At 57.9% G+C, this 111,095-nt stretch carries 117 protein-coding genes (1 of these 117 running past the window's edge); 82 read left to right on the forward strand and 35 right to left on the reverse strand.

Features of this window, described 5'->3' with window-relative positions; all coding sequences use genetic code 11:
* Positions 1–80 precede the first annotated feature (80 nt).
* Together AC5EFR_RS05410 and AC5EFR_RS05415 are read left to right on the forward strand one after the other, a co-directional pair.
* A complete protein-coding gene (locus tag AC5EFR_RS05410; RefSeq protein WP_274836300.1) occupies positions 81–683 on the forward strand; it encodes a superoxide dismutase in 603 nt (200 codons plus the stop codon).
* Positions 684–1,071: 388 nt separating this feature from the next.
* Positions 1,072–1,701, forward strand: coding sequence for an HAD family hydrolase (locus tag AC5EFR_RS05415; RefSeq protein WP_274837051.1), 630 nt, complete (start codon positions 1,072–1,074; stop codon positions 1,699–1,701).
* 127 nt (positions 1,702–1,828) lie between these two features.
* On the opposite strand, the gene AC5EFR_RS05420 is transcribed toward AC5EFR_RS05415, so the two are convergent.
* The 5 genes from AC5EFR_RS05420 to pcaD all read right to left on the reverse strand — a co-directional run bounded on the left by AC5EFR_RS05420 (position 1,829) and on the right by pcaD (position 5,458).
* Positions 1,829–2,893, reverse strand: coding sequence for a 3-carboxy-cis,cis-muconate cycloisomerase (locus tag AC5EFR_RS05420; RefSeq protein ID WP_076626048.1), 1,065 nt, complete (start codon positions 2,891–2,893; stop codon positions 1,829–1,831).
* Between the two features lie 70 nt (positions 2,894–2,963).
* Positions 2,964–3,569, reverse strand: a complete 606-nt coding sequence (pcaG, locus tag AC5EFR_RS05425) for a protocatechuate 3,4-dioxygenase subunit alpha (RefSeq protein ID WP_076626049.1) — start codon at positions 3,567–3,569, stop codon at positions 2,964–2,966.
* Between the two features lies 1 nt (position 3,570).
* Complete coding sequence (gene pcaH, locus AC5EFR_RS05430) at positions 3,571–4,299, reverse strand: protocatechuate 3,4-dioxygenase subunit beta (RefSeq protein WP_076626050.1); 729 nt, start codon at positions 4,297–4,299, stop codon at positions 3,571–3,573.
* Positions 4,299–4,679: a 4-carboxymuconolactone decarboxylase gene (pcaC, locus tag AC5EFR_RS05435; RefSeq protein ID WP_076626051.1), complete on the reverse strand. Its 381-nt coding sequence runs from the start codon at positions 4,677–4,679 to the stop codon at positions 4,299–4,301. Before pcaC ends, pcaH begins: the two co-directional genes overlap by 1 nt.
* Complete coding sequence (gene pcaD, locus AC5EFR_RS05440; protein WP_076626052.1) at positions 4,676–5,458, reverse strand: 3-oxoadipate enol-lactonase; 783 nt, start codon at positions 5,456–5,458, stop codon at positions 4,676–4,678. The genes pcaC and pcaD overlap by 4 nt, the downstream gene beginning before the upstream one ends.
* Positions 5,459–5,533: 75 nt before the next feature.
* Here pcaD and AC5EFR_RS05445 point away from each other — a divergent pair, with 75 nt between their 5' ends.
* Positions 5,534–6,451 (forward strand): LysR substrate-binding domain-containing protein, encoded by a 918-nt coding sequence (locus tag AC5EFR_RS05445; protein ID WP_158524502.1) that lies wholly within the window; start codon positions 5,534–5,536, stop codon positions 6,449–6,451.
* Between the two features lie 5 nt (positions 6,452–6,456).
* On the opposite strand, the gene pcaF is transcribed toward AC5EFR_RS05445, so the two are convergent.
* Genes pcaF through AC5EFR_RS05460 form a run of 3 tightly spaced genes read right to left on the reverse strand, consistent with a single transcriptional unit; the run spans position 6,457 to position 9,067 of the window.
* Complete coding sequence (pcaF, locus tag AC5EFR_RS05450) at positions 6,457–7,656, reverse strand: 3-oxoadipyl-CoA thiolase (protein WP_076626053.1); 1,200 nt, start codon at positions 7,654–7,656, stop codon at positions 6,457–6,459.
* Complete coding sequence (locus AC5EFR_RS05455; protein WP_008335453.1) at positions 7,653–8,330, reverse strand: 3-oxoacid CoA-transferase subunit B; 678 nt, start codon at positions 8,328–8,330, stop codon at positions 7,653–7,655. Before AC5EFR_RS05455 ends, pcaF begins: the two co-directional genes overlap by 4 nt.
* A gap of 17 nt (positions 8,331–8,347) precedes the next feature.
* The gene (locus AC5EFR_RS05460) at positions 8,348–9,067 is read right to left on the reverse strand and encodes a 3-oxoacid CoA-transferase subunit A (RefSeq protein ID WP_076626054.1); all 720 of its coding nucleotides are present in this window, start codon (positions 9,065–9,067) and stop codon (positions 8,348–8,350) included.
* A 105-nt stretch (positions 9,068–9,172) separates the two neighbouring features.
* Here AC5EFR_RS05460 and AC5EFR_RS05465 point away from each other — a divergent pair, with 105 nt between their 5' ends.
* The 16 genes from AC5EFR_RS05465 (at position 9,173) to AC5EFR_RS05540 (ending at position 28,008) form a co-directional block, all read left to right on the forward strand.
* Positions 9,173–9,931 carry an IclR family transcriptional regulator domain-containing protein gene (locus tag AC5EFR_RS05465; RefSeq protein ID WP_179949502.1) on the forward strand — a complete coding sequence of 253 codons (759 nt, stop codon included), beginning with the start codon at positions 9,173–9,175 and terminating at the stop codon, positions 9,929–9,931.
* 56 nt (positions 9,932–9,987) lie between these two features.
* A complete protein-coding gene (locus AC5EFR_RS05470) occupies positions 9,988–11,466 on the forward strand; it encodes an aldehyde dehydrogenase family protein (RefSeq protein ID WP_493574932.1) in 1,479 nt (492 codons plus the stop codon).
* 126 nt (positions 11,467–11,592) lie between these two features.
* On the forward strand, positions 11,593–12,444 hold the full coding sequence (gene nadC / locus AC5EFR_RS05475; RefSeq protein WP_102855996.1) for a carboxylating nicotinate-nucleotide diphosphorylase: 852 nt from the start codon (positions 11,593–11,595) through the stop codon (positions 12,442–12,444).
* Positions 12,445–12,574: 130 nt separating this feature from the next.
* Entirely contained in the window at positions 12,575–14,344 is a 1,770-nt protein-coding gene (locus AC5EFR_RS05480) for a thiamine pyrophosphate-binding protein (RefSeq protein WP_099249695.1), read from the forward strand.
* Entirely contained in the window at positions 14,344–15,378 is a 1,035-nt protein-coding gene (locus tag AC5EFR_RS05485) for a 2-hydroxyacid dehydrogenase (RefSeq protein ID WP_096705150.1), read from the forward strand. Before AC5EFR_RS05480 ends, AC5EFR_RS05485 begins: the two co-directional genes overlap by 1 nt.
* 421 nt (positions 15,379–15,799) lie before the next feature.
* A complete protein-coding gene (locus AC5EFR_RS05490; protein ID WP_244462834.1) occupies positions 15,800–16,327 on the forward strand; it encodes a MarR family winged helix-turn-helix transcriptional regulator in 528 nt (175 codons plus the stop codon).
* A gap of 311 nt (positions 16,328–16,638) precedes the next feature.
* Positions 16,639–17,628: a TAXI family TRAP transporter solute-binding subunit gene (locus tag AC5EFR_RS05495; protein WP_076626055.1), complete on the forward strand. Its 990-nt coding sequence runs from the start codon at positions 16,639–16,641 to the stop codon at positions 17,626–17,628.
* A gap of 166 nt (positions 17,629–17,794) precedes the next feature.
* The gene (locus AC5EFR_RS05500) at positions 17,795–19,699 is read left to right on the forward strand and encodes a TRAP transporter permease (protein WP_493574933.1); all 1,905 of its coding nucleotides are present in this window, start codon (positions 17,795–17,797) and stop codon (positions 19,697–19,699) included.
* A gap of 200 nt (positions 19,700–19,899) precedes the next feature.
* Positions 19,900–20,475 carry a putative antibiotic biosynthesis monooxygenase gene (locus tag AC5EFR_RS05505; protein ID WP_096705147.1) on the forward strand — a complete coding sequence of 192 codons (576 nt, stop codon included), beginning with the start codon at positions 19,900–19,902 and terminating at the stop codon, positions 20,473–20,475.
* Positions 20,476–20,786: 311 nt separating this feature from the next.
* Positions 20,787–22,067, forward strand: coding sequence for a Rieske 2Fe-2S domain-containing protein (locus AC5EFR_RS05510; protein WP_040104545.1), 1,281 nt, complete (start codon positions 20,787–20,789; stop codon positions 22,065–22,067).
* A gap of 127 nt (positions 22,068–22,194) precedes the next feature.
* Complete coding sequence (locus AC5EFR_RS05515) at positions 22,195–23,340, forward strand: alpha-hydroxy acid oxidase (RefSeq protein WP_493574934.1); 1,146 nt, start codon at positions 22,195–22,197, stop codon at positions 23,338–23,340.
* Between the two features lie 140 nt (positions 23,341–23,480).
* Entirely contained in the window at positions 23,481–24,419 is a 939-nt protein-coding gene (locus AC5EFR_RS05520; protein WP_096705145.1) for a PDR/VanB family oxidoreductase, read from the forward strand.
* Positions 24,376–25,596 (forward strand): Gfo/Idh/MocA family protein, encoded by a 1,221-nt coding sequence (locus AC5EFR_RS05525; protein WP_255301772.1) that lies wholly within the window; start codon positions 24,376–24,378, stop codon positions 25,594–25,596. Before AC5EFR_RS05520 ends, AC5EFR_RS05525 begins: the two co-directional genes overlap by 44 nt.
* Positions 25,593–26,585, forward strand: a complete 993-nt coding sequence (locus tag AC5EFR_RS05530; protein WP_176556057.1) for an ABC transporter substrate-binding protein — start codon at positions 25,593–25,595, stop codon at positions 26,583–26,585. The genes AC5EFR_RS05525 and AC5EFR_RS05530 overlap by 4 nt, the downstream gene beginning before the upstream one ends.
* 13 nt (positions 26,586–26,598) lie before the next feature.
* Positions 26,599–27,042 (forward strand): hypothetical protein, encoded by a 444-nt coding sequence (locus AC5EFR_RS05535; protein ID WP_096705143.1) that lies wholly within the window; start codon positions 26,599–26,601, stop codon positions 27,040–27,042.
* 27 nt (positions 27,043–27,069) lie between these two features.
* Positions 27,070–28,008 (forward strand): EamA family transporter, encoded by a 939-nt coding sequence (locus AC5EFR_RS05540; RefSeq protein ID WP_096705142.1) that lies wholly within the window; start codon positions 27,070–27,072, stop codon positions 28,006–28,008.
* On the opposite strand, the gene AC5EFR_RS05545 is transcribed toward AC5EFR_RS05540, so the two are convergent.
* Positions 28,005–28,457: a MarR family winged helix-turn-helix transcriptional regulator gene (locus AC5EFR_RS05545; RefSeq protein ID WP_235872050.1), complete on the reverse strand. Its 453-nt coding sequence runs from the start codon at positions 28,455–28,457 to the stop codon at positions 28,005–28,007. The two genes, AC5EFR_RS05540 and AC5EFR_RS05545, sit on opposite strands and share 4 nt — an antisense overlap.
* A 114-nt stretch (positions 28,458–28,571) precedes the next feature.
* Between AC5EFR_RS05545 and AC5EFR_RS05550 the strand changes: the two genes are divergently transcribed.
* From AC5EFR_RS05550 to AC5EFR_RS05565, 4 genes are all read left to right on the forward strand, one after another.
* Positions 28,572–28,937 (forward strand): Rieske (2Fe-2S) protein, encoded by a 366-nt coding sequence (locus tag AC5EFR_RS05550; RefSeq protein ID WP_235872051.1) that lies wholly within the window; start codon positions 28,572–28,574, stop codon positions 28,935–28,937.
* The gene (locus tag AC5EFR_RS05555; protein ID WP_040104531.1) at positions 28,924–29,223 is read left to right on the forward strand and encodes a hypothetical protein; all 300 of its coding nucleotides are present in this window, start codon (positions 28,924–28,926) and stop codon (positions 29,221–29,223) included. The genes AC5EFR_RS05550 and AC5EFR_RS05555 overlap by 14 nt, the downstream gene beginning before the upstream one ends.
* A gap of 20 nt (positions 29,224–29,243) precedes the next feature.
* Positions 29,244–30,482: an amidohydrolase family protein gene (locus AC5EFR_RS05560; protein ID WP_152007192.1), complete on the forward strand. Its 1,239-nt coding sequence runs from the start codon at positions 29,244–29,246 to the stop codon at positions 30,480–30,482.
* Between the two features lie 215 nt (positions 30,483–30,697).
* The gene (locus AC5EFR_RS05565) at positions 30,698–31,522 is read left to right on the forward strand and encodes a universal stress protein (protein WP_210385734.1); all 825 of its coding nucleotides are present in this window, start codon (positions 30,698–30,700) and stop codon (positions 31,520–31,522) included.
* 80 nt (positions 31,523–31,602) lie between these two features.
* Here AC5EFR_RS05565 and AC5EFR_RS05570 read toward each other — a convergent pair whose 3' ends face one another.
* The gene (locus AC5EFR_RS05570) at positions 31,603–32,583 is read right to left on the reverse strand and encodes a LysR family transcriptional regulator (protein WP_493574935.1); all 981 of its coding nucleotides are present in this window, start codon (positions 32,581–32,583) and stop codon (positions 31,603–31,605) included.
* Between the two features lie 277 nt (positions 32,584–32,860).
* On the opposite strand from AC5EFR_RS05570, the gene AC5EFR_RS05575 reads away from it, so the two are divergent.
* The 12 genes from AC5EFR_RS05575 (at position 32,861) to AC5EFR_RS05630 (ending at position 45,370) form a co-directional block, all read left to right on the forward strand.
* Complete coding sequence (locus tag AC5EFR_RS05575) at positions 32,861–33,844, forward strand: 3-hydroxyacyl-CoA dehydrogenase family protein (protein ID WP_274836297.1); 984 nt, start codon at positions 32,861–32,863, stop codon at positions 33,842–33,844.
* Positions 33,845–33,928: 84 nt separating this feature from the next.
* Positions 33,929–35,002 (forward strand): zinc-dependent alcohol dehydrogenase family protein, encoded by a 1,074-nt coding sequence (locus AC5EFR_RS05580; protein WP_152007194.1) that lies wholly within the window; start codon positions 33,929–33,931, stop codon positions 35,000–35,002.
* Positions 35,003–35,113: 111 nt separating this feature from the next.
* Entirely contained in the window at positions 35,114–36,085 is a 972-nt protein-coding gene (dctP, locus tag AC5EFR_RS05585) for a TRAP transporter substrate-binding protein DctP (protein WP_274836296.1), read from the forward strand.
* A 70-nt stretch (positions 36,086–36,155) separates the two neighbouring features.
* The gene (locus AC5EFR_RS05590) at positions 36,156–36,680 is read left to right on the forward strand and encodes a TRAP transporter small permease (RefSeq protein WP_274836295.1); all 525 of its coding nucleotides are present in this window, start codon (positions 36,156–36,158) and stop codon (positions 36,678–36,680) included.
* Positions 36,677–37,987 (forward strand): TRAP transporter large permease, encoded by a 1,311-nt coding sequence (locus tag AC5EFR_RS05595; protein WP_274836294.1) that lies wholly within the window; start codon positions 36,677–36,679, stop codon positions 37,985–37,987. Before AC5EFR_RS05590 ends, AC5EFR_RS05595 begins: the two co-directional genes overlap by 4 nt.
* 98 nt (positions 37,988–38,085) lie before the next feature.
* Positions 38,086–38,670, forward strand: coding sequence for an aldehyde dehydrogenase family protein (locus AC5EFR_RS05600; protein WP_493574936.1), 585 nt, complete (start codon positions 38,086–38,088; stop codon positions 38,668–38,670).
* A 154-nt stretch (positions 38,671–38,824) separates the two neighbouring features.
* Complete coding sequence (locus AC5EFR_RS05605) at positions 38,825–40,453, forward strand: TnsB C-terminal domain-containing protein (protein ID WP_088635665.1); 1,629 nt, start codon at positions 38,825–38,827, stop codon at positions 40,451–40,453.
* On the forward strand, positions 40,431–41,288 hold the full coding sequence (locus AC5EFR_RS05610) for a TniB family NTP-binding protein (RefSeq protein WP_493574937.1): 858 nt from the start codon (positions 40,431–40,433) through the stop codon (positions 41,286–41,288). Before AC5EFR_RS05605 ends, AC5EFR_RS05610 begins: the two co-directional genes overlap by 23 nt.
* Positions 41,285–42,217, forward strand: coding sequence for a TniQ family protein (locus AC5EFR_RS05615; RefSeq protein ID WP_493574938.1), 933 nt, complete (start codon positions 41,285–41,287; stop codon positions 42,215–42,217). Before AC5EFR_RS05610 ends, AC5EFR_RS05615 begins: the two co-directional genes overlap by 4 nt.
* 716 nt (positions 42,218–42,933) lie before the next feature.
* Complete coding sequence (locus AC5EFR_RS05620) at positions 42,934–43,398, forward strand: YHS domain-containing (seleno)protein (protein WP_493574939.1); 465 nt, start codon at positions 42,934–42,936, stop codon at positions 43,396–43,398.
* Positions 43,399–43,521: 123 nt separating this feature from the next.
* Positions 43,522–44,274: a response regulator transcription factor gene (locus AC5EFR_RS05625; RefSeq protein WP_493574940.1), complete on the forward strand. Its 753-nt coding sequence runs from the start codon at positions 43,522–43,524 to the stop codon at positions 44,272–44,274.
* 4 nt (positions 44,275–44,278) lie between these two features.
* Positions 44,279–45,370, forward strand: coding sequence for an ATP-binding protein (locus AC5EFR_RS05630; protein ID WP_493574941.1), 1,092 nt, complete (start codon positions 44,279–44,281; stop codon positions 45,368–45,370).
* A 513-nt stretch (positions 45,371–45,883) separates the two neighbouring features.
* Here the strand turns inward: AC5EFR_RS05630 and AC5EFR_RS05635 are convergent.
* From AC5EFR_RS05635 to AC5EFR_RS05645, 3 genes are all read right to left on the reverse strand, one after another.
* On the reverse strand, positions 45,884–46,654 hold the full coding sequence (locus AC5EFR_RS05635) for a transglutaminase-like domain-containing protein (protein WP_493574942.1): 771 nt from the start codon (positions 46,652–46,654) through the stop codon (positions 45,884–45,886).
* A 116-nt stretch (positions 46,655–46,770) separates the two neighbouring features.
* Entirely contained in the window at positions 46,771–48,324 is a 1,554-nt protein-coding gene (locus AC5EFR_RS05640) for a GH3 family acyl-acid amido synthetase (RefSeq protein ID WP_493574943.1), read from the reverse strand.
* Between the two features lie 105 nt (positions 48,325–48,429).
* The gene (locus tag AC5EFR_RS05645) at positions 48,430–48,858 is read right to left on the reverse strand and encodes a MerR family transcriptional regulator (RefSeq protein WP_203240427.1); all 429 of its coding nucleotides are present in this window, start codon (positions 48,856–48,858) and stop codon (positions 48,430–48,432) included.
* 172 nt (positions 48,859–49,030) lie between these two features.
* Here AC5EFR_RS05645 and AC5EFR_RS05650 point away from each other — a divergent pair, with 172 nt between their 5' ends.
* The 8 genes from AC5EFR_RS05650 to lspA all read left to right on the forward strand — a co-directional run bounded on the left by AC5EFR_RS05650 (position 49,031) and on the right by lspA (position 53,563).
* Positions 49,031–49,627, forward strand: coding sequence for an SCO family protein (locus AC5EFR_RS05650; protein ID WP_493574944.1), 597 nt, complete (start codon positions 49,031–49,033; stop codon positions 49,625–49,627).
* Between the two features lie 8 nt (positions 49,628–49,635).
* Positions 49,636–50,049 carry a disulfide bond formation protein B gene (locus AC5EFR_RS05655; protein ID WP_203240522.1) on the forward strand — a complete coding sequence of 138 codons (414 nt, stop codon included), beginning with the start codon at positions 49,636–49,638 and terminating at the stop codon, positions 50,047–50,049.
* Complete coding sequence (locus tag AC5EFR_RS05660) at positions 50,046–50,705, forward strand: DsbA family protein (protein ID WP_493574945.1); 660 nt, start codon at positions 50,046–50,048, stop codon at positions 50,703–50,705. Before AC5EFR_RS05655 ends, AC5EFR_RS05660 begins: the two co-directional genes overlap by 4 nt.
* A 61-nt stretch (positions 50,706–50,766) precedes the next feature.
* Positions 50,767–51,198 carry a copper chaperone PCu(A)C gene (locus AC5EFR_RS05665; RefSeq protein WP_493574990.1) on the forward strand — a complete coding sequence of 144 codons (432 nt, stop codon included), beginning with the start codon at positions 50,767–50,769 and terminating at the stop codon, positions 51,196–51,198.
* A complete protein-coding gene (locus tag AC5EFR_RS05670) occupies positions 51,198–51,824 on the forward strand; it encodes an SCO family protein (RefSeq protein WP_203240431.1) in 627 nt (208 codons plus the stop codon). Before AC5EFR_RS05665 ends, AC5EFR_RS05670 begins: the two co-directional genes overlap by 1 nt.
* On the forward strand, positions 51,821–52,270 hold the full coding sequence (locus tag AC5EFR_RS05675) for a DUF411 domain-containing protein (protein ID WP_493574946.1): 450 nt from the start codon (positions 51,821–51,823) through the stop codon (positions 52,268–52,270). Before AC5EFR_RS05670 ends, AC5EFR_RS05675 begins: the two co-directional genes overlap by 4 nt.
* Positions 52,271–52,296: 26 nt before the next feature.
* Positions 52,297–53,079, forward strand: coding sequence for a ZIP family metal transporter (locus tag AC5EFR_RS05680; protein ID WP_493574947.1), 783 nt, complete (start codon positions 52,297–52,299; stop codon positions 53,077–53,079).
* A 13-nt stretch (positions 53,080–53,092) separates the two neighbouring features.
* Positions 53,093–53,563, forward strand: coding sequence for a signal peptidase II (gene lspA, locus AC5EFR_RS05685; RefSeq protein ID WP_493574948.1), 471 nt, complete (start codon positions 53,093–53,095; stop codon positions 53,561–53,563).
* On the opposite strand, the gene AC5EFR_RS05690 is transcribed toward lspA, so the two are convergent.
* Together AC5EFR_RS05690 and AC5EFR_RS05695 are read right to left on the reverse strand one after the other, a co-directional pair.
* A complete protein-coding gene (locus tag AC5EFR_RS05690; protein ID WP_493574949.1) occupies positions 53,554–54,063 on the reverse strand; it encodes a L,D-transpeptidase family protein in 510 nt (169 codons plus the stop codon). The two genes, lspA and AC5EFR_RS05690, sit on opposite strands and share 10 nt — an antisense overlap.
* A 66-nt stretch (positions 54,064–54,129) precedes the next feature.
* Positions 54,130–56,472, reverse strand: coding sequence for a heavy metal translocating P-type ATPase (locus tag AC5EFR_RS05695; RefSeq protein WP_493574950.1), 2,343 nt, complete (start codon positions 56,470–56,472; stop codon positions 54,130–54,132).
* A 257-nt stretch (positions 56,473–56,729) separates the two neighbouring features.
* Between AC5EFR_RS05695 and AC5EFR_RS05700 the strand changes: the two genes are divergently transcribed.
* A complete protein-coding gene (locus tag AC5EFR_RS05700) occupies positions 56,730–56,999 on the forward strand; it encodes a hypothetical protein (RefSeq protein WP_493574951.1) in 270 nt (89 codons plus the stop codon).
* 88 nt (positions 57,000–57,087) lie between these two features.
* Here the strand turns inward: AC5EFR_RS05700 and AC5EFR_RS05705 are convergent, their stop codons facing one another.
* The 8 genes from AC5EFR_RS05705 to AC5EFR_RS05740 form a co-directional block, all read right to left on the reverse strand.
* A complete protein-coding gene (locus tag AC5EFR_RS05705) occupies positions 57,088–57,750 on the reverse strand; it encodes a L,D-transpeptidase (RefSeq protein WP_203240437.1) in 663 nt (220 codons plus the stop codon).
* Positions 57,751–58,126: 376 nt separating this feature from the next.
* Complete coding sequence (locus AC5EFR_RS05710; protein WP_203240438.1) at positions 58,127–58,552, reverse strand: hypothetical protein; 426 nt, start codon at positions 58,550–58,552, stop codon at positions 58,127–58,129.
* Positions 58,545–59,477: a cation diffusion facilitator family transporter gene (locus AC5EFR_RS05715; RefSeq protein WP_493574952.1), complete on the reverse strand. Its 933-nt coding sequence runs from the start codon at positions 59,475–59,477 to the stop codon at positions 58,545–58,547. Before AC5EFR_RS05715 ends, AC5EFR_RS05710 begins: the two co-directional genes overlap by 8 nt.
* 23 nt (positions 59,478–59,500) lie before the next feature.
* A complete protein-coding gene (locus tag AC5EFR_RS05720) occupies positions 59,501–61,858 on the reverse strand; it encodes a heavy metal translocating P-type ATPase (RefSeq protein ID WP_493574953.1) in 2,358 nt (785 codons plus the stop codon).
* Positions 61,859–61,983: 125 nt separating this feature from the next.
* Positions 61,984–62,706: a TVP38/TMEM64 family protein gene (locus AC5EFR_RS05725; protein WP_493574954.1), complete on the reverse strand. Its 723-nt coding sequence runs from the start codon at positions 62,704–62,706 to the stop codon at positions 61,984–61,986.
* 8 nt (positions 62,707–62,714) lie between these two features.
* On the reverse strand, positions 62,715–63,182 hold the full coding sequence (locus AC5EFR_RS05730; protein WP_493574955.1) for a rhodanese-like domain-containing protein: 468 nt from the start codon (positions 63,180–63,182) through the stop codon (positions 62,715–62,717).
* A gap of 24 nt (positions 63,183–63,206) precedes the next feature.
* Positions 63,207–63,593, reverse strand: a complete 387-nt coding sequence (locus AC5EFR_RS05735; RefSeq protein ID WP_493574956.1) for a DUF302 domain-containing protein — start codon at positions 63,591–63,593, stop codon at positions 63,207–63,209.
* 85 nt (positions 63,594–63,678) lie between these two features.
* A complete protein-coding gene (locus AC5EFR_RS05740; RefSeq protein WP_493574957.1) occupies positions 63,679–64,275 on the reverse strand; it encodes an EF-hand domain-containing protein in 597 nt (198 codons plus the stop codon).
* Between the two features lie 172 nt (positions 64,276–64,447).
* Between AC5EFR_RS05740 and AC5EFR_RS05745 the strand changes: the two genes are divergently transcribed.
* From AC5EFR_RS05745 to lgt, 9 genes are all read left to right on the forward strand, one after another.
* Positions 64,448–65,170: a response regulator gene (locus AC5EFR_RS05745; protein WP_493574958.1), complete on the forward strand. Its 723-nt coding sequence runs from the start codon at positions 64,448–64,450 to the stop codon at positions 65,168–65,170.
* Positions 65,170–66,573, forward strand: coding sequence for an ATP-binding protein (locus AC5EFR_RS05750; RefSeq protein ID WP_493574991.1), 1,404 nt, complete (start codon positions 65,170–65,172; stop codon positions 66,571–66,573). Before AC5EFR_RS05745 ends, AC5EFR_RS05750 begins: the two co-directional genes overlap by 1 nt.
* Before the next feature lie 4 nt (positions 66,574–66,577).
* Positions 66,578–66,895: an SHOCT domain-containing protein gene (locus tag AC5EFR_RS05755; RefSeq protein ID WP_493574959.1), complete on the forward strand. Its 318-nt coding sequence runs from the start codon at positions 66,578–66,580 to the stop codon at positions 66,893–66,895.
* Between the two features lie 67 nt (positions 66,896–66,962).
* The gene (locus tag AC5EFR_RS05760; RefSeq protein WP_493574960.1) at positions 66,963–68,963 is read left to right on the forward strand and encodes a heme lyase CcmF/NrfE family subunit; all 2,001 of its coding nucleotides are present in this window, start codon (positions 66,963–66,965) and stop codon (positions 68,961–68,963) included.
* Positions 68,964–68,966: 3 nt separating this feature from the next.
* On the forward strand, positions 68,967–69,530 hold the full coding sequence (locus tag AC5EFR_RS05765) for a DsbE family thiol:disulfide interchange protein (RefSeq protein ID WP_058243008.1): 564 nt from the start codon (positions 68,967–68,969) through the stop codon (positions 69,528–69,530).
* Complete coding sequence (locus AC5EFR_RS05770; protein ID WP_058243007.1) at positions 69,530–70,006, forward strand: cytochrome c-type biogenesis protein; 477 nt, start codon at positions 69,530–69,532, stop codon at positions 70,004–70,006. Before AC5EFR_RS05765 ends, AC5EFR_RS05770 begins: the two co-directional genes overlap by 1 nt.
* Entirely contained in the window at positions 70,003–71,160 is a 1,158-nt protein-coding gene (ccmI, locus tag AC5EFR_RS05775) for a c-type cytochrome biogenesis protein CcmI (protein WP_493574961.1), read from the forward strand. Before AC5EFR_RS05770 ends, ccmI begins: the two co-directional genes overlap by 4 nt.
* A gap of 4 nt (positions 71,161–71,164) precedes the next feature.
* Entirely contained in the window at positions 71,165–71,746 is a 582-nt protein-coding gene (locus AC5EFR_RS05780; protein ID WP_203240447.1) for a L,D-transpeptidase, read from the forward strand.
* A 96-nt stretch (positions 71,747–71,842) separates the two neighbouring features.
* A complete protein-coding gene (gene lgt, locus AC5EFR_RS05785; protein ID WP_058243004.1) occupies positions 71,843–72,748 on the forward strand; it encodes a prolipoprotein diacylglyceryl transferase in 906 nt (301 codons plus the stop codon).
* A 51-nt stretch (positions 72,749–72,799) separates the two neighbouring features.
* Here lgt and AC5EFR_RS05790 read toward each other — a convergent pair whose 3' ends face one another.
* From AC5EFR_RS05790 to AC5EFR_RS05805, 4 genes are all read right to left on the reverse strand, one after another.
* On the reverse strand, positions 72,800–73,276 hold the full coding sequence (locus AC5EFR_RS05790; protein WP_058243003.1) for a DUF411 domain-containing protein: 477 nt from the start codon (positions 73,274–73,276) through the stop codon (positions 72,800–72,802).
* 191 nt (positions 73,277–73,467) lie between these two features.
* Positions 73,468–75,594, reverse strand: a complete 2,127-nt coding sequence (locus AC5EFR_RS05795) for a protein-disulfide reductase DsbD family protein (protein ID WP_493574962.1) — start codon at positions 75,592–75,594, stop codon at positions 73,468–73,470.
* Complete coding sequence (locus AC5EFR_RS05800; RefSeq protein ID WP_493574963.1) at positions 75,588–76,238, reverse strand: DsbA family protein; 651 nt, start codon at positions 76,236–76,238, stop codon at positions 75,588–75,590. The genes AC5EFR_RS05795 and AC5EFR_RS05800 overlap by 7 nt, the downstream gene beginning before the upstream one ends.
* A 359-nt stretch (positions 76,239–76,597) precedes the next feature.
* Entirely contained in the window at positions 76,598–76,903 is a 306-nt protein-coding gene (locus AC5EFR_RS05805) for a DUF2933 domain-containing protein (RefSeq protein ID WP_298571303.1), read from the reverse strand.
* A 171-nt stretch (positions 76,904–77,074) separates the two neighbouring features.
* Here AC5EFR_RS05805 and AC5EFR_RS05810 point away from each other — a divergent pair, with 171 nt between their 5' ends.
* The 7 genes from AC5EFR_RS05810 (at position 77,075) to AC5EFR_RS05840 (ending at position 82,647) form a co-directional block, all read left to right on the forward strand.
* Entirely contained in the window at positions 77,075–77,644 is a 570-nt protein-coding gene (locus tag AC5EFR_RS05810) for a L,D-transpeptidase (RefSeq protein WP_298571301.1), read from the forward strand.
* Positions 77,645–77,678: 34 nt separating this feature from the next.
* The gene (locus AC5EFR_RS05815; RefSeq protein ID WP_298571299.1) at positions 77,679–78,137 is read left to right on the forward strand and encodes a c-type cytochrome; all 459 of its coding nucleotides are present in this window, start codon (positions 77,679–77,681) and stop codon (positions 78,135–78,137) included.
* A gap of 390 nt (positions 78,138–78,527) precedes the next feature.
* Positions 78,528–79,088: a c-type cytochrome gene (locus tag AC5EFR_RS05820; protein WP_493574964.1), complete on the forward strand. Its 561-nt coding sequence runs from the start codon at positions 78,528–78,530 to the stop codon at positions 79,086–79,088.
* 1 nt (position 79,089) lies between these two features.
* On the forward strand, positions 79,090–79,989 hold the full coding sequence (locus AC5EFR_RS05825) for a c-type cytochrome (protein WP_493574965.1): 900 nt from the start codon (positions 79,090–79,092) through the stop codon (positions 79,987–79,989).
* Between the two features lie 48 nt (positions 79,990–80,037).
* Positions 80,038–81,432: a multicopper oxidase family protein gene (locus tag AC5EFR_RS05830; protein WP_493574966.1), complete on the forward strand. Its 1,395-nt coding sequence runs from the start codon at positions 80,038–80,040 to the stop codon at positions 81,430–81,432.
* Positions 81,414–81,911 (forward strand): c-type cytochrome, encoded by a 498-nt coding sequence (locus AC5EFR_RS05835; RefSeq protein WP_493574967.1) that lies wholly within the window; start codon positions 81,414–81,416, stop codon positions 81,909–81,911. Before AC5EFR_RS05830 ends, AC5EFR_RS05835 begins: the two co-directional genes overlap by 19 nt.
* 1 nt (position 81,912) lies before the next feature.
* Positions 81,913–82,647 (forward strand): DsbA family protein, encoded by a 735-nt coding sequence (locus tag AC5EFR_RS05840; protein ID WP_493574968.1) that lies wholly within the window; start codon positions 81,913–81,915, stop codon positions 82,645–82,647.
* A 46-nt stretch (positions 82,648–82,693) separates the two neighbouring features.
* Here AC5EFR_RS05840 and AC5EFR_RS05845 read toward each other — a convergent pair whose 3' ends face one another.
* Complete coding sequence (locus AC5EFR_RS05845; RefSeq protein WP_298571286.1) at positions 82,694–82,894, reverse strand: heavy-metal-associated domain-containing protein; 201 nt, start codon at positions 82,892–82,894, stop codon at positions 82,694–82,696.
* Between the two features lie 160 nt (positions 82,895–83,054).
* On the opposite strand from AC5EFR_RS05845, the gene AC5EFR_RS05850 reads away from it, so the two are divergent.
* Genes AC5EFR_RS05850 through AC5EFR_RS05860 form a run of 3 tightly spaced genes read left to right on the forward strand, consistent with a single transcriptional unit; the run spans position 83,055 to position 87,466 of the window.
* Positions 83,055–85,565, forward strand: a complete 2,511-nt coding sequence (locus AC5EFR_RS05850; protein ID WP_493574969.1) for a heavy metal translocating P-type ATPase — start codon at positions 83,055–83,057, stop codon at positions 85,563–85,565.
* An 11-nt stretch (positions 85,566–85,576) separates the two neighbouring features.
* On the forward strand, positions 85,577–85,996 hold the full coding sequence (gene cueR, locus AC5EFR_RS05855) for a Cu(I)-responsive transcriptional regulator (RefSeq protein ID WP_417246834.1): 420 nt from the start codon (positions 85,577–85,579) through the stop codon (positions 85,994–85,996).
* 12 nt (positions 85,997–86,008) lie between these two features.
* Positions 86,009–87,466, forward strand: a complete 1,458-nt coding sequence (locus tag AC5EFR_RS05860; protein WP_493574970.1) for a multicopper oxidase domain-containing protein — start codon at positions 86,009–86,011, stop codon at positions 87,464–87,466.
* A 43-nt stretch (positions 87,467–87,509) separates the two neighbouring features.
* On the opposite strand, the gene AC5EFR_RS05865 is transcribed toward AC5EFR_RS05860, so the two are convergent.
* Complete coding sequence (locus AC5EFR_RS05865; RefSeq protein WP_493574971.1) at positions 87,510–88,088, reverse strand: hypothetical protein; 579 nt, start codon at positions 88,086–88,088, stop codon at positions 87,510–87,512.
* Positions 88,089–88,161: 73 nt separating this feature from the next.
* Here AC5EFR_RS05865 and AC5EFR_RS05870 point away from each other — a divergent pair, with 73 nt between their 5' ends.
* Both AC5EFR_RS05870 and AC5EFR_RS05875 read left to right on the forward strand, forming a co-directional pair.
* Positions 88,162–88,707, forward strand: a complete 546-nt coding sequence (locus tag AC5EFR_RS05870) for a Crp/Fnr family transcriptional regulator (protein ID WP_493574972.1) — start codon at positions 88,162–88,164, stop codon at positions 88,705–88,707.
* Between the two features lie 89 nt (positions 88,708–88,796).
* The gene (locus AC5EFR_RS05875) at positions 88,797–89,564 is read left to right on the forward strand and encodes a hypothetical protein (RefSeq protein WP_493574973.1); all 768 of its coding nucleotides are present in this window, start codon (positions 88,797–88,799) and stop codon (positions 89,562–89,564) included.
* Between the two features lie 117 nt (positions 89,565–89,681).
* Here the strand turns inward: AC5EFR_RS05875 and AC5EFR_RS05880 are convergent, their stop codons facing one another.
* The 3 genes from AC5EFR_RS05880 to AC5EFR_RS05890 all read right to left on the reverse strand — a co-directional run bounded on the left by AC5EFR_RS05880 (position 89,682) and on the right by AC5EFR_RS05890 (position 90,712).
* Entirely contained in the window at positions 89,682–89,909 is a 228-nt protein-coding gene (locus tag AC5EFR_RS05880; RefSeq protein WP_493574974.1) for a hypothetical protein, read from the reverse strand.
* 169 nt (positions 89,910–90,078) lie between these two features.
* Entirely contained in the window at positions 90,079–90,336 is a 258-nt protein-coding gene (locus tag AC5EFR_RS05885; protein WP_203240465.1) for a helix-turn-helix domain-containing protein, read from the reverse strand.
* A gap of 124 nt (positions 90,337–90,460) precedes the next feature.
* The gene (locus AC5EFR_RS05890; RefSeq protein ID WP_274577442.1) at positions 90,461–90,712 is read right to left on the reverse strand and encodes a hypothetical protein; all 252 of its coding nucleotides are present in this window, start codon (positions 90,710–90,712) and stop codon (positions 90,461–90,463) included.
* A gap of 211 nt (positions 90,713–90,923) precedes the next feature.
* Between AC5EFR_RS05890 and AC5EFR_RS05895 the strand changes: the two genes are divergently transcribed.
* From AC5EFR_RS05895 to AC5EFR_RS05970, 16 genes are all read left to right on the forward strand, one after another.
* Positions 90,924–91,277, forward strand: a complete 354-nt coding sequence (locus AC5EFR_RS05895) for a hypothetical protein (RefSeq protein ID WP_493574975.1) — start codon at positions 90,924–90,926, stop codon at positions 91,275–91,277.
* A gap of 43 nt (positions 91,278–91,320) precedes the next feature.
* Positions 91,321–91,941: a lytic transglycosylase domain-containing protein gene (locus AC5EFR_RS05900; RefSeq protein WP_493574976.1), complete on the forward strand. Its 621-nt coding sequence runs from the start codon at positions 91,321–91,323 to the stop codon at positions 91,939–91,941.
* A complete protein-coding gene (locus AC5EFR_RS05905; RefSeq protein WP_493574977.1) occupies positions 91,938–92,231 on the forward strand; it encodes a TrbC/VirB2 family protein in 294 nt (97 codons plus the stop codon). The genes AC5EFR_RS05900 and AC5EFR_RS05905 overlap by 4 nt, the downstream gene beginning before the upstream one ends.
* On the forward strand, positions 92,224–92,502 hold the full coding sequence (locus AC5EFR_RS05910; protein ID WP_058314084.1) for a VirB3 family type IV secretion system protein: 279 nt from the start codon (positions 92,224–92,226) through the stop codon (positions 92,500–92,502). Before AC5EFR_RS05905 ends, AC5EFR_RS05910 begins: the two co-directional genes overlap by 8 nt.
* Positions 92,492–94,867 carry a VirB4 family type IV secretion/conjugal transfer ATPase gene (locus AC5EFR_RS05915; RefSeq protein WP_493574978.1) on the forward strand — a complete coding sequence of 792 codons (2,376 nt, stop codon included), beginning with the start codon at positions 92,492–92,494 and terminating at the stop codon, positions 94,865–94,867. The genes AC5EFR_RS05910 and AC5EFR_RS05915 overlap by 11 nt, the downstream gene beginning before the upstream one ends.
* Positions 94,864–95,031, forward strand: a complete 168-nt coding sequence (locus tag AC5EFR_RS05920) for a hypothetical protein (protein ID WP_493574979.1) — start codon at positions 94,864–94,866, stop codon at positions 95,029–95,031. The genes AC5EFR_RS05915 and AC5EFR_RS05920 overlap by 4 nt, the downstream gene beginning before the upstream one ends.
* A 55-nt stretch (positions 95,032–95,086) precedes the next feature.
* On the forward strand, positions 95,087–96,175 hold the full coding sequence (locus AC5EFR_RS05925) for a lytic transglycosylase domain-containing protein (protein WP_493574992.1): 1,089 nt from the start codon (positions 95,087–95,089) through the stop codon (positions 96,173–96,175).
* Complete coding sequence (locus tag AC5EFR_RS05930) at positions 96,175–96,984, forward strand: type IV secretion system protein (RefSeq protein WP_493574993.1); 810 nt, start codon at positions 96,175–96,177, stop codon at positions 96,982–96,984. The genes AC5EFR_RS05925 and AC5EFR_RS05930 overlap by 1 nt, the downstream gene beginning before the upstream one ends.
* Positions 96,985–97,099: 115 nt before the next feature.
* Entirely contained in the window at positions 97,100–97,753 is a 654-nt protein-coding gene (locus tag AC5EFR_RS05935) for a VirB8 family type IV secretion system protein (RefSeq protein ID WP_493574980.1), read from the forward strand.
* 55 nt (positions 97,754–97,808) lie between these two features.
* Positions 97,809–98,450, forward strand: coding sequence for a TrbG/VirB9 family P-type conjugative transfer protein (locus AC5EFR_RS05940; RefSeq protein ID WP_493574994.1), 642 nt, complete (start codon positions 97,809–97,811; stop codon positions 98,448–98,450).
* On the forward strand, positions 98,447–99,826 hold the full coding sequence (locus AC5EFR_RS05945; RefSeq protein ID WP_493574981.1) for a TraB/TrbI/VirB10 family type IV secretion system protein: 1,380 nt from the start codon (positions 98,447–98,449) through the stop codon (positions 99,824–99,826). The genes AC5EFR_RS05940 and AC5EFR_RS05945 overlap by 4 nt, the downstream gene beginning before the upstream one ends.
* Before the next feature lie 4 nt (positions 99,827–99,830).
* Positions 99,831–100,817 (forward strand): ATPase, T2SS/T4P/T4SS family, encoded by a 987-nt coding sequence (locus AC5EFR_RS05950; protein WP_493574982.1) that lies wholly within the window; start codon positions 99,831–99,833, stop codon positions 100,815–100,817.
* Positions 100,814–101,008 carry a DUF4177 domain-containing protein gene (locus AC5EFR_RS05955; protein ID WP_268956443.1) on the forward strand — a complete coding sequence of 65 codons (195 nt, stop codon included), beginning with the start codon at positions 100,814–100,816 and terminating at the stop codon, positions 101,006–101,008. The genes AC5EFR_RS05950 and AC5EFR_RS05955 overlap by 4 nt, the downstream gene beginning before the upstream one ends.
* Positions 101,005–101,415 carry a hypothetical protein gene (locus tag AC5EFR_RS05960; protein WP_276155361.1) on the forward strand — a complete coding sequence of 137 codons (411 nt, stop codon included), beginning with the start codon at positions 101,005–101,007 and terminating at the stop codon, positions 101,413–101,415. Before AC5EFR_RS05955 ends, AC5EFR_RS05960 begins: the two co-directional genes overlap by 4 nt.
* Before the next feature lie 12 nt (positions 101,416–101,427).
* Positions 101,428–102,504 carry a TrbL/VirB6 family protein gene (locus tag AC5EFR_RS05965; protein WP_276155362.1) on the forward strand — a complete coding sequence of 359 codons (1,077 nt, stop codon included), beginning with the start codon at positions 101,428–101,430 and terminating at the stop codon, positions 102,502–102,504.
* 186 nt (positions 102,505–102,690) lie between these two features.
* Positions 102,691–103,932, forward strand: a complete 1,242-nt coding sequence (locus AC5EFR_RS05970; RefSeq protein WP_493574983.1) for a hypothetical protein — start codon at positions 102,691–102,693, stop codon at positions 103,930–103,932.
* A gap of 53 nt (positions 103,933–103,985) precedes the next feature.
* Here the strand turns inward: AC5EFR_RS05970 and AC5EFR_RS05975 are convergent, their stop codons facing one another.
* The 3 genes from AC5EFR_RS05975 to AC5EFR_RS05985 are packed head-to-tail and all read right to left on the reverse strand — an operon-like array spanning position 103,986 to position 110,011.
* A complete protein-coding gene (locus AC5EFR_RS05975) occupies positions 103,986–105,251 on the reverse strand; it encodes a GIY-YIG nuclease family protein (protein WP_276155364.1) in 1,266 nt (421 codons plus the stop codon).
* Between the two features lie 5 nt (positions 105,252–105,256).
* Complete coding sequence (locus AC5EFR_RS05980; protein ID WP_416514334.1) at positions 105,257–107,317, reverse strand: DEAD/DEAH box helicase; 2,061 nt, start codon at positions 107,315–107,317, stop codon at positions 105,257–105,259.
* Positions 107,318–110,011: a DNA methyltransferase gene (locus tag AC5EFR_RS05985; protein ID WP_276155366.1), complete on the reverse strand. Its 2,694-nt coding sequence runs from the start codon at positions 110,009–110,011 to the stop codon at positions 107,318–107,320.
* Positions 110,012–110,280: 269 nt separating this feature from the next.
* Between AC5EFR_RS05985 and AC5EFR_RS05990 the strand changes: the two genes are divergently transcribed.
* On the forward strand, positions 110,281–111,095 hold the 5' portion of the coding sequence (locus tag AC5EFR_RS05990) for a DMT family transporter (RefSeq protein WP_493574984.1). The gene runs 103 nt beyond the window's last position; 815 of the gene's 918 nt are visible here — the first part of the coding sequence; it begins with the start codon at positions 110,281–110,283; its stop codon lies beyond the right edge, outside the window.

Genomic DNA, 111,095 nt, shown 5'->3' on the forward strand with positions numbered 1-111,095 from the left:
GATTTAAGGGCAACGCGACACTTGTTTAATTACCCGCTCACGTCCCATGACGCAAGCCGGACCCGATAAGGAGAGACATGATGGCCTTTGAATTGCCCGCCCTAACCTACGACCACGCAGCCCTTGCCGCGCGGGGGATGAGCCAGGAAACGTTGGAATTGCATCACGACAAGCACCATCAGGCCTACGTAACCGCGCTCAACGGCTTTGTGGACGCGAACGCCGACCTGCAAGGCAAGACACTGGAAGAAATCATCGCGCTCACCTATGGCGATGCCGATCGTGCGCCCGTGTTCAACAATGCGGGCCAACACTGGAACCACATTCATTTCTGGAACGCACTTTCGCCTGCGGGTGGCGGCATCCCGGGTAAACTCGAAGGCAAGATTGTCGATGCCTTCGGTTCGGTCGAGCAATTCAAGGCCGATTTCAAGACCGCAGCCATCGGTCAGTTCGGCTCCGGCTGGGCATGGCTGATCCAGAAATCCGATGGCACATTGGCCGTCACCAAAACACCGAACGGCGTGAACCCGCTGGCTACAGGAGAGGGCACGACGCTGCTGGGCCTCGATGTCTGGGAACACAGCTACTACGTCGACTTCCGCAACCGGCGGCCCGACTATGTGACCAACTTCCTCGACAACCTGGCGAATTACGAATTTGCCGAAGCCAACCTCGCCTGAACGCGAGTCGGTCTCGGCGTCGGGGCCCAGTTTGAAACAGGCTTTCTGCGTTCCGAGTCGGCTCGACAATTCGATGCGTATCGGCCATTTCTTGATCTCAAACTCAAGAGAAGACCAAGTGAATACTCTTCTCGGATCTCACGTCAGACTTATGTAGGGCCTCCTTCAGTTGCCTTCCTCAAAAAAAGGCCTGGGGACAGCCGGCTCAAGCGAAGGAGAGTCACCAATTAGTGACCTAGCGACGGCGCATGGCAGAACGTTTGGAGGTGGGTGACACCGGGTGTAGCGCGGCTTATAGCATGAAATCGTCCAAGCAGTTTGGGCGATTATTCTCAAACAAGGAGGACGGGAACTGGATTTGCCAATTTCGCGACGCGCACCGAAACTCGTGATTTTTGACTGTGACGGTGTGCTCGTAGACTCCGAGCCGACCTTCAATCGCGTGCTGCACGCTTATTTGCTTTCGACTGGCGCAAGCTTGTCACTCGTTGAATGCCACGGCTTGTTCGTCGGCAAGAGCAGACATGATGTCGAACGTTATGTGAGCGAAAGGGGATTGCGCCTTCCTGCGAAATGGCCACACGACTTCTACGACAGAGTTCTCGAAGCCCTCGGAAAAGAGGTCGAGCCGATCCCGGGCGCCCGTGAGGCGGTGACGTTGATTTCGTCGGCTGGCATTCCGCTCTGCGTAGCCTCAAATGGGCTTCTGGCAAAGATGCGTGTCACACTGGAACGGTCGGGGCTGCTTCCCTGGTTCGAAGGAAATATGTTTTCGGCTTATGATGTCGGCGCCAGCAAACCCGCGCCCGATGTGTTTTTGCATGCGGCCGAAATGAATGGCGTTGCGCCAGAGGATTGCGTGGTAGTCGAAGATAGCATGAGCGGATTCGAGGCGGCCTCCAACGCTGCGATGACCTGTTTTGCCTACCTCCCGAAGACAGCTTTGAATCCAGAGAACGTCTTCGGTGCGCGACGGCTAACCGATATGGCTGACCTGCCGAAACTGTTGGGGCTTTGAGTGGTCAATCCATAGACGGCAACCAGCTTCGCATGGACCGGACGACGTATACCCGGCTGCAAATCTCCATCGGAACAAACAAAGTTTGTGACCTGCGAAGGAACACGGCCATCAAACAAGATAGTTGTTAAATTTTTGTATCCGCTTCACCAATTCTTGTTATTGATTGACTGAGCGAGCAGCATGCACCCAACCCCCTCGCGGTTGCCATCAGCATTTGGGGGAGGACCATCCACTCCAAAGCCCAGGCTGCACCCGACCGTTCCTGTTCATGGATCAAGGCATGATGCATAGCCGAGACCTGTACCGAATTGAACCGTGCCAACGTCACCAAGAGCTCGGCAGCAATCGGGTTGTTCTTGTGAGGCATGGCGGACGAGGTACCACCTCCTGAAATCGCGATCACACCGATGCCTTGCTGCGCCATGAGGGCGATGTCCTGCCCAATCTTGCCTAGAGTGCCAGAAATCATTGAAAGCAGAGACGCATATTCCACAATCCCGTCACGCATCGTGTGCCAGGCCTTTTTAGTCGGCGCAAGATCGAGCTGGTTGGCGACATCGGCGACAACTTCATCCGCCTTATTTCGGAGAGCCTTGCGGTCGCCGGAGGCCCCGCCAATCTGTACCCGCTCGATACGGGGACGGATTTGATCCAGCCGCACCCGATGCTCGGCCAAAGGCAGGCGCCAGGGTAGAACCCGATCACGTACCTTGATCACCGTGGCGGCCTGCATTCTTGTGCGCCCCATTAACGGTTCATCCCCGAACCGCTCTTCTAGCTCCTTGAGGAATTTCTCCAATTCAATCAATCTGTTGGTGATGAGCAATGAAGCCTCTCGCAGAACCAGGACTGTCGTGGTGTCGACCACATCCTGAGAAGTAGCGCCCATGTGGACGGCTTCTTCAGGTGCGATAGCCTTAAGCTGTTTGACCAGACTCGGCACCGGCAGACCATCCTGCGCCGTACCTTTGGTAAGATCGGTTAGATCGGGTTTGGCAACTTCGATTGCTTGTGCAGCTGTCTCGGCCAGAGTTGCGTCAATCAGTCCTGCCCGGCCACAGGCCCGCGACCATGCCGCCTCGAAGGCGAGCATGTGCTGAAGATGCCGTTCCGGAGAGAGGATCGCTGCCATAGCGTCATCGCCGAACAGACCGGATAGCCACGGACTCTCAAACACTGAAGCGCTCATAGCGAGCTCCTTATGGTGCGCCGAAAGCGCGGGATGACCAATCTATATGATGCCGCTTTTCCCGATCTGGTCAGATGTCGAGGAAAACCGTCTCGCCCTCGCCCTGTAGTCGAATGTCGAAGCGGTACTTGCCGTCGCCGGTTTTCTTGGCGATCAGGGTATTCACCCGTGGTCGCTGTTCGATTCGGATCAGCAACGGGTCATTGGCGTTGTCCTCGTCTTCGAAATAGATCCGGGTATTGAGACCTACGTTAATCCCACGTGCGACGACCCAAAGGGAAATATGAGGCGCGCTCTCGACTCCACCGCGCCCCTGGTAAGAGCCAGGTTTGACTGTGCGCAAGGTAAACTCGCCGCTTTCCGCGTCGGCCGCAAAGCGGCAATGGCCTGTAAAGGCCGGATCGGCGCTTTTATCGCCCGGAAACACGCCCCCAGCATCGCATTGCCAGCTCTCGATCAACGCATCTCGCATCGCCCAGCCGGTGCCGTCAAATACGGAGCCAACGATCTCAACGATCTCACCCTTGGCCTTGCTTTCATCCAGAAAAGGCGTGGTGCCAATCTCTTCGTCATAGTATCCTGCGTTTCCCGCATAGGTAGGCATCAGGCCGATATGGACATAAGGACCCGCCGTTTGCGAGGCGCTTTCGATCAGTGTTTCAAGTTTCTGAACCATTTCACATGCCCTCCAGCTTGTTTTCAAACATGGTCTGACGGCGACCCCGCAAAACAATGTCAAATTTATAGGCGAGAAAATCGAGTGGGCGCGATTTCGAGAAATCGAGCGGCGCGACCAGCCGGTCGAGCTGGCTGCGATCCTTGATGGTCGCGGCGATCGGGCAGTGATTGATGAGCGGATCGCCCTCGAAATACATCTGCGAGATTAACCTTTGGCCGAAGCTGTGGCCAAATATCGAAAAGTGGATGTGCATCGGACGCCAGTCATTGGCACGGTTAGGCCAGGGGTAAGCCCCTGGACGAATGGTCAAGAATTCGTAGTATCCGTTTTCATCCGTGATGGTCCGACCGCAGCCGCCGAAATTTGGGTCGAGCGGTGCGAAATAGGTGTCTTTCTTGTGCCGGTAGCGCCCACCCGCATTAGCCTGCCAGATCTCTATTAGCGCGTTCGGTATCGGGCGGTTCATCTCGTCCAGCAAGCGGCCATGCACCAGGATGCGTTCGCCCACGGCGGGAGCAGCACCCTTTGTCCAGTTCAAGATCAGGTTGTTGTCGAGCGCGCCGAGCTTCGTGTGGCCGAATCTCGGACCAGTCTCTTCCGAGGGAGTGCTCTCCATCGAAAGCAACGGCAGGAAGGGCGAGCGCGCGACGCTCGTTTTGTAGCCAGGATCATAGGGCTCGGGGTGGATCGCGCGGTTGCGCGGAATCAGTGGTCCATGGTCAGTCATTAGATACTTTCCTCCATTTCCGCATAAGTCTGCTTGGCCAGCTTTAGCGCGTGGTTGGCTTTCGGCACGCCAGCATAGATCGCGACGTGTTGCAGCGCCTCGGCGACATCCGCTTTCGAGGCACCGGTATTGGCGGTAGCCCGGATATGCATTGGAATTTCCTCGAAATTTCCTGTCGCGGCCAGCAGTGCGAGGGTCAACATCGAGCGTTCGCGTCGGGTGATCCGCTCCGACGCCCAAACAGTTCCCCATGCGCTTTCGGTGATCAACGACTGAAACGGCAAGTCGAATTCGGTCTTGCCTGCCTCTGCCCGGTCCACATGGGCCTCGCCCAGCACCTCGCGGCGCACTTGCATGCCTTTGTCGAACGTCTCTGTCATGGGATGATCCTTTCCACGAAATTCATCAGGGTGTGGGCAAATACCTTTGGCTGCTCTACCGCAGGAAGATGGCCGGAGCGGTCGAACATGACTAAATCGGAGCGGGGCAGGGCGGCGGCGAGCTTTTCGACCACGTCCGGCGGCGTCGCCTGATCGTGATAGCCGCCGATCACCAGCGCGGGCTGGGTGATTTCGCGAAGGCGGTCGGTGATGTCGGTGCCGGCGATCGCCGCGCAAGTGGCTATATAGCCTTCCGTATCTGTCCGGGTGAGCAGCGCCCGCCACAGATCGGTTTCAAGAGTCGCAAGCATATCGGGGCCGAACCACCGCTGTAGGATGCCGTCTGCCATTGCCGCCATGCCATTAGTGCGTACACCCTCGATCCGACTCAGCCAGCTATCCGCATTTCCCAGCATTGGGGCGGTATTCGAAAGCACCAAGCCGATCACCCTATCCGGCGCCATGAGCGCGATGTGCTGCGCGATCAGGCCGCCGATGGAGCAACCGACGATCACCGCCTGAGCGAGACCGATATGGTCCATCGCGGCCAGCACGTCCTCGGCCAGCTCTGGAATGCCATATCCCCGCGGCGCGGTACTGCTCAGCCCGTGACCGCGCTTGTCCATGCGCAAGTTCGACCAGCCCGCGGGTAGAAGCGCGACGACATCGTCCCACATCCGCAGGTCTGTGCCGAGCGAATTGATGAAGACAAGCGCGACACCTTCGCCGTCAGTGGCGCGCAGATGCGTGGTGCCCCAATCGCGTTTCAATGCCTGCATGGTATCCTCCTGCCGATAATTTGGCATAACTTTTCCCTTTACAAAAATATGATCTTGGCCAAAAGCTATAACCAAATGGATATACCTAATGGTCTGAAACTGCGCCATCTCGAAGCTTTCCTGACCGTTGCTCAAGCCGGAACAATCTCTGCTGCGGCGCGGCAACGGAACGTGTCGCAGCCGGCATTGTCAAAAACGATCTCGGAACTGGAGGGGCTGCTTGGCGCGCATCTCTTCGAGCGTACAGGGCGGCGGGCCGTCTTAACCCCGGCAGGTGAGAATTTTCGTGCTCATGCCCGCGCCGCGCTGCAAAGCCTCGAGGCAGGGGTGCGCGACCTGTCGGGGCAGGTGGCGGCGGGGCTGGTGAAGGTTGGGTTGCTGCCGACCGTGGCCGGTGGGTTCTTCCCCTCGGTCGCTCTTGCATTCTCGCAGGCGCGCCCGGATGCGCGGATCGGTATAATCACTGGGCCGAACCACTACCTGCTCGAACGACTGCGCGGCGGCAAGATTGACCTTATGGTCGGGCGCATGCCACGGGCAGCCGACATGGCAGGCCTGTCTTTCGAGTATCTCTATGACGAGCCGATCTTGCTGGTGGCGCGCGCCGGACATCCAGCGCTGGATCTGCCGGTGACCGACGCTCTGCTACGCTATCCCCTCATCCTGCCCAACCCCGGTGCGATCATTCGTCAGAGCGTGGATCAATACCTTGCCGCGATGGGGTTATCCGATCTCACACCGGTGTTCGAGACGGTGGCCCTGCCGGCGGCGCAAACGCTTCTCGAAGGTTCTGAGATGCTCTGGTTCATCTCGCGCGGCGTCGTGGCGCGGGAAATTGCGCGCGGCAGCCTTGCTGCGCTCGATCTAAAGTCGGATTACATGGCCGGGGCGGTTGGTCTGACACGCAAGTTCACGTTCGACGAAGACAGCCATGCCGATCTGCTGGCGCGGCTTCTGCACCGGCGGGTTGAAGAGGATTGCGCCCGTCGTTGAGCCAGTCAGACGGCTTCTAGCGCAATAGCAATACCCTGTCCTACACCGATACACATGGTGGATAGCGATTTCTCACCAGGCTTGAGGTCAAGCATCGCGGTGCCAGTAATCCGCGCACCCGACATGCCCAGCGGATGACCCAACGCGATTGCCCCGCCATTGGGGTTCACACGCACGTCATCATCAGCAATCCCAAGATTACGCAACGTGGCGAGGCCCTGCGAGGCGAAAGCTTCGTTAAGCTCAATCACTGCGAACTCCTCTTGGCGCAGGCCAAGACGCGCCAGAAGCTTTCTCGAGGCCGGAGCCGGGCCGAAGCCCATGATGCGCGGCGCCACGCCGGCGGTTGCCCCGCCGAGCACTCTGGCGATCGGCTTAAGCCCATGCTTTTCGGCAGCTTCTTTCGTCGAAAGGATCAAAGCGGCAGACCCGTCATTCACGCCAGAGGCGTTGCCCGCTGTCACAGTGCCATCGGCTTTCACGAAGGGCCGAAGTTTTTTCAGGCCTTCGTATGTAGTCGTGGAACGCGGATGCTCGTCGGTGTCGATGACCAGAGGATCACCTTTGCGCTGCGGGATCGTAACCGGCACGATCTCCTGGGCCAAACGGCCATTGACTTGGGCTTTGGCCGCTTTCTGCTGCGAGCGCAAGGCGAAGGCATCCTGATCGGGGCGCGAGATGCCAAAATCTTCGGCCACATTCTCTGCCGTCTCGGGCATGCTGTCGACGCCATATTGTTCCTTCATCAGCTTGTTAACGAAACGCCAGCCGATAGTGGTGTCGTGGACCTCATTGGCCCGCGAGAAGGCGGAGGTGGCCTTGGGCATCACGAATGGCGCGCGCGACATGCTCTCTACCCCTCCGGCGACAAGCAGCTCGGCCTCGCCGGATTTGATCGCCCGAGCTGCAGTGATGACCGCATCCATACCCGAGCCGCAAAGTCGGTTCATCGTCGTACCCGGCACCGTCTCGGGATAGCCTGCGAGAAGCAGCGCCATGCGGGCGACGTTGCGGTTGTCTTCGCCAGCCTGATTGGCGCAGCCGAAGATCACCTCGTCGATCGCGGCAAGGTCGAGGCCCGGATTGCGCGCGGCAATGGCCCGAAGCGGAATCGCGGCAAGGTCGTCAGCGCGGACGGAGGAAAGCGCACCGCCAAAGCGGCCGATTGGTGTGCGGATGTAGTCGCATATGTATACGTCAGTCATGAGATTCCCTCGGGAACATTGAGTTCGGCAACTTCGCCAACAATGTGCAACGTCGCGCCAGTCACCGCCTGCAAGGCGTCCAAAGTGATGCCCGGCAGTTTTTCACGAAGCACGAATTTGCTATCTTCGATGTCAATCACGGCCAGAGAGGTGTAGACGCGGGTCACGCACCCGACGCCTGTCAGCGGGAAAGTACAGGCCTCGACCAGTTTCGGGCCGCCATCCTTGGTTACATGGTCAGTTACAACCGCCACACGCTTGGCCCCATGCACAAGGTCCATTGCTCCACCCACGGCCGGCACGCCTTTGGTGCCTACGCGCCAGTTCGCCAGATCGCCGTTCTGGGCGACCTGATACGCGCCAAGAACGGCCAGATCGAGGTGGCCACCGCGCACCATCGAAAAGCTGTCGGCATGATGGAAAAAGGATGCACCGGGCTTCAATGTAATCGCCTTTTTGCCCGCATTAATAAGATCCCAGTCTTCCTGTCCCTCCGCAGGGGCTTTTCCGAATCCCAGCACGCCGTTCTCGGTATGATAGGTTACATCGCGGCCATCGGGCTGGAACTTGGCGATCATCTCGGGAAATCCGATACCGAGGTTCACATAGGAACCATCTTCGATATCCTGAGCGGCACGCCACGCGATCTGCGCGTTCGTCAGTTTGTCTTCCATTAAATTGAAACCGGACATCAGTAGACCACCCCCCTACGCACGAGTACTTCTTCTTGTTGAGGCGCGGGAACCTCGACAATCTTGTCGACGAAGATTCCGGGGGTAACTACCGCCTCAGGATCGATGGAGCCGGGTGCGCGGAGGTTGGAGACCTGCGCAATCGTGCGATCGGCAGCCATCGCCATCAACGGATTGAAGTTCCGGCCAGCCAAACGATAGGTAAGGTTGCCGGTCTCGTCACCATCATGGCCTTTGATCAGGGCGAAGTCGGCCTTCAACCACAACTCTTGCACGTACATCTTGCCGTCGAACGTCTCTGTCGGCTTGCCTTCGGCAAGCTCGGTACCAAAAGAAGTTGGCGTATAAAAAGCGGGAATGCCTGCTCCGCGCGCGCGAATGCGTTCGGCCAATGTACCCTGCGGGATCAACTCGAGCTCGATTTCGCCTGCCAGGTATTTTTCGTTGAATGCCTCGGCGTTGGAGCTGCGCGGGAAAGAGCAGATCATCTTCCTGACCATCCCCGCTTTGATCATCGCGGCGATTCCGATCGCGCCGTTTCCCGCGTTATTGTTTATCACGGTAAGATTCTTGGGGCTGCCGGTGGCACGAAAGCGGTCGATTAAAGCGTGGATCAGTTCGATCGGGGCTCCGGAGCCTCCAAAGCCACCGATCATAACCTGTACGCCATCGGGGATATCCGCAACCGCGTCAGCGAGGCTGGGCGATGTTTTGTTCATCAGGATCCTCCTTAGATACCCTTCGAAATATCCCTAGATTACCGCCGTAGCGAGTAAAATGTTCATATATTGATCTTTTTTCAACATGTGTATATCAGCGTTCGCATGTTGAACAATCCCACCGACTACATCGCATCGCTCGCCAAGGGGCTGAAAGTGATCGAAGCCTTCGGACCCACATCCCCGCGTCTTTCGATATCCGAAGCTGCCGTCGCCAGTGGCTTGGATCGCGCTGCTACGCGACGCGTACTGTTGACGCTCCACCGCGAAGGTTACGCCGACTATGACGGTAAGTTTTTTACTCTTACCCCGCGCATCCTACGGCTCGGAGTGGCCGCACTTGCTTCCCTACCGCTCTCGCAGATTGTCCAACCTTGGCTTGACCAACTCTCCGAGCAAATTGGTCAAAGCTGTTCCGTGGCACTGCTCGATGAGACCGAGATCGTGTATATCGCGCGCGCGGCGCAGAAACGTGTGATGTCCATCGGGCTCATGCCTGGGTCACGACTCCCCGCCCATTGCACCTCGATGGGAAGGGTTCTGTTGGCTGCGCTGCCTCGCGAAGAGGCTGACCTGCTTGTCAGACGCTCGGACCTTACCCCGCGGACCAAGTTCTCAATACTCGACCCAGTTCTGACCTTGTGCCGGATCGATGCTGCGAGAGAGGACGGATATGCGTTTGTGGACCAGGAAGTGGAAACGGGCTTACGGTCAATCGCTGTTCCGCTGAATGATCGCAAGGGTTTGACCGTCGCTGCTCTCAATATCGGTTTGTCGTCTGCCGGCTGGACACCGAAGCAGACGATTGAAACATACTTGCCGCACTTGCTTGGCGTCCAATCGGCCCTCGGGCGGGTTCTCTGATTGACATTATTTAGAAGTCTAAGTTATTAGGACCTCAAGCCGGGAGGATACCTTAGATGGAAAATCTGAAACTAGACGCGAAGCTCTCTCTTCAAGAACCAGCCCATCTCTACTACGGCGGCGCATGGGTGCCGCCACTAGAGGGAAAGTACGAAGACACTTTCAACCCAGGAACCGGCGAGCGGATCGGGTCGGTTGCGACGGCAAGTCGCGCCGATGTCGATGCGGCGGTTGCGGCAGCGAAAGAAGGGTTCGAGGTATGGCGGGATGTTGTGCCGCTGGAACGCGCACGTATCCTGAAGGAAATCGCAAATCTCTTGCGAAAGCATGGCGATGAACTGGCGATGATGGACGCTGCAAACTGTGGCAACCCCTATACTGAAATGCGCGGCGACGCCGCGATTGCGGCAGCGCAGATGGAGTTTTTCGCCGGTCTTGTGACCGAAATGAAGGGCGATACGATCCCTATGGGACCAGAGCGCATCAACATGACCCTACGCCAGCCGATGGGCGTGGCTGCACGGATTCTTGCCTTTAATCACCCGTTCATGTTCTGCGGCGGAAAGATGGCAGCGCCTCTGGCCGCAGGCAATGCCGTCATCATCAAGCCGCCGGTTCAGGCTCCGTTGTCTTCGCTGCGGCTGGCGGAGCTCATCGATGGCCTGCTGCCTAAAGGCACGTTCAATGTTCTGCCGGGCGGCGTCGAGGCAGGAGCTGGGCTGGCCGAACATCCCGACGTCGCCAAGGTCACACTCATCGGCTCCGTACCCGCGGGCCGGGCGGTGATGCGCAGCGCGAGCGACACCGTCAAACCAGTGCTGCTCGAACTCGGCGGCAAGAACGCGCTGATCGCCTATCCGGACAGCGATCCGAAGATGATCGCCGATGCGATCGTCGGCGGCATGAATTTCGGCTGGTGCGGGCAATCTTGCGGATCGACGAGCCGCGCTTTCTTGCATGTAGACATCCACGATGCGGTCATCTCGCATCTCAAAGCGGCTGTCGAACGGTACAAGCCAGGCATTCCGACAGAGCCGGAGACCACGATGGGGGCGATCGTCAGCCGGACACAGTTCGATCGGATCATGGACTTCATCGAATCCGCCATGAGCGAAGGCGCGCGTGCCGTAACCGGCGGCCATGCGGTGACCGAAGGTGCGCTGGCACAGGGAAGCTTCATCGCGCCGACGATTTTTGCGGATGTAACGCCGCAGATGCGTATCGCCCGTGAAGAGATTTTCGGGCCAGTTCTTGCGGTTCGCAAATGGTCGGACGAAGATTCCATGCTGAACGAGGTCAATGCACTTGAGCTTGGGCTGACCTGCGCAATTTGGACTCGGGACTTGGTGACGGCTCATCGTACGGCTGCACGCGTCGAGGCCGGGTTTGTTTGGGTTAACGAAGTTGGCCGGCATTTCCTTGGTGCCCCGTTCGGTGGGGTCAAACAATCGGGTATCGGGCGCGAAGAAGGTATTGGCGAGCTGATTTCCTTCACCCATGAAAAGAATGTGCATATCAATCTGTCGGGTCAGTGACCCGGTGCGTAGGTAATGTGCGAACGGGGTCTGGGATCCAAAAGCTTTTTCTTTATTGATTGCTTTGGCCGGGATGAGACCATCCCTTCCTACCCTTTCTGCAAACCGACAAGGATCTGAAAAATAATGAGCAATGTTGCGAACGTCCCCGATATCATCCTCGAACCTATGGTTCGGAACGCCATTGTGGAGGACCTGGGTGCAGCAGGCGACGTGACAACCCGTTCCGTTCTGCCTGAAGGCACGCGCTATAAGGCGCAAATGCGTGCACGGCAGGACGCGGTTGTCTCTGGGATGCAGGTGGCCTCTCTGGCGTTTCGGCTGATTGATCCCGATCTTATTGTCGAGACTGTTGTTGCGGATGGTACGGCCTGCAAAGCGGGCGATACCTTGATGTGTATAGAGGGATCGGCGGCGTCGATCCTTGCCGCAGAGCGTGTTGCCCTGAACTTTGCCGGGCGGTTGTCCGGGACGGCAACTTTGACAGCGTCCTATGTGCAGGAACTTGCGGGTACCAAGACACGTATCACCTGTACGCGCAAAACCACACCGGGGCTGAAACTTGTCGAGAAGCTCGCCATTTTGCATGGCGGCGGCCACAATCACCGGTTTTCCCTATCTGATGCGATCCTGATCAAGGACAACCATATCGCAGCGGCTGGTGGCATCAAACAGGTGTTGGAAGCCGTTCAGCGAAATGTGGGTCACATGGTCGTGGTCGAGATCGAGATCGACGGTTTGCATCAGTTGGACGAGGTGCTTCAGACCGGGGGCGCAGATGTCATCATGTTTGACAATATGTCGACCGAAGACATGGCCGAAGCCGTAAAGCGCATTGACGGGCGGGCGAAGACAGAAGCCAGCGGGAATGTGACCCTTGGCCGTTTGCGCGAAATCGCATCGGCAAATGTGGATTATATTTCCTCCGGTGCTTTGACCCATTCGGCGGGGACCGTCGATTTCGGTTTGGATTTCTGATCCTCTGAACCACTCCAGACTGTCAGTGCTGAACAATTCCCGTCCTTTCGGCGGACAACGAAATCTTATTTGGTGCGCCTTTCCAAATGGGGTTGCCGCACCAACACATCGTAAAGAGAGGTCTGAAGATATGAGTGAAGGAATTCCATTGCCGGTTGAGCGCCCAGTATCGTCGGATAGTTTGGGAGTTTGGGGTAGCGATGTATTTGCGGATATGTTGCGAGGTTTGGGGGTGAAGTATGTTGCGCTGAACCCTGGGTCGAGCTTTCGAGGTTTGCACGACAGCCTTGTGAACCACCTTGGTAATGAAGATCCGCAGATGCTGTTGTGTCTGCACGAAGAGCATGCGGTTGCGATTGCGCATGGCTATGCGAAAGTGACGGGGGAGCCATTGGCGGTGATCCTGCACAGCAATGTGGGTCTGATGCACGGGACGATGGCGATCTTCAACGCATGGTGTGATCGGGTTCCTGTGCTGATCTATGGTGCGACGGGGCCGGTTGATGCGGCGCTGCGGCGTCCTTGGATTGACTGGCTGCATACCTGCCGTGACCAGGCGTCGATGATCCGGAATTATGTGAAATGGGACGATCAGCCTGGCTCGATGGAGGCGGCGCTGGAATCGATGTTGCGGGCGGATGTGATTGCGCGGAGCGAGCCGAAAGGGCCGACCTATGTGAACTTTGATGTGTCGATCCAGGAAAAGCAGCACGCGCAGGCCCCGGCGCTGCCGGATTTTGCGCGTTACCAGCCGCCTTTGCCTGCGGCTCCTTCGGCCGAAGGCGTGGCACGTGCGGCGGACCTGCTGAAGAACGCCAAGGCGCCTGTGGTGCTGGCGGGGCGGGTGTCGCGCGATCCGGCGGATTGGGCGCGGCGTGTGGCCTTTGTCGAGGGGCTGGGGGCGAAGGTTCTGACGGATATCCGGATCGGGGCGTCTTTCCCGACGGATCACCCGCAGCATCGGGGTAAACCAGCCTTCTTCATCGACGACGCGGCGGGCGCGGTGCTGCGCGAGGCCGATGTGATCCTGAGCCTGGACTGGCTGGATGTCGCGGGTACGCTGAAACTGGCGGGCGAAGTGACGGCGCAGGTGATCCAGGCGTCGCTGGATTATCAGCTGCACAATGGCTGGGGGATGGAGCATCAGGCGCTGCCTGCGCTGGATCTGCACCTGGCCTGTGGCCCGGATGTTGCGATGCATGCGATTGCCGATGCCCTGGGTGTAGGGGCGGGCGAGATGCCCGGTGATTTGCCGGTCAAACCCGCGCTGAACGCCCCCGATGCAGATGTTGAGCTTGATATCATGACGCTGGCCGGGGCGCTTGGCGAAGGTTTGGAAGGTGTCTGTGCCAGCTTTGTGCGTTTGCCGTTGGGTTGGGCGGGCGAGGCGTGGCACTTCCGTCATCCGCTGGACTTCCTGGGTTCGGATGGCGGCGCGGGGATCGGCTCGGGTCCTGGGATGCTGATCGGGGCGGCGCTGGCGCTGAAAGACAGCGACCGGCTGCCTGTTGCGGTTCTTGGGGACGGCGACTTCATGATGGCGGCCTCGGCATTTTGGACGGCGGCGCATTATGGCACTCCGTTCCTGGCGGTGGTGTCGAACAATCGCTCGTTCTACAATGACGAGGTGCACCAGGAACGCGTGGCCGTGGCCCGCAACCGCCCGGTCGAGAACAAGTGGATCGGCCAGCGTATCGGTGATCCGGATATCGACATTGCCGGAGTTGCGCGGGCGCAGGGCTGCGAAGGGATCGGCCCGGTCTTTACCGCGGGCGAGCTGGTCGAGGCGATCAAACAGGGCGTCGAGATGGTGCGCGCGGGCAAGAGCGTAGTGATCGATGCACGTGTCCAGCCGGGGTATAACCCCAACATGGTCGCTGGCCTGACGCGGAGCGACTGATGATGACCCCGAAGATCTATATTGCGCAGGATCCTGTGCTGGAAGAGGTGTTGGACACCGCAACGGATCGGCTGCGGGCCGAAGGCTGGGAGGTCGTTCGCGGCCCCCAGATCACCCCGGGTGTTCCGCTGCGGCTGACGGGAGAGCAACGGCAGGCGCTGCTGTCGGACGTTGATATCATCGTGGCCAGCTCGCGGTCGCGGCTGAGCGAGGCGGATCTGGATGCCTCGCCACGGCTGCGGGCGCTGGTCTTTCCGACGATCGGGGTGGATGCGGTCGATCTGGAGGCCTGTGCCGCGCGTGGTCTGATCGTGGCCAATGGTGCAACGCCCGAGAACTTTCTGGCGATGTCAGAGGCGACAGTGATGCTGATGCTGGTGCTGCTGTACCGGCTGCATGAATCCGAACGCCTGCTACGCGAAAATGCGGGCCGGCCGCAGCAGATGTATGCGCGGATGGTGCGGGGCCGGACGATCGGCCTGATCGGGTCTGGCCGGATTGGGGCCGGGGTGATCGAGCGACTGCTGGCGTTCGAGCCGGCACAGATCCTGGTGCACGATCCGTTCCTGACACCGGATACCGCGCCTACGGGCGTACGGTTGGTGGAGCGCGACGCGCTGCTGACCACGTGTGATGTGGTGAGCCTGCATGTGCCGTTGAACGCGCAGACACGGGGCATGATTGGCGAGGCTGAACTGCGCATGATGAAGCCGGATGCGGTTCTGATCAACACCTCGCGCGGGGGTCTCATTGACGAGGATGCGCTGGTGCGGGTGATGACCGCAGGGCACCTGGCTGGTGCGGGGCTGGACGTGACGGAAACCGAACCGCTGCCCGCCGACCACCCGCTGCGCGGCCTCGACCGGGTGATCCTCACCCCGCATATCCTGGGCCACACCATTGATCTCTACACGGTCATGCCCGACGTCCTCGTCGAAAACGCAACACGCATCATGAAAGGTGGTCTGCCGACATATGTCAGGAACCCCGATGTGGTGGAACGCTGGCGACAAAAGTTGAACGATCTGAACTGACCAGCCCCTCCGCGCGAACGGTGTGCACAGCTGAACTGCAGAGCCTATGTTCCTTGCACCTATTGAATGGCCGTGAACCGCGCCGGGTTTGCCGGAGGCGTTACACAACGGTTGCCCGGCGCTGTGCGGCACAGTGGTGCAAGGCAGGTGTCGGCGCATGATGGTCGCGTTCTGGAAAGCAACCGGCGCACAATCCCGACACAGGGGCAAAACCACCCCGGAAGAAAGTCCATACTCGGGCCCAACGATAGGCACCCCGTCTTCCATGTCTTGACTTTGTACCAAGGCTCGGCACCTATGTTGCGCGCGCCACGCTAGGGTTGTGCCGCCGCCAAAGGCGTGCGGCAGAACTCTGGAGTTCCTAGCTATCAAGTCCGGGCGGGCGCGCTGTTTGGATAAAAACCATGTGTGGAGACAGGCCGTGAGCGATGCGATGAAAGAAAAGCAATCAAGCCATGTGCCTGTCCGCCCCGACGAGCGCTTGGCCCGACTGGTGCGATTGGCGGCCCGCGGTTTCAACCGGGCTCTTCAACTTCGCCTGCAAACGGAAAATGTTACGTTCGGTCAGTGGATTTTCCTGCGCATCCTCTGGCAGGAAGACGGGTTGTCGCAACGCGAACTGAGCGACCGGGCGCATCTCACCGAACCCACCGCCCACACCGCGCTCATCAAAATGGAAGAATTGGGTTTCATAGAGCGACGCAACGTCGAGGGCAACAAACGGCGCCAGCACGCGTTTCTGACGCGGAAGGGCTTGGAGCTGCGCGACGTTCTCGAACCTCTGGCGCTCGAAGTGAACGATGCAGCGATGGCGGGACTGTCCAAGAAAGCTCAGGAAGACTTGCGACACGCACTTGCCGTGATGATCCGGAACCTCGAAAATGACGAACAGGATGCGGCCGCCAGAGGGGTCCGTGTTCCCCCGACCAAGGGCAACACAGAAAACTAAGTCGCAAGCCACACTTGCCGGGTGTCCGGCGCGGGCCTTTAGGTGGTGGTTGTGGATAGATTTTTCCGCTCGGGACGGGGATATGAGCCCTGCCGTCCCGGGGTTCCACGGGTTGACGATGCGTCATTGCAAAGCAACGACGCCGAATATTCAGCTTTAGGGTGTTCCGCGTCAGGAACTATGACCTGAGTGGCTTTCGCTGAACAATAGTCTCGACTTCAATCAGGGTTGACGGGTGCGAGTGGATAGACTAGTAGCATTAAAGATAGATATCTAATATTAGATGTCTACTGAAAAAAGGGGAGGAAGACATGAAATTTCCAATCAAAGCCGTTGCCGCATCGATCGGCCTTGCGGTTCTTGCGAGCGCTGCTTCCGCAGAAAGCGTTAATGTGACCCTTTCAGGCGGCAATCCCTCGGGGCTTTGGTCGCTTCTGGGCGCTGGTATTGACCGTGCCGTCAAGGCGGATGACCCGAGCGGCGTGGTGACCTATCAGGCCACCGGGGGTGGCTTTGCGAACATCGGCCTTCTGGGCCGTGAACGGACCGACCTGGGGATGGCACATGATGCCGAGATCAAGCTGGCCCTCGCAGGGGACGAACCGTTTGACGCGCCGATCGAGAACCTTCAAGCCATCGGCTACATGTACAACTGGGCGCCGATGCACTTCTTCATCAAGAAGTCTCTTGCCGAAGAATATGGCATCGACAGCATTGACGACCTCGCGACGTCCGGCGCGGCGATCCGTGTTGCGAACAACAATGCCGGGAACATCGTCGCCAACATCACGACCTTCATGCTCGAAGAGGCGGGCTACGACGAAGCCACGATCGAGTCCAATGGCGGCGTGCTTGTCCGCGGTGGTTCGTCACAGCAAGCAGATCTGATTGCAGACGGCCGCACCGATATGGTGATCAACGGCATTTTCATCGGACATTCGTCGTTCCGTAAAGTTGACGAGGGCAATGACGTCGTGTTGCTCAGCGTTCCCGAAAACATCATCGCTGCGACCAACGAGCGTTTCGGAACCGGCACGTTCACAATTCCAGCCGACAGCTACAAGAACCAGACCGAAGATGTCGTCACGCTCGCACTGGGTGCGATGGTAATCACTTCCGATGTACTGCCGGAAGAAACTGGCTACATGCTCGCAAAGAGCATCGCGTCCAATATCGACGAGATCCGCGGCGTGCATAAGGCGATGCAGGCGCTCACACCGGAACTTCTGACGTCGCAGACCACGCTGCCGTTCCATCCTGGTGCGGAGCGTGCCTACAAGGAACTGGGTCTGCTCAAGTAAGGTCGATCCCGCGATCCGGCCGGCGCGCGCTGCAACGACACGCGCCGGCCCACTCATGGACTGCACAGAGCAATGCCCCGCGGTGGCTACGTGAGATGTCACGTCATGTCATCGCGCGGCCCATACATCGCGGTTCTTTCTCTTCTCTGCCTTATACGGGGTCTACATGAATTTTCCTTCGCTTACAGAAACCGGTCGTCGTAGAAATTTAGGCTCGCCGATGAGAACCATCGTCATGGTTCTGGCGGCGGCATTCGCGGTTTGGGTAATCCACTCGAACCTCTTCATCATCTCCGATCCGCTCATTCAGGGCATTCTGTTCGTATCGGGCATTTTCACGATTCTCTTCCTCGCGATCGGCGCGACCTCGCGCGCGCCGGACAGCATTCCGATCTATGATTGGGTTCTCTCTGCGCTGAGCCTGGCCACAGGGGTGTATTTCTACGTGACCTCGGGAGCGATTGCGGACCGGATCAGTCTACTCGACGAATTCACAACCGATCAGTTTTTCTTTGGCTCAGCCTTGTTGTTTCTGACCATCGAAGCGACCCGCCGGACCACCGGCCTAGGCCTGACCGGCGTTGTCGCCCTCTTCCTGATTTATAATCTGTTTGGCTCTCTTCTGCCGCCGCCATTCGGGCATCGCGTCAGCGAGTTCAGCTATCTCTTGGATATTCTGGTTTTCACCACCGATGGACTTTTTGGCGTGCCGCTTCAGGTCGTTGCCAGCTATGTTTTCCTGTTCGTGATGTTTGGAACATTCCTGGCCAAGGCCGGGGGAGGGGACTTCTTTTTCAACCTTGCAGCGCTTGTGACCGGCAATGCGCGCGGCGGCCCCGCCAAAATCGCGATCATTTCGTCGGGCCTGTACGGCACGATGTCCGGGAGCCCAACATCCGATGTTGTTGCAACGGGGTCGATCACGATCCCTGTCATGAAGCGACTCGGCTATCGGGCACGGTTCGCGGGGGCGGTGGAAGTCGCGGCGTCGTCTGGCGGAAGCGCGATGCCTCCGATCATGGGGTCAGCAGCCTTCATCATGGCCGAGTATTCCGGCATTTCCTACAACGCCATCGTGCTCGCCGCTCTGGTGCCGGCGCTTCTATACTACACGGGTGTCTTCGCTCAGGTTCACTTCCGGTCAGTCAAGCACAACCTTCGACCCTCTGCAGACGAAATACCTTCAGCAAAGGAAACATTCAGGACCGGATGGGTTTTCCTGCTGCCGATCATCGGCATCATCGTCGCCCTCATTCTGGGGTATTCCCCGACCTTCACAGCCGGTGTCGGAGTTCTGGTAACCATCCTGTCCGCGATGATGCTGAAAGACACACGGCTGTCACTGTGGCAGTTGGTGGAAGGGCTGGGGGCGACTACGCTCCAGATTCTGCCAGTCGCCGGCGCTTGTGCCGCGGCCGGTCTTGTGATTGGCGGCTTGTCGATGACCGGCCTTGGAATGAAATCCGCGAACGTCATTTTGACTGTCAGCAACATGCAACCACTGCTGACACTCGTTATCGCCGCGGTCGTCACGATTGTTCTCGGTCTCGGGATGCCAACGCCCAGTGCGTATATCCTGGCAGCCGTGCTGGTCGGACCGGCGCTGGCAAAGCTCGGTTTCCCGACGTTGCCGAGCCAGATGTTTCTGCTCTACTACGCGATTCTCTCGGCACTGACGCCACCGATTGCTGTGGCTGCAATCGCGGCCTCAGCGATTGCCGACGAAGACCCCTTCAAGATCGCGTTCTCTGCAGTCCGGCTAGCCATCGTCGGCTTCCTGCTGCCCTTCGCCTTCGTGTGGAACCCGGGTATCCTCCTAGAACTTGGCCCCCTGGCAAACACCTTGGCCGTCGTGGGTGCGTTTGCCGGAGCCCTCGCGGTCGCAGCCTCTCTGGAAGGCTTGGTCAAGACGCAACTCACTGCAATCGAAAGGGGCGTACTTCCCATCGCTGCGATTGGCGCCGTAAGCCCATATTTGGCGGTATCCGCGATCTGTATTTTGGTGATTGTCGCAATGCTAATCCGGCAGATCGCTTTCACGACAGAAAGCGCCCACGTCGACAGTGCCTAGCTGTGGCGCCTCAGCAGGTTGCCCCTATTGAAGTGCAGTCTGGTCATCGAGGGATTCAACCCAGAGGCGGCATTTGGTCTGGGCCAATTTTTAAGGTTGGTCCGGGCCGGTCGGCCTATGACACCGAACACAGGCGGCCACTTCCGTAGGTGGGAACTGATCATTTCGCAACCGGCGCAAAGTATGTCGAGGTTCAGAAAATGAATGAAACACGGGGGCCGGAAGAACTTGGGCCAAAACAGCTTAGTATTGGCGCCGACGCGATCTCCGAGCTGTCGGTTTCAATCAGAGCGCCCCTTGTACAGGCCGCGGTCGTCGCGAAGGCGATCAACGATTTCGTTCCCGATCACCTAGATTGCTGCCGACCTGACAGGCCAGTGTCGGTGCAGAACCAGACTAGCTCTGAGGAGTTCACCTTTTTGCTTACCCTGCGTGGGGAAGAAATATCCGAGTCGCTCCGAGACGAAATGGCCGCATTGGCCCGTGACCTCGAAGAGAGACTGAGCTTTGCTTTGGTGGCGGAAGGACACCAGGTGTCGGCCAACGATACGGACCCGAAACCGCCAGCCGCGCCGCGCTACTGGAAGGCCTGGGTCGCCAGCATGTTGGGTGTCTATCCCCTGCTGATCCTTATCTACTACGCGCTGCAACCGCTCACGCAAAACCTTCCAGGTCCGGTGTCTTTGTTCCTTGTTGCGCTGGTGCTCACCGGGGTGAACGGTGTCTACGTTGCGCCGTTTCTGGGCAAGAGATTGCGTCCATGGCTCACACGGTGAAGCGAGATGGTGCGCTTGCCGGGACTCATGCACAGGCTGGCCGCCATGACACCTCAGTGACGGGCCCGGCAAGCCGCTGTCGGGGAGGTTCCGGACCACAATTGCGCGAAAGAATCTCGGTTTTGCGATCTCGTCAGCTTGATCTAGTTCAGAACCCGCTATTTCGGACAACAAGTTAGGTCGATACCTACAACGCGGGCAAAAAAAGTGGCAGGTTACGTTGACAGATAAAACTTAGAGAGCTAAGAATAATTGAGAGGTCGAAAACCACTCATCCACTGAAAGAGTCGGATGCCATTGGAGGAGCCCAGATGCTTACACCCGAAGAGAATGAACTGCTTACACGCGTAACGGGGGATGCCCCGATGGCGCGACTTATGCGTCAGCATTGGACGCCTGTATGCCTGATCGAAGAGGTTGAAGAGTCGGACGGCAAACCGCTTCGAGTCGAAGTTCTCGGCGAAAGCTATGTCGCGTTCCGGGATACCAAGGGTCGTCTGGGAATGCTGGATGAGCTTTGCCCGCACAGAAAGGCCTCTCTGGTCTATGGCCGTAACGAGGAATGTGGGCTGCGCTGCCTCTATCACGGCTGGAAGATGGATGTTGAAGGCAATGTCGTCGCAATGTCTTCAGAGCCAGAAGGCAGTCCATTGATGGACAAGGTCAAACATCGTTCCTACCCCGTGCGGGAGTGGGGCGGCTTCGTCTGGGCTTGGCTCGGCGAGAAAGATGATATGCCCGAGTTCCAGCCGCCGGCCTTTGCGCCAACCGAAGACACCCCAGTTTCGATCCTGAAGATTCGCGTGCCCGCCAACTGGGCGCAGATTCACGAGGGCCAGATCGATAGCGCGCATTCATCATCGCTCCATTCCTCGAATATGGTTCCGGCACGGGTCGAGGGCGCCGCGGCGGACGACAAATCATGGTACCGCCCGTCGACAGACAAATCTCCGCGTATGCAGACTGAAACCACGAGCTACGGTTTCCATTACGCGGCGATCCGTAAGCCGATCAAAAACGCTCAGACGCATAACTATCTCCGGATCACCGAATTTATCGCGCCCTATTATTCGCTGATTCCGCCGAACAACAACTACCGGGTCGCCAGCGTCATCGTGCCGATCAATGACGATGAGACAGCGTTTCACTTCATAGCCTTCGACGGACCGAACGTTCCCTCCACCAAAGAGTGGCGCAAGTTTGCCCATGCCGTACCGGGTGAGGACGTGGACCATAAATGGCGCTCTCTCCGGACGTTGGAGAACGACTTCAAGCAGGACCGCGAAAGGATGAAAGAGGGCCACTTTACCGGCGTGGACGGCATTCCGAACGAAGATATTGTGATGTGGGTTTCGATGGGTAGCCGCGTGCAGCGTCACACGGACATTCTTGGGGCCTCCGACCTAGCGATTGTCGAGTTCCGCCGGCTCATGGCCGATGCGGCAAAGAAAGTCGCCGAAGGTGGCCAGGCAATCGGCACCGACTCGAAGATTCCGCAAAGGGTAATCGCCTCTCACGAGGGCGTGTATCCTAAGGACGTCGATTGGCGAACACTGGTAGACACGTCGAGCAAGACGGAAGCGGCCGAATAACTTGCGCACATGTTTCCTCCCTGAACCGTCCAAAGCCTCAAGGGGTTTTGGGCGGCTCTTTTTTCGTGGTGCCGTCGGACTTTCATAGCTTCCCTCGACGGTTTCTGCTCGACGGGCGACAGGCGTTATGACGACAGCAATCAATATCGAAGACTTGCGGGAGCAGGCACGGCGCCGCCTGCCACGGGTGGTGTTCGACTATTTGGATGGGGGCGCGGAAGCAGAGGTGACGCTGCGGCGGAACCGCAGTTCCTTCACGGATATCGTTCTCACGCCGCGAATCCTCAAAGGGGGGAGCGTCGATCTCACCTTGGAGCTGTTCGGGGAAACATACTCCAAGCCGTTTTTCATAGGGCCGACAGGGCTGAATGGGCTCTACTGGCCCCAGGGAGATCTGCACCTCGCCGCTGCGGCCGAACGGGCTGGGGTCGGTTTCACGGTTTCGACCGCCTCGAACACGACGCTGGAAGAGATCGCGCGGAGGAGCAAGGGTCCCCTCTGGTTCCAGCTTTATCCTTGGGGGAAGGGCGCATTCGCTGATGCGCTGATCGACCGGGCGCAGGCGGCCGGTTACTCGGCTCTGGTACTGACTGTCGATTCACTCGTGGGCGGCAAGCGCGAACGTGATCTGCGGCACGGCTTCGCCCACGAAATCCGCATTGGCCCCCGGACTGTTCTCGATGGGCTTCTGCATCCTGCTTGGCTGACCTCCGTATGGCTCGGGCCGCACCGTCCCAGACTTGAGAACCTCTTGGACTTTGTCGGAAACAGCGCGAGCGACAGAGAACTGGCCGAGTTTACCCGATCTCAGCGGAACCCGGAGTTTTCATGGGAACATGTTCGCCGCATTCGGGAGAAATGGAAAGGCCCGCTGCTGATCAAGGGTATCATGTGCCCAGAAGATGCGATTGACGCGCAACGCGCCGGTGTGGATGGAATCGTCGTCTCGAACCATGGTGGCCGTCAGCTTGATGGCGCTCCTGCCACCATCGACGTACTCGCAAATATCATCGCGGCTCTTGATCGGAAGTTCCCGGTTCTGCTGGACGGCGGCATTCGTCGCGGCAGTGACATCGTGAAAGCGCTAACCCTGGGCGCGAAGGGCGTTCTGCTGGGTCGCGCGCCGCTCTATGGCTTGGCGGCGCAAGGCGAGGCGGGCGCGTCACGGGCGCTTTCGATCCTTGAAGAGGAGATGACGAGGACCATGACCTTTGTGGGCGCAAGATCCGTGTCCGCTGTCTCAGGTGTCAACGTCGAAACGCGACGGCCATAACAGGTTCCTCCACTAGTAGCACCTGCACGTTCTCGATGGCTCGCCCAAGGTTGAGGATGACTGCGCAGCACATGGTCTGTTGACACACATAACTTAGCTATCTAAACAATTTCACAATCACGACCAAATGGGAGGACCTCATGGAGAATATCAAGATGCGCGTCGAGAAACGGCGTGACTTGACCCCGAGCATCGCCGAATTCACCCTGGTGCCGGTTGGGGGCGATGTGCTCCCTAGTTTCGATCCTGGTGCTCACATCACCTTGGAAACTCCGTCCGGAGCGATGCGTCGCTATTCGCTGATCAACGATGGCAGCGACCCAAAGGAATTTGTTGTCGCGATCAAAAAAGAACCGAATTCGCGTGGGGGCTCCGCGTCGATGCACGAACAGGCGACCGTCGGGTCCGAGTTGACAGTCGAATTCCCGGAAAACGATTTCCCGCTAACCGATGTTCAGAAGTACCTGCTCATCGCCGGCGGTATCGGGATCACGCCGATTCTGTCGATGGCACGGTATCTCGACAAGAAGGGCAAGATGCTCAGAATCATCTACGTCAGCCGCAGTCCGGAGGAATCGGCCTATCTGGATGAACTGATGAGAGATTTCGATGGCCGGATCATTGTGCACCATGACGGCGGCGCTCCGGATGCAGTCTACGATTTCTGGGACGATCTCGTCACGCCCCGTGCCACTCACGTCTTCTGTTGTGGTCCGAAACCGCTGATGGATGAAATCAAGGCCGTTTCCGGGCACTGGCCGGAGGGGCGAGTTCACTTCGAGGATTTCAAGCCCGTCGATGTGGTGCGCCAAGACGATGTCTCTTTCGAAGTGGAGCTGAAAAAAAGTGGCGAAACCGTCACGGTGCCCGAAGATCGTTCGATCTTGGAGGCATTGCGTGACGCCGGATTCGCAACGTCCAGCTCCTGTGAAAGTGGCACATGCGGCACCTGCAAGACCCGCCTCCTCGAGGGGAAAGCTGACCATCGCGACATGGTGCTTATGGAAGAGGAAAAAAGCGACCATATAATGATTTGTGTATCCCGCGCGCTATCGGGGAGGCTGGTTCTTGACCTCTGATCCCGTCCGCCTCGGAGTTGCGGGGTTGGGGCGGGCTTTCATGCTGATGGTCCCCACCTTTGATGCCGACGCACGCGTCAAGCTCACGGCCGCGGCCGCGCCGAGGGCGGAAAGCCGGGCCGCATTCGAAGAGCAATACGGCGGTGTCGCCTATCCGACTGTCGAGGATCTATGCGCCGATCCATCTGTGGAAGCGATCTACATCGCCACCCCGCACCAAATGCATGTAGATCACGTTCTGGCCGCGGCGCGCGCTGGAAAGCACATTCTCGTGGAAAAGCCGCTCGCGATCTCGATGGAAGACGCCGAGACCATGGTCGCCGCCGCGAACGAGGCGGGGGTTCACCTGATCGTTGGGCCCAGCCACAGTTTCGATCCGCCGGTCGAGCTGGCCGCGCAGTTGATCGCGAGCGGCAAGTTCGGCCAGCTGAGAATGATCCAGGCCCTTAACTACACCGACTTCCTGTATCGTCCCCGACGCCCGGAGGAGCTGCGCACCGAAGAAGGAGGAGGGGTGCTGTTCAGCCAGGCCATCCACCAGATCGACGTGGTCCGACGGCTTGCGGGCGGCATGGGAGAGAAGATTTATGCCATGACGGGGGCATGGGATCCAAAGCGTCCAACAGAAGGCGCCTTTACGGCGCTGATGAACTTTGAGGGTGGATGCGTCGCCAATCTCACCTATTCGGGCTATGCCCATTTCGATAGCGACATTTGGATGAACGACGTCGGAGAGCTGGGGCAGCGAAAACTCGCCGGCGCCTATGGCGATGCAAGGCGGGCGCTGATGGCCCTCGATCCCGATGACGAGGCGCGCCTCAAGACGACGCGCACATTCGGCAGCGGTAAGACGGTCGACGCAAAGCACAACGAGCATTTTGGCCCAGTCATCGCGCTTTGCGACCGTGCCGACCTAAAGCTGACTCCGGACGGAGTTGAAGTATTTGGTGACACCGAGCGTGGCTTCATCGAAGCGACATTCGGGCCCGCGCCACGTAGAACCGTGAACGATGCACTGGTAGCCGCTGTCCGCCAGAACAAGGCCCCCGTCCAGACGGGCGCGTGGGGTCTGGCAAGCCTGGAGGTTTGCCATGCGATCCTGCAGTCCGCCTCGACCGGCCAACCTGTCGACCTGCGGCAACAATGCAAAACAAATGAGGAGGAACAAACAGGATGAGCAATCTCAAACTATCCCTTGCCATGGGAAATTATGACCGAACGCGTGCCATCGTGGATGGAAGAGTGCAGATAGACGGTGTCGATCCCGTGCCCATGCTCCTGTCCCCAGAGGAAATGTTCTTCCGGGCGTTCCGCCACGAAGCGTTCGATATCAGCGAAATTTCGTTGTCCTCCTATTCGATCTCGGTCGCCCGCGGAAATCCGCACTATGTCGCGATCCCGGTCTTTCTGAGCCGGGCGTTCCGTCACACTTCTGTCTACATTCGAACCGACAAAGGAATCGAAACGCCTCAGGATCTGAAGGGCAAGCGCATTGGTATCGCCGAATATCAGCTGTCCGCCAATGTCTGGGTGCGCGGCATTCTCGAAGAGGAATACGGTGTCAAACCCTCCGACATCATCTGGGTGCGCGGCGGTATGGATACGCCGGGCCGGCCCGAAAAGATCAAGGTTCAGTTACCCGGCGATATCCGCATGGAAGAGGCGCCGGTCGGCAGCACGTTGAATGGCATGCTCGAAGCCGGTGAGATCGACGGCTTCGTCGGCCCGCGTTGGCCGCGTTGTTTCGCCGAGCGGCATCCGCACGTAGGTCGGCTTTTTGCAGACAGCATCGCTACGGCCGAAGCCTATTTCGAAAAGACCCGGATCTTTCCGATCATGCATGTTCTTGGGGTGCGCCGCAGCCTCGCAGAGGAATACCCGTTCTTACCCGCCGCCCTGCTCAAGGCGTTCACGCAATCGAAGCTGCTAGCAGAAGAGGCCCTGTCGGATACCTCTGCAACGAAAGTAACGATGCCCTTCGTCGAGGATAATCTCAACCGCGTGCATGCGCTAATGGGTGACGACCCCTGGAGCTATGGCGTCGGCGGCAACGCCCATGTCCTGAACAAGTTTTTGGATTACCACGCGAGTCAGGGACTGTCGCCGCGCCGAGTGGAGATCGAAGAACTGTTCCATCCCTCGACCCTAGAAGCCTACAGCCTTTAAGAGGAGCGCCACAATGGAAGAGTACGCACCCGGAGATATCGTCGAGGTCGAAACAACGAAGGGGCTGGCTTACGTACAGCTCACGCATACCCACCCGAGCTATCCTCCCGTGGTCAAGTTCCTCCCGGGGTCTTACGAACACCGGCCCGACAATGTGACTGTATTGGCCGAAAAACCCGCACCGATGGCCATGGTCCCCCTAACGGGGGCATTGAATCGGTTAGGGTTGAAGCACGCGCTTGCCGGACGGTCGGACATTCCGCATTCGGAAAGAAGTTTCCCGATTTTCCGGATGCCGATTCGCGACAAGCAAGGCAAGATCATCTATTGGTGGTTCTGGGACGGCCAGGGGTTGACCTATTCTACCGAGCTGATGGCGCAGCAGGAGACGCTGCCAATGCGCGAGGTTATGTCTTCAGACCACTTCCTGGATCAGTTGCTGACCCATGACAAGTAGCAGGTACAATCCGCGCCGACACGCGCGATGACCACCGCAGGGTTCGGCGGCCTCTTGGCCGCGTTCGGAGCGTTCTGCTACGCCTTGAGTTCGGTTTCCATTGCCAAGAGTTCGCAATCGGTTCAGGGCCGCGGCAACGACGTTCTTATCTCTGTGCTGATGACCGCCGTTGTCTCCGGGGCGCTTTGGCTGCTCCTGGGCCCAACGATGCCGGAACTTGGACTCGGTGCGCTCATTGGTGCGGCTTATTTCGTTGCAGCCGGGGTGCTTGGCAACGTTGTCGGCCGTCTTACGCTGTTCCGCTCGGTAGAGCTTGCCGGAGCCATCGAGACCGGTTTCATCCGACGCCTGATACCAGTGTTTGCGGCGCTGTTGGCGTTCTTTCTGCTCGGTGAGGTCATCACGACACCTGTGGTCATCGCCTTCTTCCTGGTTACCAGCGGCGTGGTAATCATGATGTCACGCGCTTCGGTCAAATCGGCTTCTGACTTGGCGGTCGGAGATCCTGACCCTCGAGAGAAGAACAAGGGCCGGGCGATGGCCGTAGCGTCCGCCGCCGGGTATGGCGGCTCTTTCGTCTCCCGAAAGCTCGCGATGCAGACTTTGCCGGACCCTCTGGCCGGAGTTTTCATCGGTGCGATGACGGGTCTAATGTGGTTTGCGGTCTCCTGGGTGTTCCGGTTCAAATCGCGCAACGCGTTGTCCTGGCGAATTCAGCGGCCGAGCAGGTGGCAACTGCTGGCTGGCAGTTCGATGACCGTTGGGCAAGTGGCGCTGTTCTTTTCACTTATGTTCACTGATGTGACCGTCGTCGCGATCATGTCTTCGATCGAGATGTTCTTTGCCGCCTGGCTCGCAGGCCACATCTTCAAAACCGAACGGCGCCCGGGTCCCAGATTCTACCTGTCGTCTGCACTAGCCGCGACCGGTGTGACACTTCTCGCCCTTGCGCCAAGGTTTGGTTAGCGGGACTGGCAACACGCGCTTGCGAGATTATCTAGAAGCTTGTCCATCGCAGCGAAAAGGTGACCCAACTCGTCGGGTTCAAATCCCGTCGAGGCGTGATCTGCCGCGAGACGCGCAGATTTCATTGCGCCATCTATCCTTCGAAGGCCTGAGTCAGTCAGGTCGACATGAACCACGCGCCGGTCGGACTGGCTGCGGTTACGCGTGATAAGATCTCGCTTTTCGAGCTCGTCCAGTACGCGTGTAGATGACGCCTTTTCGATGCCCAGCAACCCGGAAAGCTCGGATTGTTTTAGTTTGCCTTCCTCTCTCAGGCACCGGAGATGAATGTACTGCGCCATGCTGAGCCCGGTTTCGCGCAACTGCTCCTGCAGCAGCTTACCATAAAGATGATGCGCCAGGCGGAGTGACGCCCCAAGACCACGTTTCCTAGAAGGTGATTGCGGCACGATTTGCGCCCCCTAATTTAGATGTCTTATTTCTTGACAATTCTAAAGCCACTCTTATAGTAAGGCAATCTTACTAACTTGAAGCAAGACTGGGCAACAGACGGAGGAGCTATAATGCCAGAAAGATTGCTATGTGCGGTGTCGGACTTGAGCGACAAGACGGCAAAGATTTGCGAGGTCGACGGGGTCGAGATCGGGGTCATTCGGCACAAAGGAGACATCGTTGCATATAAGAACGTGTGTCCGCACCAAGGTGGCCCGGTATGCGAAGGCCTAAAGATGCCGCAGGTCTGCGTCGAACTCGACGACCAGCAGCGCGCGCTCCGGCAGACCTTCAACGAAGACGAATTGCATTTCGTTTGCCCGTGGCATGGCTGGGAATTCAAGATTGCAACGGGCGAAGCCGTCGGCGATCCGAAGTACAAAATGAAACGTTACAACGTGGTGGAAAAAGGAGGAGAGGTCTATGTCGAAGTTTGACCAGATAACCGCTGAAGCTCCTGCTCTGGAGGCATCGGTCGATGCTGTCCTGAATGCACTTCGCAACCCCGAAAGCAGTGGCCTGCGCGCCGAGCAACTTCAGGCGCTGCTTTCACACGCTGTGACCGCATATGCGAAACTTCGCGAAACCAATGACGGCTTGCCCGCATTCCCACGAGACAACGATGTCTCGGCGACAGCTGTCGCCATCGCCGCGACCGGCATTCTCGATGCTGCCGATATGGCGGTGTTCGAGTTGGGCATGTGGCAGACGCTGAATCCGTAACACGAGGGGAGAGAGATAAAATGTCTTTAACGGGCACCACGATGAACTACAGCTCGGATAACGATCCGGCAATCCAGGAATTTAACACCAGCAAGCTGCTGAAGAACGCACGTAAGCAAGCGGAAGATCGCAATTACAAAGACTTCTTCATTTGCGATGTGGACAGCCACCACTATGAGACTGAGGCCTTGCCGGAAATCCTGCAATACATGGACGACCCGGTGATGCGCCATCTTGGCTTGTCAGCCGGTAACGTTGGCCGCGCCGGCCTTATTCCGCAGGCGATCGGTTCGCAGGACATGGCTGGGCGCGTGACGCGCTATGCGGGTCGGAACAAGGAAATTGTCCCCGAAGAACCACACCGCGACATCACTTTGGCACGGCGCTGGATGGACGCGATGGGTACGGATATGGCGTGCCTTTTCCCAACCCCAATGCTGCTGTTGGCGACGCACCCCCAAGTCGAGGTCGAGGTGGCAATGGCCCGCGCCTATAACCGTTGGCTGAGCGAGCGCATTCTTGAAGAAGACAATCGCCTCGTATCCATGGTCTATCTGCCCATGAACGAGCCGCACGAAGCCGAGAAGATGATTGACGAGTTCGCCGAAAAGAAAGGCGTCGTTGGGTTCCTTTCGACTGGCTATCTCAAGCGCCCAGTGCATGACAGCGCAAACATGCGTATTTATGCCAAACTGGAAGAGCACGGAATGCCTCTTGGCTTCCACGCGGCTTATCACTGGGCCGACACCTCGTTGGCACAGCTGAACAAGTTTATCTCAGTTCACGCGCTTGGTTTCAGCTTCTGTAACATCATCCACATGACCAACTGGGTTATGAACGGCATGCCCGAGCGTTTTCCAAAGCTGAAAACCATGTGGATCGAAAGTGGTCTGGCTTGGGTTCCTTTCCTGATGCAACGGCTGGACAACGAGTACATGATGCGTACGTCCGATGCTCCACTCTTGAAGAAAAAACCCAGCGATTACATGCGTGAGATGTACTACTCTACGCAGCCGATGGAGCTGGTGGACAACCGCGAAGCCTTGGAAGTCACCTTCAAGATGATAAACGCAGAATCGCAGTTGCTCTATTCGTCCGACTATCCGCATTGGGATATGGATCTTCCGAGCACGATCTATGATCTTCCGTTCTTGGACGAAAAGGCCAAGCGGAGCATTCTAGGTGGAAACGCGCAGAAACTGTTCAATCTTGACCCAGTTATGTCCGAGTGGAAACTGGAGGCAAACGCCAAAGGTTGACGCCGTTCTCGTCGTCCGTCTTCAACAGGACACGCATATACGGATCACTGCGAGGCTGCCCGGAGAACATCCGGGTGGCCTCTTTCATGCTTGAACGGCACGCAGTATGTCTGGCGGTTATCGCGACCTAGCTATCTCTTGAAGCGCGGCAAAAAACATAGACATCTAAGTAGTCAAATGATAGCATGTCTTAGCGTTCGATCAGTGAGGCGAAGATGAGCATCAAGAATATCCTTATTACGCATTCCGGGAGTGCTGGATTCCCGAGTGGCGTAGGTCATGCGACAAAAATTGCGGCCAAGCACGATGCATGGCTGACCGCGGTTTATGGCAGCACTTCTTCCTACTTCGAACATGTTCTCGGCCTGACCGAAGAACTTCTCGACAAGCTCGGAAATGTGCGGAATGAGAAAATCGAAGCTGCTCGAGCCTTTTTTGAGGAGCAAGCTTCTTCGGCAGGAGTGGCCGAACGGTCGCGTTTTGTTATGCCAAGCGAGATCGGAAAGTTAAGTTTGCCCGAAATCGCACGTAATTTTGATTTTGTGGTGACAGGCTACCAATCGAACCTTCCTACCGATGAATTTCGCGCTGTGAACCCAGATCTTATGGCACTACAAAGCGGCCGCCCAGTCCTTGTTGTACCCAATGGATACTCCACCGACAAACTTGGTTCACATGCTCTCGTCGCCTGGGACGGAAAGCGCTCGGCAGCCCGAGCGCTCAACGACGCAATGACGATCTTGGAGGAGAGACCGCGCAAGGTCACGATCTTGAGCGTTGGCGCGAGCCTGCCGAAAATGCCTGAAGGAACAGACATTGTCACCCACCTTCGACGCCATGGTGTTGACGTGGAACAGGTCGAGCGCCCCAAAGGCAAGAACGGCATAGCCGACGTTATTCAACGGACCGCTGCCGAGTTGGGGGCAAAGTTGATCGTGATGGGGGCTTACGAACACAGCAAGTTTTCGCAAGACCTGTTCGGGGGCGTTACCCACGAAGTCATCAGGAGCAGCCAAGTGCCGGTGTTCATGTCCCACTGACCGCATCGTCGTGCCCTTCGGAGGGTGTCCTTTGCATGGCTCGCAGTGTCGCCCCCCCGCGCGGGGCCTTCTGTACATGATCATGCAGGCTCGGCGAAGGATTGTCGGATGCGGTCCATGAGCTGAATTTGCGGCGCGGAAAACACCGTCTTCTTGTCGTAGACCAGGAACAGTGGCATTGCAATTTCTAGGTCTGGTGTATGCACAAGGCGAAGCCCCGACGCCTCTGGGTCCCTCGGCAATGCGCTCTTGAAGACGAAACCGGCCCCGACATCGGCGCGGATCGCATTTAGGATCGGCTCGGGATGCCCGAAGGCCAGTACGCTGTTGGTTCGCACGACCCCTGCGGCGCGCAGCACCTCGTCGATGAGCTCTCGCGCCATTTGCCCCTTCGGCGGGGTGATCAACGGTAATGTCCCTAGCTCATCGATATGAGCGACATCGCCGACCAGTCGGCTCTCTATCGCGGCCACCAGATAAAGCGGCTCGCGCCAGAGCAATTCGATCTCCAACCGTGAGGTGTCGCGATTGTGATCAACCAAAGTGATCCCGAAGTCGCAATCCCCAAGCAGTACTGATTCCGTGGCAAGGTAGGGGCTGGCCATCGACACCGAAATCCTGGCCGATGGGAATTCTTTTTTGAACGCGATTATAGTTTCAGACAACTTGTAAGTGCCAGCCACCATCGACGAAGCGATCCGTGTTCGGCCGATCAGACCTTTCTTGATGTCTGCGAGGTCTAGAAACATATCTGAGCTGCGCTGAATGGTTTCCTTCGCCCAGGCAAGAGTGCGGCGACCGGCTTGTGTCAGTTCGATGTTTCGCCCGGCCTTGCGCACCAACTTGACACCAAGGCTCTTCTCCAGACTGCGCAGGTGGGCGGTTACTGCGGGTTGCGCGATATTCAGATACTCCGCCGCGCGGGTTACACTGTTGAATTTGGCGATCGTGCAAAAGACGTGCAGCGTGAGATTGCGTGACCGCAGAAGGTCTTTCGACAGCGTGTCGTTCGGTTCTTCTAGTGGGTCATTGCGCAATTCCTGTTCTCCTGTGTCGGGCATCCGGTCTGATGGCTCGGAAGCATACCAAAACCCCAATAAATCGGTCGGGCAAATCCTGGAATCACCTCAGTTGATTGAACGCCCGCCATTAAATCATAACTGTAACCATATATATTGTCGACGTTTGCGTATTGGACGCGAGACCGCTCGGCATCGCACAATCGGAACATTCCTGATCCTCGCGCCGCAATCCCAGCGGCTCGAGTGAAACAGTCGGCTAGAAGCCTGTCGTCCAGAAGAGTCGAAGGTTCATACCATTTGAAGGGAGGAGGAAAGTTTGAAGGAATTTGCGTTCGGTACGGAGCCGCCCGGGTCCGGTAGGATTTGCGTCGTCGGGGCCGGATTCATGGGATGTGTCATCGCGACACTCTATGCGCATCACGGCTATGATGCGGTGATCTGCGACAGCAATCAGACCATGCTTGACACTTACGTGGAGCGGGCCCGCCCGATCGCGGCAGGACTGGTCGAGGATTCGGATGCATCGGAGGCCATGCTAGCCGGAGTGACACTTGAGCCGGATCTTGCGAGCGCGATCGAAGGGGCCTTCCTCGTGCATGAAGCAGTGCAGGAATCCCTGGAAGTCAAACAGGCCCTGTTCGCGGAACTCGACAGGATCTGTCCGGAAAACGTGGTGCTGGCGACCAATACCTCGTCCTTCCTAATCTCCGACATCGCCGCTCAAATGACACGCAAAGAGCGGATGATGGGCATTCACTATGTTACTCCGGGTCATATCGTTCCCGTAATCGAGTTGATCCATGCGGCCGATACGCCAGCGGAGTTGGTGGCATGGAGCCGCATGCTGGTGCAGAACATCGAACATGTCGGTGTCGCGATCCTCGAACGTCCAGGCTTTCTTGTGAACCGGATCCAGTTCGCCATGCTGACCGAGATCTATCGTCTGATGGACGAAGGCCTGGCGACGCGCGACGATATCGACGATGCCGTCCGGCTAAGTCTCGGGCCGAGACTCGCGCTGTGGGGTCCACTTCTGACTGAAGATCTAATCGTTTCGAAGAAGACCGCGCTTGCCGTCACCAATTCGATCTACGAACAGACCGGAGATGAGAACTACAAGGGTCGGAAGGTGCTTGAAGATCTGGTCGAACAGAACAACCTCGGCGCGATTACGGGACAAGGCTGGTACAAGTTCAACAACAGCCCCGAAGCGGTCGTCGAGACGCGGGACGCCCAATTGCGTGCCCTCTTGGCCTGGCTCGAAGAGACCGATCCCGTTCGCTCTTTGAACGTTAGCTAGTTCGAACAAAGAAACGAGAAGCGGAAAACGACGTGTCCGGTGCTTCGCCAGGGCAGGTGAATTATAAAGTTAAGGGAGCGCGATATGCGGGGTGTGACATTTCCCGGAGACAAGCGAGTCGAGATCATGGAGTTCGACGATCCGACGCCAGGGCCGGGCGAAGTGGTCATCGAGGTCAAGGCATCGGGTCTTTGCGGCAGTGATTTGCACGCCTACCGCGCGCCGAGCGACGACCGGGCGTTTCGCAAACTGGCCAAGGGCAAGCCCTACGAGACGATGCGCGACGGCGGCCCCATAATCGCCGGACACGAACCCTGCGGGGTCGTCGTAGCGATCGGACCAGGGGTCGATCAGAACATTGCGCAGATGGGGCAACGGGTGATGATCCATCACTACTCCGGCTGCCACATCTGCGATCAATGCCGCACCGGCTGGCCACAGATCTGCGAAAACAAGGTACCTGACATTTACGGCTGGACAGCCCATGGCGCGCACGCGAAATACATGAAATGCGCGGCCCATACGCTGGTCACGCTACCCGAAGAGCTATCGTTCGAAGCGGGTGCGGCGATTGCCTGTGGGTCCGGCACCTCCTATGCGGCGTTGCGCAAGATCCAACCCAACGGCAGCCATACGATCGCGATCTTCGGGCAGGGTCCTGTCGGGTTATCAGGTACACAATTCGCCGCGGCAATGGGCGCGCGGGTGATCGCTCTCGATATCAGCCCCGAGCGGCTCGAAATGGCCCGCCGCTTCGGCGCCGTCGAAACAATCAACCCAGTTGAAACGGACGCGGTGGAGGCAATCCGAGAACTGACACACGGTCGGGGCGCGCACTACACGCTGGAAACATCGGGCGCACCACAAGCGATCAACGACGCAGTCAAATGCCTCCGGCTTTGGGGCACCGCGGTCTTCGTCGGACTGGGACAGCCGACAGAAATCAACCTCGCGTCAGACGTGATCTTTCGCCAGATCAACATGGCGGGATCGTTCACCTTCTCCACTAACCTGATGGAAGATTGCGGCGTCTTTTCCGTGGATCGCGGGATCGACGTCGGTTCAATCTTCTCAGACCGGTGGGCGCTGGAGGACGCCGGAAAAGCCTACGACCTGCTCGACAAGCAGGTCGGGGGAAAGGGAGTAATCGTGTTTTGAGATGGGGGCCGCGCGCTGCGGCCCTGTGAGTTTAAAGCCGGATTAGTCGTTGTTTCCGCGATGCCCGGGCAGGGTGCCGGAAGGCGGCTGGAAAACAGAGGAGGAAAGAAAATGAAAAAACAATTGTGTGGTCTTGCCGCATCCATAGCACTGGCGCCGCTCGCGACGGCTGCGGTGGCGGATACCAAGATCCTGGCGAGCTGGGACCAGAGCTACGCCGCCGTCGGCGAGGTGCTGGATCCGTTCATGGAATACTTGGAGGCGGAGACGACAGCCAAGCTCGGCCTGTCGCGATTCGGGCCCGAGACGATCCCGCCGTTCGAACAGCTGAACCCGGTGACCCAGGGCCTGTTCGATATGCTCTATACCAATGGCGGATATCACTACAATGATATCGCACTCGGCATGGCGCTCGATTCTCTAAGCGGCGACATTGGTACGATCCACGAGTCGGGCATGTGGGACTTCGTCGATCAGGAATACCAGAAAGCCGGGTTGAAGCTCATCGCGATCTTCTACGATACCAACGGGTTCCACATGATCCTGAAGGAGCCCCTGACCGGCGACGGGCTTACCGGCCGACGCATCCGGGGCACCCCTCTCTATCATCCGGTGATCGAAGCGCTTGGCGGTTCCCCGGTGGTGTTGCCGGGCGGGGATATCTATCCGGCTCTCGAACGTGGCGTGGTCGACGGCGCGGCCTGGCCGGCAGTGGGCGCGGTCAACTACCGCTGGTTCGAAGTGTCGAGCTACTTCGTGCGGCCAACCTTCGGTCAGGTCGGGCATATGCTCTTGATGAACCTCGACGCTTGGAACGCTCTGGACGAACAGACCCGCACCGAGATCGAAACCGCCGCACGTGCCTACGAGGTGGAAGCCTCGGCGACCTTCGACGGCCTCGCAGGCACCGAGGAAGAGACCCTCGTCGCCGAGGGGATGCAAGAGACCCGGTTCGAGGATGATGTCGTCGCCAACCTCAAGAGCGCCTGGTATAACGGGGTCATGGATCTGGCTGCGACCGTGAATCCCGACGAGATCGCGCAGATGCGCGAGATCGCCGAAACCGCTGGGATCGGCGAGTGACGATCCTCCCCGGTGGTCGCCCCGGACTCGGGGCGGCCCCACAAAGTTTCAATCGGGTACGGAGACAGGGATGAGTGTGTTTTTGCGCCGCCTGGGCCGAGCGCTCTTGTGGGCTCACGATGCGTTGGTCACTTTGAGCTACTGGCTAGGGGCTGGGGCCCTTGGCCTGATCGTGATGATTTTTTCCTATGAGGTCTTCTCGCGCTATCTGATGGGCGCGCCGACCAAGTGGGCCAGCGACTTCGTGTCGTTCCTGCTACTTATCTCGATCTTTCTGGTCCTGCCGCACGTAACGCGGATTGACGGCAACGTGTCCGTTCCGATCCTGCTCAACGTGCTCGGACGGCGCGCCTCTGATTTCATGCGGCGCCTAGGGTTTGTGTTGGGTGCCGCCGTCTGCCTCTGGGCCGGCTACATCTTCCTGGATGAAACGCTGCGGTTGATCGACCGGGGTACGGCCACGCTCACCAGCGTGCGGTTTCCCAAATGGATCTTGTTCGCCTTTCTCGTGTTCGGGATGGTGAATGCCGGCCTCGCCTTTCTCAGGCTCGCTTTCGGCGGCAAATCCCATCACGAGACGCAGGCAACGATATGATCGAGGGTATTCCCGCCGTACTTGCCGGAGTCGGTCTGCTGCTTCTGTTCATGGCCGCTGGTATGCCTGTCTTCGTCGCCTTCCTGACAGTGAACATGGGCGCCACGCTGCTGGTTCTGGGACCTGCTGGCTTCGGGATGTTCTCCGGCAGCTTCTACGAGACCGCCACGAACTCCACCCTGGTGACGATCCCGCTGTTCATCCTGATGGGGGAACTCCTGTTCCGAAGCCGCGCGGTCGATGTGTTGTTTCAGTCGATAGACACGCTGATTGGCCGGGTACCCGGACGCCAGTATGTACTCTCCATCGTCCTTGCGACTGTCTTCAGCACGCTCTCCGGCGCGGCAATGGGCGTGGCGGCTATGTTGGGTCGCTCGCTTCTGCCAGGAATGATCGCGCGCGGCTATGACGCGCGGCTGTCGGTCGGCACGATCCTGGCCGGCGCCAGCCTCGCACCTCTAATCCCGCCTAGCGTGCTCGTCATCATCATTGGCACGCTGGCCGGGGTGTCCATCGCCGGATTGCTGATCGCGGGGATCATCCCCGGCCTGATCTTCGCAGGGTTGTTCGCGGCCTATGTCTTCCTCCGGATCTGGCGCAATCCGTCGCTGGCACCGCAGAATGAGGAAGCAACACCCCGGGTTGAATTCAAGGACACCCTGATCGCCGTTGGACGTCTCTTGCCGTTCACAATCATCATCGTCTCCGTCATGGGGCTGATCTTGGCAGGGGTCGCCACTCCGACGGAGGCCGGTGCGATGGGCGTTCTTGGCGCGCTTATGACGGCCGCGATCTATCGCAACCTTTCATTCCAGATGGTCCTCGAGTCGCTAGGCGGGTCGGTGAAAATTTCGGCGATGATCCTGATCATCATGGCCAGTTCGAAGTTGTTCAGTCAGCTTTTGGCCTTTTCCGGTGGCGCCTCGGCACTCACCGCGTGGATCGTGGGACTGGATGTCTCCCCTTGGCTTATGCTGGTGCTCCTGATGGTTCTTCCCTTCATCCTGTGCATGTTCATTGACCAGATCGCGTTGATGTTGATTGTCATTCCGATCTACCTACCGATCATAGATAGCTTCGGCTACGACCCGATCTGGTTCTGGCTTCTGTTCCTGGTGAACATCACGGTTGGAGGGATCACCCCGCCATTCGGCTACACACTATTCGCCCTGAAAAGCGCCTGGAGCGAGGGATCGCTTTCCACCGTATTCGCTGCAGCTTGGCCGTTCGTTGCCCTATTCATACTTGGGATGATCATTCTTGCTGTGGCGCCGGGCCTGACGACGTATCTGCCGTCGAAGCTCTAGGGCGACGGCTCCGAGGACGTGGAGCGGCGATCGAGTGTCTCGAGCGCATCAGCTTCCGGTCCCGATATAGAAATACAGACAATAGGGAGAGGCTCTACATGGAAAACGACCTGGAAAAGTATCAGATATTTATCGGCAACGAGTGGCACGACAGCGCCACGGAGGAAACCTTTGAGAGCTATAACCCCTACACCGGGGAGCCTTGGGCCAAGATCCCGAAGTGCGATGCGCGGGATGTCGACGCCGCCGTGGATGCGGCGCATGACGCGCTCTATTCCGGGCCCTGGGGGCAGATGCCGCCGACGCAGCGCGGCGCCTTGATGCGCAAACTGGCGGAGCTAATCCAGCGCGATGCCGACAAATTGGCGACAGTGGAAGTGCGCGACAACGGCAAGTTGTTGGCGGAGGTCCGCGGTCAGGTCAGCTTTCTGCCACAATGGCTGTACTTTTATGCTGGCCTCGCAGACAAGATCACCGGTTCAGTCGTGCCGATCGACCGGCCGGACATGTTCACCTACACACTACGGGAACCTGTGGGGGTCGTTGCCGCTATCGTTCCTTGGAACTCCCCACTCATGCTGATGATGTGGAAATTGGCTCCGGCGCTGGCGGCGGGCTGTACTTTTGTGCTGAAGCCGTCGGAACACACCTCGGCCTCCGCCCTGGATGTCACTGTACCCTAATTAATCAGAATCCGGCCTGAAATTGCCCCGTGAAATCAATGGCGGTTTGTACCTTTAATTTTCATATTGTACCGTTAATTAGCATACTGTGCCCTTAATTGCCGTACGGTCTGAGTTGTGGATAAGTGTCGACCTATTGGGGAGGGGGATTTGCGTGGTAAACGAGCGTCTTGCGAAACACCGTGCGGCGGTTCTTCGGCCGATCCTGGAGCTTGAGAAGAGAGGTGAGCCGATCAGCGCGGCTATCGGAGATGCCGCTTGGGAACTGGGCTTGGCGAAAAGCCACACATGGTCGCTCTACCGACGTCTGAGAGAGAACGATGCACGTGCCACGGCGTTGGAGTTGGACCGTCGCGGGCCGAAACCGGGATCGAAACGGATTGCTGAAGACGTCGAAATCATCATCGATGAGAGCCTGCGAAGATACTATCTGGTCCGCGAGCGCTCGAGCTTTCTTCGCATCTGGCGCGAGATCCGTGCCGAATGCGAGGCGAAGGGGTTTCAGCCCCCGACCCGGAGAACGGTCAAGGCACGTCTAGACGCTATGGATAAGCGAGAGGTCTTCCGGAAACGGCGCGGAGCAGAGGCGGCTGACAAGGTCTTTGCCGCGCGTCCTGGCCGACTTGAAGTTTCAGCCCCGCTGGAAGTCGTTCAGATCGATCATACAACTTCGGACATCACGTTGGTCGATCACGTCAATCGACGGCCGCTTGCGCGCCCCTATCTGACGGTGGCCATCGACGTCGCGAGCCGGATCGTTCTCGGGGTCCATGTCACTTTCGATGAGCCATCTGTCTTGTCGATCGCCTTGTGTCTCGATCACTGTGTGCGCCGGAAATCGGTGCACGTCCCTGGAACACTGGAAGAGGTGATTTGGCCGACGGCCGGCATTCCTAAGGCGATCCACGTCGACAATGCGCAGGAGTTCCACAGTGACGCCTTTAGAATGGCCTGCGAAGATTGGGGCATTACTGTCGAGTATCGTCCGCTTGGCGGCAAACACTATGGCGGTCATGTCGAACGGCTGATCGGAACGACCATGGGTGCCGTTCATGTGCTGCCCGGGACTACGCATTCCTCAATCGTCGAGAAGGGCGACTATGACAGTGAGAAGCATGCGGCCCTGACACTGATCGAGTTTGAGGATTGGCTTCATCTGGAAATCTGCCGATACCACAATACGGTTCACGAAGCTCTCGGACGAACGCCGCTTGCGGCATGGGCGGACATGGGCGGGGATACTGCGGGACGGCAGGTCGTCGACATAGAAGCCTTTCGGACAAGCTTCCTGCCATTCGAGTGGCGCCAGCTCGGACGCACTGGGATCACGCTTTTCGGGGTCAATTACTGGAGTGATGCCTTCGCGTCGTTGGTCGGACGCGGGCAGGGTAAGGTACAGGTGAAATACGATCCGCGAGACTTGTCGCAGATCTGGGTCATCACCGATGATGGCCGCGTGATCTCGGCCCGGTACCGGGATCTCAGCCACCCGCGTATATCGCTTTGGGAAAGTCGGCGGGCGCGGAAAGAATGGCATGATAAACATGGTGGCCGGATCAACGAGCGGGTCCTATTCCAATTGATTGACGCGCAGCGACGGCTGGCTGAGGCAGCGCGCCAAAAGACGCGGACTGCCCGGTTGGAAGACGAAAGAGGTGCTCGGCTTCCCCGGCACCAACCGCGCCGCGATCCATCGCGCGAAATGTTCGCGATTGATACAGGCAACCCTGATCTGCCAACCTATGAGATTGATGAGTTTAATGACCCCAGAAGAAAGAATTGACCGTATCCGCGGCGATCATTGGATCGCGTTCGACCGTGCCACGATTGTTCTCAACCGATTGACCTCCCTTATGGAAATGCCGCAACAGAGCCGGATGCCTGGCCTGATGGTCTATGGTAGCTCCGGCATCGGTAAGACGATGATCGCCAAACGCATGGCCAGCAAGTATCCGACGCAGTACAATGCCGAACTGGGCGTCACGAAGACACCCATCCTGCTGGTTCAGGCGCCGCCCGCGCCGGATGAGCGCCGGTTCTATCAACACATCCTGTCGACGATCGGGGCGCCGATGTGGGGGCGTCACACGGTGTCCGAGCTTGAGGTGCGCGCGCTAAGCCATCTTCGGGACATGGACCTGAAGATGCTGATGATCGACGAAGTGCATAACCTGCTTGCCGGCAGTTACCGGGAGCAACGACGGTTCCTGAACATGCTACGGTTTCTGTCCAACGATCTCTGCGCGTCGCTTGTCGTTTTCGGTGTCAACGAGGCCCTCGAGGCCGTCCGCGGTGACGACCAACTGGCCCGTCGGCTGGACGAACACTACCTGCCGCTCTGGGAAGACGACGTAGAGTTCTCCCGTCTGATCCAGACGTTGATCGCCGCGATGGCGCTCGAACAGCGGTCTGGCCTGACGGTCGCGTCGCTTCGGACGATCCTGAAGGTGACCGGCGGTGTCACATCGCGCGTGTTCATCATGATCAAGTCTTTGGCCATAGAAGCGATCGAGACAGGTGAGGAGCGGATCACCGACGAGGCGGTTCAGTCCTGGCAGCCGGTCTGGGCAAAGCATGCCTGGAACATCCCTCGCCAACCCGCCGCAGCATTCGGGTGACCGTCAGACCGCTACCGTTTCGACCGCCGCCTGCACGCGATGAGCTTCTGTCCAGCTGGATCGGGCGATTGGCGAAGGCCAATCACTGCTCCGCTGAAGAACTTTGCGGCTATCTTGGTTTGGGGCAGGGCAGGGTGCCGGAGCGTATCAACGATCTCGGACAGGTAGACTGGGCCCGCCTCTGCTCGGCAGTTCAACTGACCCGGCATGAGATTGCGGCCATGACCCTTCCGGATGCGACGCAACACGGCGTACAATACGTGTCGTGGCATGACTTCCAGTATTGTCCGAGGTGTGTTGAGAAAATACCCGATCTGGTGCTTCGCCATTGGCGCTTGGCGTGGTCGATTACCTGCGAAACTTGCGGTCAGGCTCTGGCAACCAATTATCCAGCCAAAGATGTGTCAGGCAGACTTCGTGCTCGAGCTTTGTGCGGCGTGGAAGCCCTAAAGACGGCTGTCGCCACGAACAATCGCGCGCGGTTGCGCCGGGTGGATTTGACCATGCATCTCATGGCAGTTCTGGAGATCGGGAACCTGAGGGCGCTCACATCGGGGAACGAGCGCGAAAGGTTAATGGCGCTTGCCGCAGTTGGTGTTAGCGTGACTCGTCCCGTTTTGGGTGCTGCCATCATTCTACGTGGAAACGAACGGATGGTCTTTGAGTTGCGCCGCGCCTTTCCTCAACATCGTCGGGTGATTGAGCAGGCCCGTGGGTTGTCGCAGGACCTTGGCCAGCGGTTTCCTGGGCGGCGGAAAACAGAGCATCCGACCAGGAAGACGCATGGAACGAGCCCCCCAAGTGCATCCGTGAGCGCTCTGCAGGCAGCTCGTCAGGCCATATCCGAACTTGGCGCCGGCGCAAACCGTGAAGCGCTTCTGACCCGCGCCGATGCAATCTGGAAAAGCTCAGATGGTGTCAAATCCTGAGGCGTGAAGCCTGTGGAAATATTGTAATTAAGGGTACAAAAACGCCCCAAAATGAGCTGAATCCGCAGAATCTGATTAAATAGGGTACAGTGACAACAAGCTCGGCGTTGCGCTGGCCAACAAGCTGGCCCGGATCGCCTGGAGTGTTCTGAACTCCGGCAAAGATTTTGATTGGAAGGAAAGAGAGACAGTGACTGCCATCTGATCGGACCACAGTCGCAATGATGTTCGTAAACCTCAACTGCATGGAACGGAAAAAAGACGCACCCAAAGTCTGAGAGCCCAAATGGTCACAATAGATCAGGTCACTAATGAGACAGCGGCGCGTGCGCACTCCCAACAGGGCCACGGCAACCAACAAGCCGATACACAGGCCGGATACATATCAGCGACTTCCTGAGAACGTGCAATTGAACACTTGCGAACAGCAGCCGGTACATACATTGGGCTCTTCCAGTGATTTCGCCGCGATCCGCTCGAAGGTCGGCTTATGATACGATTCCGCCCCCAACCGGAATCGACCCCAGACAGTCGTTCGATCAACATTTGGCGCACGGTTCCAAAGCGCTTCGCCTCCTGGCAGCCTAACCAAATCTTAACCAACAGCGAACCGCGCTGAAATCTTGCGGAATTACTCTGTCTGCATCCGGCTGCTGTCTGGAATGGGCACCAGCGGGGAGGAAACATCGAATCCAACCAGACAAAGGATGATTAGGATGAACAAGTTTGCTAAAATCACCGCAGCGACGGCTTTCGCGGTGCTGTCGGCGGGCCCGGCATTGGCCGTGGATGAACACTACATCGCCGGCGATGCGGTCGTGGGAGGCTATGACGTGGTCGCCTATCATACAGTCGGCGCACCGACGGTGGGATCGGCGGACTACTCCGCGACCTATCAGGGCGCGACGTGGTATTTCTCATCGGCTGAAAACCTCGAGATGTTCAACGCCGACCCAGCGAAATTTGCCCCAGCCTACGGCGGCTGGTGCTCGGCCGGAGCAAGCAAGGGCAAAAAGGTGCCCACGCAACCTGACCTTTTCGCCATCGTCGACGGTCAGCTCTATCTCAACAGCAGCCCGGGAGCCCACAACAACCTGTTCCTGGCGGACACGGAAAATGTGATCCGCAAGGGCGAGGGCAACTGGAAGCAAATCTTCGCAACGCCAGCCGGCGACCTGTAGTCAAGGCTGCACCCCGCCGACCGCCCCGGTTTCCAGGGGCGGCGGCTCTCGCTGCGGAACCTTGGCGGCGCGCTTTGCGGATCACTGGATTGTCAGTCCGTGTGATCCGTCATCGCGCTTAAGGTGAGACACTCATTCTTTCGCGGAGTCCGTATCATCGAACCCATAGCATCCACCCTGGTGGTCGAGGATGACATCAACATCCTCAACCTGCTGAGCGCCTATCTCGAAAGCGCCGGGCACTGCGTTGTGACCGCCAGCACCGGCTGTGCAGGGCTGGAATTGGCGACAGGCGCTGACTTTGACATGTGTATTCTTGACGTCATGTTGCCGGGCATTTCGGGCACCGACATAGCCGCCGCCATGCGCGCCGTCGGTGACCAGACACCTGTTCTGTTTCTGACCGCGTTGGGGAACGAAGCCGACATATTGCGCGGGTTCTCGGTGGGTGCCGATGACTACATCGTCAAGCCGTTCTCCCCCCGGGAACTTTTGGTGCGGGTAGAGGCGATCTTGCGACGCAGTTCACTCCCAAGGCTGGAGCAGGGCAACCAGATCATTGCGGGTCCGATCCGGCTTGATGAGGCCCAGCCGACCTGCAATGTCAATGGAGCAACCATCGATCTGACCCCGCATGAATACCGAATTTTGCGGCGCCTACTTGGCCGTCCGAACCGGGTGTTCGAACGCGGCTCGCTGATTGCCGCCATTTACGGCAACGAGGATGCCGTCAGCCCCAAGGCAATTGATGTGCATGTCCACCACCTGCGCGCCAAGCTTGGGCAGGACGCTGGCGCCATGATCCAGACCGTTCGCGGGTTCGGGTACAAGTTCTCGCCGCAGGGCAGCTTACAGATGGCAAGCACCTGTGTTTGAACGATTGCAAAGACTGCCGTGGCTGACCTTGCAGATCATCGCGGCCAATGCGGCGGTGATCCTGGCCCTCGCCGCAGCTTGGTATCTAGCATTCATGCGCCAAAGCAGCGTCTATTCTGAACGGTTGATGTCGACATTCAATATCGAGCCGGGTCGCTTGCACGCAATGTATGTCGACGATGTCGAACGCCAGCTTTGGGCAAGCGTCATCATTGGATTGCTGGCAGCAATTCTTGCCTCGGTCGGGCTGGCATTCCTGATTGTGCGCCCGTTGCGGTCGCTGGCTCGGGCGACGGAACGTCTGCGCCACGGCGATTATGGTGTCCGGTCGGCCATCGAGGGGGGCGAGGTTGGCCATTTGGCCGAGAACTTCAACGCACTTGCCGCTGCGCTTGAACAAGAGGATCAACGCCGCGCCCAATACCTGGCGGATCTCAGCCACGAGTTGCGCACCCCGATCACCAGCCTTCGCGGCTACACTGAAGGGTTGGAGGATGGCGTATTTCAGGCCGATGAAGCGTTCTTCAAACTGATGGCGAGCGAACTTAGCCACCTTTCTGCGTTGACCCAATCAATCGAAGCGATGCAACTGCAACACCCTGCCAATGACGACTTGAAACCCTGCAGCGGCATAACGGTCGGCGAGTGCGTAAGCGATGCAAAGATCCGTTGGGATGCAAGGTTTCAGAAACGCGGCCTAAAGTTGGATCTGGATGTTTCTTCCACCCTGTCGGGGCAGAGGTTCGCAGTGTCGGAGAATAACTTGCGGCAGATCGCAGACAACCTTTTGTCCAACATGGTGCGATACGCCTCGGACAGCAAATCGTGCCGAATTAGCGTAGCCAAAAGCTTTGGCGAGAATGTTGCCAGACTGAAATTCAGCAATGACGCCCCCGACGTCAACCACGCTGCGCTGCCGTTCTTGTTCGACCGTTTTTATCGTGTGTCCGACAGCCGCACTCGTACCCAGCAGGATCATTCTAGCGGGCTGGGCCTGTCCATTGTCAAACAGCTTTGCCTGTCCAATCGGGGCAATGTCGACGCAACGCTGAACGGCCAGCGCTTAGAAATCGCGGTTCATTTGCCGTTGAAGTAAGCGGCTTAAACTTCACGACAGGCCGCTGGTAGAGGATTGCGTGCGTTGTCGTGGCGCTGCCGTGTAAAACTTGTCCCTAAGGCGTCCTTTTGATGGTCACAGATCAATAGACCACCACATGCCGGGACTAAACACCTAGTTGGCCACATAATCTTTGATCACTCCAATCATTAAGAATTCGATGGGCTTCTTCGAAGGTAAATCCCTAGTTTTTAGCAAGCGGACATTTAGAAAGTTGAGGCCAAAGGCAGGAAAATCCGCTCCTTGCCATTTCATCCAGAGCGCAACGAAGGTTTAAAAATCAAAGACCTGACGTTCACACAGTGCGCGGCTAGTGGCAGCAGAGAGCCCACACCCACTGAACCTCTGCATCGCGTGACGGTCTGCTTCGTCAAATCTGAAGGGTGATCACAGGAACCTTCTTACCCGCGCGAAATAGCCTTCGAATTACGAGCAATATTGATCCTTGGAACTCGATCCCCGAAAGCGGCATCTATATGCGCGTGACCGTTATCATGTGGCTCTGGGTGTCTCTTCGTGTGGGTGATTTGGCAAAGCCCGCCCTGGAATGCGCGGAACACGCCCGGATCGAATGCGGCTAACCCGAGCGTTCATCCAGTGACGGATGACGTTTCGGTACAAAAGGTCTTGTATGGTGCTGAACGATTGCCGGTGCGTGCGATAGAAGGTGTCGGGTGAGTCGAATAGTCCAAAATCCTGCGCAATGCCCGTCTTCTGGATGTATGTGTCACCGCAAGCCCATTCGACGGGGGGGTCGCTTAGGCAGTCGGTGCCTGCTCCATACCCGCACAGACTGGATGTGTCAGAAAATGTGGTTTGGAGCGCCGAAAGAAATTGGGCGTCCAGAATGAACCCTTCGAGATTCACCCAACCATTCTCCGTTTCCACCTCGACCCAGGAATGGATGATTTCTTCGGGGGCAATGGGATAGACCAGTTCTGGCACAACACCACGCTGCAATGCCTTGTGGATGGTGAAGCCGTGGAGGCGGCACCGAACCCCGACACTGCGTAAAAGCGCCATCAAGAGAGTGCCCTTGGTGTTGCATTGGCCGAAGCCATCGGCCAGCACTTCAGAGGCGGAGATGTCATCGGCACGATTGTACCCAAAGGCGATCTCGTTGCGTACAAAGTCGTACACGGCACCAATGCGATCATGCATCGGCAAGGGACTCCAACCACGATTGTCGACTAACCCAGCTATGGACGGGTGTTCGAAATCTAAAAGTGGTGTGGGTGCAAGAAGCGGGTCTTTATTTGGCATTACTTGTCTCCTCGAATCGTCTCAGACACTATGTAATTGCTATAGTAACTATAGCTTCAATCCTGAATCTGTCGCCGTTGCCTTGAACCGAGATATCTCCGCGATTGATGTCATCCTTAACTCGGTGGTGGCATCAACTCCCGCATCTGCTTTTCTGAGATGGTGCGCGGCACTTTGTGCTGCCCGCCTACCTGCCCTTTGCTCTCCATCCAGGCAGCAAAGGATCCAACCGGCAACATATGTAGAATGGGGGGAAGGATGGCCACATCGTTCAAGCGCCGTGTGGCGTATCCCGAATTTGCGGCCTGCAAAGCAAGGTCAATATCAGCTGCAAGCCGAACACTGTCTGCCGAAGTATTGGATGCTTTGGTTTCCATGAGAAGGACGTAGCGCCCTTTATTGTCTTCGAATTGAGGGCAAATGGCAAAGTCGTTCAGCTCCAGCCCGTGATCCTGCGCGACTTTTGCGAAGACGGCTTCGACCTCTTCATTCAACACCTTCTCCCCAAACTTAGAGAGTGTTTGCGAGATACGGCCAGCAAAACGGAGCCTGAAATCTTCGACATCGACGAAGCGGACTATATCGCCCACGATGTAGCTCCACAGGCCAGCACAGGTCGTAACAACAAGCACATAGTCAACACCTGTGACAACCTCAGCCAACCAATGCCTCGGTGGGTTGTCACTCTGATATCGGTCCAGTGGAATGAATTCGTAGAAAACGCCGCAGTTTGTTATCAACCGCATCCCCTCATCCTGAGCCCCGTCGGAGACGGCGAAAAACCCCTCGCTTGCCGCATAAACTTCGCGAAAATCCACCTCGAGGTCTCGGGTCAAACTGGAGAACTGGTCGCGATAGGGTTCAAAGCTCATCCCCCCATGGACGATTAGTTGTAGGTCCGGGAACCAATTAGACAGGCGCGTCGCCTCATGTGGCGAGCGTTCTGCCATACGTGCGAACAAAATCGAGAGCCAGGAAGGGAGGCCGCTAATCGCGCGGATATTCTTGTCGACGCAATCTTCAGAAATCAGCTTCAGCTTTTCCTGCCAATCTGTGATCACGGCCAACTCTGCTGGCGGATAATACCTGTCTCGCCCGGCCCAAAATGGCGTTTCGCGTGCAGCGATACCGCTGAGTTCACCAGCAAAGACATTTGGCGCCAATTCCTCCAGATTTGGACTGCCTGCGAACATGAAGTACCGACCCAGCAGGATTCGACTTTTGGGCATCGCATGAAAATGCGCCATGATCACATGCGTTCCAGCGCGGTTGTTGGCCCGCACCATCGCGAGAGTGCATGGTATGAATTTAGATTTTCCACTGGTTGTTCCGGAGGTCTTAGCAAAATAGGGGATTCGCCCTGGCCAAGTAACATCGTCAAGAACCGGAAAATCGCTCGCCCAATACTGTTGTTGGAAATCTTCGTAATCTCTAACTGGGACAGAAGCTTGATAATCCTGAACATCGCGGATCTTTGCAAATCCATGATCACGTCCAAATTGTGTGCCGCGCGCTGTCCGGACCAGTTGACGAAGTGTTTTGACCTGACTTTCAATGATTGCAGTGCGCGGCTTCGGTGCACGAGATGCGAATAACCGAACGACCGGCGTGGCTAGCCTCCCAACGAGCATATAAAGCTTGAAATCAAACATATCGTAACCTTGAGCCATCTATTGAAAGCACATGCACTTCAGGTGCAAATGATCGATACAGGCTATAGTAACTAGAGCTTCAAGCTATTTCTTCCAGATGATGTGCTCCCAAGCAGGTTTTCTTCACGCGCCGATTTCATTGTGGTCGGTCAAACACTCCGAATGATCGCGTAAGACTTCGAGAACTTTACAGTCCGCGGTATTGCCTCCACTGCATTCGTGGATCATGCGGCGCAGCTCGGTGCGCAGTGCCTTCAAGCGCGCCATTCTCAATTCGACTTGTTTGAGCTGACGCCGCGCGATGGAGTCTGCCTCATGGCAAGGCCGGTCTGGATTGTCGCTTAGATCAAGGAGCTCACGGATTGCTTCAAGCGAAAACCCCAACTGGCGTGCGTGCCGAATAAAGGACAGGCGGTCTACATCGGTATCTCCATAGCGCCGCTGCCCCCCTTCGGTGCGACCCGGCTCAGGCAAAAGCCCAATTTGCTCATAGTACCGGATGGTCTGGACCTTCGTTCCAGTCTTCTTTCCAAGATTTCCAATGGTAAGCATGTAATCTCCATTTCTACAGCGTCAGTAGCTTTAGGGCGTACCAGATGCAAGCGAGAGGCATTTTCACAGGTCCGTGATAAGTGGTTCGCATACTGAAAAGAGGCTTGAACCTCTAGCTACTAGAAGAGTTAGAAGTCTTTGAAAATTATCAGAATCGGGCGGATTGCTTCCTGTGAATTTGTCGGCGTTTCAAAAACTGCTTTGGGGCCTCGCTGCAATAGCGATGATTGGTTTTGTATGGCTGCAGGTCGCAAGCAGGACCGATCAACAAGCTGACAATCCTGCGTTTCGCGCCGAGTTTGAACTGACGGATCATCGGGGCATGGTGCAAACCCAAGATGATTTCGCGGGGCGCTGGCTGCTCGTGTTTTTTGGTTTTGCAAATTGCCCTGACGTATGCCCAACAGCTTTGGCCGAGGTGGCAGCAGTCATGGACAAGCTTGGCTCGGATGCACCTAAGGTGCAGCCACTGTTTATCTCGATTGATCCGGAACGCGACACGCCATTGGAGATGGCAAAGTTCGTGCCGCATTTTAACGCAGGCATCATCGGGCTGACCGGCACTGCAGATCAGATCAAGCGAACGTCTGAGACCTTTCGCGTGTACTATGAGAAAATCGAGGAAGCCGCCGCCCCTGGCGGATACACTATGGGGCATTCATCTCAATTGTTCCTGTTTGATCCGCAAGGCGGATATGTTGGCGCCTGGACTTATGGAACATCAGCGGAAGAAATCCTTTCGGATCTGAAAGCAAGGATGTCGATGTGAAAATAGAAATGTCGAAAGATACGGCACTTGCGCTTGCCTGGATTGTCGCCCTGACAAGTTCGCTAGCCGTACTCTACATCGGTGAAGTTTTAGGGCAGGCCCCCTGCAATCTGTGTTGGTTTCAGAGGGCGTTCATGTTTCCACTGGCGATCATTCTGGGTCTTGGCCTTTGGTGGCAGGATGAGCGGATCGGTCGCTATGGCGTTGCCCTCTCGCTCGGTGGCGCGGCCATCGCGCTTTGGCACATGGGGCTCTACACTGGGGTCCTGCCTGAATCTATCAAGCCCTGTACAGCTACCGGCCCTTCTTGCACCGGCGACAACCAGCGGTTTCTCGGTGTTCCGATCCCACTGTTTGCGCTGATCGCCTTCGTGCTGATTGCCATTCTCTCATTTCTTTCTCTGAAGGAGACTCGCTCGTGAGCAATAAATCACTGGTCATATCTGTCCTGTCGTTCGGCCTTGCGATTTTCGTGGCCCTGATCTGGTTCGAAACCCGCCCCCGCTCGGTTGCACAACCAGGTTACGTTCAGCCTGAAATCGCCGAAGAACTAATCCGATCCTACTCGCCAATCCTCGGACCGGAAGACGCGCCCGTCACCATCGTCGAGTTCTTCGATCCGGCCTGCGAAGCGTGCCGGGCGTTTCATCCAATCGTGAAAGACATCCTATCCCAGCATGACGGCAAGGTCCGGGTTGTCCTGCGATATACCCCGTTCCATGGTCCGGGGTCTGAGACCGCCATCAAACTGTTGGAAGCAGCCCGGATGCAGGGCAAGTTCGAACCGGTCCTTGAATCCCTCTTGCTTTATCAGAATGCCTGGGCTTCGCACGGCGCTCCCGATCTGGAAAAAATTGGCAAGATCGCCGCTGGCGCGGGGCTGGATTTGGAAGCTGCGCTAACACAGATCAAGTCGCCGGATGTTGTCGCTGTGTTTAATCAAGACCGCGCTGATGTGGAAAAGGTGGGTGTGCGCCAAACCCCCACCTTCTTCGTGAATGGTAAACCTCTTGATCCGTTTGGAGCGGACGAATTGCGGGCACTTGTAGCGGCCGAAGTTGCTGCGGCGGGCTCGTAACCAAGAATCCATCGAAAGGGATACGAACGTGAAATCTGTTTTTGCCTTCGCGATAACTGCGCTGAGCTTTTCTTTGGGGCTTCCAGCCACCACTTTTGCGGGATCGGAAGACATCGCGATTGAAGATGCCTGGGCCCGTGCCTCAATTGGCGTCAACCGCCCCGGTGCGGCCTACATGACATTGCACAACACCGGCACCGATCCTGTCACGCTGGTTGGCCTTGAAACGCCGTTGGCGATGATGCCGCAAATCCACGAAACCAGGACCGATGCTAACGGAATGAGTTCAATGGCACCGGCAGGAGACATCGTTATCGCGCCGGGCGAAAGCGTGTCTTTGGAGCCGGGTGGTCTGCATGCCATGTTGATGAGGCTGCAAAGCAAAATGGTTGAAGGTGAGAGTTTTTCGCTGACGCTGGTGTTTGCCGATGGAGAAACAGTGACTGTGGATGTGCCCATCCTAGGCTTCGCGGCGCGCGGGCCTGAGGGCTGATGCAGCGACGACGTCTCCTCACCTACGTTGCCGTAGCATGCAGCGCACTGGCTCTCACCCTGTTCGTTGGGTGGTGGCGAGTGGACGGACCCGGCGCGCCAGAAATTACGGGCAAGCGCCCTCTGCCATTGACCCAGATGGACTTCCAGATGGCCAATCAGAACCGCGAGACTGTCGGGCCTGAAACGCTTCTGGGCAATCTGTCCATGGTGTTTTTCGGCTTCACCTATTGTCCTGATGTATGCCCAACAACATTGTCGGAAATTTCCGACTGGCTCGACGATTTGGGAACGGATGTCGCGGACATGAATGTCGTGTTCATCACGGTCGATCCGGAACGCGACACCGCGGAGGTTATGGCGGAGTATGTCAGCTATTTCCATCCGGCCGTGCAGGGATGGCGGGGGTCCCACGAACAAACACGGCAAGCCGCCGATGCCTTTCGAGCAAACTACGAAAAGGTCCCGACAGAGGGAAATGGCTACACGATGAACCATACAGCAAGCGTCTTCCTCTTCGATGCAGATGGAAAGTTTGCCAGCACCATCGACTATCATGAACCAAGAGAATTCGCGGTGCAGAAGATCCGCCGAATACTTTCAAAAGGCGAAGAAGAAGTATCATGAAACTGATTACACTTGCGACGGCGCTCTCTTTTGTCCTGGCATCTCATGCGATTGCCGATTCTACTGCCATTGACGTCAAGAAAACCAAAGGCTGCGCGTGCTGCCGCGCCTGGATGGAGCATCTTGAAGAAAACGGCTTTGCGCCCACGGGCCAAGACATGTTTGGCGGGCTCCTGGTTCGTTTCAAACTCGACAACGGTGTCCCGCAACGCATGGTGTCCTGTCACACGGCGTTGGTTGACGGCTATGTGATCGAAGGCCATGTACCCGCCGCCGACATCCGTCGGTTGCTTGCGGAGCGCCCGGATGCTGTAGGTCTGGCTGTGCCCGATATGCCGCTCGGCTCACCCGGAATGGATCAAAGCCGATGGCGCGAGGCCTATGACGTGTTTCTGATCCACAACGATGGAACGACGGAAGTGTTTTCCAGCTATCCCGGCGACTAAATCAACTGACTAAGGAAGATCTGATTTTGGACACGTTATCCCCCATTACGCTCGGATTTCTGGGCAGTCTGGCTGCAGGGTCACTGACTGCCGTCGGCGCTATTCCAGTGCTCTTTGGGCGGGTTCCTTCCCGCGCAACGCGGGACCTGTCTCTTGGGTTCGCGGCAGGTGTCATGCTGGCTGCATCGTTCTTTTCTCTGATCATCCCCGCGCTCGATGCTGCTGAGTTGCGCTACGATAACGGCGCGGCCCCAGCTGCCATTGTGTGTTTGGCAATTCTGTTTGGGATGGGTGCTGTTGCATTCATGAATGAAAAATTGCCACACGAACACTTCAGTTCAGGTCGCGAAGGTCCCGAAGCGGCATCGCTGCGCCGCGTCTGGCTGTTCATCATCGCCATCACAATTCACAATTTTCCGGAAGGTCTTGCGGTTGGTGTTGGTTTCGGCGCGGATGGCCTGTCTGGCGGTCTGCCGCTTGCGATCGGCATCGGTTTGCAAAACGCGCCGGAAGGATTAGCCGTGGCGGTGTCGCTTCTTGGCGAGGGCTATTCGAAGTTTCGTGCGTGGGGCATTGCTGCGCTCACTGGTATGGTGGAACCCATCGGCGGATTGCTGGGGGCCGGGATTATCACATTGTCACAGCCGCTCTTGCCTTGGGGACTCGCATTCGCTGCCGGTGCGATGCTTTACGTTATCAGCCACGAGATCATCCCGGAAACCCATAGGAGCGGGCATCAGAACAAGGCGACGTTGGGCCTTTCTATAGGTCTCGTCCTCATGTTGTTTTTGGATGTATGGCTCGGTTGAGGCGGCGTTGACCATGACACGAACCGTTTTCCTCGGGCTGCTCAGCGCCTCAGTTGCTCTCTTCACGGATCAGGTCACAAAGTCGGTTGTTGTCGCCTATGCTTCGGTGCTCTCGGCAGGAGTTAAGCTGTTTTCAGGATTTGATCTCGTCCTTTTGCGCAATGACGGCGTGAGCTTCGGCATGCTGGGAAATGCTCCATGGTGGGCTCTTGTCGGCCTCGCGTTGGGGATATGTAGCTGGATGGCCTTGCAAATGCTTCGCGCCGAAAGTCGCATAGAAGCACTGGCCTATGGTGCGGTCATCGGCGGTGCGCTTGGAAATGTAATGGATCGCCTGCGCTTTCAGGCCGTTACTGACTTTTCAGGCGTCCACATCGGCGCTTTACATTGGCCGGCCTTCAACCTTGCCGATGTGTTTATAGTAAGTGGTGTTGCAGTTTTGCTTGCGAGCACTCTTTGGAGCTTTAGCCAAGATCAGGCATAAATGTCGATGGGTGTTCCGTCACGCACCATGGCATAGACCTCTTCGATCTGGCGGTTGGTGACGGAGATGCAACCGGCCGTCCAGTCCCGCTTGTTGATCGGATCAATTCCTCGTCGTGGACCGCCATGAATGAAGATGTCTCCGCCTGGCGACTGGCCCTGGGCCTCAGCAAATGCGCGGTCAGCCTCGTTCGGATAGGAGATACCAACAGACAAATGAAAGAGGCTGTCTGGATTGCGACGGTCGATGACGTATGTGCCTTCAGGTGTTCGCCCGTCACCTTCGAATTGCTTGTGTCCTGCCGGTGCGAAGCCAAGCCCGACCGGATAGGTGCGCAACACGTCCTTCGCGCCATCCAAGACCAGCAATCGCTCGGACTTGTAGAGGCGAACCCGAGTGACCTCTGGTCCAGTATACGAACGGAATTTGCTGGCGCACCCTGAAAGGAAAGCGGCAATGCCGCTCAAAAGGAAAGACCGTCTTGGGATACTGCCAATCATCGCCGCTCGATACCTCTTTTCGTGAGGTCTGGTGTGGCTTTTTGATACAGCATGGTTAGCCCTTGATCAATGTCCGTGAGCCAAGGCGCCTTTCGCCATCACTTCGCCAATCCGTTCTCCTCCATGAGGCCCGGCTTGGTCCTCACGCGCCCGCAGCAACCTCAACGCATTGGCCACAACCAGCAAGGACACGCCAACGTCCGCGGCAATTGCGCCCCACATTGAGGCCATGCCAAACGCTGTTGCCACAACGAAGACTGCTTTCGTCGCAAGTGACAACCCTATGTTTTGTTTGATGATGGACATAGTTCTGCGCGAATGTCCGATCAACCAAGGAACCTTGCCAATGTCATCGGTCATGAGCGCGATATCGGCTGTTTCAATGGCCGCATCCGATCCCACAGCCCCCATTGCGATCCCATAGTGAGCACGCGCCATCGCAGGGGCATCATTTACACCGTCGCCGATCATCGCAACGGTGTCATGGCTTGCCACCAATTCCTCAATCGCGGCCACCTTGTCCTCGGGGAGCAATTCTGCGCGAACTTCATCAATCCCCACCTCATGGGCAACAGCTTTGGCCGTTGCCGTGTTGTCGCCGGTGAGCATTACGATCTTTTTGACCCCTTGCGCGTGTAGGCGGGCAACGATGCCTTTGGCATCGGGTCGGATGCGGTCGCGCAATTCCAGTACGCCGGTAATGCCGGTATCGTCTCCAACAGCAACAAGGGTACTTCCTGCGCCTTCAATGCGATCACGCAAATCTTTCTGAATCTCGGCGCCGAATCCCTTTTCTTCGGCAAACCGATCCGATCCCAACCAGATCGATTGACCGTTTATCTCGCCTTCGAGCCCACGGCCGGGCACGGTCTTTGTATCGTCGGCAGCGGCGATGGACAGGCCATCTTGCTCTGCCCTGCTCAGGATCGCCCGTGCAAGCGGGTGAGAGGATCGCGCCTCGAGTGCCGCCGCTCGCAGCAAGAGATCGTGCTTGGATGTTTCACCGATCGGGTAGATCGCCGCCACCTCCGGCTCGCCCATCGTGATCGTACCAGTCTTGTCCATCGCCAGAGCCGTAGTGCGCCCAGGGATTTCAACATAGGCTCCACCTTTGATCAGCACGCCATTCCGCGCTGACGCGGCAAGCGCTGCGACGATGGAAACAGGCGTGGAGATCACCAGCGCGCAGGGGCAAGCAATGACCAAAAGAACCAGCGCGTTATAGAACCAAAAACCCCAATCGCCACCTAGAACGAGGGGTGGTAGCACAGCGATCAGAATAGCGAGCGCCATCACAACCGGCGTATAGATGCGCGCAAACTTCGTTACCCACTGTTCGACATCTGCCCGGCGCGAATGGGCATCGCCTACCATGCGAATGATCTTGGACAAAACAGTATCGGAGGCGGCTTTCGTCGCTCGTACCGTCAATGTGCCTTCGCCGTTGATGGTCCCGGCATAGACCTCATCGCCTGCCTCTTTGGGCACCAAGGCGCTTTCGCCGGTGATTGGCGCTTGATCAACGGCTCCGGCGCCCTCAACTACGTCCCCATCGAGCGGAATTCGGTCGCCGCCGCGCACGATGAAGCTCGTGCCAATTGCAACGGTTGCGGCGGGAACATCTGCTTCCGATCCATCATCATGAATTACCCGTGCCGTCGGCGGCGCGAGGTCCAGAAGTGCCGACACGGCATTGCGTGCCCGCCCGACGCTCCAGCTTTCCAGGTACAGTGAAAGTGAGAAGAAAAAAGCCACTGTCGCGGCTTCAAAGTACTCTCCAAGCCCGATGGCTCCGGCCACAGCCACGACCATCAACAAGTTCATATCCGGTGAGAGCCGCCGCGCCGACGACCAGGCTTTTGGCGCGACCAGCCAAACTCCGAACAGGATTGCCATCGCGAACAAGCCCGCTTCCGCGATAGGCATCGGAGCCTCGCCGTGGCCGGAGAACAATCCAATCGCGCCGCCGAAGCCGGTTTCGACGATGTGAAACAAGAAACCTGCTGCCCAAAAGCCACCGCTCAAAGCTGTGAAACGTTTTTGGGTTTTCAGATGCGCGGCCTGATCCGCATTGGCGTCTTCGGCATTCCACGGCTTGGCGGTCATACCGGTGGTCCCAACAAGTTCGACAATCTTGTCGGAAGAAGCATTTTTGCCGCCTTCCAGAACCGTCATCCTGGCATTGATCACGTCGAAAGCCAGAAACGCGGTGCCCCCGACCTCGGGCCCAACAACCTTGTTCAGAATCGACACTTCTTCCGCACAGTCCAGTCCACTGACATGAAAACTGAGTCCATCCGAGGCCTCTATTTCCGTTTGCACGATGACCTGTGTGCTGCAGCAGCTTCCGCAGGAATCCGCAGTTTCAGATGAGAGATCTTGGCTTTTCTGGGCAGCATCATGTGGCATGGAACGTCCTCGGATTCGCGATGATGCCTGCTACATACGCCCTACAGCAACTAGAGGTTCAAGAGGAAAACTCCGTGCTAAGTACGATGGTGGCCATCATTGGGCGCAAGAGCTTGTTTTTTGCAATAACCATTGAATTTCTGCCACTTTTCTCAGGGAAACATAGTCTTGGTTTGTTAAATCATTGCGCCATTTGATGACTGATGCGAGACAAGAGGCGACGTAAAAAAACCGATGTGCCTTGAGGATTCCCATTCATGTACAAGCGAAGCGCAATTCTTCTCTCCACCGTGCTGATACTTGGAGCCTGCTCGGCAGATTTCTCAAACTTGCAGGGTTCGGAAACTCTTCCACCTCTCCCTGAAGAAGTCGCGGTTCTTGCTGCACCAAACCAGGACCTCGCAACAGCACGCCTGGTCCCCGAAGACAATTGCTACTGGTATATGCATGCCGGTCCCGTCGAGACGACGCTCTTGCCGCTCAGGACAGTTCGCGGAAACCCGATCTGCGTGAAGCAAGCTTCTTAGGTGTCATTGCAGAGTTGGACTGCACACTCGACCCCAGGTGATACCTAGCTGATGGTTCAAGCGCGAGACGCCTTTGATGCGTTGCGGATTAACTGCGCGCCGTAACGCTGTCTTCGGCTGAATAGAGAATCGCAGTCGAACCGATTGCGACCTTGGGATACAGCTCGTTGATATGCGCCATCACCATTCGAACACATCCCGAACTGGCCCGACCGCCTATTGACCTCGACTGGGGTGACCCATGAATGCGCAAGTATGTATCACGCTGGCCGACAAAGAGATAAAGGGCACGTGACCCAAGTGCGTTCCTTGGACCGGGCTCCTGACCATTTGCAAACTCAGCATATTGCGGGTTGCGCTCAATCATCGATTTGGTCGGCGTCCAATGCGGCCACTCGACCTTGCGACGGATAGTGTAGGTGCCCGGCTCATAAAGATTGCCGCGGGCAATCGCCACACCGTAGCGCATCGCCGTTCCGCCCTCTTCAATGTGGTAAAGGTATCTTGCCACCGCATCGACATGAATGTCTCCGGGCGTCAGACCATCCCTTGCCTCTACGCGCCGTGGCAGGAAACGTGGCTGCAATCCCCATGGGTTGGAGGTCTCGAGATCGAATTCCGGTGGGGTCACCTGCGCATCCCAGGCGGCCTTTTGAGAGGCAGTTGGCCATGTGCTTGCGAGAATCGGGGTTGCAATCGGCGTTGAAAACAGTGCCGCGCCCGTTACTATGAAATGGCGTCTCGTCAACATCTTGAACTTATCTCCGTCGTCTTGCTCATTTGGCGTGTCGATTGCCCACCTGTAGGCTTTTGGATACAACCTACACCCGCTAGAACTTCAAGAAAAAAGATGACTCCACACGCGCTTGTGTATTAGCAGATACTTCCTTGTAAGGCCCAGTCTGAAGAACACCTAATGCTCTGAGCTCACTTCGCTACCACGCAAGACGCCGAAGTTTAGGCAAAGATCGGGAAACTGAAGTCGTTGGAAAGCGAACTCGTTCGAGTATCGAAAGGATGTGATGGACGCGGCATGTCCGAGGTTTGCTATGTTCTGGCGTCTTAGGCGTACCCGGTACTTTGATCGGAAACCTGAGCAACGCCCCTTGAGACATCACGTGCCCATCTTACGCCGCTTCTGCGGGTTTGCCATAAACAAGCCAGCCGTAGAGCAACCCTCCTAAAATGGCTGGGATGACCCCGCTCAGAATGAACAGGGTCGTGTTTTCGTCGCCCCCGAAATAGCCCAGTTGGGCGTCGATCTTGCTGCAAAGCCAGGCGCAGTAGCTGCCGACCGCCGCCATTACCAGTGCGGCTCCCCAGACGGCCTCGCCACCTTGGAACCGCTCCTCCACCCAGAGATAGGTCAAGGCGCCGATCACCAGCCCCATCGCGATACCGCAGGTCAGGGTCCAGACCAATTTGCCTGCGACATTGCCTTCCGGAAACAAATACAACCCCCAGACCGTGAAGTAGACGATCTCCGCCGCCGTAGTGAGGGTAACGGCGATTATGAAGATACGATGTAGCGCGTGAATGTTTTCATCAGCCATGGCTGTGGTTTCCTTCCTTTTCAATTGCCGACAAATCGATCGCTTCGGCACCGCTTTCATCGAGGCAATGTGTCTCGATCTGAAGCGTGACGAAGAAGAACCCGAAGGTTTCGCGAAGCTGGGAATGTGCCTCCTCCAGAATCGCGTGCTGGTGCGCGCCTTCCGCGATACGCAAATGCGCTGAAAACACGTGCCGCCCGCTCGTCAGTGCCCAGGCATGGGCGTGATGGACGTCTTCGACACCCTCAAGCGCTTCGAGCGCCCGGCTGACCTCGGGCAGGCTGACCTCGGGCGGTGTGCCTTCCATCAACAGATGCGCCGCTTCCCTGAGGATCCCCCAACTGGCCCAGATCAGGACAAACCCGAATCCCATGCCCAGAAGCGGGTCGATCAGCAAGAAACCGGTATACCGGATCACCAGCGCGGTCACGATGATCAGGAGGCTGCCGACAAAGGTCTGGATGATATGCCAGAGAGCGCCCTTGGTGTTGAGATCGTCCTTGCTCTGCTTCCAGATCAGGCCAAGCGATATGAACTCCGTGAAGAGCCCGCCGGCGGCTGCGATCAGCATTGGGCCTGTCGGAAGATCGATCGGCGAGGAAAGACGCATAGCGGCCATGGCGATGACAACGAGCGCCATGGCCAACAGAAACCCACCATTGACGAGCGCCCCGATGATCTCGGCGCGATACCAGCCGAAGCTGCGGTCCTCATCCGCGGGGCGCCGCGCCAGCTTTGCAGCCACGATGGCGACCAACACGCCTCCGACCGCCGAAAAGGTGTGAAAAGCGTCGGAGATCACGGCGATTGAGCCGGTCCAGAGACCAATCCCAAGTTCGATGACAAAATATACGCCCGTCAGCCAGGCTGAAATCGCCAATCCGCGACCGCTGGTGGGCATGTGTCCCTGATGTCCGTTTGCCATGGGGTTTCACTCCTAAGCCGCGATCAAAGGCGCACCCGCCGCAGCCGCAACGCATTCGAGATGACCGAGACAGATGACAGGCTCATTGCCGCGGCAGCGATCATTGGCGACAGCAAAAGGCCGAAAACCGGGTATAGAATACCGGCCGCAACCGGGACGCCGGCGGCATTGTAGGCGAAGGCAAAAAACAGGTTTTGCTTGATGTTGCGCAAGGTCGCCTTGGCAAGTTTGCGGGCCCGCACGATTCCCACCAGGTCACCGCCGAGAAGCGTGATCCCGGCACTTTCGACGGCCACGTCGGCTCCGGTTCCCATGGCAATGCCGACATCGGCTGCCGCAAGGGCAGGGGCGTCGTTCACCCCGTCGCCGGCCATGGCGATATGGGCCCCGTTGCTGCGCAGTTCCTCGATCAGGGCCTTCTTGTCCTCTGGCAAAACGCCGGCGCGCACCTCGTCGATGCCAAGTTTTCCAGCTACGGCGTCCGCGGTGCGCTGGTTGTCGCCTGTCGCCATGATGACGCGTAGACCCAGCGCGTGCAGGTCCCGGATCGCACCTTCGGTCGTCTCCTTGATCGGATCGGCGACGGCGACAATCCCGGAGAGCGCGCCGTCGACCGCGATATACATCGCCGTTTTCCCGTCGCTGCGCAGACCATCTGCGATCTCGTCCGCCGATGTCGTGTCGAGGCCCAGTTGCTGCATCATGGCCGGGTTCCCGAGTACGACCTTGCGTCCATCCACGACGCCTTGGACACCCTTGCCAGTGACGGCCTCGAATTGCTCGGCCTGCGACAAAGCTATGCCTTGCTCCTGGGCCCCTTCGACAATGGCTTCGGCCAGCGGGTGTTCTGACCCGCGTTCAAGTGCTGCGGCAAGCGCCAGGACCTCTTGTTCGTCCCGATCCGCGACAGCTATTACGTCGGTCAGCTTCGGTTTGCCGAGGGTTAGGGTGCCAGTCTTATCAACGATTACGGTATCGATGCGCGCCATTCTCTCCAAGGCTTCGGCATCCTTGATGAGAACGCCGGCCTGCGCTCCGCGCCCGGCGGCGGTTGTAATCGAAATCGGCGTTGCCAGGCCAAGGGCGCAAGGGCAAGCGATGATCAGAACCGACACAGAAGCGGCGATCGCAAAGACGAGCGCCGGGCTTGGACCAAATGCCAACCAGAACAGGAATGCGGCAATCGCACAGATAACAACAGTGGGCACGAAGATTGAGGAGACCTTGTCGGCCAAGCCCTGAATCGGAGCGCGGGAGCGGCGCGCGCCAGAGACCATGTCAACGATCTGGGCCAGAACGGTGTCTGCGCCAACCTGGGTGGCCCGGATGGCAATGGTGCCGTTCTTGTTGATGGTGCCGCCGGTGACCCGGTCATGTTCGGTCTTTTCGACCGGCACTGGCTCGCCGGTGAGCATGCTTTCGTCGATCGAAGTCCGGCCATCGACAACCTCGCCATCGACCGGGACGCTGTCACCGGGACGGACGCGGAGCAGATCACCTTCAACGATGTTTTCAAGCGGTGCGTCATATTCCGTATCATCGGGCAGGATCCGGCGCGCGGTCTTGGGCGCCAGATCGAGAAGCGCGCGGATTGCATCGCCCGTTCGTTCGCGCGCCCGCAATTCAAGCACCTGGCCTACGAAGACCAGGGCCACGATGACCACGGCGGCTTCGAAATAAGTGCCCACGGCTTCGCCGACGCGGTATTGCTCGGGGAACAGCCCCGGAAGAAACGTCGCAATGAGCGAGTAGACATAGGCCGCACCAACGCCCAGCGAGATCAACGTCCACATGTTGGGCGAATTGTTCCTGATAGAGTCCCATCCACGTTGAAAAAAGGGCCGGGCCGCCCATAGGATGATGGGGGTCGCCAAAAGAAACTCGACATATGATGCGATGCGATGCCCGATCCAGTCGCGCACCGGCAGGCCGACCAGTTCGCCCATGGTCAGAATGACCAGCGGGACGGCCGCTGCGGCGCTGATCCACATGCGCCGGGTGAAATCGGTGAGTTCCTCGCTCGGCTCGTCCGAAGGCACCATCGGCTCCAGCGCCATGCCGCAGATCGGGCAGGCGCCAGGTTCGTCGCGGATAACTTCGGGGTGCATCGGGCAGGTCCATTGCGCGCCCGGCTGAACCTGTTGGCCCACTTTCTCAGCGTTGCCCGATGCAAAGAACCAGGGATCGGTCTCAAACTTGATCTGGCAACTGTCCGAGCAAAAGAAGTATTCTTGATCGTTGAATTCCGCTCTTTTGGTCTCGGCGGAAATCTCGATCTCCATGCCGCAAACGGGATCAAGGACGGTGTCAGCGCCAGGTTGCCTTTTGTCCGAACCGTTTTCGTGCCCATGGTGGTGGTGATGGTTCATATGGTCGGCCATCGATTTCTCCTGTCTTTCCGAAAAGGTGGCAGTTCCAGTCACTGGAAGGTCAATGGGCGAACTGTAACAATTGGTATCGAGCGGCTTCCTAGAATATATTTTTCCTTTAATTCAGTTGTTTATGGTCAAGCCTGGTGGCGACCATCTGATCGGTTGCGTCTGAGCGCGATGATCAGAAGGGGCATTGCAGTAAGAAAACCAAGCCCGAGTGTCAGCCATTCCGCCGCACCGAAATCGCCGGACATGGCCTCGCTGCCAAAATGAGCCAGCACGAAACTGGCGGGAATAATCCCTGCGAATGTCGCGAGCAAGAACCGCCAGAGGTGAAGGCGACTCAGCCCCGCTGCATAACTCATCGCATCGAAAGAAATGAACGGAAGCAGCCGACTTGAAAACACAATCACAGTGAGTGCGTTTTGCGAGCCGAGAAGCCCGTAGTCTGCCTTGCTCCCAAGCACCTTCACAACAGCGTCTCTTCCCAGGTTGCGCGCGATCAAAAACGCGATCATCGCTCCCAGTTCGGAACCGAATGCGACATAAGCGGCGCCGGCGTAGTGACCGTAGGCTGCTCCGGCGGCCAATGCGATCGGGGCGCTCGGAATCGGGCTGGCGACCACTGCAACAACCATCAAGAGAATTATGAGAGCTGGGCCAATAACCCCGGCATCAGAGACGAATTGTTCAACTGTGTCGCGGTCAAAAAAGCTGAACTGCTCGGGTGTCCAGGCAAGCAAGAGGAGACCCAGTGCAAAGAAGGTCAACACATAAAGGATCGGTCGGATTCGTTGGCTCAACCTGATCCCTTGAGTTTTGACTTCGTCTTTTAACTTGGCAATTCGTCGCCTCATAGCTTCGTTCAGAGGAGCGCGGCGGGCAAAACGGCCAAAGCTTCGTTCATCGAAACAACAGGAAGCCCAGCGGCGATCCAACCTGGGCCGAGACGGTTTCCGAGCATCCCTTCCGATACGTCGACAAATCCCGCATGACCGGCTTGCCGCAGAGCATTCAAGACAGCGCCAGACCGGCCGCCAGTTGCGCAGATCAGGGCAACGGTTCGGCCTTCTGCCAATTGTCGTGTTGCGAACAGCCGTTCAGGGAACCGCTTTTCGTGCATGCTGACCAACCAAGCACCCTGGGCGACTCCGGTTTCCCGCCACTCTTCGCGGGACCGAATATCCAAGAGCCTGACCTGATCCTCCAGTAAAGCCGCGTGCGCTTGCTTGGTTGACCAGACTTTGCGGCTTTGAGCCCGCGCGGGTGTCGCGAATGTCGGAGCGGAGATAGCGACCGACATCGTAAGGAACGTTCGGCGATCAAATCTCATTTCGAATTGTCCTCCTAACAACGATCAAGCCTGTTCGACCGCCTCAATCAGCATTTCGCGTACCTCCCCGGCAACTGCGTGCAGGTCCCGGTTGTCCACGGCGGACATTGACGCGACCGGATCGACCGCGCTGATTTCCGTTCCGTCTTCGAGGCTTCGCAGGATCACATTACAAGGCAGCATGGCCCCGATCCGAGCCTCGATACCCAGAGCCTGATGCGCCATGTTCGGGTTGCATGCGCCGAGAATGCGATACCCATCCATATCTACGCCGATCTTGTTTTTCATCGTCTCCTTCACATCGATCTCGGTCAGGACGCCGAATCCCTTCTCTTTCAGTGCTTCGCGAACGCGCATATCCGCGTCATCAATGTGAACTCCGGCCAATAGCCGATCATATGTATAGCTCATTCCGATACTCCAGATTGGAAATCGCCCTGGTCAAACGAGAGGACGCAACGTTCAACCAGGGCGGGGGAAACCGCGTTGCCGCGGATCAGTTTTCGTCTTTGCTCATGTCGGTGCCACCCATCATCGCGCCCGGCTTCATGTTCCCGCGCATCATGGTCATGCGCTCCATCTTGTCAGCAGGCGCAGTCATCTCACCAGCGGTCACCTTGCCGTCGCCATCCGCATCGAGATGCTGAAATCGGTCAACCATGGCTTCGCGGATCATGGAACTGTGCAGCATCTCGAACTCATCGATCGAGAGAGTGCTGTCGCCGTTCGCATCAAAACTCGAATGCATCGCTTGAAGTTGCCCGTGCGCTTCTTCCGATGTGACCTTGCCGTCACCGTCTGCATCGAACTTGGCCATCATCGGACCCATCATGCCCGACATGCCGCCGTTGCCCATCATGCCCATCTGCCCCATGCCGGTACCGCCCATCATGCCAGCGTGCATGCGCATCATCATTTGCATCATGTTATGCCCGCCGCCATTCATCATGTTATGCCCGCCGCCTTTCATCCCGGCACCCGGCCCGGCATTCGGTGCGTTGGCACCATGGCCGTGTCCAGTGTCGGCGAACGCAATACCGGCTGATGCTGTCGAAAGAACGATAGTAACTGCAAGAACGGAGATCTTTTTCATTGGTTCCTCACGTGTTTGGTTTCGATGTCTTTCAGTTCGGTATGAGAAATCGAATTTTGAATGGCCTGCACGGAGCGTTTTGTAATGGCCTGTCGCAAGACCCGTGAGTTGATACAATTGGTGACAAAATAGGCCCTGACCCTTCGAAACCGCACTGATTAAAAGGAAAAACATGACCGAGGCACCGCATATCCTGGTGGTCGATGACCACAAAGAAATTCGAGAGAGCGTATCGCGCTTTCTCGAAAAGAACGGCATGCGCGCGACTGCTGCAAAAGACGCGCATGACATGGACGCCAAACTCGCCTTGGGACATTTCGATCTCATTGTGCTTGACGTCATGATGCCGGGAGAAAGTGGTCTCTCGGCTTGCCAACGGCTTTCTGCAGATCGCAGTTTGCCGATCATCTTGCTGACAGCTCTCGGTGAGGAGACGGACCGGATCGTCGGGCTTGAAATCGGTGCTGATGACTACGTGAGCAAGCCATTCAACCCCCGCGAATTGCTCGCTCGCATCAAGGCAGTGCTTCGGCGATCCGAACGACCGGAAATGCACGCCGGTGACTTCGCGGGCAAAAAAGTGCACTTCGCACATCTGACGCTTGATACCGACAGGCATGTCCTAATCGATGAAGCGGGCCTAGAAACACCTCTGACCACTTCGGACTTCAAATTGCTGACGGTTCTTCTCGAACGGGCGCGCATGGTGCTCAGCCGCGAACAACTGCTGGACTTGACTGCGGGTCGAATGGCCGGGCCGCTTGATCGAACGATCGACAATCAAATCAGTCGGCTGCGCCGAAAGATCGAACCGGATGTGCTCCGCCCAAAGATCATCACAACGGTTAGAAATGGCGGGTATTGCCTTGCGGCGGATGCCGAGGTTCTCGAATGATGCAGTGGCCATTCAACACATTACGCGTCCAGTTGGTCTTGTTGGTTGTGGCAGCGTTGACCGCGGCGCAGATCGTTAGTCTTTGGCTCTTTGTCGATGAGCGAAGCTTGGCGATCCGGGCTGCCTTCGGATTCGAGGCAGCCGGAAGAGCCGCAAACGTCGCGCGGCTAATCGACGAAGCGCCGCCGGATTTACATGCCTCGATTTTGCGTGCAGCCAACTCCCCCTTAGTTCGCTTCGACATGTCGGACGAGCCGATCGTGACGCATACTGGTCACTCCGACGGCGGATTGGTCGAAGCCCGTGTCAGGGCTTTACTTGGAGATACCTACAGCCGCGATATCCGTGTCGAGTTGCATCAAATCGAAGGACAAATACTGCCGTTGCCGCATTTGTCGGAAGAAATGGCAGAAATGCACATGGCCATGATGCAAGGAGAATTGTCGGCGGTTGAAATGAACCTTTCTATCGCCATTTCAGGCGGGCAGTGGCTGAATGTGGGCACGAGGTTCGAACGACCGCCGCTTCAATGGCCACTGTTTTCAACACTGACATTCGCCCTTACTGCGGCGCTGCTCTTGATTGTCGTCTTTTGGTTTTTGCTGTCACGCCTAACAGGTCCGCTGCAACGACTGGTGAAGGCCGCTGATGCCCTTGGCAGGGGTGAAGACGTGGCTGATTTGCCGATGTCGGGACCCAAAGAGGTGCGCGATCTCACAACAGCATTTAATCGAATGCAGGACCGCCTCACGCGCTTTGTCGCCGATCGGACAAGGCTGCTTGCCGCCCTGGGGCATGATTTGCGTTCGCCGCTGACGGCGCTGCGCGTTCGAGCTGAAATGGTGGAAGAAGCGGAAACGCGCGACAGTCTTGTGACCTCGATCGAAGAAATGCAGACCATGGTCGACGCAACGCTTACATTTGCACGCGGGCTGACCGGATCTGAAGAAGCAGTCGAGGTGGACGTCGGCGAGTTTCTATCGACGCTTCGCATCGATATGGTCGAGCAATTCGAGCTCGAAACAGGTGCAAGCATACATGCGCGTGTTCGTCCGAGTGCTTTTCGGCGCGCTCTTCGCAATGTCATCGAGAATGCTGTTCGTTATGGGAAGAGTGCTCGCGTTAGCTACACGGTCCGAAAGAGTGATCTTCTGATTTTCGTCGATGACTCGGGGCCGGGCATCCCGGCAACCGAACTGGAGCGCGTTTTCGATCCGTTCTATCGGCTTGAAGAATCGCGATCTCTCGAAACCGGGGGGCATGGTCTCGGACTTGCCATCGCGCGCACGATCATCCGCGCGCACGGTGGTGATATTTCACTGGCAAACCTGGAAGAAGGCGGAGTGCGAGCCAGTATCGCTATCCCTCTCGCTGGCGATGCCATTCAAGGAGAAGAGGAATGAAGAAATGCGATTTTTCAATATGTTATCCACATCGGCGACAGCTCTCGTGCCGTCCATCGCGCTCGCAGATCAGCGAAGTGACGGGCCGTGGGACTATGGCCACATGATGTGGGGTGGAGGGTATGGAATGTTTGGCGGTTTGATGATGCTGGTTTTCTGGGGACTGGTTATCTTTCTGATTGTGGTTGCAGTCCGCCGGTTCACCAATGGGAACAGCGCTCCCAACCAGCCGCACGCGCTGGACATTTTGAGGGACCGCTTCGCCAAAGGTGAAATCGACGAGGAGGAATTCCAGAAGCGCAAAAGCACCCTGGAAAGCTGAATCCCGACTCCACACCGTACTTTGAGCTTCGAACCCGCAACCGAACACATACGAACTGGAAGACACCATGACACCCGAATTCGGCCATTTCGCTTTGGCACTCGCATTGGCACTTGCGCTCGTCCAAAGCGTGCTTCCCATCCTCGGTGCGGCACGTGGCAACCTAGTGTGGATGCGCTCGGCGCGGGCTTTGTCAGTGGCTCAACTGTTGTTCGTTGGCTTGGCATTCGCGGCATTGATGCGCGCGTTTGTTGTCAGCGATTTTACGGTTTTGAATGTCGCCGAAAACTCACACTCCCTGAAGCCGATGCTTTACAAGGTTGCGGCGACCTGGGGCAGCCATGAGGGGTCGCTCCTTCTTTGGGTTCTCATTCTGACGGCATTCGGCGCTGCGGTTTCCTTTTTCGGTTCAAACATCCCCGAGCCTCTCAAGGCCCGAACCTTGTCGGTGCAGGCTTGGATCAGCGTCGGATTCCTGTCCTTCATGCTGTTGACGTCAAACCCCTTCGAACGCCTGTTTCCGCCGCCAATCGACGGCAATGATCTGAACCCGCTGCTTCAGGATGTCGGGTTGGCGATGCACCCACCGCTTTTATACTTGGGCTATGTCGGGTTCTCGATCGTCTTTTCATTTGCTGTTGCGGCCTTGCTGGAGGGGCGGATCGATACAGCTTGGGCGCGGTGGGTCCGACCGTGGACACTTGCCGCGTGGATGAGCCTGACCGCAGGTATCGCACTCGGGTCATGGTGGGCGTATTACGAGCTTGGCTGGGGTGGCTGGTGGTTCTGGGACCCGGTTGAGAATGTCAGCTTCATGCCATGGCTGCTTGGCACGGCGCTTCTGCATTCGGCCATCGTGACCGAGAAACGCGACGCATTCAAAAGCTGGACGATCCTTCTGGCGATCCTGACGTTTTCGCTGTCGCTGCTGGGTACCTTTGTCGTGCGGTCAGGGCTTTTGACGTCGGTGCATGCCTTTGCGGTCGATCCCGAACGCGGGCTCTACATTCTGATGCTTCTGGCGCTGTCAATCGGCGGTTCACTGGCGCTTTTTGCGTGGCGTGCACCGATGATGGAGGCCGGTGGGCTCTTCAAGCCGGTCAGCCGGGAAGCGGGGCTATTGGTAAACAACCTCATTCTGGCGGCGGCCACTGGAACCGTGCTGTTCGGAACGCTTTACCCGCTCTTTCTGGAAGCCGTGACGGGTGACAAAATTTCGGTTGGACCACCGTTTTTCAATGCGTCTTTCATTCCGATGATGCTGCCTCTTGTCTTTGTGATGGGGCTTGGTCCGTTTTTGTCATGGAAACGTGCCGATCTTGCCGGGGTCTTTCAGCGGCTTCGCTTCGTCGCCATCCTGTCGGTGCTGGGTGTCCTCGCCATTTGGTATGTAACTATGGGCGGCCCAGTTCTTGCCTATCTCTCGATCCTTCTGGCGATCTGGCTGTTCCTTGCGACCTTACGGGAATGGGCGCTTAGAATTCGACTTTTCGATGTCCCCTTCAAAGAGGCACTGCGACGCGCGCGAAACCTGCCAAGGGCAACCCATGGTATGACTATGGCTCATACGGGTCTTGCAGTCGCAATGTTCGGGTTTGTTGGATCGAGTGCCTGGAAATCTGAACAGGTCGTGTTTGTCGGGCCGGGCTCGAACATCTTCATTGCCGGTTTTGATGTTACGTTTGAAGGTGTTCAGCGCCTTAGCGGCCCGAATTACTTTGCAGACCGTGGTACGTTGGTCGTGCGTCGCGACGGTGAGATCGTGACGATGCTCTATCCCGAACGCCGAACATTTCCGGTGGCACAAAGCTCGACGACGGAATCCGCGATACGCTCGACCCTGGCAGGCGATCTATACGCTTCGATTGCAGCGCCTGCTTCGGAAGATGCAGAAGAAAGCGGCGCCTGGACGCTTCGCATTCTTTATGAGCCCCTGGTGAACTTCATCTGGATCGGATCGTTCATGCTGGTTCTTGGTGGAGGGCTGTCCCTTTCGGACAGGAGGCTACGGGTTGGCGCGCCTCGGCGTAGAACCATTGACGCGACCACCTCGGTTCCGGCGGAGTAGAAGATGAAACGTATTCTTGCCTTCGCACCCCTTGTGATCGCTATGATCTTTGGAGGGTTCTTCCTTTGGGGTCTGAATCCAAACCGCGATCCAAACGCAATCCCTTCGGTTCTTATTGAACAGCCAGCGCCGGAGTTCGAGCTTGCAGCTGTTGAGGGTCTCCAAACACCGGGATTGTCGCGCGCCGATTTGACCGGGCATGATCGCCCGATCGTGCTCAACGTGTTTGCCTCATGGTGCGTTCCGTGCCGCGCCGAGCATACAGTGTTGACCAACCTGGTCGAACGCGATGGCATCCGGCTGTTCGGGATCAATTACAAGGATAAGCCCAAGGATGCGGTGCGCTGGCTTGCCAATCTTGGAAACCCGTACGAGCGGATCGGATCGGACCTGAACGGTAGGATCGGGATCGAGTGGGGGATTTCCGGTGTTCCGGAAAGTTTCATCATCGGAACGGATGGCACGGTTCTTTTCCGCTATGTCGGACCGGTCGTGGGCGATGAGGCCATTGCAAAGTTCCGTGAAGCGCTCACTCAGGCTGGCGCGCTTGAGGAAAGGAACAGCTAATGCATCGGTTTGTCGTTCTGCTTGTTTTCATGATCCTTCTGCCGTTGTCAGCGCAAGCGGTGGAACCCGACGAAATGCTTGCTGACCCGGTGCTTGAGGAACGGGCGCGCGTTATCTCGAAGGATCTGCGCTGCGTTGTCTGTCAAAACCAGGACATCGACAGTTCCAACGCGGGCGTCGCGAGAGATCTGAGGCTACTGGTCCGGGAACGGTTGCTGGAGGGAGACAGCAACAATCAGGTGATGGCCTACATCCAGGCACGCTATGGCGACTATGTCCTGCTGAAGCCTCCATTCAAACCGTCGACCTACGCTTTGTGGGGCACACCGATCGCCTTGACGCTGATCGCTCTGCTCTTTGGTCTGAACATCGTTCTGCGAGGCAGGCGGAAAAGCGCGTTACCTGAATTAACAGAAGCCGAAGAGCGTCAGGTGGCGAAGTTTATCGACAATGAAAAATCAGGAGATCCATCATGATCTGGGCCGGTTTCGGGTTTATGACCCTGATAGCGGTGCTGTTCGCAGCCTGGCCGCTTTTAGCAAAGGGCAAGGGTGTTGTCGCCACCGAGGATGGAACCTCGGCGGTATTGGTGGACCAGCTCGACGAAGTCCAAAGAGACCATGAGCGCGGCGTGATTTCCGAGGGTGAAGCCGACGCCGCCAGGATGGAGATCAAGCGGCGAATCCTGGCGTTGTCGCGTAAAACCTCTGACGCAGGCCCGCAATCAGCTGGCGATGGAAACGCCGCCATGTATTTGGCCGCGTTGTTCGTTCCAATTCTGGCTATTGGATACTATTCGATTAACGGCACTCCTGTTTCATCAAGCCGTGCGTTGGAAGCACTTCAGGCCGAGCGCGAAGAAGAACAAAAAATCGCTGACTTGGCGCAGAAGCTTTTTGAACGCCTGACCAGCGAACCAAATGGCGGTCAATCGGACGGGTGGATGCTGCTTGGGCAGACCTATATGCGCATGGGGAAACACAGTGACGCCGTTCAGGCCTTTGACGTCATCACGCGTCGTGAAGGTGCCACATCTGAAACCTGGTCGCGGCTTGCCGAAGCATTGGTCATGGCAGAGGCTGGGATTGTCACGCCTCGGGCACAGTCGGCGATCAACCAAGCGTTCAGGTTGGACCCTGCCAATCCGGCAGCGGCCTTTTACATGGCGGTCTCATTGGAACAGGCCGGTAAAACGAAGGACGCACATGACCTGTTGATCAGCCGCCTGAATGAAGCGGAGGGTTTCGCGCCTTGGATGGAAACCTTTGTCGCCAAAGCGAACCGAATTGGAAGCGAGATTGGCCGCGCCCCGGTAAACTTGGCCAGCTTTGCTCCGATGGTAGCGGGCCCGGGACCATCGGCGGACGATGTCGCGGCAGCTGGCGACATGACCGAAGAGGACAGGTCCGCCTTTATCCGGTCCATGGTTGAACGCCTGGCATCCCGTCTCGAAGACGAGCCGGACGACCTGGAAGGCTGGATGAGGCTGGCAAACGCCTACACCGTGCTTGGCGAGCGCGATAACGCAGTATCCGCATATGAGAAAGCGAGCGCCTTGTTGCAGAACGCACCGGAAACCGATCCGAGACGACAAAGGATCGAACGCGCGTTATCGGAATTGAAAGGATAGAGCCATGAAACGGCGTGATTTACTGAAAGGCGGGATGGCAATGTCGGCATTCGCTGCGGCAACACCCCTGCTGGCGCATGACGAGATTATCCCGGACTACCAGTTGCCCGAAGCGTTCATGCCCCGCGAGGTCCGGCTCGAAACGGATTTTGAGCCCAATGAAATCCATGTCGATCCCGGCCAGTTTGCGCTCTACTGGACGTTGCCGAAAAAGAAAGCCCTCAGATACACAGTGGGTATTGGTCGACCTGGGCTCTATGAGGCGGGCGAGTTTTTTGTCGGAGCGAAAAGAGAGTGGCCCTATTGGAGGCCCACTCCCGACATGATCAAGCGCGAACCGAACCGGTACGGGCGGCTTTCGAATGGGCTGCCCGGTGGTCTCAACAACCCGCTGGGCGCACGGGCGCTTTATCTGTTCCAGCCCGGTCGTGGCGACACCTATCTGCGGATTCACGGGACCAATGAACCTTCGACGCTGGCACGCCGCGTATCTAACGGGTGTGCGCGTTTGGTGAATGATCAGGTTATCGATCTGTACAACCGTGTTCCCATGGAAACCCGCGTGGTTCTGCATCCCGTCGCCTGAAGTCGAGCTTTGAAGAACTTCCGAGGTCCAGATGGACCTCAGCCGAAACAGCTTTGACCGGGCAACTCGGGCCGACGCAACGATAGGCATACCAAAATGATCCCTTTTCCGGACATCTCCCCCGAACTGTTCGCATTCGACGTCTTTGGCTTTGAGGTTGCCCTCAGATGGTATGCCCTGGCCTATATCGTTGGGATCCTTATTGCCTGGCGGTTGGCCAAGGTGGTGTTGGCGCGGCCGCAAATGTGGCGTAATGACCAGCCTGTGATGCAGCCCGACCAGTTCGAAGATCTGGTCACCTACCTGATCCTGGGCATCATCCTCGGTGGCCGGATGGGATATGTCCTGTTCTACAATCCCGGGCAGTTTTCCAACGATCCGCTGGCGATTTTGAAGATCTGGCAAGGCGGGATGTCGTTTCACGGCGGGCTTCTCGGCGTTGCCATCGTGGCCCTGGTCTATGCATTGCGGCAAAAATTGTCGCTACTTTCGACCGGTGATCTGCTGGCGCTGATTACGGCGCCGGGCCTGTTCCTCGGCAGGGTGGCCAATTTCATCAATGCCGAGCTTTGGGGCCGCCCCACCGATTTGCCCTGGAGCGTGGTATTCCCCGGACGGGCGGCGCAGGATTGCGGGCAGCAGATCGGGCAGCTCTGCGCCCGCCACCCATCCCAGCTCTATGAAGCGGCGCTTGAGGGCATTCTGCTCGGCACAGTCATTTTCTGGATTGCGTTTCGAAAGGCCGGGTTCAGAAGGCCCGGATTATTGATGGGTGTCTTTTTTGCCGGCTATGGTCTGGCGAGGTTTACTGTCGAGTTCGTACGCCAGCCGGACGCGCAGTTTGTCAGCGCGGGCAATCCGACCGGGTTTGCCTGGCAGATTGGCGATCTAGGGCTGACACAGGGTCAGGCATTGACGCTTCCGATGATCGCTGTGGGGTTGGTGCTGATCTGGCGCGCCGCTGCGGGCGAAGGCAAGGCATTGGGCAGATCTGCAAACTGAGTGCCAAAGCGCTTCAAGACCGACCCTGTAGACAGGTGATTTCAAGACACCCTATTCGCCTTGGTAACTTGCGAATACCTCGGTCGTGCCATCCTTTTTCATCAAAAGCACATCGTAGGCGTCTCGTTCGCTCTCGGGACCCATTCCGGGCGACCCATAAGGCATGCCGGGCACGGTCAATCCAATCGCATCGGGGCGCTCGGCAAGCAGGCGACGCACATCGGATGCTGGAACGTGGCCTTCAACGAAATACCCCTCGATCGTCGCGGTGTGGCATGAGGCAAGGTCTTCGGAAATTCCGTTTCTGAGTTTGTAACCATAAAGAGCCTCATTTGACGCGTTCTGAACGGTGACATCAAACCCCGAAACACGCATTATCTTGATCCAAGCACCGCAGCATCCGCAATTGGGATCCTTGATCACGTGGAGTGTAGAGTTGCTTTGAGCAATTGCAGGCAGGGTGGATGCAATCAGCGCGGCCGCAGCGCTTTGCAAAACGGCTCTGCGGTTGGGGTTGATTGGTGGCATGGTGTTTTCCTTCGTTTAATGTGCCGAGCTTGCTTGGCCGTTAGAAATCAGTTGCGAGTTTGCTCTTGATATTGAGCTGCGGCGCTTTGAACCATGACTTTGCTCAAGCTTCACGGCGAAGTGAAGGCAAAGAGTGGTATTCGCTAGGGTATCTTTCTCGGACAAGAATGACTGGTCGTATGTGCATCAGCTTAGTTCTGTGCTGCGGCAACCGGCGTTGCGAGACGGGCATCTTCCAAAGCTTGGAGAACGGCTGCCGCCGAGAGAATTTCCGACAAAACGATCCCGTTCGGGGCACCCGGGCCGTAGACCGCATTAAACGGAATGCCGAAGCGGTTGAAACTTTCCAGGTAACGCGAAATCGCCTGGTTCGGCCGTGTCCAATCTGCCTGCATTTGTGTGACGTCATCACTTCGCAGAGCATGGAGGACGGGTTCGCGATCGAGAACAAGTGCCTTGTTCGCTTTGCAGGTCAAACACCAGTCGGCGGTGACATCGACAAACACCACCTCGCCACGAGAGACCAGGCGGGCGATTTCGGCGCGGTCGAATGCCGTCCATTCCTGAGTTGTTGCGCTTACGTGGTTGGCGGCAGGTTGCGCCAGCATGGTGGATGCGACGAGCGGCAGGATCGATAACACCGCGATTCCCGGCCAGCGCAGCCGGGGTGACAGGCCGCCGCGGGACAGGACCAGGATCAAGGCTGCTGACAGGGCGGCAACCGCAATCGCCGCCCGGGTACCGGCGACGCCTGTGAGAACCCAAAACAGCCAGAGTGCGGTGACAACCAGAAGCAGGCCCAACACAAGCTTCAATCCGACCATCCAACGGCCGGGCTTTGGCAGGAAGGTCACTAGGCGCGGGGATGCGGCGACAACCAGGTAAGGTGTGGCGAGCCCGAGACCGAGAAAGGTGAAAACGATCAGCAGATCGGTTCCACGACCAGCGAGCGCGAAGGCGATAGCGGTACCAAGAAATGGCGCTGAACACGGCGTCGCCATAACCGCGCCGAACAAGCCTGTGAAAAAGTCGGAGGTATAGCCATGCCTGCGGCCAGTATTGGAGAGCCGCGTCTGCAGGCCGGATGGCAAAGCGATTTCGAACAACCCGAAAAGGTTTGCCGAAAACACAGCCAGGACGGTGAACATCAGGGCCAGGAACACGGGGTTTTGAAACTGAAGCCCCCAACCGACCATGACTCCGAAGCGTTGCAGCAGGAAAAGCACGGCGGCAAGCCCCCACATGAACACCATGACGCCTGCAGCGGCCGCAAGAAATCCGCCACGTACTACCTGTTTGTCACGGCCCTGCTGTTTGAGGGCGGAAGAAAGCTTGATCGACAGGACCGGAAGCACGCAAGGCATGGCGTTTAGGATCATCCCGCCAAGAAACGCAACCAGCGCGATCCAGGCGAGTTGGTCAATGCCGGGACCAAGCACATTGAGGCGGAAAGGCGGCGCGGGCTGCGTCTCGACCCGGTCGGGGGTCACGGTGAAGGCGCGACCGGCACCATCAGTAACGGTGACGATCGGAGGCCTGGAGCGCTCCTCGTCATATGACAACACCGTGAAGCGCGCCCAAAGCAGGGTTCCGCGATCGCCCAGCCGAATGTCAGGTTTGCCAAGAGCGGTGCCGGTTCCGAGTTCAGGGAACACGTCAGGCGCCTGAAATGGCGCAGCGGCCTTTACCGAAATCGTCAATTCCGAAAAACCGTCATCAACATGCGCAATGGCGGATTCCAGCTGTGCATCCTTCTCTTCGAGCGGCACCCGCGCAATAAATTCGCTCAGCCGGCTGGCGCTTTTATTATCAATTCCGATTCCCGAGGGAAGGGTCAGCGACAGTTCGAAATTCTGCGGGACACAGACATTCGAGCAGATCAGCAGAGAAACCCTGGCAAAAAGGGAGACGGGTTTGCCTGGCTGCTCCAGTTGAACCTCCAGAGGGAAAACGACCTCATCGCTGTAGCCGAAGTTCTCGATCCCGAATGCCGTGAACCGGGTTGGTGCCGGCCAAAGCATTTTGACATTCGCGACGTTCTGCGATCTGCTCCAGTCGATTTCCGGAGGAAGACCAACCTCTCCTGGCGATCGCCAGTAGGCCTTCCAGCCTTCACCGAGGTCTAGGTCCAGCCCCGCAGATATTGTGTTCGCATCAGGGGCCACACCGTTCTGGACCGAAATGAGCGCCGCCGTTACAGCAGGAGAGTTGAATTTGGCGGATACCTCAGCCTGTGCCGCGTGATTTTGAAGCACAGAAAACACAATTGAAGTCAAAACCAAAAGAATGACTTGGCACTTGCTGCGCGCCATCAGCATACCTGTGCCCATCCTTCTGAGCGCTCCAGGTCGATAATTTTCAGTAGGTTGCGATCGGAAATCTGGCCCTGAATGACAGTACGGCCAACCACCAATGCGGGCGTTCCGATAAACCCGAAAATCTCAGATAAGATCGAGCTGGTATCAAGCTCTTGCAACACATCCTTGCTTTCCATGTCCGAAACCAGGCGTGCGTGATCGAGGTCAAGAGACTCTGCGAGCAATTGTAAGTACTCAGGTGTTGCCTGAAATGGGCTGGAAAGAAGACGTTCGTGGAATTGGACGTATGCACCCTGCCTTTTCGCCGCCAAAGCAGCTTTTGCGGCGAGCATTGATGTATCGCCAAGCAAAGGCAGTTCGTGCCAGACAACTTTAACACCAGCGCCCAGCTGTTCCGCCAAACCAGCCAAGCGTTTTGTCTGAACCCGGCAATATGGACAATAATAGTCCGAGAAAGATGCCAAGGGAACGAAACCGAAGTTTTCGTCCGTTTCCCCGAAAAGAGCCTTGCAGAGGTTCTGCCGAACATCACTAGGAGTGCGCAGCCTAGTTCGCTCGTTCGGATCAGCCAAACCAACAAAAGGATCAAAACCGGTTGATGACGGACCTCCAGAGATTTCTCGAAATCCAACTGGATCGGTCAAATCCTGAAACTCGGGGAGAGGTTCCAGAAATGATCGCGCGTATCGAATGGACATAACACCCGCTGCGAATGCCGCAATGCCAAAGACAACTCCACGCCTGCTTGCCATTCCATAGACCCTCTCGAATGGTTATTTATTTAATAATTACATAGCCCTGGCGCCCGTTTGCGCAGGAAATGGCTTGCACGGAGCCGGAAGGAGATCCTTCAATTCTACACCCTTCTGGAATCGCAGAAGCGGTGCCTTTCGAAGACACCGCCGGGCCATCCGGTTTGACGCATTGATCAACAGTTGAAGAACAGCCAGTAACTGCGAGCCCTAGCAAGCTTACACAAACAACGCGACAACGACCGGCCAATTCACACCCCTTGGCGTTGGGATTTTTCCATTCGTTGGTCCGTGAGTAATGGAATCGCCTTTGTCGTCCCTTCGTCCTCTGAAGCCCCATGACAGGATTTCCCCATCATCTTATGCATCACGAAATGCGCCCCGACACAAAGCACAAGCGGCAGAAAGACCGCTGATTTGCCCCAAAGCCCGCCAATCGTTCCTCCAGCAACAAAATAGCCTGCAATCGGCAATAGCATAACGGCACAGCACACCATCATGCCGTAGTGCATAATCTTTGAGTGGCCTGACCCGGTTGGGCTGGATTTTTTAGTCATCGATTCCTCGCAACATTTGATCGCACCCCCATTTGCAGGCCTCACATATGGTAAGGTCAAGGTTACATATGGATACAAAAATCACTGCCTTGTCAGGTTGATGTCGAGCAGTCTTCTAGTAGAAAAAATCCGAAGACCTAAGCGGATGATCCTACTAATTGGAGGCAAGACATGGGCAGGTTCAGATCAATCCAGATCACCAGACGAACTTTGTTCTTTGGAGCGTCAGCATTCCTTGCCGCTCCCTCGATAGTGCGGGCGCAGGAATCTGAACCTGTGCGCCGCAACATATCGTCGTTCGCATTGCACGACTGGCGGGATCATTTCGACGGCTTGGGCAAGGGAGTAATCGTGTCCGACACAACCACCAAGGTTCTCCAGCATTGGACAACGGACGGGGAGATGCGAGTCTACCCCACGTCGGTGCCACTGACGGACGAGCTGACAAAGCGCGGCTACACCGAAGTTGTCGAAAAGCGAAAAAATCCGGGCTGGGCTCCAACCCCATCCATGCGCGAGCGCAATCCTGAATGGCCCGCATACGTCAAAGGCGGCGATCCGATAAACCCTCTCGGGACACGGGCGCTCTACCTTTCGTGGCAATACTACCGGATCCACGGAACCCAGGACACACGCAAAATCGGGCGAAAATCGTCGAACGGATGCATTGGTCTTTTCAACGAGCAAATCGAGGAAGTGTACGAGCGGACGCCGATCGGGACACAAGTCAAGCTTATCTGAAGAAAACCGCCCCAAGACGGGAAAAGGACGACAAATGAATAAACCTGGTCTGTTCGTTGGAGGGGTCTTGCTTGCGGGTTTGGCCGTGGCAGTGTTGCAGTTTCTGCAACCCGCACCCGCCACTCAGGGTCATTCGATGGTGACACCGGACACAAGCCGGATCGCCCAGGGCGAACCAATCGTTGAGCTTCGCATGCCAGCCAATTTGTCTGCTGAAGCGGAGTTCGGCAAGCGTGCATTCGAGGCAAAATGCGCGGACTGCCACGGTGAAAATGCGGCAGGCCAGAACGGTGTCGCACCTCCGTTGGTTCACAAGATTTACGAGCCAAGCCACCATTCAGACATGGCATTCGTTTTGGCCGCTAAAAACGGCGTGCGCGCGCACCACTGGAAGTTCGGAAACATGCCTCCGGTCAAAGGACTGACCCAAGCTGACGTGAAATACATTGCGCGTTACGTGCGCGAGCTTCAACGGGAGAACGGGATCAACTGATGCATCTCTGGAGAGGAAATCAGGTAAGTCTTCTAGTCCGCGTCGTTGTTGTGACTGTGCTTGGAGTTTTTTTGGCGCTTCCTGAAGCGGTGCGCGCGCATCCCGAAGTCGAATTCGCCATTGCCGGGGAGCACGAGAAGTCCCACCGGGGTGCGCATGACGCAGATTTTGCGGAGATTTCCGATCACTGCCATCCCGGCTTGGACTGTTACGTGACCGCCGTTCTAACGCTGCAACCGAACTTAACAGTCTCAAGTGCCCAAACCCCTTTGCCATTTTCGTTCACCAGCCATTCACGCGAAAGCTGGTTAGCTTTGTCTGATCCACCACCTCCGCGCGTTCGGTCCTGATTGCAGATACATCAACTCATACAGATCAAGGACCAAACCGATGAAAAAACTCACCGTAATTGCCGCTTTTGTTTTCACCTCGGCCGCGCTCGCCGCCTATGCTCATGGCGGCGCTACCGGAATTGTCAAAGAACGCATGGATGCCATGAGCGCCATGGGAAAAGCCGTTAAAGCGATCACCCCAATGATGCGCGGCGAAATCGAATTCAATGCCGCCACTGTTCGTTCGGTAGCAAAAACGATTGGAAATCACGCAGGCGCTGATCTCACAGAGCTTTTCCCGGAAGGCAGTGGCGGTGCCCCGTCGGAAACCAGGGATGCGGTCTGGACCAACTGGAACGAATTCACTGAGTTGGCCGAGCAACTTGAGGTCTATGCTGACGGACTGGCGAGAGCGGCCAACAACGGCATGATGGCAGGCACCCAAAGTGGCATGTCTTCTGGCGCAATGATGGGCGGCGGCACCATGATGGGCGGTGGAATGATGCAGGGGGCGATGACGGCTGACGACATTGCGGGTATGCCGGTGGATGGCGCCTTCGCAATGGTCAGTCAGGTTTGCTCGGCCTGTCATACAAAATTCCGTGCGGAGTCAAAATAAGATGAAGCGAATTATCTTATTTGGTTCCGGCGTAGCGTTACTGGGCATCGTTGGGCTTGGAACACTGGTGATTTGGCCGATAGGCCTGAAACCCGATCCAATCGAGTTGATAGGTGACGTAGATCGGGGCGCCTATCTCGCGCGTGCAAGCGGTTGCATTGCGTGCCACACTGATTTTGAGGACCGCGGCGCTCCACTTGCGGGTGGTGTGAAGTTGGACACGCCCTTCGGGGCACTCTATTCCGCAAACCTGACCACCGATCCGGAGCATGGCATCGGTGATTGGACAATCGAGGAGTTTGCAAAAGCGGTTCGGCAGGGCATCTCGCCCGAGGGAGAGCCATACTACCCGGCCTTCACCTATCCGTTTTACGCGAATTTCACAGATCAGGACATTGCAGATCTGTGGGCGGCCTTTCAGACCGTCCCTGCGGTGTCTCAACCGGCCCCAAGTCATCAAATGGCGTTTCCGTTTAATCAACGATGGGGCCTGAAACTGTGGCGCGCGGCATTTCTTGAACCACCTCGGACAGGCCCGATTGAAGGTAACGACCCTGTCTGGAACCGTGGGCGGGAACTTGTCGAAGGAGCGACACATTGCGCGGCCTGCCATACTGGCAGAAACATCCTTGGCGCTCGAAACTCCGATGACGAGCACTTCGCAGGCAACCCATCTCTTCCGGGAGGCAACAAAGCGCCGGCGATCGACCATGAAACGCTTCAGTCTCGTGACTGGACCGTGGATGCGCTCGCATACGCCCTGAAGACGGGAATTACGCCCAGCGGAGACGCCTTCGGTGGTTCAATGGGTGAGGTCGTTCTTCAAGGAACGCAATTCCTGACGGATGCAGATCGACAGGCCATCGCAACGTATTTGATGGATGATCATTCAGGTGGGTGACAAGATTGTGGGCGGTCCCAGACTGCCCGCAAAAACGAAAGGGACGACATGACACAATCACGGCGGGAATTTCTGCAAGCAAGCGGCGCAGTGGGATTACTCGGAGCACTGCCGAATGCGGGATTTGCTGCTTCGGAAGAGATGGCCGTGATGGCGGCTCGACCAGCTAGAGTACAGTTGGCGCCGTCAGCGTATCCGCAGACTGAGATATGGGGATATGACGGGCAAATGCCGGGACCTGCGATCCGGGTAAAACAAGGTGAGCGCGTTGCGAGACGGTTTGTCAACGAGCTGCCGCAAGCAAGCTCTGTCCATTGGCATGGGCTTCGGATCGACAATGCAATGGACGGAGTTGCAGGTCTCACCCAAGATGCGGTGGAGCCGGGAAAAAGCTTTGACTACGATTTCGTTGCCCCTGATGCGGGAACTTTCTGGTTTCATGCTCATAATCGCTCTTTTGAACAGGTTGCCAGAGGGCTTTATGGTGCGTTGATTGTCGAAGAACCGGTTGCGGCGGACGTTGACCGTGACGAGGTGCTGATACTTGATGATTGGCTTCTTGACCCGAAAACGGCCCAAATCGATCCGGAATTTGAGGCTCCGCACGATCGCAGTCACGCCGGCCGCCGGGGCAATTACATAGCGACCAATGGAAGGTCGGGTTTCACATTGCCAGTCAAGCGCAACGAGCGACTTCGCTTGCGCTTAATCAACGCGGCGAACGCCCGGATCTTCGAACTGGGCCTTGCTGGGTTGAAAGGTTGGGTGATGGCTTACGACGGTATGCCTTTGGCAAAGCCGGAGTTGGTTGAAGGGGCGTTTTTGCTGTCCCCGGGAGAGCGGGCCGATCTTTTCGTTGATGTTGTTGCCGAGTCCGGAGATATGGCTCATCTCGTCCGAATTGATGACCAGCAGCAGTATTCGCAAACGACTTTCACGGTCGCCGGCGACGCGGCTGCAACGCCGCGCGCTGATCCGGCGCCACTTCCGCCCAACCCGAACATGGAAATAGAGGGTATTGAAACAGCACGACGGTTTCGCCTGAACATGGAAGGAGGGGCGATGGGTGGCCTGAATGCCGCAGAGCTAAACGGTGAGCGCAATTCCTTTCGCCAACTCGCGCAGGCCAACCAGTTCTGGGCATTCAACGGGGCGGTCGGCATGACCGACGCTCCACTTGCCCGTTTATCGCGTCGAGAAACCGCACGTCTGGAAATTTACAATGACACGTCGTTTCCGCACGCGATGCATCTTCATGGCATGCATTTTCGTGAGTTGCTGAAGGATGGTTCGGTAGGGCCTTTGCGGGATACGGTTTTGATGTTTGGCGGTGAAACGCGCGAAATCGCATTTGTCGCGGACAACCCGGGCAAGTGGCTTTTCCACTGCCACATGCTCTCACATGCGGCTTCGGGCATGATGACATGGATCGACGTATCATGAACAAACCAACCATTTTGCTCGGTGCGGCGGCTATCGTCCTCATAGGCGCGACCGGGTGGGTTGTCTCGCAAGAAAGCAACCCCCAATCCATAACCGCTCCCAACGAACCAGATATCCAAGTTGGACAGGCTTTGTATGGCGAGTATTGCGCGTCATGCCATGGCTATAATCTCGAGGGGCAACAAGACTGGCGCTCACCGGGAGAGGACGGGCGATTGCCCGCCCCTCCGCATGATGAGACCGGGCACACATGGCACCACGCAGATCGAATGCTTTTTGACTACACGAAGCGTGGCGGGAAAGCTGTTTTGGCCGACCAAGGGGTTGAGTTTGACAGCGGCATGCCGGGATTTGGCGATGATCTGGGCGACGAAGAAATCTGGAACATTCTAGCGTTTATCCAATCAACCTGGCCTGAGCGTCAGCGTCAGCTCCAGGCTGAACGAACACGTTTCGACAATGAACGGGGAGGAAACTGAAATGAGATTCAGACAAGGAATTGCGGCGCTTACGCTGGCAATCATGGCACCTTTCACGGCCTATGCCGATGGACTGGATGAAGCGCGCGTACGAGAGCTGGTTCTTGAGACAATCCGCGCAAATCCGCAAATCGTGATGGAGGCGGTCGCCATCCTTGAACAACAGCAGGCAGGCGCCCAAGCATCTGCGCAAGCTGAGGTTCTGATCAACCAAAGGAACCTTTTGGAACAAGACCCCAATGCACCGGTTCTAGGTAATCCGGATGGAGATGTGACGGTTGTTGAGTTCTTCGATTACAATTGTTCTTTCTGCCGCAGGGCCATGCCGCAAGTTCAGGGCCTGCTTGATGGCGACCCGAATGTGCGGCTTGTCTACCGAGAGTGGCCGATCTTGGGGGACGGATCAGTGTTTGCGGCCAAAGCAGCCCTGGCCGCGCGCAACCAGGGCAAATACGAAGAATTCCACTGGGCCATGATGGGGATGAGCGGCCGCGCCGAAGAGGCATCGGTTCTGCGCATCGCGAAAGAGGTGGGTCTTGATATCGGCCAGCTTCGTCGGGACATGGAGGCACCGGAAGTGCAAGAGCACATTGCGTCTTCCATGCGCCTGACACAGGCCCTAGGTTTCAACGGTACGCCATCATTCGTGATTGGTGATGCTTTGGTACCAGGTTTCGTGGAGCAATCCGAACTGGAGATCTATGTTTCCGACGCCCGGTCCGGCCGGGACGAGTGAAAGAACGGACGTGCCGCCTCAAGTCTGATCCTGAGGCGGCAGTTTTTCAAGCAGCGGCAGGTTCAGACTCGTATCCTGCCGCTTTGATCGCCAGGCTCACATCCGCCTGTGAAAGGGAGGTATCAACGGCCACACGACGGGTGTCGAGATCGCAATTAACCGTTGCCGCTGGATCTACATCCTTGACGGCTTTTTCAATTGCGGCCGTGCAATGCCCGCAGCTCATTTCGGGAACACTGAATTCCATGATTGGCTCCTAATCTTGATGTCTTTTCGGGATATGGGGGCTCCAGTAGGGGGAGGGTCAAGTCGGTTTCGCTCTGTTGAACATATTTCTCTCTCGCCCTTGACCTTACAGTAACTGGAATCCCTAGATGTAAGGTTGAAAGCCGGAATCGGAGACGACAATGACCAACCCAACAAGCGCAACGCTGTCCATTGAATCGATGACCTGTGCGTCCTGTGTCGGGCGCGTGGATCGCGCGCTTGGTTCCCTGGAGGGCGTGGACGATGTTTCGGTAAATCTGGCCAATGAGACCGCCCGTGTGTCAGTCGATGCGCCGGAACGGCTGCGCGAAATCGCAGGGACACTTGACGAGGCGGGTTATCCAGCACGTCGCGCCAGTGTAACGCTCAATGTCGCCTCGATGACCTGCGCGTCCTGCGTTGGCCGCGTTGACAAGGCGCTGGCCGCCGTGCCTGGCGTTCTCGACGTGAACGTTAACCTCGCGTCGGAGACTGCCACTATTTCCTACCTTGAGGGAGCAACGGATGCTGCGGCGCTTGCCAAAGCCGCTACACAGGCTGGTTATCCAGCCGAGATTGCCGAGGCGGATGCGTCGTTGGATCGTGCTGCCCGCAAGGAAGAAGAGGCTCGTGAAATCGCCCGACGAACGATCCTGGCGGCGTCTTTGGCACTGCCGGTGTTTCTGCTCGAAATGGGCGCGCATCTTGTTCCAGGCATGCATGAATGGATCAGTCGCGCGATCGGCCACCAGACAAGCTGGCTGATTCAGTTCGCCCTGACCACGGCGGTTTTGTTGGGGCCGGGTCGGTTTTTCTATCTCAAGGGCTTTCCTTCGCTTTTGAAGGGTGCGCCTGACATGAACAGCCTTGTCGCGGTCGGTACAGGTGCAGCCTATGCTTATTCGGTGGTTGCGACGTTCCTGCCCGCAGTTCTTCCTGCATCGGTGCGGGCGGTGTATTTTGAGGCGGCGGCGGTCATCGTCGTGCTGATATTAGTCGGCCGGTATCTGGAGGCGCGTGCAAAAGGACGCACTGGCGCCGCGATACAGAAACTCCTGGGCCTGCAGGCCCGTACGGCGCGGGTTCTTCGGGATGGAGAACCGATTGAGTTGGCCATCGAAGAACTGAGGGTTGGCGATACGGTTCAAGTGCGCCCCGGAGAGCGCATTGCCGTGGACGGCGAAGTCACAGATGGCGTGAGCCACCTTGACGAAAGCATGATCACCGGCGAGCCGGTTCCCGTGGCAAAGGCGCCGGGTGACGCGGTTACTGGTGGGACGGTCAACGGAGTTGGGAGTATCCAATTTCGCGCCACACGCGTTGGGGCGGACACTACGCTGGCACAGATTATCCGGATGGTAGAAGAGGCGCAGGGCGCGAAACTTCCGATTCAGGGGCTCGTGGACCGGATCACCCTCTGGTTTGTTCCCGCGGTCATGGGGGTTGCGTTGCTGACAGTCCTTGTCTGGCTGTTTGTGGGGCCAGATCCGGCGCTTACCTTTGCGTTGGTTGCCGGGGTGTCGGTTCTGATCATAGCATGCCCGTGCGCGATGGGGCTGGCCACGCCGACTTCAATCATGGTGGGCACCGGGCGCGCGGCCGAAATGGGCGTTTTGTTTCGCAAGGGGGATGCCCTGCAACAGCTAACCTCGGTCGGGGTTGTGGCGCTCGACAAGACCGGCACTGTTACGCAAGGCCGCCCCGAACTTACCGATGTCATCCTGACAGACGGGTTTCAGCGTACAGCGGTGCTGGCGCAAGTCGCGGCGGTCGAAGAAAAGTCCGAGCATCCGATCGCCCAGGCGATTGTACGCGCGACGCTAGTCGAGAAGGCTGCTGATGTCAAAGCCTCCGGGTTTCAGTCCGTCACGGGCTATGGTGTGAAAGCAGATGTGGACGGTGTCGAAGTTCTGGTCGGGGCCGACAGGTTCATGCTTCGTGAAGGGATTGACCCGGGAACGCTCGCAGAAGCCGAAATCGATCTGGCGAAACGTGGACGCACGGCGCTTTATGCTGCAATCGGAGGACGGATCGCTGCCGTAATCGGGGTCTCTGACCCTGTAAAAGCCAGCAGCCGCGAAGCAATCGAAGCGCTGCATCGCCAAGGCTTGAAAGTGGCGATGATCACCGGTGACAAACAGCAGACAGCCGATGCGATCGCGGCGGAAACCGGAATCGATCATGTCGTTGCGGGTGTGCTGCCGGACGGAAAAGTCGAAGCACTCGACCGGCTCAGGGCAGGCGGGCAGAAAATCGCTTTCGTAGGTGACGGCATAAACGATGCCCCGGCGCTCGCCCATGCGGATGTGGGCATCGCCATCGGGACCGGAACAGATGTCGCCATCGAATCCGCCGATGTTGTTCTCATGTCCGGCGACCTGCGAGGCGTGGTCAATGCGTTCGAAGTTTCAACGCGCACGATGCGTAACATCCGTCAGAACCTGTTCTGGGCGTTCAGTTACAATACCGCGCTGATCCCGGTGGCCGCGGGCGTTTTGTACCCGGCGTTCGGGCTGATGCTTTCGCCGGTTCTGGCGGCAGGTGCGATGGCGCTTTCTTCGGTATTTGTTCTGACGAACGCCCTGAGACTGCGCCGCGTGGCACCACTTCTTGACGAAAATGAAACCAGGGGTAGGGAAGCCGTGCAAGCGGTTCCCGCCCCGGCGGAATAAAGGAGAAAAGCATGAACATTGGAGATGTTGCACGCCAGTCCGGCCTGCCCGCAAAGACGATCCGGTATTATGAGGACATCAGTCTGGTCAAACCCAAGCGTGAAACGAACGGATATCGGGTATTTAACGATGCCGATGTTCACAAACTGACCTTTCTGGCACGTGCGCGCGCTTTGGGCTTCACCATTGAAGATTGCCGGACGCTGCTTGCGCTTTACGAGGACAAGTCCCGCGCCAGTGCAGAGGTCAAGAAAGTCACCGGAAAACATCTCAATGAAATTGAGGCCAAGATCGCCGACCTGCAGGCCATGCACGCCACGCTCACGCGCCTGTCTGAAGAGTGTGCCGGTGATCATCGCCCCGACTGTCCAATCCTGGAAGAGTTGAGCGGCAAAGATCGCCGCTCGAACACACATGATGCCAAGCAGTAAGGAATTCAGTTAATGATCACTCGACGCGGTCTGATTACCGGTCTCGGCGCTGGCGCCGTTGCAACGTTCATCCCGAAGCTTTCCTGGGCGAACCGTGAGGCGGGTCCCCTTGCCATGCCTCCGCTTCTGGATGCGACAGGTACGGGGCGATTTCGGCTTGCGGCCCAATCGGGCCAAACGAACTTCCTGGGAAATACAGCGACAGAAACCTGGGGTTTCAACCAAGCCTTTCTGGGTCCAACCGTGCGCGTCGCTAACAAGGGCGCGGTTCAGGCCGAAGTAGAAAATCGCCTGAACGAAGCGATGTCCGTACATTGGCACGGTTTGGTCATCCCTGGTGATGTCGATGGCGGACCGCACCAACCCATTGCACCCGGGGCCACATGGTCACCGGAATTACCGGTCGACCAGGCGTCAGCGACGGTTTGGTATCACACTCATATTCACGGCGAAACCGCGCGTCAGGTCCACATGGGGCTGGCAGGTGTTCTTCAGCTTAGCGATGGGTTGGATGATGAAAGGGGCTTGCCGTCGACCTATGGCATCGATGATCTGACCCTCGTTCTTCAGGATCGGCGTTTTGATAGGCGCGGCCGCATGGACTACAGCTTGTCGATGCCGGACCAGATGATGGGATTCCTTGGCGACACGATGCTCATCAATGGCCAGGTCAGCGCAACGGCAATGGTGCCCCGAGGCATCGTGCGACTTCGCCTGTTGAACGGATCGAATGCCCGGATTTACACGCTTTCAATGTCCGATGATCGCGCAATGCATCTGGTAGCTACGGATACCGGTTTGCTCGACAAACCCATCGAGTTGAACGAACTGACCCTTTCACCAGGCGAACGCTATGAGGTTCTTGTGGATTTCGGGGACGGGAAAGATGTGTCGCTTATAAGCCAACAAAGCACAAACATGGGGATGATGGGTGGCGGCATGATGGGCGGCCGTCGAGCGGCCGGACCACCATTCGAAATACTTCCGTTCAAAGTGGACACAGCGCTCAATGCGCGTATCGCTGCACTTCCCCTAGACCTCGGTGGATCGCGGCCTGATATGGACGAAACCAAAGCAACTCGCCGCAAAGTAACACTGGATATGGGGATGGGGCCGGGGATGATGATGCGCCGGAGTTCGAACCGGTTTTCGATCAACGGCCGGTCGTTCGATATGCGACGCACGGATTTCACCATCCAGCGTGGAGCATTGGAGCGGTGGTCCGTGTCGGCAAACATGATGATGCACCCATTCCACGTGCACGGTGTGACGTTCCAAGTGCTTAGCGAAAACGGCCGCGCACCGAATCCACAGAACACCGGTTGGAAGGACACGGTCCTGATTGATGGTCGCGCCGAACTCTTGATGAGGTTTGATCAGCCCGCCAGTGAAGCCTTGCCGTTCATGTTTCACTGTCACATCCTCGAGCATGAAGATGGCGGCATGATGGGGCAGTTCGCGGTTGTTTAGCGCTCAATCCGTGTCGCCGATGGTGATACCGCCTCAAGTATCGCTAGTGGGGCATATCGCCTCGAGCGAGTGCGAGGTGGTGCTGCTGATGGTGCGCGCCCACGGTCATAAGGCCAACAAATCCAAGAGAGCGGATGCGCGGAGCATCACCGGTTGCCGTGAAGGCCACACCCTTGTCTGTTTCCTTCACCGTGAAATCCCAGCCCTCCGTGCCGTTCATGGTCGCGGCATGTGCAAACGACATGCGCCGGATCGATGCGACGACGTTTGCATCGGGGGAGGAAACAACAAAACGCGCGCCGCCGTCGATCACCTCTGCCTCTACATCCGCACGCATCGTCACATTGTTCATGTCGACAAGATGTTGCCTGAGCGCCGAAACATCCACTCGATCCCAATTGGTCGCCGGGTCAGACATGAGAATCATCACGATCTCCTGAATGGCGGCGAACGCCGCTTGTCCGCCTTGGGTCGGGGCATTCCCCGCAGACGAAGAACCTTGCACCATCATCGTGTGATCAGAGCTCCCGTGATTCATGCCATCGTGGGCGCTCATGCTTTGCGTGATCGCGGGCGAAGGCAAGCCAATGGCTGCGACAAACAAAAGGTGGATTGGTTTCACTGGGGTTCTCCTGGCGCATTCTGGGTCACCCTCTTTGTGACACGTGCGCAGCAAGCCTCATATGATAGCAATCATGTCTAGCGCGCTTGACGATATTTTCGCCAGTGCGATGACCCGCCGGTTGTCACCTGGCCAGAGCCTCTTTTCAGTAGGTGATCCGGTAAAAGTCATGATCCGGGTAAACTTCGGAGCGGTTGCACTGCGCCGGGTGACTGAACAAGGAACCGTCTTGACCCTCCATGTCGCGCGTCGCGGTGAAGTTCTTGCCGAAGCATCGCTCCATTCTGCACACTATCATTGCGAAGCTGCGGCACGTGAAGCCAGCGAAGTCGCATTGCTTCCAACACATGAGTTTCGGGATGCCTTGCGGAGAGACGATGACCTGGTTGAGATTTGGGTTCGAATCCTGTCTCGGACAGTGCAGGAAACCCGAATGCGCGCGGAAATTCGTACGATTCGGACCGTTTCGGACCGTCTCGATGCCTGGCTGTCTCTCAATAATAGCCTTCCGCCACGCGGCCAGTTGCAAGAACTGGCTGCTGAGATTGGAACCAGTCGAGAAGCTCTTTACCGGGAACTTTCCAGGCGCAAAAAAGCGGCTGGAAAGTTGCGAATTTAACATAACAGTTATTACGCGTAAGTATATCTAGTGTTGCGATAGTATATTTTTGTATGTATGCTGGCCTCGGCTATTCAAGGATCTCCAGCATGCGCCTTCCATTCATGAAGCTCTTCTCCCCGTTGATGATAGTCTTGAGCCTAGCCAACATCTCGCTGCCCACCAGCAGCCGAGCGCAAACGTATCCTATCGACTGCGCAATCCTCCTTTGTTTATCCGGCGGTTGGCCGGCATCTGTCCCTTGCTCTCGTGCGCGTGCCGAGTTCATCCGGCGGATCACGCCTTGGCCTGTGGAACCGCCGTTGCAGATCTGGCGCTGCCCAATGGGTGCGTCTTACGAGATGGAGCGTCAATCGAGCGGGACGGTCCGGATCTTCGACGCCCTTTTCAATTCCGATTTCAATGCCGATGATTTTCGACCAGGCCAGCCCTTTCCCGTGAACCATCGCGCATCTGACGCAACTTCAGAACCAGCCGTTTTGCGCTTTGACGCAACCTTAGACGTTCTCGCCCCAGCGGAATTTGCCCTGCGCCTGGTCCAAGATCGTGCGGACATCGACATCAGTGGCCCGGAGTTCAATTTCGTGCGCTCGATTCGCGTCTTTGACGTGCGATCCGCTTGGCAGCGTGAGTCTCCTCGAGATGGCGACTGCTACCGCAATGCAGCGATCTTCCTCGGCACATATGGGACCCAAGGTGGCTTCTCCTGGCAGAGAACTTCCACCTCCGCCCTTCCGTCAGTGCATGAGGGCCTAGAGCGATGGGGAGATCGTTGCCCAAGCATCTATCACCGGTCCGTCTTTGTCGATTGGCGCGACTATCAGGGCAACTATGGGTTTGAGCAGGTGAACTACTGACCGGCGGCCATCCCACCCCGATCCGAAGCATCTCGCTCGATCAAGAGCGAGCTGCCTCAAGGTGAACACACCCTTTCCAGCCCATCACGGTCACCCATCACAGTGCGATTGCAATCCTTACACACCGCTGGGTGGCAGGATTTTCGTCAAACCATCGAAGTCGATTTCGCGCTTCGCCGCATCACCGAGGTCCGGCTGGATCTCAAATACGGGTTGCGGTCCTTCGACGCCCCACATCACTCCAAGCGCGCCTGTACCCCAGCGATACACCCAACCAACAACACTGCTCCTATCCTTCCCGATCAAATTTGCGATCGCGACGCCTTCGCCTTTATCATCGTTCACTGTTTACTGACTTCCTGCACTATTGCGCTGCGAATTCGGCGTGGGGTTGCAGAGTGTTCACTCCTACCCTGCACCGGTCTTCGTTGCTTTCGGTTAACTAGGTTTCCTCATGGGAGCGATGGCCACACCAGGAGAACTGAGCTCTTGATTCTCAGACAAATCTCTTCGTTCAAATCCTGTGGTCGGGCTCCGTGGCGGCTTCGACGATCGCCAGAATCTCGAACGGGTCAAAGCCGATGGCGCGCGCCAGAACAACCAGTTCGACGACGTCGACCCGGCGCTGGCCGCTCTCAACGCGGGCAATGAGGGACTGGTGGCATTTGAGCTTGCCCGCCAAGTCTTTCTGACCGAGGCCCGCCTTGATCCGGGCGTCGACCAACGCTTGGCAAAGCGCCACCTGTCCCTTGCTTCTGATTGTCTTTGCCACGCGTCACATACCTTTTGTGACGTCGCTAGCGGATGAAATCTATTATCTAAAAAGTAGATACTTGAGGGTGTTATCGGCGTCGGGTTCCCATGGGCTGCAAGTCTGATGCTCCCCGGATAACCCATCAATCCCCTACCAATTGCAGAAACCGGCCATAGTCCTCGCTGACCTCCCTCGCTTCCTTGAATGCACGGGCGCGCTCGTCGTCGTGGCAACGGAAGTAGCTCTGGATATCCTGGATGTAGTCTTCGAAATCGCGACGGATGAGGTCGGCGTAGTCACGGGCCGCTTGCGAATCGCTTGGCAGGAAGGGACGGGCCGGTGCGAGGCAGGAGTCGGTGAAACCCGGCCCGGGGACGCAGATCAGAAGGGCCATAGCTTGCAATGAGAGCCGGTCTGTCAACCTTGGGTTTCTCAAACCTGTTATCTCCTTGATCGCGGACACTGGCCGTGACTAGTGTTTGCGTAACCAAACTACAGATGAACCGCGATATTACATCTTGCGGTTGTTAATATACTATCGTAACTCTGGGCTTCAAGTAGGAATGCCCAGGCGTTGCGTCTTTGAAGAAAGCGTGAGCCGGGCCATGAACTGGGACATCGAAGCACCAAATGTGGTTACGGAAGCCAGGTTCCGCGAACTCGTGGAAAGCGGCTATAGCGCTGAAATCCTGTGCCAGGAGTCGGCACACAAGAAGGGCCCGAGCTATTACGGGGTCTGGATCATGCGTGCCGTCTCTGACGACGGCGTCGAAAAGCTCCTGGTCACCGCCCGCACACGGACGACCTATAACGACATCAAGATCCGCGAGTTCAAGACGATCACCGGTGTCGTGTCCTTCCTCATCGGCATCGGCTTTTCGCATGCCGATGTGCCGCTCGAAGAGGGCCAGCGGACTTCGCATAAGCTGGCGGCCACCGACAAGGGCGCTAGCGACTAGCCTTATTCTCCTCGGCCTTCTGGCCGCACCTGCCTCGGCACAGATGGTGCTGGTCATGGAGAGCGACGGCTCTCTGACCCCGTCCCGCTCCCAGAGCAGCTTTGCCCGGAACTACAATGACGGAATTGGGCAAGGATCAGCTGCTGACGAGCTGGCGATCCTGGGTGAGACGGCAAGCGAACCTGTCCCAGACGCGGATCAGCTTGCAGCCCTCTCTCGTCCGGCTCCCCAGCCCCGCGCCGATGTTCTTTCTGCCATTGAAGCGACTGCGCTGCGCTATGCCAGCCATTCCGGTCTGCGCCGCGCGAAACTCTCGGTCACGGACTGGTTGCACCTCTACCGAGCCAACATTGAAGTTGAGAGCGCCTATCGCCAGGATGCCATCTCCAGCGCGGGGGCCATCGGTCTCGGCCAGCTGATGCCCGCCACTGCCCGTAATCTCGGCGTCGACCCGCGTGAGCCTCTGCAGAATCTCGACGGCTCCGCCCGCTACCTCGCGATGATGCTGGGGACCTTCGGCGATCCGCGTCTGGCACTGGCGGCCTACAATGCCGGGCCGGACGCCGTGCGCCAGCACGGCGGCATTCCCCCCTACCGAGAAACCCAGAACCACGTGGCCCGCGTCATGGCTGTCGCGGCCCGATTGAAAGGATCAAATTCATGAGACAGATTTCAAACCTCTTTGTCGCCTCGCTGGCGCTATTCCTGCTCATTGCCGAACCCGCCTTTGCGCAAAGCATCGATCTCTCCCCGATCCAGAGCTTGCTTCAGGGCATTGTCGATGCGCTGACCGGCCCGCTCGGCGTCGTCATCGCGACACTTGCCGTCCTCGGCGTCTTTCTGAGCTGGTTCTTCAACATCATCGACCTGCGCCAGGCGCTCTGGGTCCTGGTGGGCATCGCTGGTGTCGCCGCCGCCCCAACCATCGTCGCCGCGGTCTTTGCCGGTGGCTGAGCGCTCGCCCCTCTTCCTCGGCCTCGTGCGCCCGCCCAAGCTCCTGGGCCTGCCCATCATGTACGCGATGGTCTGGCTCTTTGGCTCGGTGCTTCTCTTCGTCTGGGTCCAGCACATCGCCGTGCTGGGCGTGGCCGCCCTGCTTTATCCGCTGCTTTGGAAAGCCGCCGACTGGGATCCGCGCTTCATCGACGTGATGATGACGGCATTACAAGAGACGCCGCCGACCCGGAACCGCAGCATTCATGGCGGGGACAGCTATGCGCCCTAATGAAGCCCTGGACGAAACGCTCGATCCCCGCACCCTGACGCCGGACTGGTATGCCCGAGAAACCCGTCTCGCGCATATGCTCCCATATGTCAGCCTGGTCGATGATCGGACCGTGCGGACGCGGGTGAACGAGCTTTTCCAGTGCATCCGCCTCGACGGGGCCAACAGCTACACGACGGACGATGCCTATCTCGACAAAGTGACGGCGCTCTTTGCCCGGATCATCGCGCAATTGGGACCGGAGTTCAGCTACTATGTCCACAAGGTATCCAAGGCCATCGCACCGGAGCTGGAGCCGGTGTGCGAGGGCAGCTTCGCAGGCGAGGTGGACCGGCTTTGGCGCAAGAAGCTTGAGACGAGCGGGCTGCGGGACAAGACGCTTACCCTAACGGTGATCCACCGCCCTCCCCCGAAGAGTTTCCTGCCGTTCCTCAACCGCAGCGCGCCGGATCGCTTCAAGGAAGAAACCCAGAAACGCCTGCGCCGCCTGGGCGAGGCCGTGAATGTCTTCCTCTCGGGCCTGACGGAGCTGAACCCGCATGTCCTTTCCGCGAAGAGCGGCGAGCTCATTGGGTTTCTCGGGGCGCTCAACACGGGGACAGAACTGCCGCTCTACCCCGCCAATACCTACGGCTTCCTGTCCTTCAACGTCGCTAACACCCGCGTGACCTTCCTCGAGGATCATTTTGAGCTTTCAGAAGGCGTCGTGGGGCATCGCTACGGCAAGAGCTTCACCATCGGGGAATATGCCGAGGCCACCTCCTGCACCATGTTCGACATGCTGAACCTGCCGGTCGACATGATCGTGACGCATTCCTTCACCCCGATCAATTCGAACCTCATGGCGGGCCGGATCAAACGACAGAAGCGCCAGATGCAGGCCTCGCAGGATGCGGCCCTCTCGCTGATGGAAGCGCTCGATATCGCGGCCGATGATCTCGAGGCCAAACGCCAGAGCTTTGGTGAACACCATTTGGTCGTGACGATCTTCTGCGACACGCTGGACGAGCTGCAGACCCTGAGCGCCGAGATCGTCAACGCCGCGGCCACCGAGGGCGTGAAGATGATCGGCGAACGGGTCGCCGCCAAGGCGCATTACCTCAGCCAGCATCCCGGCAACCAGCCCAAGCGCGTGCGCGCCAGCGCCATCACCAATCGCAATTTCGCGGATTTCGCGGCGTTCCACCGGACGCAGCTCGGCAAACCCGCCAGCAAGGTGCCCTGGGGCAAGGTCATCACCCTGTTCCCCACCCCGGAACAGAGCGCCTACCGGTTTTCCTATCACGAGCAGGGCAGCCCCGACAAAGAACCCACCAGCGGGCACACGTTGATCATGGGGCGGCCGGGGTCAGGCAAGTCGGTGCTTTCTGCCTTTCTCATGACGCAGGCCCGTCGAGCAGGGGCGCGGATCTTCGTCTTCGACTACCGTCTCGGTATGGAGATGGCGGTCCGAGCCAATGGCGGGCGCTATGCATCCTTGAAAGCCGGGCAAGCCACCGGGCTCAATCCCCTCTGGACCGAAGTCGACGCGCGCGGCACCGCCTGGCTTTCGGATTGGCTCGCCACCTTGCTCCACCGTGCCGACAAACCGCTGACGCCTGCCCAGACCAACCGCATCCAGGAAGTCGTGCGCCAGAACGCGCAGGCTTCCAATCCGGCACTGCGGAACTGGCGGGATTTCGCATCGCTCTTCGTCTCCACCGATGATGGCGGCGATCTGCACCAGCGCCTGTTTGAGTGGACCGAAGAGGGCCGCTACGGCTGGATCTTCGGGCAGACGCTGGAAGACACGTTCTCGCTGGAGGGCGATGTGGTCGGCTTCGATCTCACCGGCATTCTCGACAGTGAGGCCGAGAAGGAGCGGATGGCGGTCCTCTCCTATCTCTTCCGCCGGGTCGAGCGCGAGATCGAGGACCGGCGCCCCACGATCATCATCATCGATGAGGCCTGGAAGGCACTCGACAACGCCTATTTCGCCGAGCGGCTTTCGAACTGGCTGGTGACCGCCCGCAAGCAGAACACGGTCGCGGTGATGATGACGCAATACGCGAGCCAGCTCGAGCGCACCCGCACCGGCAAAACCATCGTCGAGGCGGTGCCAACCCAGATCCTGCTGCCCAATATCCGGGCGCATGCCGCCGACTACGCGATGTTGAACCTCTACGAGAAGGAACTCGACGTGCTTCTCAACACCGGCAGCGACAGCCGCTTGGCACTTATTCGCGATGACCAGGGCTCGATTGTGGTCGATGCTGATCTCAGCGCCTTGGGCCCCAATCTCACCATCCTCGGCGGCATGGAAAAAGGCGAAGCGCTCGTGGGCGCCGGTTACCGCGACCGCCCGGACTTCTGGAGGCTTTCATGACCCGTATTCTAATTCTCCTCGCCGCACTCGGCGTTCTGGCCTCCTGTGCCCAATACCAGGAGCCACAGGCCAACTGCTTTACCTTCCTCGCCTCCACGGCACCCGTCGCGCCCGATTGCGACTTCACGCCCCTTGGCACCCCGGAGGGCGGCATTGACGTCTAAGCTGACCCAGATCCTGTTGCTCTGCCTGTTTCCTGGCGTCGCCTTTTCCCAAGGTGTGCCGACCAATGACAGCGGGCTGACCGCGCGCGACATCGTCGAGACCGGGGATCGGGAAACCGACCTCGCCCTCCAGGCCGACAAACTTTCCGTGCGTGAACTCATCTCCGAGATCGAGCGCGAACAGCTGGAAGCCCTGCAGCGCATCCTCGATGCCCAGACCAGCTTCGGGGGACAAGGCCTGCCCGCGATGGTCTCAAGGCTGGAAAGCGGCAGCGGCGATGCGGACCGCTCCGTGGAAGCCGTCTACGGTACGGCAAATATCGATCCCAACCCCGGCGGTGCGCAGATGTTCGGAGATGCCGCTGCAAACATCGAGCAGCTGATCATCCGCGTCGCTCAGGAAACCAGCGGCTTTGCGGGTGTGGGCCGCGCAGGCCTCTCACCCGTCCAGTGGCGCGCGCTGATGCAAGCCCTCATCTGGCAAGAAAGCCGCTTCACCATCGGCGCGCGGTCCCCGGTTGGCGCCTTCGGCCTCACCCAGATCATGCCGGGCACTGCCAGCGATCTCGGCATCAACCCGGAATACTACGACAGCCCCTACCTTCAGGTGCATGGCGGCGCGCGCTATCTCGCGACCCAACTCAACACCTTCGATGGCAACATCATCAACGCACTCGCCGCCTATAACGCGGGACCCGGTCGAGTCTTCGAGTACGGCGGCGTGCCACCCTTTGCCGAGACGCAGCACTACGTTCAGGTCATTCCAGAACGCTACAATCTCTACCTCAGCCGCATCGGGGGCATCGAGGCACTTGGCACCATCGACCCCGCGCTTCTCGCCAATGCAAATCTTTCACTCACGGGCCATGGGGCCGCGGTCTACGGCAACAACTCGCCCCAAGCGATCCGTCAGGCCGCCCTGCGCATCCGCGATATCGTCGAGCGGATTTCCGAGACAGACGACGTGCAGGAAAGCATGGCGCTCAACACCTATGCCCGCGCCGAACTCGTGCGCCTCGTTGCCGCGCGCATCCGGCTTCAGGCGGCGCGGACCCGTGTCCTGAGCGCAGAAGAATTGGCGCAGGCCAGCGCCCGCATGGCCGAGGGCGCATTTATGGACTTCACAATCAGGGAGATTGAATGATGGGACATTTGCTCGTGAGGACGGCCTTGGCCACAACACTTGGGATTGGTTTGCATCTGTGCGCCTTATCTCCCGCCTTCGCGCAAGGCGTGCCGGTCGTCGACACCCAGAACATCGCGCAAAACATCCAGCAGCTCCGGCAGATGATCGAAGACGAGATCCTGCAGAACGAGCAGCTGACGCAGCTCCGCGAACAGCTTGCCACACTCACGGATCAACTCGCGGAGCTGCAACGCACCTACGAAGCGCTCACCCGCCTCGCCGAACTGCCCGAGATCATCCGCACCCAGATGGAAGAAGAGTTGAACGGCCTGCTCGACCAGGAGTTCGGAGATATCATCGCCACCATCGAAGCCATCAAAACAGGGGATTTCTCCCGTCTGACCGGCTCTGGCGCGAGCGAGATCGAAACCCAGATGGACCGGGTGCTGGCCGATCTCGGGTTTGACGATGACACGCTCTCGGAAATGGCCACGAGCGGCAATCCCGGCGCCAACCGCATAGCGACCCAAGCCACAACCGGTGCGCTGGTCTCAGCCGCCGCCCAGAACAGCTACGAAGATGCGGGCCAGTCGCTTGAGCGCGTCGACCGGCTGGTCGGGTTGATCGACGACATGGATGAGCTGAAGGAAAGCGTCGATCTCAACACCCGCGTGACGGCTGAACTTGCCATCGCTCTGGTCGCCATGTGGCAGCTCGAGGCGGTGCAGACCGTGGGCGATGGCACGGGCGGCGTGATCGATGCGGCCACCATCGCCGAGGAGCAGCGCTTCATGGACTTCACCCTGCCCGAGTTGCGGGCTGATTAAGGCGTTTCGAAATTGACCCGCAAAAACAAATATCGGTTTTCGTGCTCAAACGAAGCGAGAGGCAGCGAAGAACCGATTCAGCTTATTTCGAAACGCCGAGAGCGGGGTGTGACGCGTGGCGAGTGAACAAGAGATTATCGAAGAGGAACTGGTTTACGGGGCGCTCCGAAGGGAGCGGCTCTGGCAGCGCCTTGGGCTCATCGGCCTCATCTTCGGCATACTCGGGTGCCTGAGCGCGGCGGCGGTTGCGATCCTCGATGTCGATCCACCTCCGGTCGTCGTGCCTTATGATCCCGCCACCGGCTTTGCCCTGCCCGAGGCGTCCGTCGGCGCCACATCCGTCACCGCCAACCAGGCCATCATCGAGGCGGAGGTCTTCCGCTACGTGACCGACCGCGAAATCTACAACCAGCTCGACAATGATCTGCGCATTCGCAGCGTGCTGCGCCGTTCGGACGGGGCCGCTGAAAGCGGCCTGCGCCAGATCTGGAACAGCGCCAATGAGAATTACCCGCCAACAGTCTACGGGCCGAACGCCCGGCTCGACGTCGAAATCCTCAGCATCAACCGGATCGGCACGAACCGCGCCACCGTGCGCCTGCGCAAGCGTCTGACCTCGCTCAATGGCGTCCAGACGGGGCTCTTCACCGCCACGCTTCTCTTCGAGTTCCGCCCCGAGACCCGTCGCTCCATCGACGAAGTCTGGACCAATCCCTTCGGCTTCACCGTGCTCGAGTATTCCATCCGCTCCGACAGATTGGAGAATTAGTTTGATCAAAAAGTTCTTTGTTGTTGGCCTATTTGCCCTGCTGCCCAGCCTCACCATGGCCGAGGCCATCCCGCGTGGCGGGTCCAATGATAGCCGGGTGCGGCTGGCCACCTACCAGGAGGGTCAGGTCTATCGCCTCAATGTTTCTCTCACGCATGTCACAACGGTCGAGTTTGGCGAAGGCGAGAGCATCCGCTCGATCATCGCAGGCGATACCGAGGGCTTCGAAATCGACGGCGTCCCCGGTGGCCAGGCCTTCGCGATCAAGCCGGTGGCGCGCGGCGTCCATACCAACATAACGGTCTACACCAACCGCCGAAGCTACTACTTCAACGTCCAGGAAACTCGCAGCCCAACCTTCTACGTGGTCCAGTTCCGCTACCCGGACGACAACACGCGGCCCACACGTGCCATTGCGGCCCAAGCCCCCAACTACAATTACGGCGCCAGTGCACGGACAGAGTTCACGCCTTCCCGCGTCTGGGATGACGGGACGTTTACGTATTTCGCATTCCCGCGAAACGCGCCGGTGCCCGCGATCTTCCGCTACGCGAATGGCCGTGAGCGGACGGTCAACACCCAAGCCACCGAAGACGGCGTGATCCGGGTCTCGGGCGTGAACCGGCAATGGGTGCTGCGACTTGGCGAAGAGGTGGTCTGCATCGAGGCGGTCCCGCCCGCGGAGGCCGCCTCATGAGCGATACCGGGAACACCGAGCTGGAAAGACGCCTCGCCGCCCTTGAGAAAGGCAGTGCCCGCGCCCCCATAGCGGCGCAGCGCCGGTCGCCCCTTCTCGCGCTGGTCGTGATCCTCGTCATCGGCGCGGGTGGTGCCCTGCTCTATCTTCTCTCACAGCCCGAGGAAGAGGAAACCCTGCCCACGGCCACACCGGATGTGTTTCAAAACGAGGGCGACGGGTTCGGCGCTATCGAAACCCTGCCCCCGCCCGAGCCCGAAGTGGTTCTAGTCGCGCCCGAGCCCGTCGAGCCCAATGCCGAACTTCTGGCGCAGCTCGCAACACTTCAGGCCCAGATCGAAGAGCTGCGCAATGCGCCGGAACCCGTGGTCGAGGAAGACACGGCTGCGGCCGAGGCCATCGACGCGCTGACCGCACAGATCGCCGGCTTGCAAGCCGCATCCGAGGCCGCGCAACAGCAGTTCCGGGATGAACTCACAGCGCGCGACCGCGAACTTGAACAACTCCGCATGGATCTCGAGCTGGCCCAGCTCGAAGCCAACCGTCCTGCCCCTGCGCCCTTGGGGCCGTCTGAGGACGAGCTGCGCGCGCGGGAAGACGAACGAATGCGCCGTGAGGAAGAGGCCCGGCGCATGGCCGAGCTCGAGCGTCGCGCGGCCGAAGAGCGCGCGTTTCAGGAACGCCGCATCGCCTCACCGACCATCGCCTTTGGTGGCACCTCCGGAGCGAATGAGACGGCATTGACCGAGCGCACCTTTGGTGAGGTGACGGATTTCGTGCTGAACGGCGCGCTACCCACCTCAGTCACACAGGCCGAAGTCATTGCCAATCCATCCAACACCATCATCCAGGGCACCATGATCCAGGCCGTCATGGAAACCGCACTCGACAGCTCCCTGCCCGGTCAGACCCGCGCCGTGGTCTCGGAAGACGTTTTCAGCTTCGATGGCACGCGCCTCCTGATCCCGCGTGGCTCCCGTCTCATCGGGCGCTATCGCTCTGGCATCGATATCGCGCAGCGCCGTGTCACCATCGCCTGGGACCGGATCATCCTGCCCGATAACCAGACCATTCAGATCAGTTCCTTTGGGGGAGACGAGCTGGGCCGCTCCGGCGTCACCGGCTTTGTCGATACCCGCTTTGACGAACGCTTCGGCTCGGCCGCGCTGATTTCGCTGATCTCAGCCGCCCCAAGCGCGGCCGCTGCAAATGTGCAGGATGAGACCACCGCAGACGTTCTCGAGGACGTGGGCGACGATCTGGCCGATGCCACCGACTCTGTGATCGGCGACTACCTCTCGATCGGGCCCGTCATCTATGTCGACCAGGGCGCGCGCGTCACGGTGATGGTCGACCGCGATCTGGAGATTTTCTGAACCGATGTCGCTGAGCTATCTCCAGACTTCGCTCGACCGGATCGATGCCGCCGCCCGCGACGATGTCATCGAGATCTGTATCAACCCTGACGGCAACTGCTGGGGCGAGTTCCAGGGCGATCATTTCATGCGAGTGCTGGACCAGAAGCTAACAGCGACGGACGTGAAGGACCTCGGCAACCAGATCGCCTCCTCCGCCAATACCACCCTGAGCAAGGACCGCCCCATCGTCTCGGTCTCGATCACCTACAAGGGCCGCCCAATCCGGGCACAGGTCATCACCCCGCCCGCCGTGCTCTCGGCCATGTCGATCAGCTTGCGGTTCTTCTCCAGCCTGCCGCTCGAGGGCATCGAACTCGACTTTCTCTTCGGTAAGGAACGCAAGCTCGAAGAACAGCGCCTCGAGAAAACGCGCGAGCTGCGCGCCGTGGTGGCCGCCGGATTGATCGATGATGCGCTTGCCTTCTGCGTCGAGAACAAACTCAACATGATCGTCTCGGGTGGCACCTCGACCGGCAAGACCGTCGCTGCGCGAAAGATCCTCTCCCATGTGCCGTCTGAGGAACGCATCGTCACCATCGAAGAAGCCGCCGAGCTTCTACCGACCCAGCCGAATGCCGTGACCCTTATCGCCAACCGGGATACGGAGTTCCAGACCGCCGATGTGCTGCTCACCGCAACGCTGCGCATGCGCCCCGACCGGATCATCCTCGGCGAGGTGCGGGGCAAGGAGGCCATGACCTTTCTCGAGGCGATCAACACCGGCCATGGCGGGTCTATGACCACGCTTCATGCCGAAACCCCGCAATTGGCCGTACAACGCCTCGCGATCGCGGCCCTCAAGACCGAGATCCCGATGACCTATGCCGACATGATCCAATACATCGAGAATTCCATCGACGTGATCATCCAGGCCGGTCGGCATGACGGCAAACGCGGCATCACGGAATTCTACCTCCCCGGCGCAACCGAGATTGGAACTCCCCTATGAAGACGTTTGAATACAATATCCTGTCCTTTCCCATGACCCGAAAAACCAGCCTTGCCGACATGCAGGCCAGCCTGAATGCCAAAGGTGCGGAAGGCTGGGAGGTGGTGTCGATCAGCTCCTCGGAATTCGCCAATGTGGGACACACGGTCTTCCTGAAGCGTGAGACCACACCAGCCGGAGCCACGGCATGAGGCAGGCGCAGCACCTCGCCTTGGCCGCGCTGGCCCTAAGCCTGACGCCTACCTTCGCCGTTGCCGAGCGCAACCTAGTGCCAACCCTCGATCGCAGCTTTGACGTCTGTCCGGACCGGCCCGCTGAACCCTTGTGGATGCAGGAGATCCCCCTGCGCCAAGCCTATCAGCGGGTTCTGGTTCAGGACATCTATCGCGCCCAGAATCTCGAGCGCATCGTCCAGACCGGCAGCTGCGATTGCGAGATCCGGTTCCCGTCCTGGGACGCGGCCGAGGCCGTGTTTCGGGAGAGCTACGCGAGCGACGAACGGTGGGAAATGCTGCAAGCCTCGGACGCCTACAACCGCCGCGCCAACGCCGCCCGAACTGCCGCCAAGGCCATCTGCGACGCCGCAGGTAATTGGTAAGGCAGCCCCGCGATGAGTGTCGTCACCTACTTCGTTGAAACCTCCCAGGCCTATCTCGACACCGCTGCCGAAACCCAGTTTGGTGCGGTTGCGGCAACGGTCGGCACGCTCCTGGTTTTGGGGACAACGCTGGTGGTGATCCTCGTTGGTATCAACATGATCTATCAATATCGGGCCATGGATGGGCACACAGCCTTCTGGCTCGCGGTCAAGATCGGGCTCATCGGGATATTCGCGACCAATTGGATGCAGTTCAACGCCTTCTCGTCTGCCATTCTCTATGGGATCGACAGTATCGCGGGCGCGCTGGTAGCCTCCGTCGGCGGCGGCAGTCCGGGGCCCTCTGGAACTTTCGCCGAAGAATTCGACCGGCTGATCGCGGAGCTGGGCGACTATCTGAACGCTGCCGGGTCCGAGCTGAACTGGATGGCTGGCGCCATGCTCGACATCGTCGGTGTGCTTCTGCTCTCGATCCTCGGCGGACTGGCCGCCTTCATCCTCGTGGCCTCCCGACTGATGATCGCGCTTCTGATCGGGATCGCCCCGGTGATGATTTTCCTGACCCTCTTCGAGGTCACCAAGGATTATTTCGCGCGCTGGCTGTCCGCGCTGATTTCCTTCGCGCTCTACCCCATCGTCGTCGCAGGGGTGTTCGCAACAATCACAGGTGTATCATCCGCCCTCATTGGTGAACTCGGCGACCCGGAAGGGGCCTCAAATATAGGCGCGCTCATCCCCTTCTTCATGATGGTCCTCATGGCCAAGGGCTTCATCATCGCCACGCCGTTCATCGTTCGCGCGATCTCAGGGAACATCATGATGCCAGCGCTGTCTGGGGGCTTGGCAGGAAGCTACAGCTTTGCGCGCGCTGCGATGGGCAATCAGCAGGCTTACAATCGGTATCTTGTTGGTGGTGCCAGTGGAGCCGAATATGCAGCACTCAGAGCACGGCAGTTCTTTGGGGCCCAACAAATGCCGCAACGGCCGGGAATGGCAAATGTGACACCTGCAGGGGGCAGTCCATCCACCGGAACCGGATCGCAAATGATGGCGCAGCTGGCTCGTTTGGGAAGGTTGGGGAGGCGTTGATGAGGTTTTTTTCTGCGACGCCGTTGAACAATGAATGAGCGAGGGTCCCATAAGCATTCGCCAGTAAAAACGGTACCATTGGAGCTGGTCCAAGCAGTCCTGCGCTCAGCAATCAATGGAAGATCTGTCGGGCTTGAAGAGGCAATACGGACCCTGGATTGCGATGCCCATCATGCTGACCTCATCTTGCGCCAGATGGCCGAGGCTGGGTACTTGGAGCCTGCCGACATCTTTGACGGTTTGTTTTATTGGCAGCTAACGCCGAATGGGACTCGCCTCGCACTGGAACCCAAGCGAAAGCGTATCGGGCGCGATAAGGTTCAGACCATCATTGCTGAACTTCTCGCCCGGGCTAAGGTCATCAACGGCGATCCCGATCGCCTGCAGCGCATCACCTTGAAGCTGTTCGGCAGCGCGCTTGAGGAGCGAGACGACTACGGTGACGTCGATGTTTCTATCGCGTATCTACGACGCCAGCTGAGCGATATCGAACGTGAGCGCATCGAAAACGCACTGAAAGCCCGCCAAAGCAATTCAGATCGGCAAACCTTTCAAGGGCGGCTCATGGGCGCGGAACGTCAGGATACGCGGGAAATCATGGCGTTCCTGAAAAAGGGTCTGCCACATCTTTCGCTCATGAATGATGATCCTAAGGACCTCGGGACACCGTACCGTTGGCTCGTCGACCACGACGTGAAAACAGACAGGCCAGTGGATGTTCCTGACGATATCGTTCGACCCAACGCTCCCTCAATTCTCGACCAACACCCGAGCAAACCGCTACCGCCCATTACTATGATTGAAGCCCAACACAGAGCCATTTCTGCGAATACCAAAGTTGCGATTGATGACATGCACATAGGTTTGGAGGACGCAGCCGCGCTCGAAGAGCAAATGTGGTCTCCAAAGGTCACACGCGAAGGCAATTTCGTTGCTAACGACATCAGAAGTGAGAAGCGGGTCAAATTCGCCGGGTTTCAGCACTTATGTCCGATCTGGAAGAAAGACCTAGGCGGCGTAGCGATGTTGAAGGAAGCCCTCGACTGGTGCGATGAACATAAGGTTTGGGTCAGGGACCTATTTCCGAGAGTTTCAATCCAACGGTCCGACCGGACACATATCATACGCCTCGGGTGGGGCCATGACCTGATCTATTTCAATGTCGGCGGTAAATCGACAACTGGGAGCCTGCTTCCTATAAATCGGACACGCGTTTCCAAAATTGACTTGGCCGGCGCTTATGCGGTCGGAAGGGCACTTTCGAAGATGTATGATGAAAGCCGGTGCGCGAAAATGCCATGGTTCAGCGCTGACATTTTGCTTCCGTTAGTCGAGATAGACAGGCTCCCGGATTTCCCGCGGCTGCATAAAGCCGGCGCGTTCAAAGAAGGCGCGTTTCAAGGCCTGCGGGAGGTCACCTTCTTCTGAGCTCGGATCACGCGCCCTACTCCGAACGAACCTGTTTCAATAGAAAAGCACGCCTAAGCGCCCGGCTCCACCTTGACGATCAACTGGCGTTGGCTGTCGTACCTGTACTCATGCAACCTGCGTTCTTGAATGAGCTGAACGGCTTGGCTCACATGCTCAGGAAGCACGTAGAACCATTCTCGAGGATGGACCGCCTTGCCGAACCGGTCGGTGATCACAAGACCCTGCGGCCGCGCGACATCAAAAAAGCGATGCAAAAGGTCTTCGACCTTCATGCGTTCCAGATTGTGCAACTCATAGGTGGCGACAATTTCGACAGGCGCGAGCAGGAAAGTTGGGTCGTTTTTCGCATCGGCAATGCGCCGCCGGACATCCTGACTGGTCACACCGACCTTGTGCAGGATCTTTGATACTTCTGCGATTTCCGGGACTCTGGACAGGCTTCGCGCCACATACACTGTGCCGGTGACCGCCATGCTATCCTGATCCCATTCTGGATCGAGCCGGCCAAACCCAGCCCTTTCGACAATCCGTGCGGTCTTATCTGCTGCGAGCGCTTTGCGAAATGAAGATGATAGAGGATCGTTCTCCATGCCATTGGAAAAGATGATCCGTAAACGGTGATCCGGCTTACCGCTCCTGCGCGAAAGTTCCGTTTTTTCGGCGACATAGACCAGAAGGCCGCGATGGATGAAGAAGTCGCCTTCGTAGACCGTGATCTCGACATTGTCCTGAACCGGGAGAACCTTTCGATCTCCGGACTCGAGCTTCGACTGCATCTCGGCAAAGCCGCCTTCAAAGTGTTCGAAATCCGGACACGGGAACATGTCGGCCCGGTGGTCAGGCAACTGGCGTTCTGAGGCTGGCGTCACATAACGGATGTTGAGAACCGCGTCATGCACGTCGAGGTCATCATCGCCGAAGATGTCGTCAAGGCTTGCTGGAACGTCCTCGTCGGCAACGTCTTCGCGCCAATCGGGCTCAGGCACGGGCGGAGCCTCCGTTTCGACAATGGTTGCGGTCGGTGCCACTGGATGGCCATGCCCAAGAAGCCGGTTCCGGTCTGCCTCCATCATCGCTGCCGTTGGACTGGTCCGGATCGATCGCCAGATCGTACCAAGTTTCATCTCTTCGAGGTCCAGGCTGTTGTCGTCCGGAATCCGGCCGTTCGACTCGTAAAAAGCATTCACCTGCGAGACGATCTCGGCATTGCGGGCGTCTGGCGTTGCCGCCGCGCCGCGGTTCCGCTCCTTGATATCGAGCAGCCCGAACTCATCCGGCTCGTCGAAGATTTCATCGAGGGATCGGTAGCGCGGCATGTGGCTCAGGTTCCCGACTGAGCCGCTCGCTGGCGTTCGGCTTTTTTCGTCTTGATGTATGCGTGAGCCTCCGCAAGGCGCTTCTCCAATGGATCCGCCGAATGCGGATTGGGTTCGCGGCCCTCCTGCGCCCGAAACCGTTTGATGCGCGGCCACAGTGTCAGCGCTTCTTTTTCAGTCATCTGGATGCGCTGAGAAATCATCGCGTCCTGGATCGTCTTCAAGAGTGGAGTGTCGAAGGCGCGCGAGGCGACGTCGAAGCCTTCCTTGAATGGGTTCACGCTGTCGATCAGGTCGATATCCAGTTCACGGACATTCACGAACCGCTTCACCATGTTCATCAGGGACAGGTTCTCCGACGGCTCAGCGTCGTACTCCTCGCCCTCTTCAGCAAACCCGCCTTCTTGCGATGCGCGTTTCGCCATGCCGATCAGGTTCATCCGCGCGGCAAGGTCCTGGCGCACGGATTCTGTTTCGTCGTCTGACAGGTTCTCGTAGGTCGTCTCTATGATGTCCGTCAGCACCATTTGTGTGGCCACCTCGGGTGCCACGTCATCCGCGACAACGCGCCGGTCCATAGCTTGACAAGCCTTGGCCACCAGCTCGTTCATATCGTTCTCAACGATAGCACGGGCGCGAGGAGTCGGCGGTTCCATCAAGCCCCTTATACCGATATGCACCGTGCCGTCCTTCGTCGTCTCCACAGGCGCGCGGATATCGCCGTCTTCACGTCGATAGAACTTGAAGTTGGGCGCGAGCACCTGCTCCATCAGCATCGCACCCGAAATCGCCTTGAGCATGTCGTTGACCGCGTCCGCCACGACCGTGGTTTCCACGCCAGGCTCGGCGACGAGGTTGGTGAACTGGGCGTGGGGCTTGCCGGGTGCATCGCGGGTGGCCCGACCGATGATCTGGACGATCTCCGTCAGGGAATTCCGATAGCCGATGGTCAGCGCATGCTCGCACCATGGCCAGTCAAACCCCTCCTTGGCCATGCCGAGGGCAATGATGATGTCCACTTTGGCCCGATCCGCTTCGTCGTCTCGCTTGCCATCCGAGCCCTTTGCCTCCGCCTGCAACGCGGCCTTGATGCGCGAGCGCCCGTCGCCGTCATCCACGAGGTCAGCGATCTTAAGAACCTTGCCGTCCGAGGCGCGTTTCACCAGATCGAACCCGGTGTCCGGATCGCGGCCGACGTGTTCGCCGATCGCGCCCATGATCAGCCCGACCTCATCGTGCTTCTCGCCAAAGGCTTCCGCCGATCCACGGTGCGGGATGTGGATGATCGTCTTGCGGTCCGTGTCGAGCACATCAGGGATCGCCGAGATATATCGCCCCCGGTAGAACGAGTAGGAAATCCCCAGCGACTTCAGGTGCTCATAGCCTTCAAGCTGCTCATAGTAGCTGTAGGTGATAGACTTGAACCGCGCCTCATCCTCGGGGCGCAGAACCGGTACGCTGTCGCCACGAAAATAGGAGCCGGTCATTGCCATCACGTGGGCTTTCTCGCGGGCCAGCAGCTTGCGAAGGATCTCCCCAAGGCGGTTGTCATCGGCTGCCGCAACGTGGTGGAACTCGTCGATAGCGATCATGCAATCGTCAAAGGCCTCTACGCCGCGCGCTTTTTCGATGGCGTCGAAGGCAAACCGGAATGTGGCATGGGTGCAGACGATGACGCTGGCGTCGCTGTCTATGAAGGCCTCAAACGCCTTCACTTTTTGCGATTTCGCCATGCCGTCCTCGCCCGACAGGCAGAGGTTCCATTGCGGCTTCACCTCCCAATCGGCCCAGAACCCGTAGGAGGTCAGGTCGGTTGAGCGGAATGAACTACCGATGGAGGTTTCGGGCACCGCGACGATCACCTTTTTCACGCCCTGGTTTTCCAGCTTGTCGAGCGCAAGGAACATCAAGGCACGGGACTTGCCCGCCGCCGGGGGCGCCTTCAACAGCAGGAACTGTGCGGCGCGTGCCTCGTAAACGCGGGCCTGCATCGGGCGCTGGCCAAGGCTGTTCGTCTTGGCATCCGCCCCGGAATGGCCATAGGTCATACGCACAAGATCAACCATTTACGCGGCCTCTTCCTTCTTCAGCTTCTCGATCCGCGCGGCATAGAGCTTGAACAGCCGCTCCAGCCGTTCGGTATCGTTGCGGAACGGACGCCCGATGTACATCGTTTCCAGCAATTCGTCATTCTGGCGGTGCACCTCGCGCAGGTCGTCTGGCATGTCGTCGGGGTCGTACAGCTGCGCGATGGTCTTGGGGTGGTGCATGTAGCGTGTCTTGAGGATCGCGCGAGCGGAGGCGTTTAGTGCCTCCAGTTGATCGTCGGCAAAACGGGGTATTGGAAAAACGTGCCAGCACAAGGTGCTACTGTAGCGGAAATCATTCTTCATACGTCCGCTGACGGTACTCACCCAACACCATTGAAGCTTAGATGCCAAGATCGCAAAACACCATTCAGGAGGGTCGAAGATGATCTGGCAATCTGCCGAGGCAACAACATCACTGCCGACCAACTCGACCGGTAGATAAGGCCTGCGAGAGGACGATGTCCGCGGCATTAAGATCGCTGATTTCTTCGGCACGCCTTTGCCAGTGATTTGACCAAACCGATGGGGCACAGCGGCTGCGTCTCGAGTTACTTGTGCATCGCTTTCGGACCTAAACTTGGCTACCGCATCTAATCGTTTCGCCAACGGAGGAAAGCGTAGCACATCTTCCAGTTCATTGGTCTCCGCCCATAGACAATAACGGACCAAGCCTTGCGCTACTTCCCTGGCACCCATGTAACGGCGGATAAATGGCGCGGCTTCAGGATGCTCCGAAATAAGCTGGGCTCTCTCTGCTTCCGAGAAAATCAAGTTCCCTTCGTCACGCGCTATGCTGCCAACATCCATTTTGGGAAGCGGGAAAATCGGCCGACCCTTCTGCGCAACCGTTACGTCGGGTGCATCGAGAAGGTAGCCGTTGATGTTGTTAGCATTCTTCCGAAGTTCGCCGTCAAAGATGACTGACTGTCCAGTTCTTGAAGATGAGATGCCAACTACTACGCATGAAACCGCCGCATTCTTCGCAGCATTGTTGGACCACATGAAAGGTCGATGGGCGAAATTAATTCTGATCCCTTCACGCAGGACCTCGGGCCAAAGAACATTGACCGTCACTCCTTGGGCAATCGAATTGGTCGAAACCAAAGCACCCGCTCCAGCGCGACCGCGAATGTAGTCAGCAGCCTTGATGAACCAACAGATCACCAAATCGAGGCGCTCAAAGCTCTTCAGCCGGTCGGTCAAAAGGAAGCGCATGTCTTCTGATTGAGCTGGCGTCCTCGAGTTGAAACCGACAAATGGCGGATTCCCCGCAATAAAGACTTCCTCATTTTCCCCCGGCGGCGAGCAAACCGCCTCCCAATTCAATCGCAGCGCATTGTCGCAAACGATGTTACCACCATCTCGCAGGGGTAGGGCCGGGGCTGTATTCCCGAACATCTCACCGAACCGCGCATTGGCCTGATACTCCGCGATGAAAAGTGCCAGTTTCGCCGTCTCCGCGGCGAAATCCGTGATCTCGATACCGTAGAAATTCGCCAACCGCACGCCAGAGAACATCTGCGCCGAGGCCCCGCCATCCAGTTGCGCCATACTCTCCAGAACGCGCATCTCCCGCGCTCGAAGCTCCCGATAGGCGACGACAAGGAAATTGCCCGATCCGCAGGCCGGGTCGAACACCCTGATCCCCTCGATCCGTTTCAGCACCCTTGCCAGCGCCTTGCGGCTATCGCCAGCCTTCTCGATCTGCTCATCCAGATCGTCGAGGAATAGCGGCCCCAGCACCTTAAGGATGTTCGGCACCGAGGTGTAATGCATCCCAAGTTCGGACCGTTTGTCCGGATCGGCGACCGACTGGATCATGGACCCGAAGATATCCGGGTTGATCTCTTGCCAATCGAGCTGGCAGGCGTCCTGAAGGTAGCGATAGGCCCCGCGGTCGAACTTTGGCACGTCCAGTGCATCGGCGAAAAGCCCGCCGTTCACGTAGGGAAAGGCATCAACCCAGGCTGGCAGGTCCTGACGCTGGCCATTGGGTAGGTTCATCGCGGCAAAGGCCGAGGCGATACACGCCTGCGCCTCCTCCCCCTTGTCGCCCGCATGGGTGAAGATCAGGCGCGAGAACAGGTTGTTTTCAAAGATGCCCACGTCCTCTGCAAACATGCAGAAGATTAGCCGCGTCATCAGCTGGTTCAGGTCATGCCGTCGTTCCGGTGTCTTCCATTCCGGGTTCTTCTTGAGAAGCGCATCATAGAGCTTGGCCAGTCGCCCAGCCGCCTTGACGTCGACCTCGTTCTCTTCCGCCGCCTTGTAGCGCGACATGCCGGCCGCTGGCAGGAAGAACCCGAAGTGATGATGTAGGTCGGCGAACTTTATGTGCAGGCTGTCACCCGAAGCGACATGTTCGGCGGACAAGTCGACACCGTCGGTGGCCAGCAGGATCGCCGGTTTGTGGGTGGTGGTCTTCTTGTCCGACCGGATCATCGACAGGCCCTGGTCCACCGCGCCGGGGTCGGTCACCATGGCATAGAACTTGCGGTTCATCAGGACCGCGCCGGGCACCTTCGACTTGTTGATCGTCCCACTGCGGAGCTTTGAAACCGTGGCTTGCGGACTTCCCATGGCGGCGGCGAACGCAAACGGGAACTCGCCACCGTCGAACGGGCGAGTGGCGATTTCTTCCAGGGCGTCTGCGATTTCCGTAGGGTTCATGTAAGGTCCGTCGGTAAACTCATACGAATGCTACAGAAAGTTTGGGGCGATGACGATAGCGACCGACGCCTTAAACGGCCCAATTCGGCCGTCTTCAATGAAATACCGTGCGTTGGCACCACGCCGCCATTTTTGCCGATCGTGAAATTACTGGCGATTTTGATTCTCCGAGAAACTCTGCAGCAACCACCGGCAATGTCGCAAATGGGTGATCGGCACACTCGTCCCAAGGTTAATCTTGACGACGTGACATTCTTAATCGGCCAGACATGACATCAATCACCACAGCCCCTTCCACTGCCGATGCCCACAAGTACGGTGTGCTCTTCGTATTTGCGGCGGGTGTGTTGTGGTCGACGGTCGGCCTTGGTATTCGCCTGATCGAAGACGCTGTCGTGTGGCAGATACTGCTCTACCGGTCGATCAGCATGTCGCTGTTTCTCTACGTGCTTATCCGCGTGCGGTCTGGCGAAAGCCCATTTGTTCAGATCCGACGCATCGGCGCCCCCGCTGTCATCGCAGGGCTTTCACTGGTTGCGGCCTATTCAGGCGGAATCTACGCGATCCAGAACACCTCGGTCGCAAATGCCATGCTTCTGTTTGCGACAGCACCGTTTATGGCTGCGGTGCTCGGATGGATAGTGCCGCGAGAACCTGTCCGCGCCGCAACCTGGATAGCGATCGCCGTCGCAATCGGCGGGATCGGGATCATGGTCGCCGACAAGTCCGGAGGCGTCGCCCTGAAAGGCAGCCTTGCCGCGCTTGGTTCGGCATTCGGTTTTGCAGTCTTCACCGTGGCGTTGCGATGGGGGCGGACAGGGGAAATGCTGCCAGCGGTGTTCCTCTCGGGCATTTTCGCGATCGCCATCACTTCGGCCATATGCTTGGGCCTCGGGCTCTCCTTCGTGCTGAGCCCCAGTGATGGCGGCATTGCAATGGGCATGGGGGTATTCCAAGTCGGCGCAGGTCTGATCCTCTACACATTAGGATCGCGTAGCCTACCCGCCGCAGAACTCGCCCTTTTGTCCTTAGCCGAGGTGCTGCTCGGACCACTCTGGGTCTGGCTGTTTCTCGGGGAAACCGC

The organism is Pelagimonas sp. (genome assembly GCF_058892305.1).

Excerpts from the sequence above, each read along its gene's own strand:
- AC5EFR_RS05410 (WP_274836300.1), top strand. The coding sequence starts at position 81 with ATGGCCTTTGAATTGCCCGCCCTAACCTACGACCACGCAGCCCTTGCC.
- AC5EFR_RS05420 (WP_076626048.1), bottom strand. The coding sequence starts at position 2,893 with ATGAGCGCTTCAGTGTTTGAGAGTCCGTGGCTATCCGGTCTGTTCGGC.
- pcaG (WP_076626049.1), bottom strand. The coding sequence starts at position 3,569 with ATGGTTCAGAAACTTGAAACACTGATCGAAAGCGCCTCGCAAACGGCG.
- pcaH (WP_076626050.1), bottom strand. The coding sequence starts at position 4,299 with ATGACTGACCATGGACCACTGATTCCGCGCAACCGCGCGATCCACCCC.
- pcaC (WP_076626051.1), bottom strand. The coding sequence starts at position 4,679 with ATGACAGAGACGTTCGACAAAGGCATGCAAGTGCGCCGCGAGGTGCTG.
- pcaD (WP_076626052.1), bottom strand. The coding sequence starts at position 5,458 with ATGCAGGCATTGAAACGCGATTGGGGCACCACGCATCTGCGCGCCACT.
- AC5EFR_RS05445 (WP_158524502.1), top strand. The coding sequence starts at position 5,534 with ATGGATATACCTAATGGTCTGAAACTGCGCCATCTCGAAGCTTTCCTG.
- pcaF (WP_076626053.1), bottom strand. The coding sequence starts at position 7,656 with ATGACTGACGTATACATATGCGACTACATCCGCACACCAATCGGCCGC.
- AC5EFR_RS05455 (WP_008335453.1), bottom strand. The coding sequence starts at position 8,330 with ATGGAAGACAAACTGACGAACGCGCAGATCGCGTGGCGTGCCGCTCAG.
- AC5EFR_RS05460 (WP_076626054.1), bottom strand. The coding sequence starts at position 9,067 with ATGAACAAAACATCGCCCAGCCTCGCTGACGCGGTTGCGGATATCCCC.
- AC5EFR_RS05465 (WP_179949502.1), top strand. The coding sequence starts at position 9,173 with ATGTTGAACAATCCCACCGACTACATCGCATCGCTCGCCAAGGGGCTG.
- AC5EFR_RS05470 (WP_493574932.1), top strand. The coding sequence starts at position 9,988 with ATGGAAAATCTGAAACTAGACGCGAAGCTCTCTCTTCAAGAACCAGCC.
- nadC (WP_102855996.1), top strand. The coding sequence starts at position 11,593 with ATGAGCAATGTTGCGAACGTCCCCGATATCATCCTCGAACCTATGGTT.
- AC5EFR_RS05480 (WP_099249695.1), top strand. The coding sequence starts at position 12,575 with ATGAGTGAAGGAATTCCATTGCCGGTTGAGCGCCCAGTATCGTCGGAT.
- AC5EFR_RS05485 (WP_096705150.1), top strand. The coding sequence starts at position 14,344 with ATGATGACCCCGAAGATCTATATTGCGCAGGATCCTGTGCTGGAAGAG.
- AC5EFR_RS05495 (WP_076626055.1), top strand. The coding sequence starts at position 16,639 with ATGAAATTTCCAATCAAAGCCGTTGCCGCATCGATCGGCCTTGCGGTT.
- AC5EFR_RS05500 (WP_493574933.1), top strand. The coding sequence starts at position 17,795 with ATGAATTTTCCTTCGCTTACAGAAACCGGTCGTCGTAGAAATTTAGGC.
- AC5EFR_RS05505 (WP_096705147.1), top strand. The coding sequence starts at position 19,900 with ATGAATGAAACACGGGGGCCGGAAGAACTTGGGCCAAAACAGCTTAGT.
- AC5EFR_RS05510 (WP_040104545.1), top strand. The coding sequence starts at position 20,787 with ATGCTTACACCCGAAGAGAATGAACTGCTTACACGCGTAACGGGGGAT.
- AC5EFR_RS05515 (WP_493574934.1), top strand. The coding sequence starts at position 22,195 with ATGACGACAGCAATCAATATCGAAGACTTGCGGGAGCAGGCACGGCGC.
- AC5EFR_RS05520 (WP_096705145.1), top strand. The coding sequence starts at position 23,481 with ATGGAGAATATCAAGATGCGCGTCGAGAAACGGCGTGACTTGACCCCG.
- AC5EFR_RS05530 (WP_176556057.1), top strand. The coding sequence starts at position 25,593 with ATGAGCAATCTCAAACTATCCCTTGCCATGGGAAATTATGACCGAACG.
- AC5EFR_RS05535 (WP_096705143.1), top strand. The coding sequence starts at position 26,599 with ATGGAAGAGTACGCACCCGGAGATATCGTCGAGGTCGAAACAACGAAG.
- AC5EFR_RS05540 (WP_096705142.1), top strand. The coding sequence starts at position 27,070 with ATGACCACCGCAGGGTTCGGCGGCCTCTTGGCCGCGTTCGGAGCGTTC.
- AC5EFR_RS05550 (WP_235872051.1), top strand. The coding sequence starts at position 28,572 with ATGCCAGAAAGATTGCTATGTGCGGTGTCGGACTTGAGCGACAAGACG.
- AC5EFR_RS05555 (WP_040104531.1), top strand. The coding sequence starts at position 28,924 with ATGTCGAAGTTTGACCAGATAACCGCTGAAGCTCCTGCTCTGGAGGCA.
- AC5EFR_RS05560 (WP_152007192.1), top strand. The coding sequence starts at position 29,244 with ATGTCTTTAACGGGCACCACGATGAACTACAGCTCGGATAACGATCCG.
- AC5EFR_RS05565 (WP_210385734.1), top strand. The coding sequence starts at position 30,698 with ATGAGCATCAAGAATATCCTTATTACGCATTCCGGGAGTGCTGGATTC.
- AC5EFR_RS05570 (WP_493574935.1), bottom strand. The coding sequence starts at position 32,583 with ATGCCCGACACAGGAGAACAGGAATTGCGCAATGACCCACTAGAAGAA.
- AC5EFR_RS05580 (WP_152007194.1), top strand. The coding sequence starts at position 33,929 with ATGCGGGGTGTGACATTTCCCGGAGACAAGCGAGTCGAGATCATGGAG.
- dctP (WP_274836296.1), top strand. The coding sequence starts at position 35,114 with ATGAAAAAACAATTGTGTGGTCTTGCCGCATCCATAGCACTGGCGCCG.
- AC5EFR_RS05590 (WP_274836295.1), top strand. The coding sequence starts at position 36,156 with ATGAGTGTGTTTTTGCGCCGCCTGGGCCGAGCGCTCTTGTGGGCTCAC.
- AC5EFR_RS05595 (WP_274836294.1), top strand. The coding sequence starts at position 36,677 with ATGATCGAGGGTATTCCCGCCGTACTTGCCGGAGTCGGTCTGCTGCTT.
- AC5EFR_RS05600 (WP_493574936.1), top strand. The coding sequence starts at position 38,086 with ATGGAAAACGACCTGGAAAAGTATCAGATATTTATCGGCAACGAGTGG.
- AC5EFR_RS05610 (WP_493574937.1), top strand. The coding sequence starts at position 40,431 with ATGACCCCAGAAGAAAGAATTGACCGTATCCGCGGCGATCATTGGATC.
- AC5EFR_RS05620 (WP_493574939.1), top strand. The coding sequence starts at position 42,934 with ATGAACAAGTTTGCTAAAATCACCGCAGCGACGGCTTTCGCGGTGCTG.
- AC5EFR_RS05635 (WP_493574942.1), bottom strand. The coding sequence starts at position 46,654 with ATGCCAAATAAAGACCCGCTTCTTGCACCCACACCACTTTTAGATTTC.
- AC5EFR_RS05640 (WP_493574943.1), bottom strand. The coding sequence starts at position 48,324 with ATGGCTCAAGGTTACGATATGTTTGATTTCAAGCTTTATATGCTCGTT.
- AC5EFR_RS05645 (WP_203240427.1), bottom strand. The coding sequence starts at position 48,858 with ATGCTTACCATTGGAAATCTTGGAAAGAAGACTGGAACGAAGGTCCAG.
- AC5EFR_RS05655 (WP_203240522.1), top strand. The coding sequence starts at position 49,636 with ATGTCGAAAGATACGGCACTTGCGCTTGCCTGGATTGTCGCCCTGACA.
- AC5EFR_RS05670 (WP_203240431.1), top strand. The coding sequence starts at position 51,198 with ATGCAGCGACGACGTCTCCTCACCTACGTTGCCGTAGCATGCAGCGCA.
- AC5EFR_RS05675 (WP_493574946.1), top strand. The coding sequence starts at position 51,821 with ATGAAACTGATTACACTTGCGACGGCGCTCTCTTTTGTCCTGGCATCT.
- lspA (WP_493574948.1), top strand. The coding sequence starts at position 53,093 with ATGACACGAACCGTTTTCCTCGGGCTGCTCAGCGCCTCAGTTGCTCTC.
- AC5EFR_RS05690 (WP_493574949.1), bottom strand. The coding sequence starts at position 54,063 with ATGATTGGCAGTATCCCAAGACGGTCTTTCCTTTTGAGCGGCATTGCC.
- AC5EFR_RS05695 (WP_493574950.1), bottom strand. The coding sequence starts at position 56,472 with ATGCCACATGATGCTGCCCAGAAAAGCCAAGATCTCTCATCTGAAACT.
- AC5EFR_RS05700 (WP_493574951.1), top strand. The coding sequence starts at position 56,730 with ATGTACAAGCGAAGCGCAATTCTTCTCTCCACCGTGCTGATACTTGGA.
- AC5EFR_RS05705 (WP_203240437.1), bottom strand. The coding sequence starts at position 57,750 with ATGTTGACGAGACGCCATTTCATAGTAACGGGCGCGGCACTGTTTTCA.
- AC5EFR_RS05710 (WP_203240438.1), bottom strand. The coding sequence starts at position 58,552 with ATGGCTGATGAAAACATTCACGCGCTACATCGTATCTTCATAATCGCC.
- AC5EFR_RS05715 (WP_493574952.1), bottom strand. The coding sequence starts at position 59,477 with ATGGCAAACGGACATCAGGGACACATGCCCACCAGCGGTCGCGGATTG.
- AC5EFR_RS05720 (WP_493574953.1), bottom strand. The coding sequence starts at position 61,858 with ATGGCCGACCATATGAACCATCACCACCACCATGGGCACGAAAACGGT.
- AC5EFR_RS05725 (WP_493574954.1), bottom strand. The coding sequence starts at position 62,706 with ATGAGGCGACGAATTGCCAAGTTAAAAGACGAAGTCAAAACTCAAGGG.
- AC5EFR_RS05730 (WP_493574955.1), bottom strand. The coding sequence starts at position 63,182 with ATGAGATTTGATCGCCGAACGTTCCTTACGATGTCGGTCGCTATCTCC.
- AC5EFR_RS05735 (WP_493574956.1), bottom strand. The coding sequence starts at position 63,593 with ATGAGCTATACATATGATCGGCTATTGGCCGGAGTTCACATTGATGAC.
- AC5EFR_RS05740 (WP_493574957.1), bottom strand. The coding sequence starts at position 64,275 with ATGAAAAAGATCTCCGTTCTTGCAGTTACTATCGTTCTTTCGACAGCA.
- AC5EFR_RS05745 (WP_493574958.1), top strand. The coding sequence starts at position 64,448 with ATGACCGAGGCACCGCATATCCTGGTGGTCGATGACCACAAAGAAATT.
- AC5EFR_RS05750 (WP_493574991.1), top strand. The coding sequence starts at position 65,170 with ATGCAGTGGCCATTCAACACATTACGCGTCCAGTTGGTCTTGTTGGTT.
- AC5EFR_RS05755 (WP_493574959.1), top strand. The coding sequence starts at position 66,578 with ATGCGATTTTTCAATATGTTATCCACATCGGCGACAGCTCTCGTGCCG.
- AC5EFR_RS05760 (WP_493574960.1), top strand. The coding sequence starts at position 66,963 with ATGACACCCGAATTCGGCCATTTCGCTTTGGCACTCGCATTGGCACTT.
- AC5EFR_RS05765 (WP_058243008.1), top strand. The coding sequence starts at position 68,967 with ATGAAACGTATTCTTGCCTTCGCACCCCTTGTGATCGCTATGATCTTT.
- AC5EFR_RS05770 (WP_058243007.1), top strand. The coding sequence starts at position 69,530 with ATGCATCGGTTTGTCGTTCTGCTTGTTTTCATGATCCTTCTGCCGTTG.
- ccmI (WP_493574961.1), top strand. The coding sequence starts at position 70,003 with ATGATCTGGGCCGGTTTCGGGTTTATGACCCTGATAGCGGTGCTGTTC.
- AC5EFR_RS05780 (WP_203240447.1), top strand. The coding sequence starts at position 71,165 with ATGAAACGGCGTGATTTACTGAAAGGCGGGATGGCAATGTCGGCATTC.
- lgt (WP_058243004.1), top strand. The coding sequence starts at position 71,843 with ATGATCCCTTTTCCGGACATCTCCCCCGAACTGTTCGCATTCGACGTC.
- AC5EFR_RS05790 (WP_058243003.1), bottom strand. The coding sequence starts at position 73,276 with ATGCCACCAATCAACCCCAACCGCAGAGCCGTTTTGCAAAGCGCTGCG.
- AC5EFR_RS05795 (WP_493574962.1), bottom strand. The coding sequence starts at position 75,594 with ATGCTGATGGCGCGCAGCAAGTGCCAAGTCATTCTTTTGGTTTTGACT.
- AC5EFR_RS05805 (WP_298571303.1), bottom strand. The coding sequence starts at position 76,903 with ATGACTAAAAAATCCAGCCCAACCGGGTCAGGCCACTCAAAGATTATG.
- AC5EFR_RS05810 (WP_298571301.1), top strand. The coding sequence starts at position 77,075 with ATGGGCAGGTTCAGATCAATCCAGATCACCAGACGAACTTTGTTCTTT.
- AC5EFR_RS05815 (WP_298571299.1), top strand. The coding sequence starts at position 77,679 with ATGAATAAACCTGGTCTGTTCGTTGGAGGGGTCTTGCTTGCGGGTTTG.
- AC5EFR_RS05820 (WP_493574964.1), top strand. The coding sequence starts at position 78,528 with ATGAAAAAACTCACCGTAATTGCCGCTTTTGTTTTCACCTCGGCCGCG.
- AC5EFR_RS05825 (WP_493574965.1), top strand. The coding sequence starts at position 79,090 with ATGAAGCGAATTATCTTATTTGGTTCCGGCGTAGCGTTACTGGGCATC.
- AC5EFR_RS05830 (WP_493574966.1), top strand. The coding sequence starts at position 80,038 with ATGACACAATCACGGCGGGAATTTCTGCAAGCAAGCGGCGCAGTGGGA.
- AC5EFR_RS05835 (WP_493574967.1), top strand. The coding sequence starts at position 81,414 with ATGGATCGACGTATCATGAACAAACCAACCATTTTGCTCGGTGCGGCG.
- AC5EFR_RS05840 (WP_493574968.1), top strand. The coding sequence starts at position 81,913 with ATGAGATTCAGACAAGGAATTGCGGCGCTTACGCTGGCAATCATGGCA.
- AC5EFR_RS05845 (WP_298571286.1), bottom strand. The coding sequence starts at position 82,894 with ATGGAATTCAGTGTTCCCGAAATGAGCTGCGGGCATTGCACGGCCGCA.
- AC5EFR_RS05850 (WP_493574969.1), top strand. The coding sequence starts at position 83,055 with ATGACCAACCCAACAAGCGCAACGCTGTCCATTGAATCGATGACCTGT.
- cueR (WP_417246834.1), top strand. The coding sequence starts at position 85,577 with ATGAACATTGGAGATGTTGCACGCCAGTCCGGCCTGCCCGCAAAGACG.
- AC5EFR_RS05860 (WP_493574970.1), top strand. The coding sequence starts at position 86,009 with ATGATCACTCGACGCGGTCTGATTACCGGTCTCGGCGCTGGCGCCGTT.
- AC5EFR_RS05870 (WP_493574972.1), top strand. The coding sequence starts at position 88,162 with ATGTCTAGCGCGCTTGACGATATTTTCGCCAGTGCGATGACCCGCCGG.
- AC5EFR_RS05875 (WP_493574973.1), top strand. The coding sequence starts at position 88,797 with ATGCGCCTTCCATTCATGAAGCTCTTCTCCCCGTTGATGATAGTCTTG.
- AC5EFR_RS05890 (WP_274577442.1), bottom strand. The coding sequence starts at position 90,712 with ATGGCCCTTCTGATCTGCGTCCCCGGGCCGGGTTTCACCGACTCCTGC.
- AC5EFR_RS05895 (WP_493574975.1), top strand. The coding sequence starts at position 90,924 with ATGAACTGGGACATCGAAGCACCAAATGTGGTTACGGAAGCCAGGTTC.
- AC5EFR_RS05900 (WP_493574976.1), top strand. The coding sequence starts at position 91,321 with ATGGTGCTGGTCATGGAGAGCGACGGCTCTCTGACCCCGTCCCGCTCC.
- AC5EFR_RS05905 (WP_493574977.1), top strand. The coding sequence starts at position 91,938 with ATGAGACAGATTTCAAACCTCTTTGTCGCCTCGCTGGCGCTATTCCTG.
- AC5EFR_RS05915 (WP_493574978.1), top strand. The coding sequence starts at position 92,492 with ATGCGCCCTAATGAAGCCCTGGACGAAACGCTCGATCCCCGCACCCTG.
- AC5EFR_RS05920 (WP_493574979.1), top strand. The coding sequence starts at position 94,864 with ATGACCCGTATTCTAATTCTCCTCGCCGCACTCGGCGTTCTGGCCTCC.
- AC5EFR_RS05930 (WP_493574993.1), top strand. The coding sequence starts at position 96,175 with ATGGGACATTTGCTCGTGAGGACGGCCTTGGCCACAACACTTGGGATT.
- AC5EFR_RS05940 (WP_493574994.1), top strand. The coding sequence starts at position 97,809 with ATGGCCGAGGCCATCCCGCGTGGCGGGTCCAATGATAGCCGGGTGCGG.
- AC5EFR_RS05945 (WP_493574981.1), top strand. The coding sequence starts at position 98,447 with ATGAGCGATACCGGGAACACCGAGCTGGAAAGACGCCTCGCCGCCCTT.
- AC5EFR_RS05950 (WP_493574982.1), top strand. The coding sequence starts at position 99,831 with ATGTCGCTGAGCTATCTCCAGACTTCGCTCGACCGGATCGATGCCGCC.
- AC5EFR_RS05955 (WP_268956443.1), top strand. The coding sequence starts at position 100,814 with ATGAAGACGTTTGAATACAATATCCTGTCCTTTCCCATGACCCGAAAA.
- AC5EFR_RS05960 (WP_276155361.1), top strand. The coding sequence starts at position 101,005 with ATGAGGCAGGCGCAGCACCTCGCCTTGGCCGCGCTGGCCCTAAGCCTG.
- AC5EFR_RS05965 (WP_276155362.1), top strand. The coding sequence starts at position 101,428 with ATGAGTGTCGTCACCTACTTCGTTGAAACCTCCCAGGCCTATCTCGAC.
- AC5EFR_RS05975 (WP_276155364.1), bottom strand. The coding sequence starts at position 105,251 with ATGCCGCGCTACCGATCCCTCGATGAAATCTTCGACGAGCCGGATGAG.
- AC5EFR_RS05980 (WP_416514334.1), bottom strand. The coding sequence starts at position 107,317 with ATGGTTGATCTTGTGCGTATGACCTATGGCCATTCCGGGGCGGATGCC.
- AC5EFR_RS05985 (WP_276155366.1), bottom strand. The coding sequence starts at position 110,011 with ATGAACCCTACGGAAATCGCAGACGCCCTGGAAGAAATCGCCACTCGC.